Annotated in this window: 102 protein-coding genes, 2 tRNA genes and 4 pseudogenes (2 of these 108 cut by a window edge); 52 read left to right on the forward strand and 56 right to left on the reverse strand. The window is 50.8% G+C overall.

Annotated elements, in window-relative coordinates:
• The 12 genes from JS578_03020 to JS578_03075 form a co-directional block, all read left to right on the forward strand.
• On the forward strand, positions 1–209 hold the 3' portion of the coding sequence (locus tag JS578_03020) for a hypothetical protein (GenBank protein QRX64243.1). The gene continues 1,315 nt to the left of window position 1, outside the view; 209 of the gene's 1,524 nt are visible here — the last part of the coding sequence; the start codon falls outside the window, past its left edge; it ends in the stop codon at positions 207–209.
• A 2-nt stretch (positions 210–211) separates the two neighbouring features.
• The gene (locus JS578_03025) at positions 212–1,063 is read left to right on the forward strand and encodes a hypothetical protein (protein ID QRX64244.1); all 852 of its coding nucleotides are present in this window, start codon (positions 212–214) and stop codon (positions 1,061–1,063) included.
• 80 nt (positions 1,064–1,143) lie between these two features.
• A complete protein-coding gene (gene istA / locus JS578_03030; GenBank protein ID QRX64245.1) occupies positions 1,144–2,721 on the forward strand; it encodes an IS21 family transposase in 1,578 nt (525 codons plus the stop codon).
• Positions 2,687–3,442 carry an IS21-like element helper ATPase IstB gene (istB, locus tag JS578_03035; GenBank protein QRX64246.1) on the forward strand — a complete coding sequence of 252 codons (756 nt, stop codon included), beginning with the start codon at positions 2,687–2,689 and terminating at the stop codon, positions 3,440–3,442. The genes istA (JS578_03030) and istB (JS578_03035) overlap by 35 nt, the downstream gene beginning before the upstream one ends.
• Positions 3,432–3,578, forward strand: coding sequence for a hypothetical protein (locus tag JS578_03040; protein QRX64247.1), 147 nt, complete (start codon positions 3,432–3,434; stop codon positions 3,576–3,578). Before istB (JS578_03035) ends, JS578_03040 begins: the two co-directional genes overlap by 11 nt.
• Before the next feature lie 415 nt (positions 3,579–3,993).
• Positions 3,994–4,524: a hypothetical protein gene (locus tag JS578_03045; GenBank protein ID QRX64248.1), complete on the forward strand. Its 531-nt coding sequence runs from the start codon at positions 3,994–3,996 to the stop codon at positions 4,522–4,524.
• Positions 4,515–5,573: a DNA adenine methylase gene (locus JS578_03050; protein ID QRX64249.1), complete on the forward strand. Its 1,059-nt coding sequence runs from the start codon at positions 4,515–4,517 to the stop codon at positions 5,571–5,573. The genes JS578_03045 and JS578_03050 overlap by 10 nt, the downstream gene beginning before the upstream one ends.
• A gap of 124 nt (positions 5,574–5,697) precedes the next feature.
• Positions 5,698–6,165 carry a transposase gene (locus JS578_03055; protein ID QRX64250.1) on the forward strand — a complete coding sequence of 156 codons (468 nt, stop codon included), beginning with the start codon at positions 5,698–5,700 and terminating at the stop codon, positions 6,163–6,165.
• Between the two features lie 57 nt (positions 6,166–6,222).
• The gene (locus tag JS578_03060; GenBank protein QRX64251.1) at positions 6,223–6,600 is read left to right on the forward strand and encodes an IS66 family insertion sequence element accessory protein TnpB; all 378 of its coding nucleotides are present in this window, start codon (positions 6,223–6,225) and stop codon (positions 6,598–6,600) included.
• Positions 6,584–6,943 (forward strand): IS66 family insertion sequence element accessory protein TnpB, encoded by a 360-nt coding sequence (tnpB, locus tag JS578_03065; protein QRX64252.1) that lies wholly within the window; start codon positions 6,584–6,586, stop codon positions 6,941–6,943. Before JS578_03060 ends, tnpB (JS578_03065) begins: the two co-directional genes overlap by 17 nt.
• Before the next feature lie 95 nt (positions 6,944–7,038).
• The gene (locus JS578_03070) at positions 7,039–8,616 is read left to right on the forward strand and encodes an IS66 family transposase (protein ID QRX64253.1); all 1,578 of its coding nucleotides are present in this window, start codon (positions 7,039–7,041) and stop codon (positions 8,614–8,616) included.
• Between the two features lie 152 nt (positions 8,617–8,768).
• A complete protein-coding gene (locus JS578_03075) occupies positions 8,769–9,125 on the forward strand; it encodes a hypothetical protein (GenBank protein ID QRX64254.1) in 357 nt (118 codons plus the stop codon).
• 47 nt (positions 9,126–9,172) lie between these two features.
• Here JS578_03075 and istB (JS578_03080) read toward each other — a convergent pair whose 3' ends face one another.
• Both istB (JS578_03080) and istA (JS578_03085) read right to left on the reverse strand, forming a co-directional pair.
• Positions 9,173–9,913, reverse strand: coding sequence for an IS21-like element helper ATPase IstB (istB, locus tag JS578_03080; GenBank protein ID QRX64255.1), 741 nt, complete (start codon positions 9,911–9,913; stop codon positions 9,173–9,175).
• A gap of 29 nt (positions 9,914–9,942) precedes the next feature.
• Entirely contained in the window at positions 9,943–11,496 is a 1,554-nt protein-coding gene (istA, locus tag JS578_03085; GenBank protein ID QRX64256.1) for an IS21 family transposase, read from the reverse strand.
• 277 nt (positions 11,497–11,773) lie between these two features.
• Here istA (JS578_03085) and JS578_03090 point away from each other — a divergent pair.
• Positions 11,774–11,917: pseudogene (locus JS578_03090) on the forward strand (DDE transposase).
• A 162-nt stretch (positions 11,918–12,079) separates the two neighbouring features.
• Here the strand turns inward: JS578_03090 and JS578_03095 are convergent.
• From JS578_03095 to JS578_03105, 3 genes are all read right to left on the reverse strand, one after another.
• Positions 12,080–13,657 carry an IS66 family transposase gene (locus tag JS578_03095; protein QRX64257.1) on the reverse strand — a complete coding sequence of 526 codons (1,578 nt, stop codon included), beginning with the start codon at positions 13,655–13,657 and terminating at the stop codon, positions 12,080–12,082.
• Positions 13,658–13,752: 95 nt separating this feature from the next.
• The gene (gene tnpB / locus JS578_03100; GenBank protein ID QRX64258.1) at positions 13,753–14,112 is read right to left on the reverse strand and encodes an IS66 family insertion sequence element accessory protein TnpB; all 360 of its coding nucleotides are present in this window, start codon (positions 14,110–14,112) and stop codon (positions 13,753–13,755) included.
• Complete coding sequence (locus JS578_03105) at positions 14,096–14,473, reverse strand: IS66 family insertion sequence element accessory protein TnpB (protein ID QRX64259.1); 378 nt, start codon at positions 14,471–14,473, stop codon at positions 14,096–14,098. The genes tnpB (JS578_03100) and JS578_03105 overlap by 17 nt, the downstream gene beginning before the upstream one ends.
• 203 nt (positions 14,474–14,676) lie before the next feature.
• On the opposite strand from JS578_03105, the gene JS578_03110 reads away from it, so the two are divergent.
• Complete coding sequence (locus JS578_03110; GenBank protein QRX64260.1) at positions 14,677–15,063, forward strand: transposase; 387 nt, start codon at positions 14,677–14,679, stop codon at positions 15,061–15,063.
• A gap of 322 nt (positions 15,064–15,385) precedes the next feature.
• Here JS578_03110 and JS578_03115 read toward each other — a convergent pair.
• The 3 genes from JS578_03115 to JS578_03125 form a co-directional block, all read right to left on the reverse strand.
• Positions 15,386–15,459: transfer RNA gene (locus JS578_03115), tRNA-Asp, on the reverse strand.
• Between the two features lie 120 nt (positions 15,460–15,579).
• A complete protein-coding gene (locus JS578_03120; protein QRX64261.1) occupies positions 15,580–17,664 on the reverse strand; it encodes a S9 family peptidase in 2,085 nt (694 codons plus the stop codon).
• A gap of 329 nt (positions 17,665–17,993) precedes the next feature.
• Positions 17,994–18,647 (reverse strand): ABC transporter ATP-binding protein, encoded by a 654-nt coding sequence (locus JS578_03125; protein QRX64262.1) that lies wholly within the window; start codon positions 18,645–18,647, stop codon positions 17,994–17,996.
• Positions 18,648–18,965: 318 nt separating this feature from the next.
• On the opposite strand from JS578_03125, the gene pdxH reads away from it, so the two are divergent.
• A complete protein-coding gene (gene pdxH, locus JS578_03130) occupies positions 18,966–19,604 on the forward strand; it encodes a pyridoxamine 5'-phosphate oxidase (protein ID QRX64263.1) in 639 nt (212 codons plus the stop codon).
• Between the two features lie 24 nt (positions 19,605–19,628).
• On the opposite strand, the gene tsaB is transcribed toward pdxH, so the two are convergent.
• From tsaB to JS578_03145, 3 genes are all read right to left on the reverse strand, one after another.
• Positions 19,629–20,327: a tRNA (adenosine(37)-N6)-threonylcarbamoyltransferase complex dimerization subunit type 1 TsaB gene (tsaB, locus tag JS578_03135; GenBank protein QRX64264.1), complete on the reverse strand. Its 699-nt coding sequence runs from the start codon at positions 20,325–20,327 to the stop codon at positions 19,629–19,631.
• A gap of 182 nt (positions 20,328–20,509) precedes the next feature.
• Complete coding sequence (locus JS578_03140) at positions 20,510–20,824, reverse strand: RNA-binding protein (protein ID QRX64265.1); 315 nt, start codon at positions 20,822–20,824, stop codon at positions 20,510–20,512.
• 251 nt (positions 20,825–21,075) lie between these two features.
• On the reverse strand, positions 21,076–23,127 hold the full coding sequence (locus tag JS578_03145; GenBank protein ID QRX64898.1) for a M3 family metallopeptidase: 2,052 nt from the start codon (positions 23,125–23,127) through the stop codon (positions 21,076–21,078).
• Between the two features lie 231 nt (positions 23,128–23,358).
• Between JS578_03145 and JS578_03150 the strand changes: the two genes are divergently transcribed.
• The 3 genes from JS578_03150 to JS578_03160 all read left to right on the forward strand — a co-directional run bounded on the left by JS578_03150 (position 23,359) and on the right by JS578_03160 (position 27,445).
• Complete coding sequence (locus JS578_03150) at positions 23,359–24,534, forward strand: ATP-binding protein (GenBank protein QRX64266.1); 1,176 nt, start codon at positions 23,359–23,361, stop codon at positions 24,532–24,534.
• A 50-nt stretch (positions 24,535–24,584) separates the two neighbouring features.
• Positions 24,585–26,006 (forward strand): PhoH family protein, encoded by a 1,422-nt coding sequence (locus JS578_03155; GenBank protein ID QRX64267.1) that lies wholly within the window; start codon positions 24,585–24,587, stop codon positions 26,004–26,006.
• Between the two features lie 65 nt (positions 26,007–26,071).
• Positions 26,072–27,445, forward strand: a complete 1,374-nt coding sequence (locus tag JS578_03160; protein ID QRX64268.1) for a histidine--tRNA ligase — start codon at positions 26,072–26,074, stop codon at positions 27,443–27,445.
• Positions 27,446–27,452: 7 nt separating this feature from the next.
• Here the strand turns inward: JS578_03160 and JS578_03165 are convergent, their stop codons facing one another.
• From JS578_03165 to JS578_03175, 3 genes are all read right to left on the reverse strand, one after another.
• Positions 27,453–28,115, reverse strand: a complete 663-nt coding sequence (locus JS578_03165; protein ID QRX64269.1) for a hypothetical protein — start codon at positions 28,113–28,115, stop codon at positions 27,453–27,455.
• A gap of 343 nt (positions 28,116–28,458) precedes the next feature.
• Complete coding sequence (locus JS578_03170) at positions 28,459–28,905, reverse strand: cold shock domain-containing protein (protein ID QRX64270.1); 447 nt, start codon at positions 28,903–28,905, stop codon at positions 28,459–28,461.
• Positions 28,906–29,014: 109 nt separating this feature from the next.
• Positions 29,015–30,130, reverse strand: a complete 1,116-nt coding sequence (locus JS578_03175) for a DEAD/DEAH box helicase (GenBank protein QRX64271.1) — start codon at positions 30,128–30,130, stop codon at positions 29,015–29,017.
• Between the two features lie 429 nt (positions 30,131–30,559).
• Here JS578_03175 and JS578_03180 point away from each other — a divergent pair, with 429 nt between their 5' ends.
• Both JS578_03180 and JS578_03185 read left to right on the forward strand, forming a co-directional pair.
• Positions 30,560–32,494, forward strand: coding sequence for an ABC-F family ATP-binding cassette domain-containing protein (locus JS578_03180; GenBank protein QRX64272.1), 1,935 nt, complete (start codon positions 30,560–30,562; stop codon positions 32,492–32,494).
• Between the two features lie 168 nt (positions 32,495–32,662).
• Positions 32,663–33,205: a 1-acyl-sn-glycerol-3-phosphate acyltransferase gene (locus tag JS578_03185; GenBank protein QRX64273.1), complete on the forward strand. Its 543-nt coding sequence runs from the start codon at positions 32,663–32,665 to the stop codon at positions 33,203–33,205.
• Positions 33,206–33,231: 26 nt separating this feature from the next.
• Here the strand turns inward: JS578_03185 and dinB are convergent, their stop codons facing one another.
• The 11 genes from dinB to JS578_03240 form a co-directional block, all read right to left on the reverse strand.
• The gene (gene dinB, locus JS578_03190; protein QRX64274.1) at positions 33,232–34,320 is read right to left on the reverse strand and encodes a DNA polymerase IV; all 1,089 of its coding nucleotides are present in this window, start codon (positions 34,318–34,320) and stop codon (positions 33,232–33,234) included.
• Between the two features lie 126 nt (positions 34,321–34,446).
• Complete coding sequence (gene crtI / locus JS578_03195; GenBank protein QRX64275.1) at positions 34,447–35,913, reverse strand: phytoene desaturase; 1,467 nt, start codon at positions 35,911–35,913, stop codon at positions 34,447–34,449.
• Complete coding sequence (locus JS578_03200) at positions 35,913–36,635, reverse strand: hypothetical protein (GenBank protein ID QRX64276.1); 723 nt, start codon at positions 36,633–36,635, stop codon at positions 35,913–35,915. The genes crtI and JS578_03200 overlap by 1 nt, the downstream gene beginning before the upstream one ends.
• Before the next feature lie 75 nt (positions 36,636–36,710).
• Positions 36,711–38,033 (reverse strand): deoxyribodipyrimidine photo-lyase, encoded by a 1,323-nt coding sequence (locus JS578_03205; protein ID QRX64277.1) that lies wholly within the window; start codon positions 38,031–38,033, stop codon positions 36,711–36,713.
• A 1-nt stretch (position 38,034) separates the two neighbouring features.
• Complete coding sequence (locus JS578_03210; protein QRX64278.1) at positions 38,035–39,144, reverse strand: glycosyltransferase; 1,110 nt, start codon at positions 39,142–39,144, stop codon at positions 38,035–38,037.
• A complete protein-coding gene (locus JS578_03215) occupies positions 39,141–39,758 on the reverse strand; it encodes a lysophospholipid acyltransferase family protein (protein QRX64279.1) in 618 nt (205 codons plus the stop codon). The genes JS578_03210 and JS578_03215 overlap by 4 nt, the downstream gene beginning before the upstream one ends.
• Positions 39,759–39,786: 28 nt before the next feature.
• Positions 39,787–40,437 (reverse strand): carotenoid biosynthesis protein, encoded by a 651-nt coding sequence (locus JS578_03220; GenBank protein ID QRX64280.1) that lies wholly within the window; start codon positions 40,435–40,437, stop codon positions 39,787–39,789.
• Positions 40,438–40,540: 103 nt separating this feature from the next.
• Positions 40,541–41,062 carry an isopentenyl-diphosphate Delta-isomerase gene (gene idi, locus JS578_03225; protein ID QRX64281.1) on the reverse strand — a complete coding sequence of 174 codons (522 nt, stop codon included), beginning with the start codon at positions 41,060–41,062 and terminating at the stop codon, positions 40,541–40,543.
• On the reverse strand, positions 41,059–41,922 hold the full coding sequence (locus JS578_03230; protein ID QRX64282.1) for a phytoene/squalene synthase family protein: 864 nt from the start codon (positions 41,920–41,922) through the stop codon (positions 41,059–41,061). The genes idi and JS578_03230 overlap by 4 nt, the downstream gene beginning before the upstream one ends.
• A 326-nt stretch (positions 41,923–42,248) precedes the next feature.
• Positions 42,249–43,244: a HAMP domain-containing histidine kinase gene (locus JS578_03235; GenBank protein QRX64283.1), complete on the reverse strand. Its 996-nt coding sequence runs from the start codon at positions 43,242–43,244 to the stop codon at positions 42,249–42,251.
• A 1-nt stretch (position 43,245) separates the two neighbouring features.
• A complete protein-coding gene (locus tag JS578_03240) occupies positions 43,246–44,610 on the reverse strand; it encodes a sigma-54-dependent Fis family transcriptional regulator (protein ID QRX64284.1) in 1,365 nt (454 codons plus the stop codon).
• Between the two features lie 170 nt (positions 44,611–44,780).
• Here JS578_03240 and JS578_03245 point away from each other — a divergent pair, with 170 nt between their 5' ends.
• The 6 genes from JS578_03245 (at position 44,781) to JS578_03270 (ending at position 55,422) form a co-directional block, all read left to right on the forward strand.
• A complete protein-coding gene (locus tag JS578_03245; GenBank protein ID QRX64285.1) occupies positions 44,781–46,241 on the forward strand; it encodes a TolC family protein in 1,461 nt (486 codons plus the stop codon).
• A gap of 64 nt (positions 46,242–46,305) precedes the next feature.
• Positions 46,306–47,556 (forward strand): HlyD family efflux transporter periplasmic adaptor subunit, encoded by a 1,251-nt coding sequence (locus JS578_03250; protein QRX64899.1) that lies wholly within the window; start codon positions 46,306–46,308, stop codon positions 47,554–47,556.
• Between the two features lie 34 nt (positions 47,557–47,590).
• Positions 47,591–49,924: an FtsX-like permease family protein gene (locus JS578_03255; protein QRX64286.1), complete on the forward strand. Its 2,334-nt coding sequence runs from the start codon at positions 47,591–47,593 to the stop codon at positions 49,922–49,924.
• 34 nt (positions 49,925–49,958) lie between these two features.
• A complete protein-coding gene (locus JS578_03260) occupies positions 49,959–50,633 on the forward strand; it encodes an ABC transporter ATP-binding protein (GenBank protein QRX64287.1) in 675 nt (224 codons plus the stop codon).
• Positions 50,634–50,646: 13 nt separating this feature from the next.
• Entirely contained in the window at positions 50,647–52,989 is a 2,343-nt protein-coding gene (locus JS578_03265; GenBank protein ID QRX64288.1) for an ABC transporter permease, read from the forward strand.
• A 30-nt stretch (positions 52,990–53,019) separates the two neighbouring features.
• Positions 53,020–55,422 carry an ABC transporter permease gene (locus JS578_03270; protein ID QRX64289.1) on the forward strand — a complete coding sequence of 801 codons (2,403 nt, stop codon included), beginning with the start codon at positions 53,020–53,022 and terminating at the stop codon, positions 55,420–55,422.
• A gap of 60 nt (positions 55,423–55,482) precedes the next feature.
• Here the strand turns inward: JS578_03270 and JS578_03275 are convergent, their stop codons facing one another.
• A complete protein-coding gene (locus JS578_03275; GenBank protein QRX64290.1) occupies positions 55,483–56,292 on the reverse strand; it encodes a DUF1080 domain-containing protein in 810 nt (269 codons plus the stop codon).
• 286 nt (positions 56,293–56,578) lie between these two features.
• On the opposite strand from JS578_03275, the gene JS578_03280 reads away from it, so the two are divergent.
• A complete protein-coding gene (locus tag JS578_03280) occupies positions 56,579–57,352 on the forward strand; it encodes a class I SAM-dependent methyltransferase (GenBank protein ID QRX64291.1) in 774 nt (257 codons plus the stop codon).
• A gap of 261 nt (positions 57,353–57,613) precedes the next feature.
• Positions 57,614–57,877 (forward strand): hypothetical protein, encoded by a 264-nt coding sequence (locus JS578_03285; GenBank protein QRX64292.1) that lies wholly within the window; start codon positions 57,614–57,616, stop codon positions 57,875–57,877.
• 2 nt (positions 57,878–57,879) lie between these two features.
• Here JS578_03285 and JS578_03290 read toward each other — a convergent pair whose 3' ends face one another.
• Complete coding sequence (locus JS578_03290) at positions 57,880–58,524, reverse strand: AlkZ family DNA glycosylase (GenBank protein ID QRX64293.1); 645 nt, start codon at positions 58,522–58,524, stop codon at positions 57,880–57,882.
• A 9-nt stretch (positions 58,525–58,533) separates the two neighbouring features.
• Entirely contained in the window at positions 58,534–59,844 is a 1,311-nt protein-coding gene (locus JS578_03295) for an ATP-binding protein (protein QRX64294.1), read from the reverse strand.
• Positions 59,845–60,104: 260 nt separating this feature from the next.
• Between JS578_03295 and JS578_03300 the strand changes: the two genes are divergently transcribed.
• The 3 genes and pseudogenes from JS578_03300 (at position 60,105) to JS578_03310 (ending at position 61,888) form a co-directional block, all read left to right on the forward strand.
• Positions 60,105–60,977 carry an AAA family ATPase gene (locus tag JS578_03300; protein QRX64295.1) on the forward strand — a complete coding sequence of 291 codons (873 nt, stop codon included), beginning with the start codon at positions 60,105–60,107 and terminating at the stop codon, positions 60,975–60,977.
• Positions 60,926–61,204, forward strand: a pseudogene (locus tag JS578_03305) (ATP-binding domain-containing protein). The gene JS578_03300 and the pseudogene JS578_03305 overlap by 52 nt, the downstream one beginning before the upstream one ends.
• Positions 61,178–61,888, forward strand: a complete 711-nt coding sequence (locus tag JS578_03310) for an HRDC domain-containing protein (protein QRX64296.1) — start codon at positions 61,178–61,180, stop codon at positions 61,886–61,888. Before JS578_03305 ends, JS578_03310 begins: the two are co-directional and overlap by 27 nt.
• 309 nt (positions 61,889–62,197) lie before the next feature.
• Here JS578_03310 and JS578_03315 read toward each other — a convergent pair whose 3' ends face one another.
• The 3 genes and pseudogenes from JS578_03315 to JS578_03325 all read right to left on the reverse strand — a co-directional run bounded on the left by JS578_03315 (position 62,198) and on the right by JS578_03325 (position 65,215).
• Positions 62,198–62,947: a DUF4349 domain-containing protein gene (locus tag JS578_03315; GenBank protein QRX64297.1), complete on the reverse strand. Its 750-nt coding sequence runs from the start codon at positions 62,945–62,947 to the stop codon at positions 62,198–62,200.
• A gap of 140 nt (positions 62,948–63,087) precedes the next feature.
• Positions 63,088–64,536: a transposase gene (locus JS578_03320; GenBank protein QRX64298.1), complete on the reverse strand. Its 1,449-nt coding sequence runs from the start codon at positions 64,534–64,536 to the stop codon at positions 63,088–63,090.
• Between the two features lie 175 nt (positions 64,537–64,711).
• A pseudogene (locus JS578_03325) lies at positions 64,712–65,215 on the reverse strand (DUF4099 domain-containing protein).
• 245 nt (positions 65,216–65,460) lie between these two features.
• On the opposite strand from JS578_03325, the gene JS578_03330 reads away from it, so the two are divergent.
• The 10 genes and pseudogenes from JS578_03330 (at position 65,461) to JS578_03375 (ending at position 80,391) form a co-directional block, all read left to right on the forward strand.
• A complete protein-coding gene (locus tag JS578_03330) occupies positions 65,461–67,401 on the forward strand; it encodes an AAA family ATPase (protein QRX64299.1) in 1,941 nt (646 codons plus the stop codon).
• Entirely contained in the window at positions 67,388–67,993 is a 606-nt protein-coding gene (locus tag JS578_03335) for a hypothetical protein (GenBank protein ID QRX64300.1), read from the forward strand. Before JS578_03330 ends, JS578_03335 begins: the two co-directional genes overlap by 14 nt.
• Complete coding sequence (locus JS578_03340) at positions 67,986–69,050, forward strand: hypothetical protein (protein QRX64301.1); 1,065 nt, start codon at positions 67,986–67,988, stop codon at positions 69,048–69,050. Before JS578_03335 ends, JS578_03340 begins: the two co-directional genes overlap by 8 nt.
• The gene (locus JS578_03345; protein ID QRX64302.1) at positions 69,040–70,299 is read left to right on the forward strand and encodes a hypothetical protein; all 1,260 of its coding nucleotides are present in this window, start codon (positions 69,040–69,042) and stop codon (positions 70,297–70,299) included. Before JS578_03340 ends, JS578_03345 begins: the two co-directional genes overlap by 11 nt.
• A gap of 534 nt (positions 70,300–70,833) precedes the next feature.
• Positions 70,834–71,532: a hypothetical protein gene (locus tag JS578_03350; GenBank protein QRX64303.1), complete on the forward strand. Its 699-nt coding sequence runs from the start codon at positions 70,834–70,836 to the stop codon at positions 71,530–71,532.
• Between the two features lie 244 nt (positions 71,533–71,776).
• Positions 71,777–73,339, forward strand: a complete 1,563-nt coding sequence (locus JS578_03355) for a type I restriction-modification system subunit M (protein QRX64304.1) — start codon at positions 71,777–71,779, stop codon at positions 73,337–73,339.
• Positions 73,336–74,520: a restriction endonuclease subunit S gene (locus tag JS578_03360; protein ID QRX64305.1), complete on the forward strand. Its 1,185-nt coding sequence runs from the start codon at positions 73,336–73,338 to the stop codon at positions 74,518–74,520. The genes JS578_03355 and JS578_03360 overlap by 4 nt, the downstream gene beginning before the upstream one ends.
• A gap of 56 nt (positions 74,521–74,576) precedes the next feature.
• A pseudogene (locus JS578_03365) lies at positions 74,577–74,837 on the forward strand (KilA-N domain-containing protein).
• 76 nt (positions 74,838–74,913) lie between these two features.
• Positions 74,914–77,973, forward strand: a complete 3,060-nt coding sequence (locus JS578_03370; protein ID QRX64306.1) for a type I restriction endonuclease subunit R — start codon at positions 74,914–74,916, stop codon at positions 77,971–77,973.
• Between the two features lie 9 nt (positions 77,974–77,982).
• Positions 77,983–80,391, forward strand: a complete 2,409-nt coding sequence (locus JS578_03375) for a DUF4982 domain-containing protein (GenBank protein ID QRX64307.1) — start codon at positions 77,983–77,985, stop codon at positions 80,389–80,391.
• Positions 80,392–80,400: 9 nt separating this feature from the next.
• Here JS578_03375 and JS578_03380 read toward each other — a convergent pair whose 3' ends face one another.
• Positions 80,401–81,723, reverse strand: coding sequence for an ATP-binding protein (locus tag JS578_03380; protein ID QRX64308.1), 1,323 nt, complete (start codon positions 81,721–81,723; stop codon positions 80,401–80,403).
• Positions 81,724–81,954: 231 nt separating this feature from the next.
• A tRNA-Ser gene (locus JS578_03385) sits at positions 81,955–82,039 on the reverse strand.
• A gap of 129 nt (positions 82,040–82,168) precedes the next feature.
• Between JS578_03385 and JS578_03390 the strand changes: the two genes are divergently transcribed.
• Positions 82,169–84,166, forward strand: coding sequence for a DEAD/DEAH box helicase (locus JS578_03390; protein ID QRX64309.1), 1,998 nt, complete (start codon positions 82,169–82,171; stop codon positions 84,164–84,166).
• A gap of 63 nt (positions 84,167–84,229) precedes the next feature.
• On the opposite strand, the gene JS578_03395 is transcribed toward JS578_03390, so the two are convergent.
• The 16 genes from JS578_03395 to JS578_03470 form a co-directional block, all read right to left on the reverse strand.
• Positions 84,230–84,805 carry a 2-oxoacid:acceptor oxidoreductase family protein gene (locus tag JS578_03395; GenBank protein ID QRX64310.1) on the reverse strand — a complete coding sequence of 192 codons (576 nt, stop codon included), beginning with the start codon at positions 84,803–84,805 and terminating at the stop codon, positions 84,230–84,232.
• An 18-nt stretch (positions 84,806–84,823) separates the two neighbouring features.
• Complete coding sequence (locus JS578_03400; GenBank protein QRX64311.1) at positions 84,824–85,585, reverse strand: 2-oxoglutarate oxidoreductase; 762 nt, start codon at positions 85,583–85,585, stop codon at positions 84,824–84,826.
• A gap of 5 nt (positions 85,586–85,590) precedes the next feature.
• On the reverse strand, positions 85,591–85,752 hold the full coding sequence (locus JS578_03405) for a hypothetical protein (protein QRX64312.1): 162 nt from the start codon (positions 85,750–85,752) through the stop codon (positions 85,591–85,593).
• Positions 85,753–85,764: 12 nt separating this feature from the next.
• Positions 85,765–86,847: a 3-methyl-2-oxobutanoate dehydrogenase subunit VorB gene (locus tag JS578_03410; protein QRX64313.1), complete on the reverse strand. Its 1,083-nt coding sequence runs from the start codon at positions 86,845–86,847 to the stop codon at positions 85,765–85,767.
• 12 nt (positions 86,848–86,859) lie between these two features.
• Positions 86,860–87,117 carry a 4Fe-4S binding protein gene (locus JS578_03415; protein ID QRX64314.1) on the reverse strand — a complete coding sequence of 86 codons (258 nt, stop codon included), beginning with the start codon at positions 87,115–87,117 and terminating at the stop codon, positions 86,860–86,862.
• 90 nt (positions 87,118–87,207) lie between these two features.
• Positions 87,208–87,987 carry a DUF2520 domain-containing protein gene (locus tag JS578_03420; protein ID QRX64315.1) on the reverse strand — a complete coding sequence of 260 codons (780 nt, stop codon included), beginning with the start codon at positions 87,985–87,987 and terminating at the stop codon, positions 87,208–87,210.
• 21 nt (positions 87,988–88,008) lie between these two features.
• Entirely contained in the window at positions 88,009–88,521 is a 513-nt protein-coding gene (locus tag JS578_03425; protein QRX64316.1) for a gliding motility lipoprotein GldH, read from the reverse strand.
• On the reverse strand, positions 88,490–89,722 hold the full coding sequence (locus JS578_03430) for a hypothetical protein (GenBank protein ID QRX64317.1): 1,233 nt from the start codon (positions 89,720–89,722) through the stop codon (positions 88,490–88,492). Before JS578_03430 ends, JS578_03425 begins: the two co-directional genes overlap by 32 nt.
• 90 nt (positions 89,723–89,812) lie before the next feature.
• Positions 89,813–90,922, reverse strand: coding sequence for a DNA polymerase III subunit delta (locus tag JS578_03435; GenBank protein QRX64318.1), 1,110 nt, complete (start codon positions 90,920–90,922; stop codon positions 89,813–89,815).
• Positions 90,922–91,872 carry a methylenetetrahydrofolate reductase gene (locus tag JS578_03440; GenBank protein ID QRX64319.1) on the reverse strand — a complete coding sequence of 317 codons (951 nt, stop codon included), beginning with the start codon at positions 91,870–91,872 and terminating at the stop codon, positions 90,922–90,924. The genes JS578_03435 and JS578_03440 overlap by 1 nt, the downstream gene beginning before the upstream one ends.
• A gap of 38 nt (positions 91,873–91,910) precedes the next feature.
• On the reverse strand, positions 91,911–93,230 hold the full coding sequence (gene rseP / locus JS578_03445) for an RIP metalloprotease RseP (protein QRX64320.1): 1,320 nt from the start codon (positions 93,228–93,230) through the stop codon (positions 91,911–91,913).
• A gap of 51 nt (positions 93,231–93,281) precedes the next feature.
• A complete protein-coding gene (locus JS578_03450) occupies positions 93,282–94,442 on the reverse strand; it encodes a 1-deoxy-D-xylulose-5-phosphate reductoisomerase (GenBank protein QRX64321.1) in 1,161 nt (386 codons plus the stop codon).
• Positions 94,443–94,517: 75 nt separating this feature from the next.
• Positions 94,518–95,528, reverse strand: coding sequence for an ABC transporter ATP-binding protein (locus JS578_03455; GenBank protein QRX64322.1), 1,011 nt, complete (start codon positions 95,526–95,528; stop codon positions 94,518–94,520).
• 44 nt (positions 95,529–95,572) lie between these two features.
• A complete protein-coding gene (gene rimM / locus JS578_03460) occupies positions 95,573–96,091 on the reverse strand; it encodes a 16S rRNA processing protein RimM (GenBank protein QRX64323.1) in 519 nt (172 codons plus the stop codon).
• 4 nt (positions 96,092–96,095) lie between these two features.
• A complete protein-coding gene (locus JS578_03465) occupies positions 96,096–96,692 on the reverse strand; it encodes a DUF4290 domain-containing protein (GenBank protein QRX64324.1) in 597 nt (198 codons plus the stop codon).
• Positions 96,693–96,763: 71 nt separating this feature from the next.
• The gene (locus JS578_03470) at positions 96,764–97,711 is read right to left on the reverse strand and encodes a glucosaminidase domain-containing protein (GenBank protein QRX64900.1); all 948 of its coding nucleotides are present in this window, start codon (positions 97,709–97,711) and stop codon (positions 96,764–96,766) included.
• 4 nt (positions 97,712–97,715) lie between these two features.
• Here JS578_03470 and cdd point away from each other — a divergent pair, with 4 nt between their 5' ends.
• Complete coding sequence (gene cdd, locus JS578_03475; protein ID QRX64325.1) at positions 97,716–98,198, forward strand: cytidine deaminase; 483 nt, start codon at positions 97,716–97,718, stop codon at positions 98,196–98,198.
• 9 nt (positions 98,199–98,207) lie between these two features.
• On the opposite strand, the gene JS578_03480 is transcribed toward cdd, so the two are convergent.
• Positions 98,208–98,708 carry a DUF4348 domain-containing protein gene (locus JS578_03480; protein QRX64326.1) on the reverse strand — a complete coding sequence of 167 codons (501 nt, stop codon included), beginning with the start codon at positions 98,706–98,708 and terminating at the stop codon, positions 98,208–98,210.
• A gap of 172 nt (positions 98,709–98,880) precedes the next feature.
• On the opposite strand from JS578_03480, the gene JS578_03485 reads away from it, so the two are divergent.
• The 4 genes from JS578_03485 to JS578_03500 all read left to right on the forward strand — a co-directional run bounded on the left by JS578_03485 (position 98,881) and on the right by JS578_03500 (position 104,192).
• Positions 98,881–99,723, forward strand: coding sequence for a DUF4922 domain-containing protein (locus tag JS578_03485; GenBank protein QRX64327.1), 843 nt, complete (start codon positions 98,881–98,883; stop codon positions 99,721–99,723).
• 83 nt (positions 99,724–99,806) lie between these two features.
• Positions 99,807–101,039, forward strand: coding sequence for a phosphoserine phosphatase SerB (gene serB, locus JS578_03490; GenBank protein ID QRX64328.1), 1,233 nt, complete (start codon positions 99,807–99,809; stop codon positions 101,037–101,039).
• Positions 101,040–101,062: 23 nt separating this feature from the next.
• Positions 101,063–101,962 carry a hypothetical protein gene (locus JS578_03495; protein QRX64329.1) on the forward strand — a complete coding sequence of 300 codons (900 nt, stop codon included), beginning with the start codon at positions 101,063–101,065 and terminating at the stop codon, positions 101,960–101,962.
• 10 nt (positions 101,963–101,972) lie between these two features.
• The gene (locus JS578_03500) at positions 101,973–104,192 is read left to right on the forward strand and encodes a tetratricopeptide repeat protein (protein ID QRX64330.1); all 2,220 of its coding nucleotides are present in this window, start codon (positions 101,973–101,975) and stop codon (positions 104,190–104,192) included.
• Positions 104,193–104,210: 18 nt separating this feature from the next.
• On the opposite strand, the gene JS578_03505 is transcribed toward JS578_03500, so the two are convergent.
• The 4 genes from JS578_03505 to JS578_03520 form a co-directional block, all read right to left on the reverse strand.
• The gene (locus JS578_03505) at positions 104,211–104,795 is read right to left on the reverse strand and encodes a nicotinate-nucleotide adenylyltransferase (protein QRX64331.1); all 585 of its coding nucleotides are present in this window, start codon (positions 104,793–104,795) and stop codon (positions 104,211–104,213) included.
• 126 nt (positions 104,796–104,921) lie between these two features.
• Complete coding sequence (locus JS578_03510; GenBank protein ID QRX64332.1) at positions 104,922–105,170, reverse strand: GlsB/YeaQ/YmgE family stress response membrane protein; 249 nt, start codon at positions 105,168–105,170, stop codon at positions 104,922–104,924.
• A 107-nt stretch (positions 105,171–105,277) separates the two neighbouring features.
• Positions 105,278–106,420 carry a carboxynorspermidine decarboxylase gene (gene nspC / locus JS578_03515; GenBank protein ID QRX64333.1) on the reverse strand — a complete coding sequence of 381 codons (1,143 nt, stop codon included), beginning with the start codon at positions 106,418–106,420 and terminating at the stop codon, positions 105,278–105,280.
• A gap of 5 nt (positions 106,421–106,425) precedes the next feature.
• A complete protein-coding gene (locus JS578_03520) occupies positions 106,426–106,971 on the reverse strand; it encodes a nitroreductase family protein (protein QRX64334.1) in 546 nt (181 codons plus the stop codon).
• 154 nt (positions 106,972–107,125) lie between these two features.
• Between JS578_03520 and JS578_03525 the strand changes: the two genes are divergently transcribed.
• The 5 genes from JS578_03525 to sucD all read left to right on the forward strand — a co-directional run bounded on the left by JS578_03525 (position 107,126) and on the right by sucD (position 113,304).
• The gene (locus JS578_03525; protein QRX64335.1) at positions 107,126–107,839 is read left to right on the forward strand and encodes a hypothetical protein; all 714 of its coding nucleotides are present in this window, start codon (positions 107,126–107,128) and stop codon (positions 107,837–107,839) included.
• Positions 107,832–108,434, forward strand: a complete 603-nt coding sequence (locus JS578_03530) for a response regulator transcription factor (GenBank protein QRX64336.1) — start codon at positions 107,832–107,834, stop codon at positions 108,432–108,434. The genes JS578_03525 and JS578_03530 overlap by 8 nt, the downstream gene beginning before the upstream one ends.
• Positions 108,435–108,565: 131 nt before the next feature.
• Complete coding sequence (locus JS578_03535) at positions 108,566–110,977, forward strand: TonB-dependent receptor (protein ID QRX64901.1); 2,412 nt, start codon at positions 108,566–108,568, stop codon at positions 110,975–110,977.
• 300 nt (positions 110,978–111,277) lie between these two features.
• Entirely contained in the window at positions 111,278–112,411 is a 1,134-nt protein-coding gene (gene sucC, locus JS578_03540; protein QRX64337.1) for an ADP-forming succinate--CoA ligase subunit beta, read from the forward strand.
• Positions 112,412–112,437: 26 nt separating this feature from the next.
• Entirely contained in the window at positions 112,438–113,304 is an 867-nt protein-coding gene (gene sucD / locus JS578_03545; GenBank protein ID QRX64338.1) for a succinate--CoA ligase subunit alpha, read from the forward strand.
• 253 nt (positions 113,305–113,557) lie between these two features.
• Here sucD and JS578_03550 read toward each other — a convergent pair whose 3' ends face one another.
• The gene (locus tag JS578_03550; protein ID QRX64339.1) at positions 113,558–114,682 is read right to left on the reverse strand and encodes a DUF5009 domain-containing protein; all 1,125 of its coding nucleotides are present in this window, start codon (positions 114,680–114,682) and stop codon (positions 113,558–113,560) included.
• Positions 114,683–114,695: 13 nt separating this feature from the next.
• Positions 114,696–115,343, reverse strand: partial view of a family 20 glycosylhydrolase gene (locus JS578_03555; GenBank protein ID QRX64340.1) — the 3' portion only. Its footprint extends 1,743 nt past the window's final position; the window shows 648 of its 2,391 coding nt (coding positions 1,744–2,391); its start codon lies beyond the right edge, outside the window; it ends in the stop codon at positions 114,696–114,698.

A 115,343-nucleotide genomic window follows, 5' to 3' on the forward strand; every position in this document is an offset into this window, starting at 1 on the left:
ATGAGCAGAATAAGCTTATTATTTATGTTCCTGAAGGATTAGATATTAATTATTCATATCTACATGATAAGGGTATTGATAATATTGAAATTGTAGACTATAACCCCGAAGATTTAATGACCTTGCTTGTGATGTATCGCGATGAGAATTTTGAGTTTGGGGATCAGATTAAGTCGGTAATTTCAAAATATACTAATAAAAATCTCTAATTATGTTCCAGTCGCAAAGTAAATATAAGTTATTTTCTTATTCATTTCTTTTCGAAAAAATAATCAGCCCATTTGTTGATCTGATTAGTGACTTTATATCGATAGAAGATGGCGATAATTGGGAAATTATCACTGCAATAGACTTTACTAATATAAATGAGGAATTAGCAAAGGAAATAGGTAATCTAAAAAGTAGAAATAACAAATTTAAAGAAGAACAACAAAAATGTGATGGAGGAACAGATGAATGTAAGGAAGCCTTACAAAAGGAAAAGGACGAGATAGAAACGGAACGTGAGAGGCTGAAAAGAAGGGGTTATGAAACGATAAACAAAGTTTTCATAGATAAAATCTTTGCCTCAGAAAATTTTTTGCTCTATCATAGAGCAAAAATAGTTTTTATTGACAAAAGAAATAAGTATATCATCGCAAAGAATGATAACATATTAAGTGTTTTCCAGACAGTATTAATAAAATCCCAATTAATTACCCAGCTTCTTGCTCATGTCAATAAGAGAGGTACTGTTAACTTTGGTGTACTTTCAAGTTTCGACAATAAGAATTTATATGAATCGGCTATCAATATAGACGAAATTAAAGGATTGACATGTCCAGTAATAAATTTATCCTACATTAAAGAGGATTTCAACAAAACTCCCATTGAGGGTGATGATATATGGATGTCCGAGATATTCCTTGAGGAATTCCTATTACCAGAAGTATATTCTCATAACAAGAACTATTTTATTCTCCAAGAGAAAGAAAAAAAATCCGGTGTAATTGTCGGTAATATTTGCTTTTTCTATGATAGTAATTCAATATCCTTAATTAAAGAGGATGTATATATTAATTAAAAAGTACCCCACATTTCAATTTAAAAGTATACCACTTACAACTATGAATGGATTTTATCCGTTCTTAACAAATGATAAGTATGTATACAAAACAGGAAATCATTATTAGCAGCTATCGTGATGGTAAAAGCCAGCGTACTATAGCCCGCGAACTGCAGATCAGTCGTAAGACTGTCAATAAGTACATTCAGGAGTATGAAGCAACTTTAGAATCCTCTGATTGCAAAGAGACAGCCGGTGCATTATTTTTATCCGGCAATCCAGTCTATAAGATGACTGTACCCCGCGGTAAACTAAAGCTTACAAACGATGTGCAAGAGTTTATAGATAAACTGCTTTCTAAAAACAAAGAGAAGCTTGAGCAGGGATTGCAAAAGCAGCTGATGAAAAAGAAAGACATCCATGATGCACTGCTTGATCATGGTTTTGATGTAGGATACACCACGCTGTGCAACTACATAAGGCTTAAAGAGAAGCAGCAGTCATCTAAAGAGGCATATATCCGTCAGGCTTATGCACCTGGTGATATATGTGAATTTGACTGGGGTGAGATTAAACTTTTGATTGGTGGTAAACGCACAAGCTTACAACTTGCTGTTTTCACCAGTGCCTACAGTAACTGGCGGTATGCTTTTATCTATAATCGTCAGGATACACTCGCGTTTATGGAAGCTCATACACGCTTCTTTGAGAAGATTGGCGGTGTATACCGTGAGATGGTTTATGATAATATGCGGGTTGCAGTAGCAAGGTTTGCAGGTAATCATGAGAAAGAGCCCACTCGCGCTTTACTGGAGCTTAGAGGTCATTATCAGTTTACTCACCGCTTTACCAACTTCTATCGCGGGAATGAGAAAGGTCACGTAGAGCGCAGCGTGGAGTACGTGCGCCGTAAAGCCTTTGCTCCCAAAGATGATTTTAACTCTGCCCATGAAGCTCAACGGTGGCTTGATTCCACTTTAGAGAGGCTTAACGGGGTTAAACAGCAGGGTACGGGCAAGAGTGCCAATATGCTTCTGGAGGAAGAGAGAAGAGTTCTGGGCAAACATCCGGTATCAGTGATGATTTGCAGTGAACAGATCCAGCTAAGAGCAGATAAATATGCAACCGTCAGCCATCAGGGCAACCGTTACTCTGTACCCGATCATCTGGTAGGCCTGTTTGTTGATGTGAGCATCAGAAGCAGAGAGGTATATATCTTCTTTGAAAATAAACGGGTTGCCATTCATTCCCGTAGCTACAAGCCTCATGACTGGGTAATTGATATAGAACATTACCTTGGCACATTCAAGAAAAAGCCGGGAGCTCTTGCCGGAAGCAAGGCTCTGGCAGACAATAATTATCTGAGAGATCTTTATCTCAACTTCTTCCAGGATGAGCCTCGTGAGTTTATTGAACTGTTATCTTACTGCCGTGAACAGATGGTTAGTGAAGAGAAGCTGGAAGAATCAGTAAAGCGATTACTTGGCACCTGTGCTGACAATGTTACTGTCGAGAGGCTGCTAGCTCTTATTGGTAACAAGCATCCTGTAACACCAATAACAGAGACCACAGATAATATAGCCATTAAAGCTAAAGAACAACTAACCTGGATTACCCAATTAATGCATCAAACAAACAACAATGGACAATATAAATCAGCAAATAGCAGAATATAGCAAAGCTCTCAGACTGCCTGTTTTCAGACGAGATTACAAAGAGCTTGCAGCAGAGGCTGCTAAAGAGAGGATCGATTATGAAGAGTACCTTCTAAGACTCATGGAACGTGAGTGGGAAGTTAAGCAGGAGAACCGTAAAAAAGCTCAGATAAGGAATGCCAGGTTCCCTTCCAAAATGTATCTGACTAACCTTGAGCGAGATCAATTGCCACAGGGTGCAAAGGAAAAACTGCCTCTGCTTGAAAGACTGGATTTTATAGCATCATCACAAAATGTGATACTATCCGGTAACCCGGGTACAGGCAAAACACACATAGCGATAGGGATTGGACTTAAAGCCTGTATGCAGGGATACAAAGTATTGTTTACAACCGTACACAGACTACTGACTCAATTACGTGAATCGCAGTCCCAAAAGACTTTAAAACAGGTTGAAAATCAATTTGAAAAGTATGATCTGGTAATATGTGATGAGTTTGGATATGTATCTTTCGATAAGCAGGGAGCAGAGTTGCTGTTTAATCACCTCTCTTTAAGAGCAGGAAGAAAATCAACCATCATAACAACAAACCTTGGCTTTGACCGGTGGGAAGAGATCTTTGGAGACCCAGTACTTACAGCTGCTCTTGTAGACAGGCTAACCCACAAAGCACATCTTGTAAATATGAATGGTGAATCGTACAGATTAAAGGAAACTAAAAAAATGATGAATGAAAAATGAAAATAACAGTCAGAATAAGAACGCCTGTTTCCCTGTTGTTGGCGGTACCGCCAACAACAGGGAAACAGACTTGGAGATTAATTTAAAATGGTATACTTTTGGATTGAAATACCGGTATACTTTTGGGGTGAAATAAACAAGAGGAACGGATAGTTGACTATTATTGGCATCTATTAAAAAATAATCTATACAGGCTACCTTCGCAACCTAATGGAGACAAACTGCCATTAGTTAAAGAGTTCAATGAGGAAGTAAAAAAAGAAGATTTTGCATACTTACTCTCAAACTTAAAAAAAAATCTATACGTAGAGGATATTGACATCCCTGTTGCATATCAGAAGTATTTCGAAGCCATTTTTAAACTCGATAAATTAAAGCATTTATCTGGTTATGAACTGTACTTGCCTTATAAATCAAATCGGGAATCATCCATTGTCGGTATTTATCATACTGACAGGAAGCCGTCGGAGACACATTATAATTTAGTTCATTGGATTAGTAGTCACGAAGAAAAAAACAAGATATATGAATTTTCAAATGAAAAACCCGATGTGAAAAAGAAGAAATTAATCTATGTTTTGAAACCGGAAATTAGTTTCTATTTCAGATATAAATATTTTGAAGACTTTTTTGAAGAGATATTAAAAGAATCAGGACTTAACTATATCTCAAATTATAAGGTTAAATACAAATCTAATGATAACGAAGCAGAATTCGATTTTATAATAAAAACAGATCAGAAGATTTACGTAATAGAGTTAAAAACAACGTTACGAAACGAGGAAATAGCCAAATACGAGAAAAAGTGTATGAAATTGATGCAAGAATTACCAACCATTCAAGATAATCTGGAATTTCTTATCATCGGATCATTGAGTGACGAAAATTGTGAAACGTATAGATATTATATAGAAGAAGGAAAAAAGCAATATCAAGATTACAATTCTAAACGGGAAGAAGTGAGTATAGTACCTTATAGGTTTACAATTCCCATTAGGTCATCTTCAGATAAAAAACTTGTATGTATCGCAGAGCCATCATTTGAAAGATTAAAGAGTATTATAGACGAAATATGTGTATAGAACGACAACTCCCTGTAACCAGATATTATGGTTCAAAGCGTAAATTAATAAAAAAGATATGGGAGGTATTTGATGAGCTCCACCTTCAATTTGGCTCTGTGTTAGATGTCTTTGGAGGATCAGGAGTGTTTTCATACTCTTCAAAATGTTGTAATAAAGATGTTACTTATAACGATATATTTACATTTAACTACTATATCGGAAAGGCTCTGTTAAGCAACTTTGCCTCTCCAATCGATCCGAATAGGATTTTGAATTTATTGAATGAACATGAAGGTATTTTATATAGGAATACAATAGAGGAAAATTATAGGGATGTCTACTTTTTGGATGAAGAAAATCATTTAATAGATGTCATAGTCCAGAATATTGACATAGAGTTTGATAATGAGTTCGAAAAGGCATCAGCTTTTTATGTTCTATTTCAAACTTGTTTAATAAAAAGACCATTTAATTTATTCCATAGAAAGAATCTCTCTTTAAGGACGAATCATATAACGTCGAATTTCGGTAATAAGATAACATGGGAAAAAAGTTTCCATGAATTATTCGAGCAATTCATCAAAGAACTGCAAGAGGTTCAATTTAATAATAGAAGAATCAATAATATTACGAACACGTCCGCTTTGAATTGTAATGTTGAAGCTGATTTGGTTTATATTGACCCTCCATATTTCAATTCCAAAGGCTCACACATTTCTTATCACTCTCGGTATCATTTTCTGGAAGGGTTGACTAATTATAATGAGTTGGAGGATTTTATCTCTTTAGAGAAGAATAATAAAGAGATTCAGATTAATCATTCAAAAGAATTTGAATCCAGATCGAACTTTTGCGACGATATGAGGCAGTTGCTTTCTAAGCACATCAATTCTATAATTGTGATCTCATACCGGGATAGTGGCTATCCGTCAATTGAAGAAATAAAAAAGATTTTATCAGAATTCAAACCGGAAGAGAATATTCATAGTATAAATCTTGGAGAGTATTCTTATGCTTTAAATAGAAGTAGGATTAAAGCTAATGAGTATTTAATTATCGGTCGATAATATTGCATGTATTTAGGGTCTGCTGAATAATAGATATCTATGCTGAAAATCAGTAAATTAAACGATATAAAATTTGCATAACTGCAAGAAATTGAGTATTTTTACTTCATAAACCTTGCATTTTATGATACGATACAAGAGCTCCAGACAGCTTTCAATTTCAGAGTTCAAGATGCCTTTTGAGGCAAAACTGGATGAGAATAACCGGTGGGTTGTCCTTTCAAAAATAGTTCCCTGGGAAGAGTTCGCCCGGCTTTATTACAAGAACTTCAAAAGCAACCGTGGTGCACCCACGAAGGATGCCAGACTTGTGCTTGGAGTGATTATCATCAAGCACATCATGAAGAGTGACGACCGTGGAGTGATAGAGATGATACAGGAGAACCCCTATATGCAGTATTTTCTTGGGCTTGAGGCCTTCACTTATGAACAGGTGATGACACCGTCACTGCTGGTATCCATCAGAAAGCGAATCGATCTTGATGTCTTTGAATCATTGACGGACGATTTAATAAGAAAAGGGTTGAAGCTGAAAGCCGGGACAAAACAAGAAAAGGCTGACACGGTTACGAAGGATGTAAGCCCCCGATAAAATACCCATTTTAGCGAAAATGGTTTTTTCCGATCTTTGCCTGCAAACCTATTTTCTATGAAGCCTGTAAGCAAAGAAGAATTCCTGGCGATACTGGAACGCCAACAGAAGAGCGGGTTAAGCATCAAGGACTTTTGTGCGAACGAGTCCTATACGGTCTCAAGCTTCCACTACTGGAAAACCAAGTTCGGACTCACCCGGCCCTATAACAATCATGCGCCGGATGCACCCACGGACATGCTGGCACCAATCAACTTAAACCTACCCATAAAAGCCCCTGTATCCTCGCCGGCCTCATCACCACGCAGCAGTCAGGGAGAGATCAGGATCAAGCTCCCGGGAGGTATCCAGGTCAGTTTCATTGGCAGTGCCCAGACAGAGATCGCTATCAATTTACTGAATCAAATCTGCTCACGCCATGTTCTGCCTGAATGATAATATGCGCTACTTCCTGTGTCCTGGGAAGACAGACATGCGAAAAGGGATGAACTCGCTCTGTGGTGTGGTTCAAAACCTGATGGGATATGATGTGCGCATGGGTGATGTCTTCATCTTCATCAATCGAAACCGTACAACCATGAAGCTTTTGCATGCAGAAGATGGAGGGTTGGTTCTGTACATGAAAAGGCTCGAGGAAGGCACCTTCCGCATTCCCGCGTACGATGAGAAGAGTCGTTCCTATCCCATGCAGTGGCGTGATCTGGTGATGATGGTAGAAGGGATACAGGATGATCCGGGCAGCCGGTTGAAGAGGCTCAAAGCGATGAGAAACGGGTAGTAAAAATAATCAGAAAAAGAGTGAAAATAATCTCCTGAAAGCTTGTCCAGATCAGGGTTTTTTATTATTTTTATGACTGAATAAAAGCCCGGTAAATGGACCAGATGCAAGCCTTAGAACTCCTCATACAATCGCAGGCGGAACAAATCCGTCAGCTCACTGAGGCTAACGCGAAGCTATCTGAACAGCTCACCGGGATGCAGCAGCGGATGGATAAGCTGCTGGCACAGATCGCCTGGTTCACCCGGCAGTTCTACGGTCGTAAAAGCGAGAAACTCTCGCACCTGGATCCGGGCCAGCTCTCCCTGTTTGAAACGATTGCAGACGAAGAGGAAAGGCTTGCTGAGATCGAAGCGGCCCGTGCTACTGCCGAGAAGCAGATAGAAGAGCAGGCTCCCGCCAGGAAGAAAGAGAGATCCAACCGCAAGATGTTGGAGGGTCTGCCCGTGGTGGAGGTTGTGCTGGAACCGGAAGAACTTGATCTGAACAAGTACAAGCGTATCGGTGAGGAACGTACCCGTACACTTGAGTTTGAACCCGGGAAGCTGTACGTGAAAGAGCTTGTACGCCCCAAGTACGCTTTAAAAGACAACACTGCCCTGACGGTTGATGGCACAACCGGTGTGATCATCGCCCCGCTCCCGTTACTGCCCATATACAAGGGACTTCCCGGTGCCAGTCTTCTCGCTGAGATCCTGCTCCAGAAGTATGTGTATCATCTCCCCTTTTACCGCCAGGTGCAGCAGTTGGGGCATCTGGGGGTGAAGATACCGGAGAATACGATCTCCGGCTGGTTCAAACCGGCCTGTGAGCTCCTGAAGCCGCTCTACGAGGTACTGAAGAAAGAGTGTATTGATACTGATTACCTCCAGGTGGATGAAACCACACTTCCGGTGATCAACAAGGAAAGTCACAAGGCAAAGAAAGAATACTTGTGGATGGTGAGAGCGGTCATGAAGAAACTGGTTTTCTTTTATTACAACGATGGTTCCAGGTCACAACAAACCGTGGGTACCCTGCTGAAATCCTTTACCGGTTACCTGCAAAGTGACGGGTGGCAAGCCTACAATGTCTTTGACAAGGAGGATCAGGTGTGTCTCGTTGGCTGCATGGTCCACATAAGGCGCTATTACGAGAAGGCCCTGAATGAGAATAAAGCACTGGCAGAACATGCCCTGAAAGAGATCCAGCAGCTGTACCGGATAGAGAGGATGGCTGACGAGCGAAACCTCACGTTCGAGGCACGGGCCAAACTCAGGGAGGAACTTGCAGCTCCTATCATGAAGTCGCTTGAAGCCTGGATGGAGAAAACCTACCCGAAGGTCCTTCCCCAGAGCCTTATCGGTGAAGCCATCGGTTACTCCTACTCACTTTGGCCTCGAATGAAAAATTACCTGCTGGATGGCAGGCTGAAACTCGACAACAACATGGCTGAAAATGCCATCCGCCCCATTGCCCTGTCTCGAAAGAACTTCATGTTCTGTGGCAACCACGAGGCAGCCGGGAACACGGCCATCATCTGTTCCCTGTTGACCTCATGCAAGGAGCAGGGGGTGAATCCCCGAGAGTGGCTCATCGATGTGATAGGCAAGATGCCTTATTACCAGAAACCGGGGAATGATGAAAACCTGAAGAAGCTTTTGCCGAATTACTGGAAAAACAAAGGAAACTAGCGAATCTCTAGTCAAAATCTAATAATGCTCTAATAAATGCCTATAGGCACTCTAATAATACGCTAACAATTTACTAGAGAACCCGCAGTTGTCGGAATGAATAATCTGATCAAATCCGTGGGTGCATATGCTCCGGAATAATCAAGAGGCAGTTGCTCGGGTGCTTACCGAAGGATGAAGAAGATGATAATGATGACGACCCTGATCCTCATCCCGGGAACAAGGGGAAGCTTCAATTGGATGCAACGGTCTGTGATGCGGATATCAAGTATCCCACCGACCTGGACCTGTTGAACGAGAGCCGTCAAAAAGCAGAGGAACTGATTGATGAACTGTGTTTGAAGCTGGGAGTTCAGGATAAACCCCGCACGTACATGAGGGTTGCCCGCAAGGAGTTCCTGAATGTGTCGAAAATGAAGAGAAAACCGGCCAACGTGTTAAGAAAAGCGATACGCTGTGTATTTCGGTCTGATAGTGCCACTCTTTTCGGTCAAACCGTGTCACTATAATTCATAGTTTTTACCTATTTGAAAGATCATTGGCAAAGTTAATAATTTTATTCAGTTGTACTTATTTTTCCTTTCCTAAGGGACTCACCTTTAAGTATTATTCTGTGTGATGAGTTTACTATCCTGTCCAGGACAGCATCTGCTATTGTTTGCTCCCCAATCAGATCATACCAGGCTGATACCGGTATTTGTGAGGATAATATAGTTGATGCCTGATTATGCCTCTCGTCAATAATATCCAGTAATATCTCCCTGGATTGATTGTCAAAGGCATGCAGCCCAAAGTCGTCTAAGATAAGTATATCTGCTTTTATTAGTTTTGACAGCTCCTTCAGGTAAGTGCCGTCTATTTTACTGAGTTTGAGTCTGCCGATAAGTTTGGCGGTGTTTGCATATAACACTTTGTATTCCATTAAACAGGACTGATATCCCAAAGCTTGAGCAAGATAGCTTTTGCCCGTACCGGATGCTCCAGTTATTATGATGTTTTCTTTTCGTTTAATAAAGTCCAGAGTGGCCAGACGGGTAAACATGTTTTTATCCAGATTGCGTTGCTGATTGTATTCAACATCCGCTACACTGGCCTGTTCTCTGAAGCCGGCCTGTTTGATAAGACGCTCTATTTTATTATTCAATCGTTCTTCCCATTGATGATCTGTAAGCAATGCAAGGTATTCATCAGCTGTGACATTCTCTATCCTGTTGTCCTTGATATGCTGATAATGCAATGAAGCCATCGCTCCGAGCCTCATTTGTTTTAATCTTTCGACTGTTTGATTGTTGTTCATTATTATAGGTTTATAATTAACTAATTTGCTTAACTGTAGGATGATGCTCCCCTTATATTATGATGCAGCGGTATGTGCGACTGTGCACTATCGGATTCATTATATGAGATTAATGCTTTATCCATGTTATTCTTCAGGATGTTTTTGATTCGGGTATATGATGGTATCCCGGCATTTAAAGCCATTTTACAGGCCCTGTTTAATCTTTCTGAGCCATATGCTTTATGGAGTTGTAAAAGACCGGTTACACGCTTGTAACCAATCTCGGGATAATCTACAGATGCAAGTATATGTTCTACACAGCTGACAACATGCTCACCATGCGCTGCAGCTTTATTCTTAAAGTAATCCGGATTCCAACCCAGGTATGATTGATGCGTACTGCTCAGGTGATCTGAGTTAGTGTTATAGCTGCCTGTTGAGTGATTCCTTTGATGTATGGCTATGCGCTGATGATTGTAGTAAACCTCTATATGTTTCTGTGTATAATGTATTTGCGTTTGTTTGCCTATATAGCGGTATGGTACACTATAATAACTCTTATCGGGTGAAAAATATACATATCCCATTTTCTGAACCTTTGCCCTGCGGTACTCTTTTATCTCGTACTGCTCGCCGGGTAATGGCTTCAGATAGCCTCGCTCTATTGTCTGGAACAGTTCCAGTCTGCTGGCCTCTTTACGCTTAAAGAGCAGTTTGTTGTATTCTGTAAGCAATCGCCTGATCTCCCTGTTGAGCTCTTCTATCGAGAAGAATGTCATTTCTCGAAGAGGGTAATAGATTCTTTGATAAGTAAGGTGTACAGCATTTTCTACTAATGCTTTATCCTGTGGAGCATACACTCTTGTGGGGTTAATAACACAACCGTAATAACTGGCAAAGTCTTTGAAGCAGCGGTTAATAACTGCTTCATGTTTGCTGGCTCTTGTAACGGCAGACTTTAGATTGTCAGATACGATTGCCTTTGGAACACCGCCATAAAAGTGTAATGCGTTTTTACAGCAACTTATAAAATCATTACGGTTCTGTGTGGCACAGGCTTCAACATAAGTATATTGACTACAGGGTAAAATTGATACGAAGACTTCAATCTGTTTGATCTCACCCGTATCTTTATCTACTATCTCAAGCCTTTTACCGGCAAAGTCAACGAACATCTCATGGCCTGCAATATGCTCAAGCTTCATTGAACCTTTTACTTTACTGTTTTTACGGTGGAAGTGCTCCAAGAACTGAGTGTAGCTGTAGGGGTTGCTTACATTATTTACATACTCATTATAATGGTACTGAAAAGTAAAACCGGGATGACTCCGGGCTGCTTTGATGCGCTCAATATAGCACATTAAATCATCATGCCGGGAAGTGTCGATAGTAGTTTTACTGGTGAAGAGTTCGTTTAAACGAGTCTCTTCAAAGTTTAAAAGCTCGCTAATGCTGTAACCACTTGATTTAAACTGTTGTACATAGCTGTTAACGGTATTACGAGATATACCAAGTGTAGCACCAATCTTGCGGTTACTAAAACCGTCTTTGATTAAGACTAAAATTTGTTTTATATCCATAGGATCAAGTTTATTTGCCATACCGCATCCCTTTTTTAGGGACAAGATAACTTGATCTTTTCAAAGTGGCACAAATCGAACCGTAAAAAGTGGCACGGTTTGAACCGAAAAAGGTGGCACACATAGACCGAAATCACTGGCACAAATCAAACCGTTTTATCCAATACGCAAGCAGATCAACTACCTGAAACGGGATATACGGACCATCGATGAGATGCTGTACACCATAAAGGATGAGCCGATTCCTTTTGACAGGCGGCAACTGAAATATTATTTTGTTATCCAGCATCTGCTGGAACAACAGGAGAGCATGTACAAGAAGAAGAGCCATCAAGTAGAAGATCGCATCGTGAGCATTCATCAGCCGCATGTACGTCCCATCGTGCGTGGCAAGGCCAAGGCCAAGACGGAGTTTGGCGCCAAGATCAACATCAGCGTAAGCACCCGAGCAACTGCCTCTTGATTATTCCGGAGCATATGCACCCACGGATTTGATCAGATTATTCATTCCGACAACTGCGGGTTCTCTAGTAAATTGTTAGCGTATTATTAGAGTGCCTATAGGCATTTATTAGAGCATTATTAGATTTTGACTAGAGATTCGCTAGTTTCCTTTGTTTTTCCAGTAATTCGGCAAAAGCTTCTTCAGGTTTTCATCATTCCCCGGTTTCTGGTAATAAGGCATCTTGCCTATCACATCGATGAGCCACTCTCGGGGATTCACCCCCTGCTCCTTGCATGAGGTCAACAGGGAACAGATGATGGCCGTGTTCCCGGCTGCCTCGTGGTTGCCACAGAACATGAAGTTCTTTCGAGACAGGGCAATGGGGCGGATGGCATTTTCAGCCATGTTGTTGTCGAGTTTCAGCCTGCCATCCAGCAGGTAATTTTTCATTCGAGGCCAAAGTGAGTAGGAGTAACCGATGGCTTCACCGATAAGGCTCTGGGGAAGGACCTTCGGGTAGGTTTTCTCCATCCAGGCTTCAAGCGACTTCATGATAGGAGCTGCAAGTTCCTCCCTGAGTTTGGCCCGTGCCTCGAACGTGAGGTTTCGCTCGTCAGCCATCCTCTCTATCCGGTACAGCTGCTGGATCTCTTTCAGGGCATGTTCTGCCAGTGCTTTATTCTCATTCAGGGCCTTCTCGTAATAGCGCCTTATGTGGACCATGCAGCCAACGAGACACACCTGATCCTCCTTGTCAAAGACATTGTAGGCTTGCCACCCGTCACTTTGCAGGTAACCGGTAAAGGATTTCAGCAGGGTACCCACGGTTTGTTGTGACCTGGAACCATCGTTGTAATAAAAGAAAACCAGTTTCTTCATGACCGCTCTCACCATCCACAAGTATTCTTTCTTTGCCTTGTGACTTTCCTTGTTGATCACCGGAAGTGTGGTTTCATCCACCTGGAGGTAATCAGTATCAATACACTCTTTCTTCAGTACCTCGTAGAGCGGCTTCAGGAGCTCACAGGCCGGTTTGAACCAGCCGGAGATCGTATTCTCCGGTATCTTCACCCCCAGATGCCCCAACTGCTGCACCTGGCGGTAAAAGGGGAGATGATACACATACTTCTGGAGCAGGATCTCAGCGAGAAGACTGGCACCGGGAAGTCCCTTGTATATGGGCAGTAACGGGAGCGGGGCGATGATCACACCGGTTGTGCCATCAACCGTCAGGGCAGTGTTGTCTTTTAAAGCGTACTTGGGGCGTACAAGCTCTTTCACGTACAGCTTCCCGGGTTCAAACTCAAGTGTACGGGTACGTTCCTCACCGATACGCTTGTACTTGTTCAGATCAAGTTCTTCCGGTTCCAGCACAACCTCCACCACGGGCAGACCCTCCAACATCTTGCGGTTGGATCTCTCTTTCTTCCTGGCGGGAGCCTGCTCTTCTATCTGCTTCTCGGCAGTAGCACGGGCCGCTTCGATCTCAGCAAGCCTTTCCTCTTCGTCTGCAATCGTTTCAAACAGGGAGAGCTGGCCCGGATCCAGGTGCGAGAGTTTCTCGCTTTTACGACCGTAGAACTGCCGGGTGAACCAGGCGATCTGTGCCAGCAGCTTATCCATCCGCTGCTGCATCCCGGTGAGCTGTTCAGATAGCTTCGCGTTAGCCTCAGTGAGCTGACGGATTTGTTCCGCCTGCGATTGTATGAGGAGTTCTAAGGCTTGCATCTGGTCCATTTACCGGGCTTTTATTCAGTCATAAAAATAATAAAAAACCCTGATCTGGACAAGCTTTCAGGAGATTATTTTCACTCTTTTTCTGATTATTTTTACTACCCGTTTCTCATCGCTTTGAGCCTCTTCAACCGGCTGCCCGGATCATCCTGTATCCCTTCTACCATCATCACCAGATCACGCCACTGCATGGGATAGGAACGACTCTTCTCATCGTACGCGGGAATGCGGAAGGTGCCTTCCTCGAGCCTTTTCATGTACAGAACCAACCCTCCATCTTCTGCATGCAAAAGCTTCATGGTTGTACGGTTTCGATTGATGAAGATGAAGACATCACCCATGCGCACATCATATCCCATCAGGTTTTGAACCACACCACAGAGCGAGTTCATCCCTTTTCGCATGTCTGTCTTCCCAGGACACAGGAAGTAGCGCATATTATCATTCAGGCAGAACATGGCGTGAGCAGATTTGATTCAGTAAATTGATAGCGATCTCTGTCTGGGCACTGCCAATGAAACTGACCTGGATACCTCCCGGGAGCTTGATCCTGATCTCTCCCTGACTGCTGCGTGGTGATGAGGCCGGCGAGGATACAGGGGCTTTTATGGGTAGGTTTAAGTTGATTGGTGCCAGCATGTCCGTGGGTGCATCCGGCGCATGATTGTTATAGGGCCGGGTGAGTCCGAACTTGGTTTTCCAGTAGTGGAAGCTTGAGACCGTATAGGACTCGTTCGCACAAAAGTCCTTGATGCTTAACCCGCTCTTCTGTTGGCGTTCCAGTATCGCCAGGAATTCTTCTTTGCTTACAGGCTTCATAGAAAATAGGTTTGCAGGCAAAGATCGGAAAAAACCATTTTCGCTAAAATGGGTATTTTATCGGGGGCTTACACATCAGCCTGCTGGATGGATATGCCAGGGTTGATCATTTTGACTGGGATGCCTTTAACGAGGGGCAGGATCTTCAGGCACAGGTCGAACGCTTTAGGGAACTGACAGGGAAATACCCGGAGCTGGTTCAGGTGGACAAGATATATCTTACCCGGGAGAACAGGCGGTTTTTGAAAGAGAAAAGAATCCGCTACACCGGGGAACCACTGGGACGAAAACCGGTAAAAGAGATCAAGAGCAGATACCAAAAACGTAAAGAGCGACGAGAGGCGGCGGAACGCAATCAGGTTGAAGGAAAGTTTGGTCAGGGCAAACGTGGATATGGTTTAAATGATATCCGCGCCAGATTGGCCACGACGTCAAACAGTTGGATAGGGGCTATCATTTTTGTGATGAACCTGATCCGACACATGAGGGATATTCCCTTGCCTTATTTTGTCTCTTTACTATTGAAGCTGATGAGAATGAGAAATATAAACATTTATCCACTCGGGCCACAAATGAAACTGTGTGCCTGATTGGGAATTAGTAAGCAGACCCTACTTACAGTAACACCCCTTCTATAAATCCTTCGGTATAATATATCACCATCGGATCAGCTTGTCCGATACAAAAGTAATAAAAAAGATTAAATACAATTAATGTGCTCGGTTATTACGGGCTAATACATGCAAAACTAAATATCAACAAGTTGAAGTGATTTTGTTATAAGGTACACTTCAACAAAGATAGATGGTGAGATCAATAATCCTGTATGGTGAGGAGAAGCATAAGAATCAATGAATCTTAATAAAGAAAAAAGGTAAAAAGCTTTTTAAAAGCTTTTTACCTTTTATTTTGCGGTATGGACGGGACTCGAACCCGCGACCCCCTGCGTGACAGGCAGGTATTCTAACCAACTGAACTACCACACCGTTTGCAAATCGTTTCCGATAGCGAGTGCAAAGGTAAGCATATTTTTCAAATCGCAAAATATTTTGCGCCGTTTTTTGAAAATATTTTAGCTGCTTTTCCCCTGCACCCGCTGCTTCCCTTTACTTCAACCACTGGTCGAACCAGCGGAAGAACTCGCGCTGGAAGAGCACGCCGTTCTGCGGGCGGGCTATCCAGTGGTTCTCGTCGGGGAAGATGAGCATCCGCGAGGGGATGTCGCGCAGCTGCGCGGCGTTGAACGCCATCATGCCCTGCGATGCCAGGATGCGGTAGTCCAGCTCGCCGTGGGTGATCATGATGGGGGTGTCCCACTGCTCCACGAAGCGGTGGGGCGAATTTTCGTAGGTGCGCTGTGCCGTGGCATTGCCCTTGTCCCAATAGGGGCCGCCCATGTCCCAGTTGGCGAACCACATCTCCTCGGTTTCGAGGTACTGTGCCTCCAGGTTGAAGATGCCGGCATGTGAGAGGAACGCCTTGAAGCGCCCCTCGTGGTGCCCCGCGAGCCAGTAGACCGAGAAGCCGCCGTAGCTGGCGCCGGTGCAACCGAGGCGATTTTCATCCACAAAGGGTTCTTGCGACACCGCGTCGATGGCGGCGAGGTAATCCTTCATGTTCTGCCCGCCATAGTCGCCGCTGATCTGCTCCAGCCACTCCTGGCCAAAGCCGGGCAGGCCGCGCCGGTTGGGGGCGACGACGATATAGCCGTTGGCGGCCATCATCTGCAGGTTCCAGCGGTAGGACCAGAACTGGCTCACCATGCTCTGCGGTCCCCCCTGGCAGTAAAGCAGCGCGGGGTATTGCTTCGCCGGGTCGAAGTCGGGCGGGTAGACCACCCAGGTGAGCATCTGCTTGCCGTCGGTGGTTTCGATCCAGCGCTCTTCCACCGCACCCATGGTGAGGTTGGCCAGCAGCTCGCTGTTCTCCTGCGACAGGTTGGTGGCTTCGCCCGAGGTGAGATCCACGGAATAGATCTCGGTGGGCTGTGAGAGCGACTGGCGGGTGGCGATCAGCTGGCCGTCGCCGGTTGCCACGGAGGTGTAGTCGTGCATCCCGCCGGTGATGGGGGTGATGCTCCTGGTGGCGATGTCGGCGGCGTAGAGCTGCGTGGTGCCCTGCACGGGCGACACCAGGTAGATCGTCTTACTGTCGCTCTCCCAGGCGAAGGCATCGGTGTTGTAGTCGAACGACTCGGTCACGTAGCTCTTCTCACCCGTGGCGAGCTCCATCACGAAGAGACGGTTCTTGTCGGACTCGTAGCCGTCGCGCTCCATGCTCTGCCAGGCTAGGTAGCGGCCGTCGGGCGAGAACTGCGGGTTGACATCATAGCCCATCATCCCCTCGGTGACGTTGCGGGTCTCACCGCTTGCCAGGTCGTAGAAGTAGATGTCGGAGTTGGTGGACTCACTATACTCCCTGCCGGTTTTCTTGCGGGAGGTGTAGGCGATGGTGCTGCCGTCGGGGCTCCAGGCGAGCTGCTCGATGCCGCCGAAGGGTGCCAGCGGTGATTCGTAGGGCTCCCCCTCCATCAGATCCCTGATGTTGTTGAGACGGTTTCCCTCCAGGTCGGCCAGGAAAGGATGCGGCACACTCTCCACCCAGTGGTCCCAGTGCTTGTACATCAGGTCGTCCACCACGCGGCCGCTAGCTCCCGGCAGGTCTGCATACTGTTCTCCCGGCTTCTTGCCGCTCTGCACACTGCGGATGAAAAGCACCTTCTTGCCGTCGGGTGAGATGATGAAGCCCTCGATGGGCTCCTCCTGGTTGGAGATCTGCGTCATCCCTCCCCCGTCGGGGTTGATGGTCCAGATCTGCGACGAGCCGGTCTCGTTGCTCAGGAAGGCGATCTTGCGCCCCCCGTCAATCCACTGGGCATTGCTCTCCTGCGTGTTGGTGATGGTGAGCTGTTTCTTGCCCGTGCCGTCACGCTGCATGATGAAGAGTTCGTTGTTGCTTTTGTTCTCCGGGATGCTGATGTAGGTGACCTGGTAGAGGATCTGCGAACGGTCGGGCGATACCGACACGCTACCCACGCGGCCGAAGCTGTGCAGCACCTCTGCCGTCATCTTTCCCTGCGCGACGGACGGATCGGCCTTGCCGATGATCTCAGTCAGCTCCTGGGCGGACCTGCCTTCAGGTCCCTTTGCCTCGTTGCAGGAGAGCATGCTCCCGCCAATTGCGATTGCCATAAACACTGTTTTGAATTTCATATCTCTTACGTTTGTAAGTTAGTATGTTGGTAAGTTAGTATGTTGGTAAGTTCTTGGTTCAATGTTCAATGTTCGAGGTTCTAAATCACTTGCTGTATGTGTGCGGATATATTTCCAAGACCTCAGCTTATTGTCGGGGCACCCGTTCGCTGCAACAAGCGCAACCTGACAAGCTGTTTGAGCGTAGCGAGTTCTTGTCAGGTAGCTTGTAAAGCGTGAACGGGTCGACAAGAAGATGCAGTCGCTGTGAAATATATCCGCACAACTGACAGCTGATCACTGACAACTGACAACTGACAAGCTGCCAGCTATTTCTCAACAACCCCGTCCCGCATGTGAATGGTACGGTCGGTGATGGAGGCCAGCTGCTCATCGTGCGTCACGATCACGAACGTCTGGTTCAGTTTGTCGCGCAGCTCAAAGAAGAGCTGGTGCAGCTCCGCCTTGTTGTCACTGTCGAGGCTGCCGGAGGGCTCATCGGCGAACACCACCAGGGGGTCGTTGATCAGGGCACGGGCTACTGCCACGCGCTGCTTCTCACCACCGGACAGCTCTGCCGGCTTGTGCTCCTCCCGCTCCGAGAGGCCCATCATCGCCAGCAGCTCACGGGCCCGTGCCTCCGCCTTCGCATGCTTCACGTTGCCTATCAGCGCAGGGATCATCACATTCTCCAGCGCCGTGAACTCGGGCAGCAGCTGGTGAAACTGGAAGACGAAGCCGATGTTTTTGTTGCGGAAGTCGGCCAGCTGCTGTTCGCTGAGCTGACTCAGGTCCTCTCCGTCGATCAGGACACGACCACCGTCCGATTTCTCCAGGGTGCCCATGATCATGAGCAGGGTGGTCTTGCCGGCACCGCTGGGACCGACGATTGAGACAATCTCTCCACGCTTTACCTCCAGGTCTATTTCTTTCAACACCTGCAGCGACCCGAAGCTTTTGGTGATCTTTTCCGCTTTTATCATCTGATCTACAATATTCTTTTTCCTGATCATCGGGATGCACAGAGCATCTCCACATGATCAGTCTCCCTTTGTTCGCCTGCAGATTGCCGGATGGATTAACTCCACTTCCGGCTGCCAAAGAAACAGATTTCCCCGCAGGAACAATGTGCGAAGATAAGAAAAAAGCTTTACATTATACGCAACATGAACCAGATCAGGTTGGCAGTTAGACTCCCGGAGATCTAAATTTGTTTCGGAGGATCAACCCGCAGGGAACATCTTCCCCGCTAAAACTGTTCTATGAAACATGGGGAACCATCCTCTCAAAATGAACGAAACATGAAGAAATTACATACCATGCGCCGGGAGTACAACAGCGGCGCATTGCCGGAGCAGGCAATGGACAAGGATCCGATGACGATGTTCGCCCGCTGGCTGGAGGAGGCGATCGCAGTAGAGATCGAGGAACCCAACGCAATGACAATCGCCACCGCCACACCGGAGGGCAGACCCTCGGCACGGGTGGTGCTGCTCAAAGAGATGGGGAGCGACGGCTTCGTCTTCTTCACCAACTACCTGAGTCGCAAGGGGCGGGAGCTGGCGGCCAACCCGCTGGCGGCGTTGCTGTTCGACTGGCACCCGATGGCACGACAGATACGCATTGAGGGAAGGGTTGAACAGCTCTCACCCGAAGAGTCGGATGCCTACTACAACTCGCGACCGGAGAACGCACGCATCGGTGCCTGGTCGTCTCCCCAGAGCAGGGTGGTGCGGGACCGTGTGGAGCTGGATGCCCTGCAGCGGGAGGTGGAGCAGCGATTCGCACAGGAACCGCTCCCCCGCCCCGTTCACTGGGGCGGATACCTGGTGCGCCCCACCATGATTGAGTTCTGGCAGGGACGTCCCGACCGGATGCACGACCGGCTGGTATATTACAAAACGGAAGAGGGGTGGAGCCTGCACCGGCTCGCACCCTGAACAACGATTCTTATCCCTCGAAGCCTACCTTGCGGTGGGTATGATTTTGTTTTTAGCCACCGTGGCCACGAACTCTTTCAGGTAATGGGGTTCGAAATAGGCGCTGTCAACAAACTGCTTCTCATTGAATGCCTGCTCAGCCAGCGGCACCATGCCGGTTGCCAGGGGATGGATATCGTCCACGAACAGGGCGTTGGGATGGGTGATCACCGGCCGGCACTTGTCGGCTCCGTTGCCGAAAAAGTGCACCTTGTGTTTTGACAGTAAATCGAGATAGCTCTCCCCGTCAACGATGTCGGCAGCCGTGGGGCGGATCGTTTCCAGCGTGCGATTGTAGAAGGTGGCGTACACCTCCATGCGGCGGGCATCAATCATGGGACAGAGCAGATCCTCCTCCCCTGCCCTGGCGGCTACCATCGAGGCCATCACCAGCGGTGTGGGGATGGCGATGAGGGGGATGCCCAGTCCGTAGCTGAATCCCTTTGCCTCGGAGACACCGATGCGCAGACCGGTGTAGGAGCCCGGGCCGCTGCTCACGGCGATGGCATCGAGGGTGATCGCCTCTTTGCGGACATATTTCATGATCTCATCGACAAACACTCCCAGCAGGGTGGCGTGCGACTGTCCCCGGAAATCCTCGCGGGAGAGCAGCAGCTCCCCGTCGCGCGACAGGGCGCAGGAGCAGGCGGGTGTGGCCGTTTCAATGGAAAGGATGGTGCACATGCTTCAATATCTGTCTAAATACAATTCTCTTCACGGCCAGATGCAACGACCGGGGTTTCAGTTATATCGTCCTTGAAAGGTGTAAAGGTACAAAAAAGCGGTGAAGCCACTTTACGAGAGGGGCAAAAAAAAAGAACTGCATCACATCGGATGCAGTTCTTTTCTAAACCTATGGGTGCTACTTAGTACCTGTTGCTTCTTTCGCGATTTCCGTAACCACCGCGGTTGTTGTTGCGGGGACGGTCACCACCTTCAGTACGGGGACGGGCTACTGATACAGAAAGCGTACGTCCGTCGTATTCTGCATCGTTCAGTTCTTCAATGGCATGCTGTCCTTCTTCGTCGTTGGACATTTCTACGAAACCGTAACCTTTTGAGCGACGGGTTTCACGATCGGTAATGATCTTAGCTGAGGATACTTCACCATACTCCTCAAACAGTTCTTTTAAATCGGCGTCAGTAATCTGATAACTTAAGCCAGCTACAAAAATGTTCATGTAAAATAATTAAAATAAAAATAAAAATAAATTTTGCGCAGAAGTCTTTGAATGAGAGAAGTTAGAAATGACTTGACAGTGGTGTGAAGTAAATATTTAACGGCTCGCAAAAAAAACCTTTTGCCCGACAAAGATAGGTATAAATTATTTGTGACAAAATATTTTAGGGGAAAATCGCAAAAAAAAGAGAAAAAAAAGGGGAATTGTCTCCAATTCCCCTAATTTTCACCCTGTTTGAGCAAAAATATGAATCAATTCACGCCGCTTCGTTTGAGCAGTGCCTCTACCGTGGGCTCCTGACCGCGGAACCGTTTGTAGAGTTCCATCGGCTCTTCGGTGTTGCCCCGCTCCAGGATGTTGCGGCGGAACGAGTCGGCTGTCGCCTTGTCGAAGATGCCGTTCTGCTTGAAGAGCGAGAAGGCATCGGCATCCATCACCTCGGCCCACTTGTAGCTGTAGTAGCCGGCGGCGTATCCTCCGGAGAAGATGTGGCCAAAGGAGGTCGACATGCAGGCTTCCGGCACCACCGGCAGCAGCTGCACGCGTGCCATCGCCTCCTGCTCGAATGCGGGGACATCGCCCTCAAAAGGCTCTGTGAGCGAGTGCCAGGCCATGTCGAGGTATCCGAAGGAGAGCTGGCGCAGGGTGAGGTAGCCGGTGTTGTAGTTCGAGGCATCAATGATCTTCTGCAGCAGCGCGTCGGGCATCTTCTCACCGGTCTCGTAATGGAATGCGAAGCGGTCGAGGTACTCCTTCTCGATGAGCCAGTTCTCCATGATCTGTGAGGGCAGCTCCACGAAGTCGCGGTAGACACCGGTGCCTGAGAGGCTCTCGTAGGTGCTGCGGGCCAGCATGCCGTGGAGGGCGTGGCCAAACTCGTGGAGGAAGGTCTCCACCTCGTCGAAGGTGAGCAGCGCCGGCTTGCTGTCGGTGGGACGGGTGAAGTTCATCACGATGGTGACGTGGGGACGGCTGTCTACACCATCTTTCATGTACTGGCTCTTGAAGGAGGACATCCAGGCACCGGAACGCTTGCCGTCGCGCGGGTGGAAGTCGGTGTAGAGCACCGAGAGGAAGTCGCCATTCTCATCCAGCACGTCGAACGCCTCCACCTCGGGGTGGTAGACCTGGATGGCCGGGTTGGGCACAAACTGCAGCCCGTAGAGCTCGGTAGCCAGTCCGAAGACCCCTTTCTTCACGTTCTCCAGCTCGAAGTAGGGACGTGTCATCTCGTCGTTCACCCCGTAGCGGTTGTCTTTAAGCTTGTCGGCATAGAAGCTCCAGTCCCAGGGTTGCATCTCCATGGGCTTCCCCTCCACCTCCGAGGCGTAAGCAGCCACCGCAGCCACCTCATCGCGGGCCACATCGCCGAAGGCATCGGCCAGGTTGTCGAGCAGGCCGAAGACGCCGGCGGCATTCTTCGCCATGCGGTTCTTCAGCACGTAGTCGGAGTAGCTCTTGTAGCCGAGCAGGTTGGCGATCTGCAGGCGCAGCGTGGCAATCTTGCGCACATTCTCCCGGTTGTCATACTCACCGCCCTTCACCCCCTTGGTGGCGTTGGCCATGTAGAGCTTGTGCCGCAGGTCGCGCCGGGAGGAGTATTTCATGAAGCCGATGTAGCTCGGTGCGGAGAGGTCGATCAGCCATCCCTCCTTGTTCTTGGCCTTCGCCTTGGCAGCGGCGGCATCGATCAGGCTCGCGGGCAGTCCCGCCAGGTCGGCCTCATCGGTGAGCAGCATCTCGTAAGCGTTGGTCTCGCGCAGGTTGTTCTGCCCAAAGTCGAGTGTCGCCTTGCTCAGCTCCATGGAGAGGGCGCGGTACTGCTCCTTGCCCTCGGCCGTGAGCGTGGCACCACTGTTCTCGAATCCTTCGTAGTACTTCTCCGTGAGGCGGATCTGCTCAGGGGTGAGTCCTGCGGCATGTCGGTTGTCATGGACCGCTTTCACCCTCTTGAAGAGCGCCTCGTTGAGGTTGATGTTGTTGGAGTGTTCCGACAGCTTCGGACTGAGTCGCTGGGAGATCTCCATCATCTCATCGTTGCTCTCAGAGCCCAGCAGGTTGAAGAAGACGCTGCTGACGCGGTTCATCATCGCACCCGAGTGCTCGATGGCCTCGATGGTGTTGGCGAAGGTGCCTGCATCAGGGTTGGATGCAATCCTGTCGATCTCCGCCTGGTGTTCGGCAATCGCTTTCTCGAAGGCCGGTTCGTAATGTTCGATTTTGATCTCGTTGAAGGGTGCCGTGGCGTGCGGCGTTTCGAACGGCTTGAAGAAGGGGTTCTTCTCCGCCGAGGCTGTTGTCATCATCATCACAGAAAATAGGATTAATAGTGTTTTCTTCATAAAAAAAACTTTACATTTGTGGAAATCATAATGGGAACAAAGATACATTTTTTTCGGATTGATTTAACATTCCTGTTTCGGGTGAAGTCATCTGCGTAAGACAACAAGTTTGAGGTTCCCGGTTCGATGTTCACTTTTTGTAAGTTACAATTTTGTTAGTCCGAAAGAAAAAGCTATATTTGTTGCAAGACAATGAGATCGGTACCATTCACATACGGACGCGTGACCGCTTCGGATGACTTCACCAACCGTAGCGAGGAGATAGCACTGCTGAAACGCAACTTCCTGGCGGGGGTGAACACCATCCTGATCTCCCCGCGCCGCTGGGGCAAAACATCCCTGCTGCGCAGGGTGAGTGAGGAGCTGACGCGCGAACAGAAGGATCTCCGCATATGCCACATCGATATTTTCGATCTCCGCAACGAACATCAGTTTTACGTGGCCCTGGCCAACGGGGTGCTGCAAGCCACCTCCTCCCGGTGGGAGGAGTTCGTGAAGGATGCCAAGCAGTTCCTGGGAGCGCTGGTGCCCACCATCACCTTCTCACCCGACATGCAGACCGGCGTCTCGTTTGGCGTGGGATGGGAAGAGATTGAACGCAACCCGGAGGAGATCCTCGACCTGGCGGAGCGGGTGGCAGAACAAAAGAAGATTCAAATAATCGTATGCATCGACGAGTTTCAGTCGCTCGCCTCCTTTTCCAACCCGCTGGCATTCCAGAAGAAGCTGCGGGCACGCTGGCAGAACCACCGGCATGTATCCTACTGCCTCTACGGCAGCAAGCGCCACATGCTGCTGGAGGTGTTCACCGACAGCTCGATGCCCTTCTACAAGTTCGGCGAGCTGCTCTACCTGAAGAAGATCGGGACGGAGGAGTGGATACCCTTCATCCGCCGCCGCTTCAGCGATACGGGCAAGGAGATCTCGGCAGACGACGCACGCCTCATCGCCCAACTGGCGGAGAACCACCCCTACTACGTGCAGCAGCTGGCACAGCAAAGCTGGTTCCGTACCGGCAGGAAGTGCAACAGGGAGATCATCCTCTCTGCCTGCGAGGACATCGTGGGTCAGCTGGGACTGCTCTTCGCCAACATCACAGAACGATTCTCCGCCACCCAGATGGGCCTCCTCAGGGCGATCATCGCGGGGGAGAAGCAGCTCTCGGCACAGCAGACGCTGCTGCATTACCGACTGGGCACATCGGCCAACGTGGTGAGGATGAAAAGAGGCCTGATTGAGTCGGAGGTGCTGGACGACAGCGGTGGGGAGCTCACCTTCCTGGACCCGATGTTCCGCTACTGGCTGGAGTTCATCCTCTTTCATAAAGAGTCAACAAATAATTTCACAAATGATAAAACAGAAAGCTAACAGCTAACAGCTAACAGCTTTATATAAACAACCCTTAATCGAAATAACAGATGGCTACAACAAAGAAAAGTGAAGAGAAGACAACGAAGAGCACAGCTGCCAAGGCAGAGAGTAAAGGAACCACGCGCACGCGCAAGAGCGTGAAGGCAGGGACGAAGAAGAACTTCATCCTCGACACCAACGTGATCCTGCACGACTACAAATGCCTGGACAACTTCGAAGAAAATGATATCTACATCCCCTTCATCGTGTTGGAAGAATTGGACAAGTTCAAGAAAGGAAGCGACCAGATCAACTTCAACGCCCGTGCTTTCGTGCGGGAGCTGGACCTGATCACCGACGATGATTTCTTCGTAAAAGGTGCCGACCTGGGTGTGGGCAAGGGGAAGCTCTACATCGTGAACGCACCGCACACCAACAAGAAGATCAATGACGCCTTCCCGGAAAAGATACCCGACAACCGTATCCTCTCGGTGGTGGATGACATCGCAACGAAACACCCGCAGATGAAAACCGCTCTGGTATCGAAAGATATCAACCTGCGGATGAAGGCCCGCTCACTGGGCATGCTGGCGGAGGATTACATCACCGACAAGGTGACCAACATCGACATCTTCGACCAGGGTGAGGTGGTGATTGAAGGAGTCAACCCGGACCTGATCGACCTCATCTACGCGCAGAACGGGGGGGTGGAGCTGGAGGCTTTCAGCTTCGAGAAACAGCCGGATCCGAATCAGTGCTTCATCCTCAAGAGCGAACGCAACAGCGTGCTGGCACGTTACAACCCTTTCACACAGAAGGTCGTCAAGGTGGACAAGGAGAACAACTTCGGCATCCAGCCCCGCAACGCGGAACAAGCCTTCGCCTTCGAGGTGCTCAACGATCCGGATGTGAAGCTGGTGGGCCTCACCGGCAAGGCGGGTACCGGTAAGACGCTGCTGGCACTGGCATCGGCACTGAAGCAGCATAAGATATACGGGCAGATCCTGCTGGCACGACCCATCGTCTCCCTCTCGAACAAGGACCTGGGCTACCTGCCGGGCGACGAGAAGCAGAAGGTGGCTCCCTACATGCAGCCGCTGTTTGACAACCTCAACGTGATCAAGACACAGCTGGGACAGAACAGCCCCGACCTGAAGGTGATCGAGGAGCTGCAGAAATCGGGACAGCTGGAGATTGAAGCGCTCGCCTTCATCCGCGGACGAAGCCTCACCGAGACCTACTGCATCATCGACGAGGCACAGAACCTGACGCCCCACGAAGTGAAAACAATCATCACCCGCGCGGGAGAGAACACCAAGATGGTGTTCACGGGCGACCTGCAGCAGATCGACTCGCCTTACCTCGACACACAGTCGAACGGCCTGGCTTACATGATCGACAAGATTAAGGGGCAGACGCTCTTCGGTCACGTGAACCTGGTGAAGGGCGAACGCAGCGAGCTCTCAGAACTGGCGAGCAACCTTTTATAGCTAATCGCTAACAGCTGACAGCTATTTTTTCATTATCTTTGCATCCCGATAAAAGAAATCAGACGATGCAGAAACCAACCATACCCAAAGGGACCCGTGATTTTTCGCCCGAAGAGACGGCGAAGCGCAACTATATCTTCGACACCATCCGTGAGGTATACCGCCTCTACGGCTTTCGCCAGATTGAGACACCGGCAATGGAGAACCTCTCCACGCTGATGGGCAAGTATGGCGAGGAGGGGGACAAGCTGCTCTTCAAGATCCTCAACTCGGGCGATTTCCTCTCGTCGATGAGCGAGGCGGACCTGAAGGAGGGCAACGCTGCAAAAACAGCCACCCGCATCTCGGAGAAGGGATTGCGTTACGACCTTACCGTACCTTTCGCACGCTACGTGGTGATGCACCGCAACGAGATCACCTTCCCCTTCCGGCGCTACCAGATACAGCCGGTGTGGCGGGCCGACCGCCCGCAAAAGGGTCGCTACCGCGAGTTCTTCCAGTGCGACGCCGACATCGTGGGATCGGACTCGCTCCTCAACGAGGTGGAGCTGGTGCAGATCATCGACGAGGTGTTCAGTCGCCTGGGCATCCGCGTGGCAGTGAAGCTGAACAACCGCAAGATCCTCTCCGGCATCGCCGAGATCATAGGCGAAGCGGACAAGATCACCGACATCACCGTGGCGATCGACAAGCTGGACAAGATAGGACTGGAGAAGGTGAACGAGGAACTGGCATCCAAAGGAATCGCACAGGAGGCGATCGACAGGCTGCAGCCGATCATCCTGCTGAGCGGGAGCACCGCTGAGAAGCTGACGAAGCTGCGGGAGCTGCTGGCACCCTCCGAGACCGGCACCAATGGCGTGGAGGAGATGGCGTTCATCATCGCCAAGACGGAAGCGTTGCAGCTTCGCAACGAGGTGGAGCTGGACCTGACGCTGGCGCGCGGCCTCAATTACTACACCGGTGCGATCATCGAGGTGAAGGCGCTCGACGCGCAGATTGGCAGCATCACCGGCGGCGGCCGCTACGACAACCTGACCGGCATCTTCGGACTGCCGGGCGTCTCGGGTGTAGGCATCTCCTTTGGTGCGGATCGCATCTACGATGTGCTGACGCAGCTGGAGCTCTTCCCGGAGAGCTTCTCCCACTCCACCGAACTGCTCTTTGTGAACTTCGGCGAACGGGAGGCGGACTGGCTTCTCCCCCTGGTGGCGAAGATACGTCGCGAGGGCATCTGCTGCGAGCTCTATCCCGAAGCTGCAAAGATGAAGAAGCAGCTCTCCTACGCCGACAGCAACCGGATCCCTTACGTGGCTATGGTGGGTGAGAACGAGATGAAAGAGGGCAGGATCACGCTCAAGAACATGCAGTCGGGCGATCAGACAAGTGTTGCCCCGGACGAGGTGGCGGCAATTGTGAGAGGCAGATTAAAACAATGAAGGGAATTCACTGCTTGTAGGAGTAAAACATCCGATGCTTCAAGCTCAATCCTGTACTGGGATCAAGGTTGAAAGAGGCAAAATTGCAAGTGGGACAATTCCCTTTCACATAAGAGATGTCAGTCTGTTTGGGAACTATTGACATGGTGATATTAAAATCTTCAAATACTGAATTCCCGATGGCCTCCACAAATTCCAACCCAATGTAGAAAGGGGAATTATTCTCTATTTCTATTTCATACTCTGTAAGATCAAGATACATCTTTTGATCAATTTTCTTCGTAATAAAATAGCCGGGCCCTTCAAAAAGTATCGCCGAAGGCTGGTGATCTTCTGAATCCAAGATGATCGGCTTTACAATAAAACCATCCTTCTCAGAATCACCCCATCGATAGTTAAAGTAAAACTCAATCCCTCTGATGAGGATATCTTTGTGTGTGACAAGGTTTATTTGTGAAACAATTTTTGATTTCCCTTTAATGGCGACTCTGATATTCTTACGATCCGTTGATTTCAACAGCTCAATATCACCCTTTGGATATACAATCAATTCATCGAGCTGAATGATTTTTTCTTCCTTCTGAACTTCCCTCTCAGCACCTTTATTGTCCTGCGAATATGCAGAAAGGAGAACCAACACAGCGTATACGGTTACAACAATCTTTTTCATGCTATAATGAGGTTTGTTCTCCTGGCAGGGGACAACTTTGAAAAAGTAAAGTGAAAAATCACTCTTTGAATAATATGCAACTTCTGAGATTGCATGCGATTCATTAGTTTGAATACTATCATCAATCTGAAATCATATTTGACAGATTAATTATTGCAACTGATCTTATTTTACAAAAATAACAGTTTTTTTAAAGCAATGACACACTTTACTAAAAACTTAACGCTAAAAATGAATGTATCACTCTTATATTCTGCACTTTATGGTATGTGATTTTAACGGCAACAAAATAAAAATGAGGATGCATCAATTACTGCGTTTTGACACACCCTCATTCTAGATCTTATTGGATGATCTTCACATCCACGGCATTCATTCCCTTGGGACCGCGCTCCAGTCGGTAGGTGACCAGATCGCCCTCCGCAATACCATGCTCGGCATTGCTCTTGTGGAAGAAGTACTTGATGACGCTGTTGCCCTCACGGATGAATCCGAAGCCACGTGTTTCATCGTAGAAGTCGACACGTCCTTCCGGGTCGCCCGCCTCCTCGCTGACCTCCTTGCGGGGTACAGAGATCTCGATATCTTCCAGTTCAATCTTCTCCTCTTCCTGAATGGGTTCAGGCGGTGTATCGATGATCACACCGTTGGCGTCAACATAGGCAATCATATCCTCGAAGGAGTTGGTGCCCTGCTGTTTGCGTTCCTCTTTCTTCTTCAGTTTCTCTTTCTTCTTCTGCTGTTTCTGCTTCTCGATCTCTCTTTTGTTGAATGAATTTGATCTTGCCATTGATTCGTTTAAAAAGTTTTATGTTATTATGTTATTACGTTATTAGTTCGTTTTTTGTTCATTTTTTGATGTACAAAAAAGCTGATAACTGATCACTGACAACTGATTCCTAATTCGCAATCGGCAGCTTCCGCCCCGTAAGCTTCTGGATGTCGCGCAGCATCGGTTTCTCCTCCGACGTACAGAAGGTGAGGGCCCGTCCGCTGTTGCCGGCACGACCGGTACGTCCGATGCGGTGCACGTAGGTCTCCGCCACGTCGGGCAGGTCATAGTTGATCACCAGGTCGAGCTGATCAATGTCGATGCCGCGGGCGGCGATATCGGTGGCGATCAGCACCTTCGTGGTGCGTGCCTTGAACTCGCTCAGCGCGCGCTGGCGTGCGTTCTGCGACTTGTTGCCATGGATGGCCGCGCTCCCTATGCCCGCCTTGGTCAGGATGCGTGCAATTTTGTCGGCACCATGCTTGGTGCGCGAGAAGACCAGCACCGAATGATTGGGTTCCTGCTTCAACAGGTCGATCAGCAGATCCTTCTTATCGGGCTTCTCCACCAGGTAGATGCGCTGGTCGATGGTTTCCACCACCGAGGATACCGGCGTCACCTCCACGCGTACCGGCTTGTGCAGGATGGTGCGTGAGAGCGTGGCGATGGAATCGGGCATCGTAGCCGAGAAGAAAAGCGTCTGCTTGTGCTTGGGCAGCAACGGAAGCAACCGCTTGATGTCATGGATGAATCCCATGTCGAGCATCCGGTCTGCCTCGTCGAGGACGAAGTGGCGGATGTGCTGCAGGGTGATGATGCCCTGGCCGATCAGGTCGAGCAAGCGGCCCGGCGTGGCGACGAGGATGTCGATGCCCCCTTTCAGGGTGTTCACCTGTGCATTCTGCTTCACCCCGCCAAAGATGACGGTGTGGCGCAGGCGGGTGTACTTGTTGTACTCGCGGATGCTGTCGTCGATCTGGATGGCCAGCTCACGCGTGGGGGTCAGGATCAGCGCCCTGATCTCTCTCTTCCTTCCCTGCGGTTTGTCTGAGCAGAGTTGCTGAATGATGGGAATGGTGAAGGCGGCTGTCTTGCCGGTACCTGTCTGTGCCAGTCCCAGGATGTCTTTGTTGTGCAGCGCCGGCATGATGGCCTGCTCCTGTATCGGTGTGGGGGTGGTGTATCCTTTCTCACTAAGAGCCCTTAAGATCGGCTCCATGATCTCTAAATCGTTAAATGTCATTCGTTTTGTCTATGACTGCCATTTTTTATTGATGAGGCAGCACTGTTGTTATTGTGACCGCATGTAGGTGGGGATCCTGATTCCCATGCCCATTTCTACAGGGCGGCTGATGTTTCTCTCTCTGACCGTCCCTACCGTACAACGGCAGGACCCGGTTCACGCTCTCCTCTGTCCGCAGAGCCGGGAGTAGGACGTTTATTAACAAATGGTGGGGAAGCACTGAATGAGTAGGACCTGCACGCGATATGTTACGGGGAACAAAGATAGGTAAAAAAATTCACATTTGCATGTTTCACGCTTTTATTCATAAATGGTTTTAGGTTCATCAAACATAATAACGTAACAACGTAACAACTTAATAACCTAAAAACCTAAAAACGTTTTCAAACTCCCCCAAAAAACGTTTCCTTTGCACAAAATTACAGAGAAATGGTCTCAATAGACAACCTCACCGTGGCATTCGGCGGATTCACACTGCTCGACAACATATCTTTCGTACTGAACAGAAACGAGCGGGTGGCCCTCACCGGCAAGAACGGCGCCGGCAAGTCGACCCTCCTCAAGATCATGGCGGGACTGCAGCAGCCTTCCTCCGGCAACATCTCCCTCCCCAAGGAGGTCTCCATAGGTTACCTGCCCCAGCAGATGAAGCTGAGCGACGGGCGCACCGTGCGCGAGGAGGCATCGCTCGCCTTCGAGCACCTGCAGAAGATGGAGAAGGAGCTGGAGCGACTGCACCGGGAGATGGCAGAGCGGACCGACTATGAGTCGGACGCCTACAGTCAGGTGATTGAACGGGCGACTGACCTGCAGGAGCTTCTCCAGATGTCGGGCATCCACAACTTTGAGGCGGAAGTGGAAAAGACGCTCACCGGGCTGGGCTTCGCACGTGCCGACCTGGAACGTTCCACCCGTGAGTTCAGCGGTGGCTGGCGCATGCGCATCGAGCTGGCCAAGATACTCCTGCAGGCACCCGACGTGCTCCTGCTCGACGAGCCTACAAACCACCTCGACATTGAATCGATCCAGTGGCTGGAGAACTTCCTCTCCACACACGCCAACGCGGTGATGCTGGTGTCGCACGACAGGGCTTTCCTCGACGCGGTGACCACCCGCACCGTGGAGATCATGCTGGGTGACATCCACGACTACAAGGTGAGCTACAGCAAGTATGTGGAGCTGCGCAAGGAGCGCCGCGAGCAACAACAACGGGCCTACGAGAACCAGCAGAAGCAGATCAAAGATACGGAGGACTTCATTGAGCGCTTCCGCTACAAGGCCACCAAATCGAACCAGGTGCAGTCGCGCATCAAACAGCTGGAAAAGATTGACCGCATCGAGGTGGATGAGGTGGACAACTCACGCCTCAACCTGAGGTTCCCACCGGCACCCCGCTCGGGCAGCTACCCGGTGATCATGGAAGAGATGGAGAAACGCTACGGCGACCACCTGGTCTTCAGCAACGTCACGCTCACCATTGAACGGGGCGAGAAGATCGCCTTCGTGGGCAAGAACGGCGAGGGGAAGTCGACGCTGGTGAAGTGCATCATGCAGGAGATCGACCATGGGGGCAAGCTGGAGCTGGGACACAACGTGAAGATAGGTTACTTCGCACAGAACCAGGCGCAGCTGCTGGACGAAGAGATGACGGTGTTCGAAACCATCGATTACGTGGCAGTGGGCGACATACGGACGAAGATACGCGATATCCTGGGTGCCTTCATGTTCGGCGGTGAGGCATCCGACAAGAAGGTGAAGGTGCTCTCGGGCGGCGAGCGGAGCCGCCTGGCGATGATACGCCTCCTGCTGGAGCCTGTGAACCTGCTCATCCTCGATGAGCCTACCAACCACCTGGACCTGGCATCGAAAGATGTACTGAAAAAAGCGATCCGCGAGTTCGACGGCACCGCCATCATTGTGTCGCACGACCGTGACTTTCTCGACGGGCTGGTGGACAAGGTCTATGAGTTCGGTGGCGGCAAGGTGCGGGAGCACATCGGCGGCATCTACGACTTCCTCTCGAAGAAGAAGATGGAGACCCTGCAGCAGCTGGAGCTCTCCGCATCACCTACGGCAAAACGGGAGGAGAAACGGGAAGAGCCGTCGGAGAACAAGCTCTCCTACCAGGAGCAGAAGGAGCAGAACCGTCAGCAGCGCCGCCTGGAGAAACAGGTAGCAGAAGCGGAGCAGAAGGTAGCCTCGCTCGAGGAAAAGCTGAAGAAGATGGAGGAGCAGCTGGCCACACCCGAAGGTGCCTCCGACATGGAGCTGCTGCAGAAATACCTGGAGGTGAAGGCCCGCCTCGATCAGGCGATGAACAACTGGGAGCGGGCGACGACGGAGTTGGAAACGTTCATACAATGAGAAAGACAGATATCAAGGGTTCAAAGTATGGTAAATAATGAACAACAATTATTAAGTAACGTTTTATTATTGGACAATCACATAATATTGAACAACACTTACCTAATTACTAAATAACGAACTTCCTAACGTAATAACTTAACAACGTAATAACGTAATAACGAATATATGGCCAATCTAAGCAAATTCATACTCAACAAGATCATGGGATGGAAGGTGGTGAACACTTTCCCCGAGGTGCCGAAGTGCGTGCTGGCGGTGGCGCCCCACACCAGCAACTGGGACTTCGTGGTGGGCAAGCTGGCCTACAATTCACTGGGGCGGCAGGCCAACTTCCTGATCAAGGCAGAGTGGTTCTTTTTCCCCTTCAACATTTTCTTCAGCCGCATCGGCGGCATACCGGTGAAGCGGGGAAAGAGCGGATCGCTGACCGAAATCCTGGCGAACGAGTTCCGCACACGCGAATGGATGCACCTGGGAATCACCCCCGAGGGTACACGCAAGCCGGTGAAGGAGTGGAAAAAGGGGTTCTACTTCATCGCCCTGAAGGCAAGGGTGCCGATCCTGCTCATCGGTCTCGACTATGGTAAAAAAGAAGCCCGCGTGCTGGATCTCTTCTACCCCACCAACGACTACCGGAAGGACATCGTGACCATCAAGTCCTACTACAAGGATGTGCAGGCCAAGAAGCCGGAGAATTTTATCCTCTGATATTTTTTGTAACATCTATCGCAACCCTATTCCTCACCGAAATTGAGGGATAGCTGGATCCCCTCGGGTGGCATCAGCTCCTGACCGGCATCGGCATTCTTCAGGGTGAGCCCCATCAGACGTATCTTGCGGTCCAGCAGGTCGTCGGCCTGCAGCAGCAGCTCCTTGCCCAGGTCGAACAGCTCACTGTAGGTCCGGATGTAATGCCCCACGGTGCGGCTGCGGGTGATCACCGTGAAATCGGCGTACTTGATCTTGAGGGTCAGTGTGCGCGCCATGAACTTCTTCTTATCGGCACGGCGGTGCACCTCCAGTGCCAGCTGGTCGAGCGCCGCCAGGATATCAACCATCTCCTCCAGGTCGTCGGCATAGGTTTCCTCGGCACCGAGCGACTTGCGCACCCGTTCCGACTCCACCTCCCGCTCGTCTATGCCCCGTGCGAAGCGGTAGTAGGCGCTGCCCACCTTACCGAACTCACGCACCAGGTCAATCTCCTCCCACTGCTTCAGATCCTTACCCGTTTGGATGCCCAGCTCGCTCATCCGTGCGGCGGTCACTCTCCCCACCCCGAAGAACTTGCTCACCGGCAGCTGCTCCACGAAAGCCTCAGCCTGCTCCGGCTCTATCACGAAGAGGCCGTCCGGCTTCCTGTAGTCGGAGGCGATCTTGGCGAGGAACTTGTTGAAGGAGACGCCGGCGGAGGCGGTGAGACGGGTGCGGCTCTGGATCTTCTGCTTGATCTCGCGGGCGATGAGCGTGGCGGAACGATTGCCCTTGTGGTTGACGGTGACATCGAGGAACGCCTCGTCGAGCGAGAGCGGCTCCACCTTGTCGGTATACTCGAGGAAGATCTGCATGATCTGGCCGGAGATGGTGCGGTAATGCTCAAAGCGGGGCATCACGAAGATCAGGTGGGGACACTTGCGCAGCGCCGTAACGGAGGGCATGGCGGAGTGGATGCCATACTTCCGTGCCTCGTAGCTGGCGGCAGCCACCACGCCCCGTTTGCCTCCATAGCCCACGGCGACGGGCTTCCCGCGATAATCTGGGTTGTCGCGTTGCTCGATGGAGGCGTAAAACGCATCCATATCCACATGGATGATCTTCCGGTTCATAAGGGCAAATATAACGGCAATTTGTTACATGTCAAAAGAAAAGAGAAATTATATCCACAACTTGTTGAGATTGCTCACGGGGGTCCCTGTACCGTTCAATTGGTACAGGAACACCTCGCTGTTTCATCACTCGCCCAAGATCCGTCTACAAACCATCTCGGCGCTGATCACCGCCATGGGGAGGCCTGCCCCGGGAGTGGTGGAGGCACCCACGTAGAAGAGGTTGACATACTCCTCGTCATAGTTCTTCGGGCGGAGGGCACCAATCTGGCTCAACCGGTGTGAGAGTCCCAGGCCGCTCCCCATGTAGAGGTTGAACTGCTTCTCCCACTCCTGCGGGGTGTAGATGGTGCGGGTGACGATGTGGGGCATGATGTCAATGCCGATGCGTTTGGAGAAGTCGGTGAGGATGCTGTCAACGATCTCATCACGATCGCTCCAGTCGGGCTTGTACTGCAGACTGGGTACCGGGCATACGATGAAGAGGCTCTCGCAACCCTCCGGTGCACACTGGGGATTGTGCTTCGAGACGGCGTTCACGTAGTAGTAGGGCTTCTGCAGTGAGTCGGGGTTCTTCAGCACGTTGTGGGCATAGTCTTCAAAGTTGCTGCCCAGGAAGTAGTTGTGCAGGTCCAGGTCGGGCAGCTTACGGTCGATGCCCACGTAGATGGTGAGGTAGCCCATGGTCCACTCCATCTTGCGGAGCTTCGCCTCGGAGTACTTCTTCCGCTGCAGCACGCGCCCACGGAAGAGGGCCGCATCGGCGTTGATCAGGAAGGTGTCGGCCTCGTAGTGGTTGCCCTCGCTGTCGGTGAGGCGCGTGACACGGTTGCCCTCCCCTTCCACCGCTGTCACCTCGGTGTTGTAGCGGAAGGTGGCACCCCGCTGTTGCAGCGCGTTCACCATTCCCTCCACGATCTGGTACATGCCCCCCTCCACGTTGTGGTAGCCGTCGTGCCGGAACTCGGTGTAGGAGAGCAGGCTGTAGATGGCCATCGTGTCGAAGGGGGTGCGGCCCAGGAAGAAGGCCACCAGCGAGACGATCTGCCGAGCCTCGTGCGAGTCGAAGTAACCCCTCACATGCTGCCAGAACATCTTCATCAGCACGGGGATGTGCACCGGGTTGACCTTCATCAGGGCGGCGAAGTACTCGAGGTAGCTGTCAAAGTTGTTGCGGATCACGATGTCGAAGGTGTCGTGAAAGAGGGCGCCCGACTTCTGGAGGTAGCGCTCCATCTTCGCCTCGAAGTCGGGCTCTATGTCGCGAAACTGCTCCGCCAGCTGCCTGATATCCTTGTGCAGGCGGAAGCTGCGGCCCCCGGCGAAATGCACCGAGTAGAGCGGGTCCAGCTCCACGAAGCGGAAGGGTATCTCCACGCCGCACAGCTTCATGAAGTCGGTGAAGACATAAGACATGCTGAAGAAGCTGGGGCCGGTATCGAAGGTGAACCCCTCCTTCTCGAGGCGGTTGAGCCTTCCGCCGGGGCGGCTGTTCTTCTCGAGGAACTGCACCTCATATCCCCTGCTTTGCAATAGCAGTCCGCTGGAGAGGCCTCCCAGTCCGGTGCCGGTGATGATTACTTTCTTCTTCATTATGGTTGATGTTTTTTAGTGAATGCGGGGTAAAGCTCATCCTTCACCCAGCTGAAGCCGGGGGCGATGGAGAGTGATTTGCGGTAGAAACTGTCGGCCATGGCGATGTTGCCCGTCTCCTCGTAGGCGGCAGCAAGCTGCACCAGCAGGGCCAGGTAGTTCCAGTCGCCCTTGCCGGCGGGCGCCATCAGCCGCTCGGCGTGCCGGTAGTGCTCAATGGCCCGCTCCTTCGATCCGCCGAAGAGGGGCGGCATGAAGTAATCGATGTTGCCCAGCTGGATGTAGCCCAGCGCGTTCTTGTCGTCGTTGGCAACAGATGCCTTGGCGGCATCGAGGCTTTTGGGTCCCAGCCTGGGAGCCTTCAGTTTGGCCAGGCCGATCTGGAAGCCAAGGTAGGCGGACTCGTAGGCCTGCAGCAGTGGGAGCCGGTAGCTCCCCGTTTTCAGCCGGTCCATCCGTTCCAGGCTCCTCTCCAGGTAAATCTTTGCCTCGCTCTTACGGTTGTTGCCGATGCACCAGCCCACGTAGCCATACTCGTAGTTGAGCAGCTCCAGCTCTCGCTCGTGGCTCTTGTCCGCCTCGGCGTGCATCGCCTCGATGGTTTCCTTCCAGGCGGCCATGTCGTTGGTCAGGTAGGCACGATAGATGGTCTCCTTCTCACCTGCCGTCACGAGGGTGCAACAGATCGTGAAGAGCAACAGGATAATCGATTTTTGTTTCATTTTTCAGTTGTCTGTGGTCATTTTTTTGTTCCAGGTTCATCAAACAATATACTTTGAACTATAAACTTTTAACGTTTAAACATTGTATCTTTCCAGCGCCCGTTGGCGGGCGAAGGAGTGGTCTACCATCGGTGCAGGATATGCGCTACTGCCCAACTCGGGGATCCAGCGGCGGATATACTCCTGACGGGGGTCGAACCGCTTCAGTTGCTCCGCAGGGTTGAAGATCCGAAAGTAGGGCGCCGCATCGCAGCCGGTGCCGGCCACCCACTGCCAGTTGCCGTTGTTGGCCGCCAGATCGTAGTCGAGCAGCTTCGCGGCGAAGTAAGCCTCCCCCCAACGCCAGTCAATGAGCAGGTGCTTGGTGAGGAAGCTGGCAGCAACCATCCGCACGCGGTTGTGCATGAAGCCGGTGGCATTCAGCTCCCGCATGCCCGCGTCGACCATCGGGTAGCCGGTGGTGCCATTGCACCAGCGAACGAACTCCGCTTCGTTGTTCTCCCACAAGATCGCCGCATACTTCTTCCGGAAGGGGCCCTCCACCACGTAGGGGAAGTGCCAGAGCACCTGCATGAAGAACTCACGCCAGATCAGCTCCTTCAGGTAGGTCTCGCTGAGCAGCGAGGCACGCAGTGCCAGCTTGCGGATGCTGATGGTGCCAAAGCGAAGGTGTACTCCCATGCGGGTGACACCATGCTCCAGTGCCGACAGGTCGCGTGTATGTTCATAGTCGGCAATCACCCCGTCGTCGGGGTCTGCGGGTGGAAACCGGAAGCCGGGATCACGGAAGCCTATCGCTGCGAGTGTCAGCATCGGCGGTATCTCTTGCAGCATGTTGCCGAGCAGCTCCTCCGAAGGATAGAACCGCTGCTCCCCCTCGCGGTACTTCGAGAGCCAGGCGCGGGAGTAGGGTGTGTATACGCTGTAGGGCTTACCCGCGGCGGTGAGCAGCTCATCCTTGTGGAAGATCACCTGATCCTTATAGCGGCGCAGAGGGATCCCCTTGTCGGCCAACAGCTCCTCCACCCGCCGGTCGCGGGCCACGGCATAGGGCTCGTAGTCCTCGTTGCAGCAGACCTCCGCAATAGGATAATCGTTCAGCAGTTGCCCGAACAGCTCCTCGGGTCTCCCCTGCAGGCAGAGGATACCGGAACCATGCTCCTTTCGCAGGCGCCGGTCCATCGCCTCAATAGTGGAGTAGATGAAGGCGACCCTGCGATCCTCTTTCTCACTGAGGCCATCCAGGATCTCGCGGTCGAAGATGAAGAGGGGCAGCACGGGGCGCCCTGTGCGGAGGGCCTGCAAGAGCGCGTGGTTGTCCTCCAGACGCAGGTCGCGTCTGAACCAGCAGAGGGTGACAGGCGTCTCCTTTGAGAGCTGTGGTTTCGTTGCAATCATATTATACCTTCCGTCCTTTCCAGGTGAACGATTTATTTCTGCTGTTGATGAGCGAGCGCAGGATAAAAGCACCCAGCATCAACTGCTGTGGCAGGAACAGCTGCAGGTTGTCGCCCACCCTCATGCGGGCAGTCAGCGATGCCGCGATGCGGGTGAGCAGTGTGGCTGTGAGCCAGAGCAGGAGACCGTCCCATCTTCCTGCGATGAGGAAGGGGATGAAGCCGAACGTGGTGACCAGCCAGTAGAGGATGGCGGCAACCGGCGAGTTGCCGAAGAAGTGGGTGACGTTCTTCGAGAACCCCTCCACCGCTTCCGGCAGAGAGCGGTACATGCGGCAGCGCACCCCCCTGATGCCGGTGAGGCAGCTCACCCGGTGGCGCTGCCGCTTCAGGTGACGGGCAATCTCGATGTCCTCAACACGGCTCATGCGGAACTGCCGGTGGGGTTGCATCTCTTTGTAGGTATCATGCCGGAACAGCATAAACTGACCGTTGGCGGCGGAGAGCGAAGGGAACCCCGAAAGGCGCACCAGCGGCAGCGGCAGCAGCGTGAGCAGGATGAGCTGCATGTTGGGCACGTTGATCTTTTCTCCCAGCGTCCGCATCTCCTGCGTGGGGAAGATGCTCATCAGGTCGCAGCGATGCCGCTGCATATATTGCAGGGAGCGGTCGAGCACTCCCTCTCCCACCCGCACGTCGGCATCGAGGAAGAGGAGATAGTGGCCCGTGGCCTCCTGTGCCAGGCAGTGACAGGCGTGATTCTTGCCGGTCCAGCCTTCGGGCAACGCCGCTCCCCGGATCAGCCGGATGCGTGAATCGGCTGCTGCGTACCGTTCCACGATGGAAGCCGTATTGTCGGCGGACTGGTCGTCGCATACGATGATCTCCCTGATACGGTCGCTGATGGAGGTGAGGTCGCCCAGCAGCCTGCCGATGTTCGCCTCCTCGTCGCGTACCGGGATCAGCAGCGACAATGTCTGCCTCGTTTCAGCACCGCTCTCACCCTTTGCAGCGCGTGCCGGCAACCCCTCCCGGAAGAGGAGGTTGACCAGCGCTACCAGCAGTTGCAGCAGCGCAAAGGCGATGATGATGCAGGCAATGTATTCGATCATTCGGTGCGTGCAGTTTGGATGGTGAGACAATCGGCATAAAAGCGGTTGTAGGCCTCCTCCAGCGCTTCACGTCGGAACGACCCTTCGTAGTCGCGCAGGTAGATGTAGAGCGTGGGCTTCGGATGCGCCAGATAGTCGATCATGTTGACCGACATCAGCAGCTGCACCTCCCCCTCCCTGCCCTGCAGGATGCGCTCTATCCCTTTCTCAAAGATGAACTGAGGGCAATAGAGCGACTGTAACTTGCCCTGCGGGTAGATCAGCACCATGTTCTCCGGGTCCTGCAGCAGCGACGCGGCGTACTGCAGCGACTCCACCACCTCGCGGCTCTTCCTGTTGACCGAGAAGGCGCCGGTGTAGTTGAAAAAGCGGAAGCGGAGCAGCTGATCCTCCTGCATCATGAAGTGAAACCTGCGCTTCACCACCTCCAGCTTGAGGTACATCGCCCAGAAGCCGTCCCACCAGCCTGTGTGGTTGCCTATCAGCAGCACCGGCTTCCCCCTGTCGGCAAACGACCCTTCGATCGTCACCCCTCTGAAATGGCGTTTCAGCAACCAGCGGGTGTAGTGCTGGAAGAAGGGGTAGATGAAGAAGTGGTGTTTCGAGCGTAGCATCCTCAATATTTATGGCGTGTGTTATCATTCATTTGCTCAGCATGATCAGCAGGAAGAAGAGCGTCTGCACCACGAAGAGCGGCAGCGCCATCGTGTTGCGGTCGCGCACCCTCATCCGGTAGCGCACCGTGTGGAAGGTCACCGCCAGCACTCCCCACATCAGGTAGTTCTGCAGGGGGATGATCTCATTCTGCCAGGACCACATGTCCATCTTCGGGGCCACCTGCTCCATGATCAAGTCGTAGCCCACCATCAGCAGCGAAGGCCAGACGATGCCGTTGAGCATGTTGCGGCGCCGCGGCGTGAAGATGGCGGAAGTGAGGTAGATCATCAGCACCCAGTTGAGGCCGATGAGCGGCGGCGTGCCATTGATCTTGGGCCCCAGGCCGCTACCGTAGAGATAGCTGCCAAAGAGCGCACCGGTGTTGACGCCCCACATCTCCACCAGGAAGCCGGCGGTGAAGACGAAGAGGTAGAAGACAATCCTGTTGCGCTGCCCCCCTTTCCGGCGGTCGCGGTCGTACCAGATGAGCAGCGCCAGCGAGAGCAGCAGCACCAGCGGCGTCAGCAGCATGAAGTAGCGGTGTGTGAAGGGAATGATGAATCCGGCCACCCCCACGGCATAGATCACCGCGATGCGGCGGATCATCTCTCTTTCTTTGACGGTATATCGGGGCATGTTTTTCAGTGATCAGTTTTTTAGTTTCAGGTTCCGGGTTCAAGGTTCCGGATTTCGGGTTTCGGGTTCCAGATTCCGGATTCATCAAACTTTGAAACATGAACTATGAAGTTTGAACTTTTTGATATATCATTTTAAACCATTCGGTGAAGCATTCGGGGTGCTCTTTCATCTCCTCCTGCAGGGCATCGGGAGAGATGTAGCGCCACTCATCCACCTCATCGGGGTGCGGCTGCGGCAGTGCGTCGCTGGTGAGGGTGAAAACCCTGTCGTACTCATACTCGGTCAGCGTCTCATCCACCTTGGCCCGGTAGACAAAGTCGAAGAGGTGCAGCAGCTCCTCACCGGCATCCATTCCCATCTCCTCCTGCAGGCGGCGGCGGGCAGCAACGGCATGCGCCTCTCCCGGGTAGGGATGGGTGCAGCAGGCATTGGTCCAGAGACAGGCGGAGTGGTACTTGCCGGCAGCACGGCGGTGCAGCAGCCAGTCGCCGGCACTGTTGAAGACCAACACCGAGACGGCACGGTGCAGTGCAGGCAGGCGATGTGCCTCCAGCTTGTTCATGGTGCCCAGGGGGTTGTCCTGTTCGTCGACCAGCTGCACCAGCAGTTCGTTGTCGTTCATATAATTTCCATCTTCAGTTTGTGCTTGATCACGGCGCCGGAGAGCAGCCTGAACTTCTCAGCATTGGGCACACGGATGCGACGGGTGACCAGCTCAGCGGCGGGGGTTTCGCGTATCTTTTCGAGCAACCGCATGTAGTACTGGTAGGCTGTGTACACCGCCAAGCGTGAGCTGTCGGGCAGTCGGCGGATCCCCTTGAGCGCCTCGGCAAAGTCGCTCTCGATGTCGCGCACGAGCTCCCGCTTGGTCGCCTCGTCGAACTGCTCCATGGTGAAACCGGGGAAGTAGACACGTCCCAGCTCCAGCACATCCTGTCGCAGGTCGCGCAGGAAGTTGACCTTCTGAAAGGCGGAGCCCAGCCGCATGGCAGGAGCCACCAGCTCCCCGAAGAGGCGGTCGTCACCGTCGCAGAAGACGCGCAGGCACATCAGCCCCACCACATCAGCCGAACCGTAGATATACTGATCAGCTTCCAGCCGGGTGGTGTAGATCTTCTTATCCAGGTCGGCCCGCATGCTGGCCAGGAACGCCCGGATGTAGGCATCGTCGATGCGATAGCGGTTGACCGTTGTCAGGAAGGCGTGGATCACCGGGTTGGTGCTGACACCCTGCTCCCGGGCGAAGTCGTAATCCGCCTCAAACCGGTCGAGCAGCGCCCGCTGGTCGTGCCCATGGAAGGTGTCAACAATCTCATCGGCCAACCGCACGAAGCCGTAGATGCCGTGTATCGCCTCCCTGACGGTGGGCGGGAAGAGTTGCGTGGCAGAGTAGAAGGAGGTGCTGTAGTGCCGGGTCACCTCACGGCTCATCCCGAAGGAGAGCGTCCAGTACTTGAGGAACCCGGTGTTTTCCGTAATCATCTGTCAAGGTTATTAAATGGTCTGGGTGCCATCCCACTTCGGATGACACAGGCAAATATAACAGCATTTTTCAGATTTCCCCCTACAGGAGCAATGTTTCACTCCATATTTAACTATTCGGACAGCAGAAATGCCGCCCCTCACGGGGCAGCATCTCCTGTTGGTCTAAATAATTATCAAATGTTCGCTGTATTAAGTCAGCCAGCTATAACCTTGAACGCCTCGTAGACCAGGAAGGCAGGCCATACAAGCGCCTTGAGGAATCCCAGCACCCCCATCCAGAAAGTGGCGGCGGTGGAGATGTACCACACGATGAGACTGTTTGCTCACCCCGGGAATTGCAGCGTGATAGCGGTGCCCTCTCCATCGGACAAGAGCGACACCGATCCCTTGTGTAGCAACATCATCTGACGGCAGAGGCTTAATCCGATGCCTGATCCTCCCGACTTGGTACTGTAGAATGGGATGAACACTTTACCCATCGCTTCGGCCGAGATACCGCATCCGTTGTCGGAGACAGTGATCCTCACACTATCTCCCTCCTGTCGTGCATCAATCCTGATCTGCGGCGATGCGGTCTGCTCTGTCGCCTCATGCGCGTTCCGAAGCAGGTTGATCAGCATCTGGTCCACCATGTTGCGGTCGCCACGAAAGACCAGTTGCTCCGGATAACAGCTGTAGGTGAAGTGAATTTGATCAGCCTCCACCAGCAGTTGCAGCGACCGGAACAGGTCGGCAGCACGAATGGGCTGCATCACCGGCTGCGGTATCCGCGTCAGCTTACGGTAGTTCTCCACGAAGGTGAGCAACCCGGCACTCCGCCGGTGAATTGTTTGCATGGCCCTGCACATGTTATGGCACTCCTCCTCACTTTGATAGGTCGCCCCCTCCTCTTTCCCCAACGTCTCCGAGAGAGAGATGATGGGCGCGATGCTGTTCATGATCTCATGGGTGAGCACGCTCACAAGCTTCTGCCAGGCCTCCGTCTCTGCCTCCTCCATGTAGGCATGCTGTGCCTGTGCACGGAAAAGCTGCAATGCCTCGTCCATCTCTTTCGACAGGCGGTTGAGCTCCTGCTCCGAGTTGTTTTGCGGATAGTGAAACGAGTAATCGGCATGCCGGATGCCGGAGATCATCCGCTCCATCCGTGAGATCAATTTCTTCCTGTCGTAGTAGAGTGAGATCGATACCATCAACAGGCCAATCAACACCAGCAGTGAGGAGAAGTAGAGTGCATGCAGGAAGAGCCATACCGCTGTCAGCGACAACAACAGGATGGCCGCTATCTTGAACATGTAGAGATATCTGGAGGGTAGCTTCATCTTATTTGTCCGATTGTTTGCCCATTTTACGATAGAGCGCAAAGCGCGAGATCCCCAGCAGGTCGGCTGCCCGGTTCATATTTCCATCCGATTGCTTCAGGGCCTGATCAATAGCCTTTCGTTCCAGCTCCTCCAGGTTCAGGTTCTCACTCCTCCTCCCCGTGGCGACGGGTGTGAGCAAGATGTCATCGGCATAGAGCATGTAACCGGTAGACAAGATCACAGCCCTCTCCATGGCATGCTGCAGCTCCCGCACGTTTCCCGGCCAGGGGTACTCCTGCAGCTTGCGTTGTGCCGAGGTGGCGATGCTCCTGATCTCCTTCTTGTACTTGCGGCAATACTTCTCCCGGAAAAAATCGGCCAGCAGCAGGATGTCGCTGCCTCTCTCCCGCAACGGAGGAATGTGCAGTTCAATGGTGTTGATGCGGTACAACAGGTCACGCCGGAACTCACCCCGCTCTGTCATCTCATGGATGTCGGCATTGGTGGCACAGATCAGTCGCACGTTGATCGGCACCCGTCGGGTGGAACCCAGGCGAATCACCTCTCTCTTCTCCAGCACCGTCAGCAGCTTCGCCTGCATGAAAGGCGACAGGTTCCCAATCTCATCCAGGAACAGCGTGCCTTCGCTGGCAATCTCAAAACGCCCCTGCTTTTCTTTTTTTGCATCGGTGAAAGCCCCTTTCTCATGACCGAACAACTCACTCTCGAAGAGTGATTCGGGGATGCTCCCCAGGTCGATGTGCACGAAGGGCTTCCCGGCACGCGGAGAGGAGTGGTAAAGCAGGTTGGCAATCAGGTCCTTCCCCGTGCCATTCTCACCCAGCAGCAGGATGTTGGCATCGGTATCCTTCAACTTGTCGATGGTGCCGTAGAGCACCTGCATCACCTCACTCTCACCCACGATCTCAGGAAAAGGAGGCCTGTTGCTTTCGAGTGCCGACACCTGTTTCCGGAGCTGCGACACTTCGTTTCTACTCTTGCTCAGCTGCAGGGCTGATGAGATGGTGGCCAGCAGCTTCTCGCCCTCCCACGGCTTGGGGATGAAATCGGTGGCCCCCGCCTTGATGGCTCGCACCGCCTTCTCGGTATCGCCATAGGCGGTGATGAAGATCACCACTACATTGGGATCGATGCTGTGGATCTGCTGCAGCCAATGAAAACCCTCTTGTCCGCTGCTGGCATCATGGTGGAAGTTCATGTCGAGCAGGATCACATCGGGACGATACGATTCCATGAAATCAACGATCCGCTCCGGTCGTGTGGTCACCTTCACCTTCTCCACATGGGGCTGCAGCAGAAGATTGAGCGCGAAGAGGATGTCCTCGTTGTCATCTACAATCAGTATCTTGCCTTCCTTGTCCATCGCAATTCTTTTTTGCTCCACAAATATAGACCATTTATCCGGATCAGACTGTGTGAAATCGAACATATATTGTGCGATAATGCACACATCCAACCACCGAACTACAATCACATCATGCTCTATTTGTGACGTTTACACTTTTGGCACGCCATTTGATTATGAAGAATTGCATGAGATACATTATTCTTTTCATTCTTTATTCAATCTGCACTGGGCAACTCATAGCGCAGGACTCGCTTCGTCTCACACTCGACGAGGCAGTCGCGCTTGCCCGTGCCCAGTCACCCCAGTCAGTGGCAGCGCGGCACCAATACCGCGCTGCCTACTGGAACTGGCGTACCTTCAAAGCCGACTACCTGCCAAGCCTCTCCTTCAACAGCTACAGCTCCCTCAACCGCTCCATCAGTCCCGTCACCCTGCCCGACGGCAGCGACAGCTTCCTGCACAGGAACCAGCTGCTCAACGAGGGGAGCCTCACCATCAACCAGAATATCGCCCCCCTGGGTGGAAGCATCTTCCTGGAAACAGGTCTGCAACGTCTCGATCTCTTCACCGACAAGCGCCGCTCTTTTAAATCGACACCCGTGGTGCTCGGCTACTCGCAGAACCTGTTCGGCTACAACCGGCTGAAGTGGGACAAGAAGATTGAACCGGCACGTTACGCACAGGCAAAGAAGAGCTACCTGGAGACGCTGGAGCTGGTGGCAGCCATGACTGCCAACAAGTTCTTCGCCCTGGCCACGGCACAGAGCAGGCTGCAGTCGGCCGACTACAACTATGCGGCAGCCGACACCCTCTTCCGATATGCAAAGGGAAGGTACGACATCGGCACCATCACCGAAAACGAGATGTTGCAACTGGAAATCAACCACCTCACGGAACAGAGCAACCGCCTCAATGCCGCCATGGAGGTCGATAACGCCATCCAGGAGCTGCGCAGCTTCCTGGGCATACGCGATAACGTGGAGATGGTGGCCGTGATCCGCAATGAGCTGCCCCTCTTCATGGTTCCCCTGGCGGAGGCGCTTCACTATGCCTGGCAGAACAGTCCCGACATCGAATGGTATGCCCTGCAACAGCTGCAGAGCGAAAGCAGCGTGGCACAGGCAAAGGCATCGCGCGGACTGAAGGCGGACCTCTACATGCAGGTGGGACTGACACAGACGGCAACAGCACTGAACAACGCCTACCGCAATCCAATGGATCAGCAGCTGGTGAGCCTCGGCATCCGCATTCCCCTTGTCGACTGGGGTGTGGGCAAGGGACGCGTGGAGGTGGCACGCAGCAACCTGGAAAAGACAAAGACAGAGATCGCACAAGCCCGCACCGACTTCGAGGCCAACGTGATCAAGCTGGTGAAGCAGTTCAACCTGCAGACCAACAAGGTGGCCATCGCACAAAAGACATCGGTACGTGCCGCACGCAGAAACGAGGTGGCCTACCGCCTCTACCTGCTGGGCAAGTCCACGCTGCTCGACCTCAATGCCTCCATCGCCGAGAAAGACAGCTCACAGCGGGCCTACATCAGCGCGCTGCACAACTACTGGAACCTCTATTACGCCCTGCGGAGCATCACGGGATACGATTTTCAGCTGAACGCTCCCATCACGGTCGCGGAACAGGAATTTTAACAATGAAAATGACATGAACAACGCAAACAATACCGGCAGCTTCCATGAATCGCGCGACTCATCGATGGACATCAAACTGCAAAAGAGATCATTCCTGCGGCGACACAGACTCCCGCTGCTGGCCGCTGCAGCTTTTGCACTGTTCCTCGCCTACCTCATCTTCACGCTGTCGGGCGGACGAAAGCAGCGGATTCAGGAAGAGAAGATCACCATCGCCGAGGTGGCGGAGACACACTTCCTCGATTATGTGGATGCCGAGGGAATCGTGCAACCCATTCTCACCATCATGCTGAACACCCTGGAGGCAGGGATCGTGAAGGAGATCGTCGCCGAAGAGGGGGCCATGCTGGAGCGTGACGCACTCATCCTGACACTGCAGAACCCTGAACTGGAAAGAGAGATTGAAGAGAAACAGGAAGAATGGGAGCAACAGCGCATACTTTATCAGGAGAAAAAGGTGGAGATGGAGCAGAAATCGATACTTTTGCAGCAGCAGGCACTGCAGGCCCGCTATGAGCTGAGCCGTCTGGAGAAAGACCTGCGGCTCGGGGAGGAGGAATTCCGGATGGGGGTGAAGAGCAAGGCACAGCTCGATGTGCAGCGCGAGGAGTTCGATTACAGAACCAAAAGCACCCTGCTGCAGCTGGAGGGATTGAAGCAGGACAGCAGCGCCACCCTGCTGCGCCGCGAACTGATGGAGAGGGAGCTGGAGCGTGCCGCCAGGAGCATGGCACATGCCCGCTCACGGATGGACAACCTGATGGTAAGGGCCACCACCGCGGGGCAGCTCAGTTTTCTCAACGTCACCCCCGGTCAGCGCGTGGGGAGATCGGAACAGATCGGTCAGATCAAGGTGATGGACAACTTCAAGATACACACCCAGCTGAGTGAATATTACATCGATCGGCTTACCGTGGGACTGCCTGCAACGGTCACCTATCAGGGCACCCGATTCCCGTTGCGGGTGTCGAAGGTGGTGCCCGAAGTGAGAGAGCGCCAGTTCCGGGTGGACCTGATCTTCACGAACGACCAACCCGACAACCTGCGCATCGGCAAGAGCTACCGCCTGCAGATTGAATTGGGACAACCCGAGACAGCGATGGTGATGCCACGGGGCGACTTCTTCCAGTACACCGGCGGGCAGTGGATCTACAAGCTGAACAGCAAGGGCGACAAGGCAGTGAAGACACCCATCACCATCGGCCGGCAGAACCCGGTGCAGTACGAGATCCTGAGCGGGCTGGCGCCCGGTGACCGGGTGGTGGTGAATGGCTACGCATCCTTCGGGAATGTGGAGGAGTTAATCATTCAATAACAGACATGAAAAACGGAACGACAACCATTCACATATGATCAAACACTATCTCACCGTAGCCTGGAGGAACCTCCTGAAATACAAGACACAGAGCATCATCAGCATCGTGGGACTGGCCATCGGCTTCACTGCCTTCGTCTTCACCCTCTCCTGGATCAGGTATGAGAAGGGCTACGACAGCCACAATCCCGATGCGGAGAGGATATACCGTCTCTTTTTCAATGACTCAACCCAGGTTGAAGGGGTGACGAATATGACACCCAAGATCCTGGCCTCCTACTTGATGAAAAACTATCCGGAAGTTGAGGCTGCGACCAGCATCTATTCCTACAAGACAGATCTGAACCTGAACGAAAAAGCGTTCCTCACGGATGTGCATATCGTTGCGGCCGACACCTTTTTCTTTCCAGTTTTTTATCCGGAGATCAGGATATCATACCCGCCCACCATTCCCCCAAACAACTATCTACTTACCGCGAGCACTGCTAAAAAGCTGGGCTTAAAGGATGAGCAAAGTGGAACAAAGATCGACTCGCTGCAGATCCATCTGTTGGCTGTCGTGCCCGACAAACCGATGCAAAGCAATGTACCCTTCGATCTGATCACGGTGTCTCAACAGGAAGAAATCAAAGAGAATGCATGGGGCTATCAAGATTGTTTCACCTACATACGGGTAAAAGAGGGGATCAACATTGCGCACCTGCAGGAGAAACTGGAGGAGATAAGCATCGAAAATCAAGTTGCTGAAGACATCTCTTTTACCCAGCAGTTCTCCTGCCGACTGGTGCCCCTCTCCAACCTGCGCACCCTCCACCCCAACACGGAAGTGGCCATACGCTACCAGCAGCTCAGGCTCTTTGCGGGGGTTTCCCTGCTGGTGATCATCAGTGCCTTCTTTAACTTCCTGATGCTCTTCCTCAACAAGATAAAGATCCGTCGCCGTGAGTGGGAACTGCACCAAGTGAACGGAGCCACCAACCTGCAGCTGCTGCTCATGCTCTTTTGCGAGTTTGCGATGCTCCTGCTGATCGCACTGGCTATCGGGTTGTCGCTAACCGAACTGCTGTATCCGCATTTCATACGGTTCTCGATGCTTGAGGCACCCAAATCGTTCTTCTGGCGCGAGGCAATCCTCTTTGGCATGGCACTGCTGCTGCTCGCGGTGCTGGTCGCCTACCTCCCCGTAAGACACATCCTCCGGCGAATGATCCGTGAAAGCCTTGCGCCCCAAACAGACCCGGGCAGGAGCAAAGAGCGATTCAGCCGCATCACGATCACCCTGCAGCTCATCATCAGCAGCATCCTTATCTTCGCCACCGTGCTCTTCTTTCTCCAATACAGCTACCTCAACAGCAAGGATATCGGCTTCAACCGGCACAATGTCAACAGCATCTCCTATTATGAGAATGAGATGCCGATCGATGAAATCAGAAGGGTGCCGGGGGTGGAAGAGGTGATTCCATTCGGGGGTGATTTCCTGCCAAAACGCTACAGCATACAAAGTTCTATGGAGGTGGTCAGAGACAATCAGAAAACGGAGATGGTAAGACTGCAAATTTACAGCATCAGCGGACCGGAATACATGGATTTCTTCGACATGAAACTGCTGGAGGGACGCAACATCTTCGCCGGCGAACAACAGGCATGCCTGATCAATGAAACGGGCAATCGCCTGCTTCAATCCAAAGACTCTGCCAATTCGAAAGAGATATTTGGATTGGAGGTAGTGGGTGTGATTGCCGACATGTATGTCGATTCTCCCCGGATACCGGTGTTTCCAACCATCTACAGGATACAAGAGACCCAGGGCGGAGAAGGAGGATACGTCCCCCGGCAATTTTTTGCCTACCGTTACACGGACGGTCAGAGGGAGGCCACAGAGAAGGAGATCAAACGGATTGCCGTTGAGAAGTTTGACAATCCACACATGTGGATTGACAATATGGAGGATATCTACGCCGCCTATACCCGGTCGGAAAGATATCTCCTCATCCTGTTGAGCATCATGACCGGCCTGGCCATCCTGATCGCCCTGTTCGGGGCCTACTCCATCATCACGCTGGCCTGCCGCCGTCGGCGCAAAGAGATTGCCATCCGCAAGGTGAACGGAGCCACTGTGCGGGAGATCCTGCAGCTCTTCCTGCGGGAATATCTCCTCATCACCCTCGTGGCCTGTTTGGTCGCTTTCCCGGCAGGTGTGCTGGTGATGCAACGCTGGCTGGAACAGTACAGCCGGCGGGTCTCCATGGAGTGGTGGCTCTTTGTCGGAATCTTTGTCCTGGTAGTCCTGATCGTCCTGGCAAGTATCCTCTCCCGTGTGATCCGTGCAGCGAATCAGAATCCGGCAGAAGTAATCAAATCAGAATAACAATAAATTTCAACATTCATAATCCAAATAAACTATGATTCAAACAGAAAACTTACAGAAGATCTTCCGCACCGATGAGGTGGAGACATGGGCACTGAACGAAGTGAACATCAGAATCAACGAAGGTGAATTTGTCGCCGTAATGGGACCCTCCGGCTGCGGGAAGACCTCCCTGCTGAACATCCTGGGGCTGCTCGACAACCCCACCTCGGGGAGCTACCACCTCAACGGGACCGACGTCTCAAAATTCACCGAGAGCCAGCGCACCGGCCTCCGCAAGGGGGTGATCGGCTTCGTGTTCCAGAGCTTCAACCTCATTGAGGAGCTCAATGTCTATGAGAACATCGAGCTGCCGCTCCTCTACATGAAGATTGGGGCTGCCGAGCGGAAGCGCCGCGTGAAGGAGGCGATGGAGCGAATGGCTATCACCCACCGCGAGAAGCACTTCCCGCAACAGCTGTCGGGGGGACAGCAACAGCGCGTGGCCATCGCCCGTGCCGTGGTGGCCAACCCGAAGCTGATCCTTGCCGACGAACCCACGGGGAACCTCGACAGCCGCAACGGTGCCGAGGTGATGAACCTGCTCACCGAGCTCAACCGCGAAGGGACCACCATCGTCATGGTCACCCACAGTCAGCACGATGCCGGCTTCGCCAATCGTGTCATCAACCTGTTCGACGGTAAGGTGGTCCCGGAGGTGGTGCTATAATTTTAGAAGAATCATGATCAGTACTGCATTTAAACTCATCCTCAGAAACTGGTGGCGCAACAAAACGTTCACACTCATCTCGCTGATAAGTCTTACGGTGGGGATAGCCTGCTTCAGCATGCTCTTCTCATTCGTTGTCTATGAACAGGGCATAGAGCAGCAGAACCCCAACCGGGACAGAATGGTGTGGGTGATGCAGGATTTGCCCTCCTCCCCGGGTGAGAAGATGGCCTACATGCGGGGCGGTGTCCCTGAGCAGTTGATGGCTAAATATCCCGAGGTGGAGGATTACCTGCAACTGAACAGCTCTATCGTGAAACATATCGAGGCGAACAACCAACGCTTCGACCCGATAGAGATCATCAACGTCGGCAGCTCCTTCCCCACCTTTTTCCCGTTCGAGTTGCTCTATGGCAGCTGGGATGCCCTCAACAATCCGCAGGCGATGGTGATCAGTCAGAAGCAGGCGGCACGGCTTTTCGGAAGGGAGGATGCCATCGGGGAGCAGCTGACGGTGTGTGAGGAGGGTTTCGACACCGACATCAGGAAAACATACACCATTGGGGCAGTGGCGAAATCACGCGACCGGTCGGCCATCACCTTCGACGGCCTCATATGCAGCCCCGAGACAAACTGGGGTGGCCCCACCCTGCTGATGATGCCCGAAAAGAGCGATCTGAAACTGTTTGAGGAGAAGGTGAGCAACGATCAGATACCCACACTGGCCGGTGGTAGATACTATTTTATCCCGCTCGACAAGGCGCTCTCCTCTCGCTATCAGCAGCAGGAGCTGGCATTCTGGCACCATCGCAAGGATGGACTGCTGATGGTAGGATTGATATCGGCGTTGCTGTTGCTGCTGATCGCGGTGTTCAACTATGTGAACATGAGCTTCTCACGCCTGTTGCAACAGGTAAAGATGCTTCAGACACAAAAATTGATGGGCGCGGCACCGGCTGATCTACGGCTGCAGATCTTAATGGACACGCTGCTCACGGTACTGATATCCTTCCTGCTGGCATTGCCGCTGATGCATGACCTGTTGCCACTCTTCAACCAGGTGGTGGATGCCGACTTCACACCCTCCTTTTTCTACAGCAATGACTTTTTACCGGTACTCATCCTGTTGCTCATTCTGCTGACTCTCATACCGGGCTGGATGGTCAGCTGGCGCATTTCCCGCTCCACTGAAATTGAAATACGAACCTTCTTTATCTCCAGGAGACATCGGTGGGTGGGCGTGATGGTTACCCTGCAGTTTATAATCTCCATCGCACTGATCATCGCCACCATCACTGTCGGCAGGCAGACAGGCCTGGTGAAAAAGCATGCTGCCCGCTACCATGATCTCATAGAAATAGGGATGACGGGAGGTAACCTTGATTTGCGTGAATCAGCACAGCAGATAAGAAACATCCCGGGGGTGAGTGATCTATCCATGGGAAACATGATGCTGATGAACTCATGGGTGATGCATGCCACACTGAAAAGGGAAAGTGGTGAGGAGCTGCAAACCATGGTCCTCCAACTGAGGGGCGATGAGAACCTGGTACAGATGCTTGGATTGCGACAGCTTGCCGGTGAACCGTGGGAGAGCATCACCGACAACAATCCCCACTCGGTATTTATCAACCAATCCTTTGCCGACAGGCTGCAACAACCTGTTCATCAAATCATCGGTGAGCCACTCAACAAATACCTGGTCTCCGGCGATTCGGTGTCGGTGATCGCCGGCGTGGTGGAAGATTTTTATTTCGCATCGCTCGAGGAGCAGGTGATGGCGGTGTTAATAGAACGGATACCTGCCGGTACTGAAAAGATGTCATCGATGCAGATACGCCTTGATGGGAAGGAGAAGCGTGAAGCCATCGCGGCCATTAAGCGTGTGTGGCAACAGAGCTATCCCAATGAGCACTTCAGCTACAATGATGTGGAGCATCAATTCAAAAAACGCAACAGTAAGATCTTCGAAATGAGAGACCTGCTGCAAATGTACTCGCTCATCAGCATCCTGCTCACCTGTTTCGGTCTGTTCGGCATCACATTCTATGCGGTAAGGCAGCGTACAAAAGAAATTGGCATCCGGAAGATCAACGGCGCACAGAGAACACAAATACTGTGGTTGCTGTTGAAACCGATGTTTATCTGGATGACGGTGGCCTTCGCAATCGCTGTACCCTTGACATGGTGGTTTATGGAGAAATGGCTGCAACAGTTTGTTTACAGGGTGAACGTGTCTGTGGGCACAATGATGCTCGCACTCTTATTGGTTGCCTGCATCAACTTCATGACGGTTGGCTGGCACCTGTGGCGCACATCAAAGGCAAATCCGGTGAAAAGCCTGAAAACGGAATAATAAACAAACTTTGGTTAGTCAGATACAGCAATGAAATTATTCGTCACATCATTTCACGTACTGTCCAGGTACCGGTTGTTTTCGATAGTCAATATAATAGGACTGGCAATCAGCCTTGCTTGTCTGATCCTGATTGCGCAATATGTAATCGGAGAGAAAACAGTCAGTCACTTCGCCACGGATATTGACAGAACCTATATCATGACCATGGAAGAGGTGGATGGCAAATCATGGTTCTGGGGAATAATCGACAAAACAGATCCGCTTGACGGTAAGCTGTTGAGCAATCCGTTTGTGGAGTGCCATACCACATTCCGGAGCTTTGCAGAAGATCATATCGACAAAGAAAATAGCCAATTTATGATACGATCGCTTGCGACTGACAGCCTGTTTTTTAAGATTCTACCCTATCCTGTTGTTTCGGGCACCCACCGGATGAACAGACCCAATGAAGCACTTATCACGGAACGATTGGCAGAGAGATTATTTGGGGAGGGAAATCCCTTGGGTGAGAAAATCATCCATTCCACCGGGAGAGCGTTGACGATCGTCGGGGTAATGGGTGAATCATCATCCAAATCATTTCTCAACTTCGATTTATTGATTCACGAAGATATCGCGGGCATGAGAGGAATACCCTACGACCTGGTATTGTTGCGACGCGGTGCGGATCCGGCAGTGATCAACAATCACCACCGGAAATTCAGGGAATCAGGTCAGTTTGCATCTAAAACTGCACGGTTTCAACTTTTCCCACTGAAGGATTTTTATTTTGATGAGAGACATAATTTCCCTCCTGACATCAACCTGAGTGCAACAGTATCGACTTTCGAGCAGGGAAACAGGCTTGCCGTCGATCTTTTGTCGGTAACCGGATTCCTGATATTATTGATCGGTATTTTCAATTATATCCATCTGTTTGCTGCCATTCTTTCCAAAAGGGGCAGAGAGTTCGGTCTGAAGAAGTTCTTCGGGGCAAGTCAAGGGCAAATTTTCGGGCAGATCTATATGGAAAACCTTTCAATGACCCTGATTGCTCTATTTCTTGCTCTGTTTCTCACAGAAGTAGCAGCAAAAATGCTATCCGGATGGTTGGATCCCTCATTTAAAATTGATCCGGCATTTATTGTTCTTTTCTCCGTAATTGTGTTGGGTATTCTTCCATTGATATTATCCATTCATCCATTGTTCAGGGTCCGCTCATCCAAATCCTACGCATCGCCGCATTCAACAGACTCAGGTAAAGGGAGATCCCCATTGAGGTGGATGTTCCTGTTCATGCAATATGTGGTTACCTTTGCATTGCTGATCTCAGCGTTCTACTTTGTGAAACAGCTCAGATTTATGTTGCACACAGACCATGGGTATCAAACCGAGAACGTGATCATGTGCCGAATGATGCATCGGGATTTCAGTGGGATGGGCAATAATGGTTATGCAACGAAAATGCAGTTGATAGATGAGAATGTGGCCAGGATAGAACAAAAAATGAATCAATCAGTGCTCTTTTCTGATTGGCTGTTCGGGAAGCCGGTGTATGATTTGGAAGCCACTGTTCCTTTCCGGCGAAGTGATGGAGATGAATTTGAAAATATCAAACTGGTGGGAATGTCGCCAGCCTATATGCAAATGTTTGGGTTTGAGCTGATCGAAGGAAGATTATGGGACTCTACTGATATTCATAATCCTGAGAGATTAATCCTGAATGAAGCAGCTCGTGATCTGTTTCATATCACAGATATCCAAAAGGAGCGTATCATGCCTGAAAGATCACTTACGGGAGATGCAATCATTCAGTCTTACGGAATTGCAGGAATCATCCGAAACTTTCAAACCGGTCATTTATCAAAGGCCACAACTCCCATTGCGATATACTACATTGAACAGGGACATCATTACGATTACCTGATGGTAAGATTTATCCCTGGACGTAAAGATGAAGCTGTGACTTTTTTAAAGAACCTGTACCGGGAGATTAACGGGAACAGGAGTTTTACTTATAGTACACTGGATGACAAGATCGCTGAATTGTATGAGGAAGACCGACGCGCGAGCAATGTAAATAATCTGTTTGCACTGTTGGCGGTAGTTATTTCTTGTATGGGTCTTTTTGCAATTTCGCTGTTTGACATGCAACAACGAAAACGGGAAATTGCGCTGCGTAAGATCAATGGTGCTTCTGCGAAGGATGTCATGCTGCTGCTGTTGAAGAAATATATTAGTTTGATAGGCATATCGTTTGCTGTGGCTGCTCCCCTCTCCTATTGGTTCATCGGCAGGTATATGGAACACTTCGCTCATGCAACCCCCATCTCCTGTTGGTTGTTTGTCCTGGCTGCCATCATTGTTACTGTACTTTCATTATCAACATTAACGTGGCAGATACAACAAGCCATGCGAACAGATCCGTCAGCTGTGCTGAAAGAAGGATAGGCAGATGATCAAGCATGAAAGCAGTTTGATCAGGCTCTTCAAACAGAATTGTCTTCCTGTCTAATTAAGTTCTTTGATGCGTATATCCCGGTACTCCACCTTCATAGGAGGACCCACATGTACCTGCACTCCTATCAGGCGGGAAAGGCTGCGGTGAAGGGTGTCATTGTCGGTCACATCACTCATCAGGATATCGTTGATATAATGTTGCATCCGGTTACCCCTGACGATTAGATGGCATTCATTCCAGTCGTCACGCCGGATATGTGTAGCGAGTGAATCGGGGTTACCCAATGATCCGGTCACCTGCACGTTCTTCCATGCATTTTGTTCTATATTATTTTGCTGCAGATTTGCAGCTGCCGTGTCTGCAGGAGATTGAACGGTGACAATCTGTCCACGGTAAGCCAGCGTAGTACGTTTCCGTTCTTCGTAGTTCTGCCCGGTGTAATGGTTCTGTCCGTCGATATCGTACTGGTAGCCTCTCAGCGCAAATGGGAGTCCCTTCACCTCCTCACTTCGGTAGTTAATGCCGCTGTTGCCGTTCGCCGAGATCCGGAACGACAGTTTTAATTCAAAATCACCGGGTGTCCCTCCCTTCCATATGATAAAGGTGTTGCGGTCAAGAATCGTCGACGGCAAAATCTCTCCCACAAGCGATCCATCCTCCACCCACCAGTAGGTGGAATCACCTTCCCAGTCATTGAGTGTCTTCCCGTCAAATATCGGTATAAAACCCTCATTATCGGGTGGAAGAGACTCAGTCTCAGGGGTTGTTTTCACTATCTGAGAGAGAGCGATCAGGATAATCACCACTAGTACCGGAGAAATGACGATAAGAATGCGGATGAATGGTTTGCCTTTGTTCATAATAAAAAGGAATAAGTTACAGGGATAAAGTAACGCAAAAAGTATTACAGAAATAAAATTCATTACAAAAAACCTGTTATCTTTGTCACCACTAACACGTTTGGATGTTTAAGAACAACATGGATCGGGTGAAGTAAATAACCTTTGAGCTTACCACCAAAGGTTATCCCTCAGTTTTTCTCCGGCAGTTTCCTGCCAGAGCTGTTTTCATATATTTAATTCACGAATAAAAGATTGCCAACAGGATCGAAAAAGAGCTGTTGCATCAACATATTTTTTAAACATCATGAGTATTGATAACATTTCTATACACGATTTCGACTTCAACCTGATCTGCGAATATTTCTCACACATGGAACGGCAGGGACCCGGCAGTCCCGAGGCTACACTGCGAGCGCTCAGCTTCATTGAGCCGCTCACGGAGAGTGCCCGCATCGCAGATATCGGCTGCGGTACCGGGGGACAGACCATGACGCTGGCGCAGCACTGCCCGGGACAGATCACCGGCATCGATCTCTTTACCACTTTCATCGATCTCTTCAACAGGAACGCGGCAACGCTTAACCTGCAGCATCGGGTGAAGGGAGTTCAGGGCGACATGGCGGCACTCACATTTGCGGAGGAGGAGCTGGACCTGATCTGGTCGGAGGGAGCCATCTACCACATCGGTTTTGAAAAAGGGGTGAACGAGTGGCGGCGGTTCCTGAAAAAGGGGGGCTATCTTGCCGTGACGGAGGCATCCTGGTTCACTGTTGAACGTCCCGCCGAGATCCACGATTTCTGGATGGATGCCTATCCGGAGATTGACACCATTTCACGGAATGTAGCAAAGATGGAGCAGGCGGGCTATCTCCCCGTGGCAACCTTTATCCTTCGGGAGGAGTGCTGGACCGACCATTTCTATTCCCCGCAGCCGGCTGTGGAGGAGATTTTCCTCCGGCAGCACGCGGGCAACCCCACAGCAGAGATGCTGGTCCGCGAACAGCGACGCGAGCGGGTGTTGTACGACAAGTACAAAGACTACTACGGCTATGTCTTCTATATCGGGAAGAAGATCTGACGGTTGGGCCGAAGCAAGTGCTGACGGTTGATCGGGAAGAAAACCTGACATTTATCTGGACAAAGTTCTGATTTCATTTTGAAAGAGGGGATATCACAGTGTGAATCCCCTCTTTTTTATCCATTATTCAAACAACATCAATATATTTGTAAAGAAAATGGGCTGACTGCATATTGGATCTGTCTCAACACCCGTATATCTTTCAGCCTCTCTTCGGTTGGATGTATAATCGAGATCAATCACAATAAAAATTCGTTGGCTATGGGATCACAAATGCAATTGAGGAATCCGGAAATATTCCCATCGGAGATGGTGTTGAAGCGTGCGTTGGGCGACCCGTCCTACACTCTGCTGGCCTCTTTTTTCGAGGCGATCGCCGCCCTGAATATCTCAGAAGAAAAGAAAGATGAGTTCGCGGCGATGAAACCAGTTGGGAAGTTGATCCCCATGACATTCAATGTCAGTGAACAGGAACAACTCGATGAGCTGCTCATCGTTGTCCGTTTCAAGAAAAGCCTGAAGTGACGCTACTCCTGTGCATAGAATTTCTCCAGTCGCTCAATCTCCGGCTGGAAGAGCGAAACAATCCTTTTGGGCACCTTCTCAAAAAAAGTAAGGGTGATCTGGGGAACGTTTTTCCTCATGCTTTTTTTCCAGGAACCTATGATGCGGCCGTTCAGCATGATGGTGGGCGAGAAAATGCCGTTCTTGGTCATCACCCTGCTGTAATGCTCGGCGTCAATCATCTCGAAGCGATCCTTATAACTCACTACGAACTCATCGAAGGGGGCCAGCAGCAGTGCCGAAGGCAGATCTGAAGGGGGTGTCCGCAAATTATCGGGCATCCAGCACTCCCGCCCGTTGATCATCTCCCGCGTGAAATCGGAGCCGATCATCTCCAGCGCCTGCCGGCAATCGGTCATTGTCAGATTCGACCACCAGGCGAAGTCCTGAAGAGTAGCCGGACCGTGGCTGGTGAAATAACGCCGCGCCAGTCGTTCCAGTGCCTCCTCCCGTGAGATCTCCGTCGTGCGGGGTGCCCACTTAGCCATCTCCAGCGCCTGCGCCTGCATCGCCCCCATCCTGGAAACGATTTCATGCGGCGCTTTCATTTCATGCGTTGAAAGCAACTGGTTGTATAGACGTATGGTAAGTAATTCTGGACTGTTCATTGAGCCACTCTACATATTATCCATTGAAAGACCAATAATATCTGTCTTGTATTTTGCTAAATGTTTCTGAATACTCTTAACCTTCGTCTCCAATTTTACCATATCGATCTTCTTCGCATTGCGTTTTACTTCTGCAATAATGGATGTTTTATCCAGATCATTCAAGGCGACTATATCGATTTCGTTTTCACCTTTACTATCCCAATAACTTCCGATTTCCGTGACTCGAAGACTCTCAGAAATCTTCTCACGGAAATATTTCTCAAGGATCAGGCCGCTGTATTGCTCATAATTTTTGTCGATGTACTCCCGTAGCAAATCAAATCGGCCCATTTCAATTAAAGATTGGTTTGGGTAGATAAAGCGGAACCAGAAACGAAGATAGTTGTCATTCAGACTCCATCTTGCTCTACGACTGCCAGGTTTAGAAAACATAGGTTTATTTCTCACAATAAGAGAGTACTCCTTTTCGAGATTGACTAAATAAGCCCCGGTATTTTTATCAATAATGGAATCAATCTCACTTTGCCTGTTTTTGCCTGATGCTATCAGTTGAAGTATTGAAAAATAAGTGCCGTACTCTTTACCAAATTCAGAAATAAGCAAGTCTTTACCCTCTCCTAAAAAGGGAGAATCGGCTCGTGTTACCATATCAAGCATCTGTTTATGTGTCACAGCACCTGCATCCATCAATAACTCAATGTATTTAGCCACTCCTCCTGTCAATAAGTACAAGCATAATAGATCTTCCGGGGTATATTTTGCATTATATTCCCTGAGTATATCTTTTGTTACACTTACTGCAAAAGGCTGTAGAATTATTTTAGATGATAGTCGTCCAAAAAGTGGTTCTTTTCGATTCTCAAATATCTTCATCATTAATGAATAGATAGAACCGCACGCAATGAAATTAATTCTGGCTTTGTCTTTATATTGATCCCATAAGTTTTGTATATCGCTGAATATAGCAGGATTCACACTTTCAAATTCCTGAAACTCGTCAATAATTAATGTGAAATGCTCCCGGGTCGCAAAAATCAACAGCTGCTCAAAAAGATCCCGGAATTGAGTGATTGTTCCAAATATTTTTAATCCCAACATCTTTTCAGCATCACTCTGAAATTGGCTGCATAATAAATTTTCATTTTTACGGGCAACAAATAAATAGAGATATTTTTGACCCCTGACCGATTCTAAAAGAAGGGATGTTTTACCAATACGTCGTCTCCCTACCATTACAGTAAAACAGGCACTTTTCTCTGACTGGATTTTGTTCTGTAACAGTATTTCCTGTTCTTTTTTTCTATTGTAGAATTTCATATGATGAAATATTTTTTATCATTTGCTTTGGCTTTAATGACAATCATACTCTTTTCACAAGCCAGACAATTAAACGACCATTATCTTAATGACCATTACAAAAATACAATATATTTGATTATATCGGTATTATTTGCAAATATATTTATCTTTGTAAAAAACAATGCGAGGATGAGTCCTTTGTTAAATCATTCGCTCCGTAATTGGTTTTATTCCCGAGGTGGATTCTGCACAAGACAGATGACGATTATCTTCTTTATATGCATGACCCGGACCCATATGAATGTGCAAGAGAATTTGCAACCCTAACTTGCAAAAGCCTGTTTATAACCGGTAAAGCCGGAACAGGAAAGACCACCTTTCTGCATCAGTTTCGTGCCGAGACAACGAAGCAATTGGCGGTGGTGGCACCCACAGGCGTGGCTGCCGTCAACGCGGGCGGAACCACCATCCACTCCTTCTTTCAATTGCCATTCACTCCTTTCACGCCAACCCCGGCCGGACGGGAATCGCTGATCGCCCGCATAAAGATGAACAGTGCCCGCCGCAACGTCATCCGTGAGCTGGAGGTACTGGTGATCGATGAGATCAGCATGGTGCGGGCCGATGTGCTGGATGCAATCGACACGGTGCTGCGTCATGTGCGTCACCGTCGTGCCGACCCCTTTGGCGGAGTGCAGATGATTTTTATCGGCGACCTCTACCAGCTGTCACCTGTAGCCAAGTCGGATGAATGGCAGATACTTTCGGAATATTACCAGGGGATTTATTTCTTTCACAGTCGTGTCATGCAGGAAGCACCCCCTGTTTATCTGGAGTTCAACAAGATCTTCAGACAGTCCGACAACGTTTTTATCCGTATTTTGAACGAGGTGCGAAACGATGCCCTTTCACCGGAGGGGTACAGCTTGCTGCAAAGCCGCTACGACCCGCATTTTGACCCGTTGCCCGAAGAGAACTGGATTACCCTCACCACGCATAACGTCAGTGCCGATGCCATCAACAGCACCGAACTGGAGAAAATCACCACGAAGGCACATCTGTTCGGAGCAGTGGTGAAGGGTAATTTCCCGGAGAGCGCATCCGGGATGAGCTTGTTACCGTTCAATGTCCGGATGATGAAGATGAAATAACCGTCTCACCGGCAACCTGGGAGAATATCCGCTACACCACCAACCCGGAAAATCAAACGGCGAAAGAGGAGATCATCGGCACTTTCGAACAGCTCCCCCTGCGACTTGCCTGGGCCATCACCATCCATAAGAGCCAGGGGCTCACTTTCGACAAAGCGATCATTGACGCGGGAAAAGCTTTCTCCCCCGGACAGGTCTACGTGGCACTGAGCCGTTGCCGTTCACTCCACAGCCTGGTACTAAAAAGCCCGATCAACCGATACAGTATCGGGGTGGACGATCAGGTTGTCCGCTTTTCCTCCTCCAAGGCCGAAGTAACAAGGGTTGTAGATGAGCTTCATTCGGCAAAGGAACAATTCAGAACGACATTGCTGCTCCAGTTGTTCGACTTTTCACCCCTTCATCAAATGTCGCGCTCCTGGTATTACGCCACAAAAAAAAATGAATCCTCCTTCAGCGAAGGTACCGCTTCATTTGTGGATGGTATCTCTCAGAAGCTGAACACCGCCACAGCGGATAACTTTAGCGTGGAGGCATATTACAAGGCAAGGAGCCTGTTCAGGAAACCGACTTTCGCGATCACCTCCTACAGTCGCGACAGCACGGGAACACAACTCAAATCAATCCACCCGGATCTGCTGAGCGAACTGGTTCAACTGCGAAACAAGATCAGCAAAGAAGAAAATATGCCGGTTTACATTGTCGCATCGGTGAAAACGCTTGTGCAGATGGCCGATTATCTGCCCGAGACAGAAAAGCAGCTGCTTCAGATCGACGGTTTCGGAAAAATAAAGGTGAAACGTTACGGGGCACAGTTTCTTGAACTGATCACCGGTTACATCACAACCTACGACATTGAATCACGGATGATTCATTTCCCGGAGACCAAAAAGAGGAAAAAGAAAAAATAACCTTGCCGGGAGATTTTTACGACAGTTGTTCCCATATATTATTTTTTACCTTGAGTTTTGAATAAAGCCCGTGGACTTTTCGGCAATTACTGTTTGACAGCGATATGGCAATACATTCCGGTATGATACCCTTCAATATTGGGGATGGAAATTTGCAACCGGCAACAGTTACACAGGAATACCTTGGCATGGTTTGGGCATGACCAAATCCACTGCCTCTCCAAAGCCTCTCCAGGGCCTCTCCAAAGCCTCTCCAATAAAAATTGGAGGGGCAGACACCTTGGTCTTGCCCAATATACCCTTTATAGGTTATTTTCGCCTGCTTCTCATCTTATACTTTCTCCAGACATAATAAATCAGCACACCGATTATCCAGATTGGCCAGATATGGATGAGGAAGAGGAAAAAGTCGACAAGTCCGAACCACCCTTTGGAGAGCGATTGCTTCAATCGTTCTGTGAACTTGTCCCGATTTTCCGGGCTGTATTTGAAATTCTTTTGTGTTGATATGGTTAAATCGAGGGTACTGTAATCAACCTGGTCGCTCAGATATTTCAGTTGGCCTGTTGCGCTCTCAATTTCCTCTTCCAGGGCGCGAATCTTCTCTTCAATCTCGAGTATCTCCTTGATGCTGTTTGCTTTCAGCAACAGGTCGTTGTACCGTTTCAGGTAGTTCCGTTTGTTCTCCAACCTTGTTTCCAGGTCGATAAACTGATCGGTCACGTCGCGCGCATTGATCTCCTTGATAAGAATCTCGCCATCACCGGTCTCGATATCAGATATAAACCGCTCGAAGTGCTCACTTGGTATCCTGATATTAAGATGATAGGATGTTTCCCAATCGGAATTGATCAGCCGCTCGCTGGCATAATATCCTCCATGATGCTGAACGATGGTATCAACACGCACTTTGGTGTTTTCAAGATCTGACACCCGCAGCCCCAGGCGCCCATCTTTGATGATCTTCTTTTTGATCACCTCCTGCTTCGCGATTGCATCGATCGGGGGAGCCGATTCATTGTAGGATCGTCGTTCGACGATCATCGTCTCTTCTTCCATCGTCGCGTCAGCAACTTTGCCGGATTGATTCTGATGGCATGAAACCAGGAACAATGCTGCTAAAAGCAATGTGATCCTGCATGCCGGGGCGTAGATTTTTGTGAAATGGCGTATACTTTTTATTCAAGTTTCGCAAGTTGCTAACTTGCCGATTTTAGTTCATAAAAGTTGATAAAGTGAGCCAGATTATCCGATTTATTAATGATTGCATCGAAGATCTCTTCCTCTTCAATGGAGAAGATCCCGGTCATGATTTTCACCATTTCGAGGATAATACCCCATATCCTCTCCGTTACGGAGAGCTCCATGCCAGAGTGTTGCACATCCCTGAAGATTCCGCCAATGGTCTCATAACTGGTAAACCTTTTGGCCAGGGAAAGCAAATTGTATTGCAAGGCCGTGATCGTGGTTGCGGCAAGCTGTGCAGCAAAGTTCCGGGACTGGCACTTGCCCATACCCAGCAATCCCTTGGTTTCCTTGAAGAAGACCTCGAGGGACCAGCGCATGGCATAGATCCGATAGGCTTCCAGGAACTCCAGGGAGAGGTTGGTCGTCATTATTCCATTCCAGGACTCCTTTTTTCTCTTCACAAAATAGAGACGTACATCTGTGCCCGCAAAGCGAACGTCAGCGGTAATATACTGACAGCCAATCTTGCGGCTCCTTTTGGCTTCACCCCTGGCTTCAAGCAGATTGATCAGTGCCCGGGCGGTGAGTTCCTTCCCTTCAAAACCGTACCTGGTAACTCCCTTCTTCCCGATCTTGATCATACCCAGGTAATGGCACTTTATGTGCCTGGCACGTATGAAGCGAATCACCTCCGAGCAGGTGAACCAGCTGTCGGCAAGCAGGTAGTCAAAGCGGATGCCCTTGTTAATGGCTCGTTTTATCATGGTTGTCATCAACTGGATCTTGCTCTCCCCGTACTCTTTTGCCCGCGTTATAACGGGGGAGGCTTCATCTCTATCCTTGGTAAACCGCGATTCGAGCTCCTTGTCGCTCATGCTGAAGTTGTTCTTCTTGCCCTTCTCCCCGAGGATGGCGAAGTCGAGGATGAACTGGCTCTTGCCATCCGTGATGCCCAGAAAGAGAGATTTGAAACCAAGGATCGCCTTGTGTCCCAGGTGAGAATACACCCTGCCGATGTTTTCAATACGCTTTCCCGTCTTGGGAAAGTCGGTATCGTCCACCATCAGGCACACAGTTTGATGCTTGTGGTCACTTCTCACGCGAACCTTGTTCCATATTTGAATGGTGAAGTGGTAGAGTATCTTGCGCCAATCATAAATTTCGTTGTTCACAAAACGGTAGAAAACATCCTTTTCGCAGCCAAAGAAGCCGCTTAAGGATGATCGACAATAATTGTAAGGATTCTTGATCATGAAACAGGGGAACATAATCAGCAACTCGAGCACCTGCAGCAGGGAATACTTGCTGTTGCATTTGCTCCTGCTCCCGAAGAGGACCTTTTCCGACATGTTGAAACCTTTTAGCATATCCGTCAGGGTAAAAAGGGCACTGTTTGAATCATCTTTCTTGAAAAAAACGCTGATTTCTGATAAAATGGAGTTACTTTTGTATATCGGCATAGGGCTGTTAGTATTTTTGGTTTTGACGCTTAAATATACTAATAATCTGTGAATTACAGAAGCCTCTATGCCGTTTTTTTATGCGATTTTTTTTACTGAATTTTTACTTGCGAAACTTGAATTAATATTATTTTTTAATGATACTTGTTGTCTAAGATTCGGGGGTAATTATATATTTTTCAAGTTGTTCCTTGGTTATACCCAAATTTTTCAGGGAATCCCAGTCTATTTTGTTGGGGTCGATGAAATACTTGTTTGTATCGGCTGATTTCTGTTCCTGTGTCGTGGTTTCCTTCGGACTTTCAGGTTTCAAGTCTTTCGGTTCGATACGGATTTTATCAAGCATTTCATCCGCTGCGGGTGTGGGATTCTTAATGTTTCCCTGAATAACCTTCGCTGTTCTTTCGACTTCTTCGGGTGCTACTTTGAAGAAGCTGAAACGGGTTGGGTCTTTCAACTGGCGGAAAAAGTTCTTCAAAAAATTTTCAAGGGCATTGCCCTGCTTATCAACTTTCAGGAAATCATTGTTATGTTCCTGCTTTGCTGGAACTGTTTGCAGTCCCCCGTTTTCATCAATACCCTTCACGGCATTAATTGTTTTCTTTTCCTTGTCAAAGACAAGTAAAATGTCCATCATCTGTTCATCAGAACCGGACTGGCTGTTTGAATTTACATCCATGACTTTTAGTTTTAATGTTGAATAAATCGTTTATCGAGTTAAAAGTACAGATGAAATAGAGTATATATTAGGATATGGCGTTAGGTGTCGCAGGTTGGCTTTATTTGTCTTATATTTCTAATATACAGATGAGTTACCACACACAATATCCTTATAAAATGATGTCAATCTAAATGCTTTTTGTATCTTTGCTCCGCTATTTTTATCAATATTTTTATTATAGCAAAACGTAAAGGATTGATACTATGATACTACCTAAAATACAAGAGATAGTAATTAATGAATTTACATTATACAAACTCAAGTCTGAAATCGTTCTTGATATGAACGATGGAGTATTCTGTCTTGCGGGAGCAAATGGTCTAGGAAAGTCTACATTTATTTCCATACTATCTTATGCTTTAACTGGAATTGTGGTAGACCCTAAAAGGAACTTTTCTTCGGTGAATTCAATCCCTAAATTTTTCAAAAACAATGAAAAATTTGCATCTTCTTACTTTAATGGGCGGATTGATGAATCTAAAAGGGAACTTGCAGATGTTTCTATCAAGTTTAATATATCTAATTTTCTTTACCAAATAAAACGGAACTTCTTTGATGCTTCCGGGCTTATTGAGTTTTCCAGAGTAGATATAGATACTGGTGAAGAAACAATAGACCAATCTTTAACATCTTATGGTTTATTATCTCAATATAAGGATTTATTTGCTAGGGATATAGGCGTTACAACTTTTGAGCAATATGTCTTTTTGCAAAATTTTGTGCTTACTTTTGATGAGAGTAAGAAGCTTATTTTCTGGGATGATTCTATAATGAATCGTGTTCTTTATTTGTTTTTTGGTATTGATGCTCAAAAAGCTGACATTGCGGATGATTTGAGAAAAAAAATAGCAAAGCATGAATCTAATATGCGAAATCTGCAATGGAATATAACTCAAAACTCAAGATTGCTAAAAGAGTTGATGTCTACAGCAACATCTAATTCTGATAATGCGGAAACAATTGAAGCTACAATAACTCAATTAGAGGAAAAAGAAGAACTATTAACCCAACTACATGAAGCTTTACAAACCAACCAATCTCAAACAAAAAGTTGTGAGCTTAACCTTAGTAATGTGTCATTAAAAGTATCGAATTTGAAAAAACAATATGACGATGCTTTTAATAATATGTATAATGTAGATATTCCAATTGAGAAAGACCAGCAGATAGTAAGTGTATTGCGAAAAATATCAAAAAAGATATTAAATAATGAAGATGTTACACTGGATTTTGAAGAACTTAAATCTCGGATAAAATCTGTTAGTGAGAGTCTTCGGTCAAATGTAAAGAATAACAATCTTGAATTGTTAAAATCTATAGATAAAGAAATTCAACAAATGCAAAATGAGTTGAACGAACTTGTTTTAAAGAAGGAGCGTTTAGCAAAAGAATATATTGAGATAAGTGCACAAATAAATGAAGCGACTGAATTTGTTGAAAAATTCAAAATAGAGAATGAGCAAATAATCATTCAGGCATTAAAGCTTAAAGATGATGATATAAATAAGCGTATAGAAGCTTTAAAGAGCATAATAAATAAAGACGAATTAAAAAAAGAAGAAGATACCAAAATAAGAGACCTAAGTAAAATAGAGCTTGGGCTTATAGAAAAAGAAATCCGAAAGAATTATCATAGTGCAGAAGAGCGTTTTCTACCTATTTTTAAAGGATATGCCAACAGTTTCATTGGATTAGATATAGATGTAGAGCTTAAATCATCGAGTAAAGGTATTGGCTTAGTTTTGAAAGTAAACAATACCGAAAGGACTGAACGTTTTCAGTTGTCGGAGAGCCAGCAATACTTCATAGACATTGCATTAAGATTTGCTTTGATAGAATTTACATCATCCCCAAATGCGTTTATGTTGATTGACACACCGGAAGGGTCTTTGGATATTGCTTATGAAAGTAGAGCAGGAAAGATGTTCGCTGATTTTGTCTTAAAGGGATATGATGTTGTTATGACGGCTAATATAAATTCCTCCCAACTTCTATTGCAAATGGCAAAAAAGTGTAAACGAGAAAAGATGAAAATTGAGCGTATGACTAATTGGACTATATTATCGACAGTACAACAAGAGGAACAAGATGTCATAGAGGATGCATTTAACAAAATAGAGGCCGCATTAGATGGAAACAATTAACCCATTTGCTATATACGACACCTTATTTGTTGGGAATAAATTGCAACGATTTATCGGTGATTTTAATTCTTCGGAAGTGCAATTGTTTTGCTATTTTTCTTGCTTGCTATCTCTTTATGAGGGAAATCCGACTTCTTTCTGGGGTTATAAATTTATTAAGAATGATTTAGGGGTTCCTCTTTCTAACGATGTGTATACAGCTCTTGATTGCTTACTTCGGAATAATGAATTGGCTAAAGCTGATGATTATTACAAAATCACTAATGAAGGAGTCTTAAAATGCAACGCATTATCTGAATTTGGTCGATTTGAAAACAGGAATAAATACTTAGAAGCATCGTGTGAAAGCCTATTAGCTCTTCCTATTGGGTATATTAGAAATTCGATAAATAATGAGCCGATTGTTAGAGCGGCAAATAATTCTTCTATAAGAACCTTAGTTGATGAAGACAATGGAGCTGTAGCTTTACTATATGAGCAATTTGAACTATTAAAAGAAGCTATTGACAGTAAAGATTCGGATTTATTTGTTCCGGCTGTTACTTGGTTAAAATACCTTCAATTACCAAAAGGAGTAAATCAGAATGCTTAACAAAGAACGAGATATTAAGGCAATTAAAGAATTGCTGTCATTAGATTATACATCTTGTATACTTAATGAATACGGAAATGATGGAATTGATAATCTAAAAGTTGTATTAGAGATTATTCCGACTATTTTCAAATTTGTCCATCTCCGTAATTTTTCATCTGTTATCATCCTAAAATCTGATAACTACGACTTATCGGAGCGAATACCTAACTGTTCAAATATTCAAAATTTTTCGCATTTGGGTAGTTTCAATACAGACAAATTAGTTATACAAGTTAAAAGTATAGATGAAGTTTTGGTTTCTCCGTCCGATGTAACAATAGCAGATATAATATCAACTGATTTTGTCTATCAGTATACCCCACAAAAGGAAATGTTCCATACGAAAACTATGACTTGTGAACTGCCTAAAGTACCCGGAACTGATAGTTGTTTTGCTGTTTCTACATTTAAGTCTTTAGAGGAAGCTTTAACCCATTATAAAACAACAGTAGTAAAGAATGCTGATTGTTTACATATAAAAACAGCTCTACATTCGAGTGAGCGTATTTTCTTTAACCCCCATCCAGAATACTTGCTAAGAGATTCAATGGTCTATTTCTTAAAGGCTAGGCTAAGGGGAGAAGGGTTAGAAGTTAGACCAGAGCAAGTAGTGGACACATCTCATCCAGTAGATGTGAAAGTTACATGGGGTTTTACGAACCATATTGCGCTCATAGAAATTAAGTGGTTAGGAAAATCATTTAATAGGGTAACCCTCACGTTTACATCAACTTATACTGATAGTCGGGCTAGAGACGGTGCAAAGCAATTAGCAGAATATTTGGATGAAAATGCGGTGCAAGTACCTAATCATAATACAATGGGATATTTAGTCGTGTTTGATTTAAGGCGTAAAGCAACCAAAACAAATACTACTCAAATAACAGTTGCCGATGGTCATTGGTATGAGAATCAGGAAATAGAATACAATCCTAAATATCATGAGATTAGGACAGATTTTGCATCTCCGATAAGAATGTTTATAACCCCTCAATGTATTCCCAATGAAAATTAATGAGGAGTTTCTACTTAGAGATAAAAATGTATCAACTGCTGGAGATACAATCAATGCAGCCCGCCATAGGTGGTATTATTATAAAGAAGGATTTTCTCCATCTTTAGTCGAAAATGCGATTGAAACCTTAGGGCTAACTTCATCTGACTTAATAATTGACCCGTTCAATGGAAGTGGCACTGTGACACTTACCGCAGCAATGAAAGGAATAAAGTCATTTGGTTTTGAGGTAAACCCTTTTACCGCTTTTATCGCAAAAACAAAAGTTGAGAGTGGTAATATTACCACCTTTGATAATGCCTGTAAAGATGTTTTATCGGCTGCCAACAAACAAAAAAAATCTCCACTTCTTACTTTTTCTACCTTTTCTGAATATTCTAAAAAATCCAAATGGTTATTTAACGCTGATGTTTTAAATTCGTTTGAAGGCGGAATATCTACCTTAAACAAGGTAGACGACAATAATATTAAAGATATTTTGAAGCTGTCTTTAATAGGTTCAGTCATGGACAATTCAAATGCTAGAAGAGATGGCAAGTGTTTGAGATACAAAAACCATTGGCAAGAACTGAATTTTGATAAAACATCTTTTATTAAGTCATTAGAAAAACGATTAATTGCTATTCGGGAAGACTTAATTAACGATGCAGAATTAAGAGACCCAAAAATAATCTGTGGTGATTCAAGAACTGTAATTGAGCAAGAATTTTCAGAAAAGTTTTCCCTTTGTATTACCTCTCCTCCTTACTTAAATACTTTTGATTACACAGATATATATAGACCTGAGTTATTTTTAGGACAATTCATAAATTCAATGAGTGAATTGTATGATTTACGATTAACTACTGTTCGTTCTCACGTACAAGCAAAATGGACAAAACCCCATCAAAAAAATTTTGGAACCCTTTATGATGTTGCAGTAAACGAAATCCTCCAAAGACGTGAGAATCTGATGCATAAGGATATTCCCCTTATGATACAGGCTTATTTTGAGGATATGCAAAATATCCTATCTGTATTAAGAAGTAAAGCAAAAAATAATGCAGAACTATGGCTTGTTGTCTCCACATCTGCTTATGCAGGAATTGAGATACCTGTAGATATGATTATTGGAGAAATAGGAAATAAGGTGGGCTGGTATCTTAAAGATATAGGTGTTTTGCGATATTTGAAAAAGAGAAAAAGTAAATATAGTGATGAAATCAATCAGTTAAGAGAGAGTGTTGTAATATTTACAGCGTCAAAATAATTTCAAAACCATTTTAATAAATGGTTCTGAAAAATTAAACTGACTCTTCCCCCTTCACCAAATGCTGTAACTCCGGGTCGTTTTTGATACGTTCCACTTCGTCAATGACAATCTGCTTTACATCCTGTTTTATCTTGTCATAATTAGTCGGCCCTTAAAAAGCATTCAATAGTCTATAATACAGTAAAATAGTCGTTATTTTTCTTGGTTATATCTGCAAGTTTTCGTAAATTTGAGATATAAATCCTGCAGAAAATTATGCTGGCAAAACAACAGGACCGGTCACAACACTCATTGTTCTTTTCATTGGACAGCACATTGAATCATAAGCACCCGCTATTCATTCTGGCCAATAAAATTGATTGGGAGAAGTTTAGTGTAACAGTTTTGCTCAATCCCGAACAGACAGAAACGAACTTAAAAAATTAATCAATAAATCTCCCTATTTTCCGCCAGTAACCTGGCAAGATAAGGCCCTTGAATTGCTATGTGGTCCTGATGACGAAAATAGTTAAAGACAAAACATTTAACGCTATGAAAAATCCGTGGTCTGAGTTTTTACATAATCCAAAACAAGATTATCTGATACTGAATGATGATAGAATAGTAGTTGACCGGTTCAATGAAAATGCGAAAGAAGAATACCGTATACACACTGAAATAATGCCTGCTCCATTTATGGGGGATGTGTTAGATTCACCTGTTTTACTTTTGTTGTTGAACCCAGGGTTTGACGAGGAGGAGGAAAGAAAGGATTATTACAAACTTTTCAGGCATTACTGGGAAAAAGAGATTCAACATGAACATCCTGTTCCTGGTTTACCTCTTTTTTGTTTAGAGGATAAATACACCCAATTTTCAGATTATTGGAAGAAAAGGCTGAGATTTCTGATAGAAGCTACCAGCAAAGAAAAAGTTGCACAAAATATTGCTCTGGTACAGTTTTTCCCATATCATACCAAGAAATACAAACCCATACCCAAGAGAATCTCTACAGATTACCTGTCTTCACAGCAATATAATTTCCACTTGGTTGAGAAAGCAATCAAAAGAGAGGCCACAATCATAATGTTAAGAGGAAAAAAACAATGGTGTGAAGCTGTTCCCTTACTAAATGGACACAATAATGTAAGCTTTACGAACAGTTACCTAAATACATATTTATCAAAAGGCAACCTGAAGAATTTTGATGAGATTGTCGACAAGATAAATGCAAGCATAATAGCTAAATAATGGATCTCATCTTCAATAAACAGATGAAGGTGTAACCTTCACTATTTGTTTAAGCTCCCAGGTTTAATCCTCTCTTATTTTGTCTTTGTGCAAACATAATCTGAGACATCGTTAATTTTGTTGGTCCTGTTTTTTTAAGGGCAGGTAAAACAGGGGGCATCTTTCATTAACATATTCCCGAATTCACCAACGTCTTATTGTTTATTTTGTCTAAATTTGTGACAAAGAACAATTACATCAATCCATGAGCAAAGAAAAAGAAAGAGAAGAGCTGCACCGTGCCATTTGGCAAATAGCAAATGACCTGCGCGGATCTGTAGACGGTTGGGATTTCAAATCATATGTACTCGGTTTCTTATTTTACAGATTTATCTCGGAGAACCTGACAGCGTACCTCAACAAGGAAGAGCATAGGGCAGGTAACGAAGATTTCAACTATACCGATATTTCAGATGCTGACGCTGAATATGGAAGAATCGATACCGTGAAGGAAAAGGGGTTCTATATTCTCCCTTCCGATTTGTTTGTGAATGTCTGCAAGGATGCTCGTAACAATCCCAATCTGAACGAAAAGCTGAGCAACGTGTTCAAGAACATCGAAAACTCCGCCAAAGGCTTTGACAGTGAGGAGAGTCTAAAAGGATTGTTTGATGACATTGATGTGAACAGCAACAAACTGGGAGGCACGGTCATCAAGCGAAATGAACTGATTGTAAAGATACTGGAAGCGATAAGTTCTTTGACCCTGGGCGACTTCAAGAAGAACACCATCGACGCTTTTGGCGATGCCTACGAGTTCCTGATGAGCATGTACGCAAGCAACGCAGGTAAATCGGGTGGTGAGTACTTCACCCCACAGGAGGTTTCTGAGTTGCTGGCAGAGATCACCGTGGTGGGTAAGAAATCAGTCAACAAGGTATATGACCCCGCCTGCGGATCCGGGTCTCTCCTGCTGAAGTTCGCCAAGGTGCTCGGCAAGGACAAAGTCCGACAGGGTTTTTATGGTCAGGAGATCAACATCACCACCTACAATCTCTGCCGCATCAACATGTTCCTTCACGACATCAACTTCGAGAAATTCAACATCGCGCATGGCAACACGCTTACAGACCCCAAGCACTGGGATGATGAGCCTTTTGATGCCATCGTCTCCAATCCGCCATACTCTACCAAGTGGGACGGTGACAACAACCCGTTGCTCATCAACGATCCACGCTTCTCACCTGCCGGCGTGCTGGCTCCCAAGAACAATGCCGACCTGGCATTCACCATGCACATGCTCAGCTGGCTCTCCACTTCCGGGACAGCTGCCATTGTAGAGTTCCCCGGGGTCTTGTACAGAGGTGGTGCAGAGCAGAAGATCCGCAAGTACCTGATCGACAACAACTACATTGATACGGTGATACAATTACCCCCTAACCTCTTCTTCGGTGTGGGGATCGCAACCTGCATCATCGTGTTGAAGAAGAGCAAGCAGGACAACAAGACACTGTTCATCAACGCATCCAATGAGTTCGTGAAATCGGGGAACAAGAACAAGCTGACAGAAGCCAATCAGCAACGCATCCTGAATGCATTTAAAGAGCGCAAGGATGATCTCTATTTTGCCACGCTGGTCAACAATACCGATGTGGCTGCCAACGACTACAACCTATCGGTGACCAGTTATGTTGAACAGGAAGACACCCGCGAAATCATTGATATCACCGCATTGAATGCCGAGATCGCGGAGATCGTGGAGCACCAGAATCAGTTGCGTGCTGAGATTGATGCAATCGTTGCCGAACTTGAAGGAGATGCGGTATGAGCAGGATTGAACAACTGATCGCTGAACTTTGCCCGGATGGGGTGGAGTGGAAAGAGTTAGGGGAAGTCTGTAGTATATTTGATGGTACTCACCAGACTCCACATTATACTAATGAAGGGATTAAATTTGTTAGTGTAGAGAATATATCATCTTTGTATGAGACTAAAAAATATATCTCAAAGGTGGATTTTGATAAATTGTATAGAGTTAAACCACAATTGAATGACATATTCATGACTAGAATTGGCACAATTGGTGCCTGTGCAATAGTTGATAGAGATGATGATCTTGCCTTTTATGTTACACTTACATTGATTCGCCCCTTTCAAAATATTGTGAATTCTAGGTTTATTAAATACATAATTGAGAGTTCTATAGGGCAAAAAGAATTAATAAAGAGGACATTAGTGTATGCAGTTCCAATTAAAATCAACTTAGGGGAAATTGGCAAAATCAAAATCCCCATCCCCCCTCTCCCCATTCAGCAGGAAATTGTAAGAATCCTGGACACCTTTACAGATCTGGATGCTGAACTACAAGCCGAACTCGAAGCCCGTAAAAAACAATACGAACACTATCGTAACCAACTGCTGAATTTTGAAGGGAAAGAGGTGGAATGGAAGATGCTAGGAGATTTAACCGATTTCATGAATGGTAAAGGTCATGAAAAAGAGATTGTTGAGAACGGTAAATATATTGTTGTTAACTCAAAATTTATTTCAACGGATGGAACTATAAAAAAGTATTCTAACAATCAATTAAGTCCAATTTATATTGATGACATTCTAATAGTAATGAGTGATTTACCTAACGGTAAAGCATTAGCAAAATGCTTTTATGTTGAAAAAGATAATGTTTATACATTAAATCAACGTATTGGCAGATTGTCTGTGAATTATAAATATGAAGTGACTCCAAAATACATTTTTTTTATTTTGAATAGAAATAAACAGTTGTTGAAATATGATAATGGTTCAGACCAGACCAATCTTAGAAAGAATCATATTTTAGAAATCAAAATCCCTATCCCCCCACTTGCTGAACAAGAACGCATTGTATCTATCTTAGACAAGTTTGAAGCACTGGTGAATGATGAACTGCCTGCCGAGATTGCAGCCCGCAGGAAGCAATACGAGCATTACAGGGAGAAGTTATTGACGTTTGAACCATTGGTCAGTTAGTTTAATTAGGGCGAATGTGCCAAAAATAATCAGTTATCATAAATCACTGAAGAGGTATGGCAAAAATAAATGTTCAACAAACGGATGTCACCATTCTGAAAATTAACGAGGACGATTATATTTCGTTGACCGATATTGCCAAATTTAAAAGCGATGATCCGACTGCCGTCATAGCCAATTGGATGCGTAATCGCAATACCATTGAATATTTAGGCATTTGGGAAACCTTATACAATCCGGATTTTAAACCCCTCGAATTCGAGGGGTTTAGAACACAAGCCGGTTTAAATGCCTTTACATTCCCGCCTCAAAGATGGAGTAATGCCAACCTTTTGCCATTGCACAAATGAATGTTTTACAGGAAGTGGAAAAACGCAAACTATTGAAATAAAGATGAGCCAGTATAACCTTGTAGTCGAGAATCCTGAAAGCACCGTTGTATCGGAGTACCTGCCGAGGGTGCACAAAGAATCGGCCTATCAGTCGGAGGCTGCTCTCGAGAAGTCTCTCATCGAGCAGCTGCGGATGCAGGCGTATGAATACCTTCCCTTCAACACCGAGAAGGAACTGATCCAAAACCTGAGGAGTCAACTGGAACAGCTGAATGATTATGAGTTCACAGACCCGGAATGGGAGCAGTTTTTCAACAGCAGGATCGCGAACAGGAACTACGACATTGAGGATAAGACCACCATCATTCAGGAAGATCACATTCAACTGCTCACGCGTGACGATGGCACCATCAAGAACATCTACCTGATCGACAAGGAGAATATCCACAACAATCGCCTGCAGGTGATCAACCAGTATGTGGACAGTGATAAAGACCAAGCCAATGAATCGGATCCCGGTCGTGCGCATCGTTACGATGTCACCATCCTTGTAAACGGTTTGCCCCTGGTGCACATCGAGCTGAAACGGCGCGGCATTGACCTGAAAGAGGCTTTCAATCAGATCAACCGCTATAGCCGGGAGAGCTTCTGGGCTGGCAGCGGGTTGTTTGAGTACGTGCAACTCTTTGTCATCTCTAACGGCACCTACACCAAGTACTACAGCAACACCACGCGCTTCTCGCACATCAAGGAGCAGGAGAGCAGCAAACCAAAAAAGGGGAAGCAGAGCAGCCACAGCTACGAGTTTACCTCCTGGTGGGCAGATGCCAGCAACCGCCCCATCACCGACCTGCTGGACTTCACCAACACCTTTTTTGCCAAGCATGCCATTCTCAACATCCTCACGAGGTACTGCGTGTTCACTTCGGAGAAACTGTTGCTGGTGATGCGCCCCTACCAGATTGTCGCAACAGAGAGGATCCTGGGTAGGATTAACGTTTCGCACAATTACAAGAGCTTCGGAACAATCAAGGCGGGCGGGTATATCTGGCACACTACCGGCAGCGGGAAAACGCTCACATCTTTTAAAACGGCTCAGTTGGCGAGCAGACTTCCCTTCATCGACAAGGTGTTGTTTGTGGTGGATCGCAAGGATCTTGACCATCAGACCATGATAGAATACGACAAGTTTGAGAAGGGGGCGGCCAACAGCAACACCAGTACTGCCAAGCTGAAGAAACAGCTGGAGGACCCAACTGCACGCATCATCATCACCACCATCCAGAAGCTCTCCATTCTTGTGGGTAAGCACAAGAACCACCCGGTTTACGGAAAGCCTGTGGTGATCATCTTCGATGAGTGCCACCGCTCTCAGTTCGGGGAAATGCACCTTGCCATCAAGAAATCATTCAAGAAGTATTACCTCTTCGGATTTACCGGTACGCCCATCTTTGCCGTGAACGCGAGCAGAGGCGGCAGGATTGACCTGAGCACCACGGAGCAGGCTTTTGGCGACAAGCTCCACACCTATACCATCGTGGACGCCATCAACGATAAGAACGTGCTGCCCTTCCGGATTGAGTACATCCGTACCATGCGCGAAGAGGAGAACATCAAGGATGTGAAGGTGTGGGACATCGACCGCGAAAGGGCATTGGCATCGCCTGAGAGAATCAAAAATGTGGTTGCCTACATCCGTGAGCATTTCGATCAGAAGACCAAGAGAAATAGTTTCTACAAGCTGAAAGACCGACGCCTGGCTGGGTTTAATTCCATATTTGCCGTCACATCGATCGATGTGGCTAAGAAATATTACACCGAGTTCCGGAGACAACTGGAAGGCTTGCCGGGCGACCAGCAACTGAAAGTGGCCACGATCTTCAGCTATGCTGCCAACGAGGATGTGGATGGGATCCTGGGGGATGAGAATCCGGAGGATACCACCTTGCTTGACCAGAGCTCCCGTGACTTCCTGGAGGCTGCGATGCAGGATTACAATGCCATGTTCAAGATGAATTTTGACACTTCGAGTGACAAGTTCCAGGGTTATTACAAAGATGTATCGGAAAGGGTAAAAAACAGGGAGATTGATTTGCTGATCGTGGTAAACATGTTCCTGACGGGATTTGATGCCACCACGCTCAACACGCTGTGGGTGGACAAGAACCTGCGCCTGCACGGGTTGTTGCAGGCTTACTCACGCACCAACCGCATCCTGAACTCCGTGAAGACCTTCGGCAACATCGTCTGCTTCCGCAACCTGGAAGAGGCCACCAACGAGAGCATCGCTCTCTTCGGGGACAAGGATGCGGGCGGCATCGTGCTGCTGAGAGCCTTTGAGGAGTATTACAACGGCTACAACGACGGTGAGAAGGTTGTGAAGGGTTATGCTGAGCTGGTGGACGGGTTGCTGGATCACTTCCCCGTGGGGCAGATAATCATCGGGGAGAAGAATCAGAAAGAGTTCATCCGTCTCTACAGTTCGATCCTCAAGTTTCGGAACATTCTGACCACCTTCGATGAGTTTGAGGAGAGGCAGATCCTGACGGAGAGGGATGTGCAGGATTATCACAGCATGTACATCAACCTCTATCACGAGTTCCGCAACAAGGAGCGTGGCGACAGCGAAAACATCAACGACGACATCGTGTTTGAGATGGAGCTGATCAAGCAGGTTGAGATCAACATTGATTACATCCTTGAACTGATTAGGCAGTACCATGAAGGCAATTCAAAGGACACCGAGATCATCGTCAAGATCAACAAGGCGGTAGGCTCCAGCCTGGAGCTGAGGAGCAAGAAAGACCTGATAGATCAGTTCATATCATCACTTGCCCCGTCAAACGACGTGGATGAGAGCTGGCAGTCGTTCGTGGAAAAGAAGAAGCGGGAAGAGCTGGAACGCATCATCGCTGAAGAGAACCTCAACAAGGAGGAGACTTTCCGATACATTGAGAGCGCATTCCGCGATGGCTACGTGCAGGAAACGGGAACAGCCATCACCAGGGTACTTCCCCCGGTATCACGCTTCACTCCTTCAGGTGAAAGATCACTGAAACGGGAGACTGTGCTCTCCAAGATCAAGGAGTTTTTCCAGCGGTTCTTCGATATATCAAGTTAATGATTTCACATGAAAACACAATTACAAATCATCATCGTTGCCATAGCTGTTTTATTGGCAGGCTGTTCGGGCACGAATCAGCAAAGTGAAGAGTTTGAACGGAAACAGTTGTTCGACTTTGACTGGAGGTTTCATCTGGGTGATCTGCAGGAGGCTTCGTCGGCAAGCTTCAATGACGACGACTGGAGGCTCCTTGATTTGCCCCACGACTGGAGCATTGAGGGTGATTTCGATGCGCTTCATCCGGCAGGGAACGATGGGGGCTATTTGCCCACGGGGATTGGTTGGTATCGGAAGAGTTTTAAAGCGCCTTCCGGGTGGAGGGACAAAAAGATTTCTGTCTACTTTGAAGGGGTGTACGAGAACTCGGAGGTCTTCATCAACGGTGCCTCACTGGGTGTGCGCCCCTATGGGTATGCCTCTTTTCTCTATGACCTGACACCTCACCTGAAAGCGGGCGAAGAGAATGTGATTGCCGTCCGCGTGGACAATGCGAATCAGAAGAACTGTCGCTGGTACTCCGGGTCGGGCATCTACAGGCATGTCTGGCTCATCGCAACAGATAAAGTTCACATCAGTCACTGGGGCGTGGGGATTGCCACTCCGCAGGTGAATCGGGATGAGGCGCTTGTGGAGATCACGACGCTTGTGAAGAATGATGCGGACGCTCCTCAAAACATAATCCTCTCGACAAAGATTAAGGGCGAAGGGAGCGGGGCTGAAACGCAGATAGCAATTGAACCGGGGGATGAGCAACAGGTGGTGCAGCGCATCGAAGTAAAGAATCCTTCGCTCTGGTCGCCGGAGTCTCCCACCTTGTACCAGGCGGAGGTGGAGATCATACAAGACAACAAGGTCATCGACAGAACAACGCATTCTTTTGGAATCAGAACCATCGCATTCAACAGCAACGAGGGGTTTTTGCTGAATGGGGTACCGGTGATCCTGAACGGGGGCTGCGTGCACCATGACAATGGCAGCCTGGGCGCTGCTGCATACGACAGGGCTGAAGAACGGAAGGTGGAGTTGCTGAAGGCTGGCGGCTTCAACGCTGTGCGCACTGCGCACAATCCGCCCTCGGAGGCTTTTCTGGATGCGTGCGACAGGTTGGGGCTCCTGGTGATTGATGAGGCTTTTGATGGCTGGAAAGCGTCTAAGAACAGACACGATTATTCACAACATTTCGATGCGTGGGCGAAGCGCGACATGCAGGACCTGGTGCTACGCGACAGGAACCATCCTTCTGTGATCATGTGGAGCATCGGGAACGAGGTGATTGAACGTACCGAGCCGGCGGCTGTGGAGATTGCGGAGATGCTGGCATCGAGCGTGAAGGAGATTGATGCTACCCGCCCCGTGACATCCGGGATGACTACCTGGGGCCAGGGTTGGGAGGTTTTTGATTCGCTGATGGCCAAGCATGATATCTGTGGATACAATTACCAGCAGTGGCGTGCGCCGGAGGATCATGTAAGGGTGCCTGAGAGGGTTATCGTGGGTACTGAATCTTATCCACGGGATGCTTTTTCGATGTGGAAACTGGTGAGCGAGCACAATTATGTGATTGGTGATTTTGTGTGGACGGCCATCGATTACCTGGGTGAGTCGGGTATCGGGGCTTATTATTATCCTGATGAGGATTTTTCGGAGCATTGGGTGAGCAGTCGCTTCCCGTGGCACGGGGCTTACTGCGGCGACATCGACCTGCTGGGATGGAGAAAACCTGTCTCGCACTACAGGAGTATGTTGTATAACGACGATGAGAAGCTCTACATGGCCGTGAGGGAACCCAATCCTGACGAGGGGGATATCAGGCTGACGGAATGGGCTGTGTGGCCTACTTGGGAGAGCTGGACTTGGCCGGGGCATGAAGGAAAGGATATTGAGGTGGAGGTTTATTCGAAGTATCCGGCTGTGCGGCTTTATGTGAATGATGCTCTTGTTGGTGAGAAACAAACCGGGGTGGCGGAGGAGTTCAAGGCACTGTTTACGCTTCCCTATGCTCCCGGCGAGATCAGGGCTGTTGGCATTGAGAAGGGTGAGGAGAAAGAATCGACGGTGCTGCAGACGGCCGGTGTAGGTGAAACGATTGCTTTATCGGCAGACAGAAATGAAATCATTGCCGATGGGCAAGACCTTTCTTACATCACGGTTCATATCACGGATGAGAATGGGTTGATTGACCCCAATGCTTCCAACAAACTGGCGTTCGAAATTGAGGGGCCCGGGCGTATCGTGGCTGTGGACAATGCAAACCTGAAGGACAGCAGCTCATATGTCTCGAACAGCAGAGATGCCTGGAAAGGGAAAGCATTGGTCATTGTGAGAAGTACCGGGGATGCGGGGGTGATCTCCCTGAAGGTGACATCGCCCCACCTGAAAGGTTCCACCATCACGATTCAAACGATTGGGCGGTAAAGACACTCATCACATATCTTCCAATCCCAGACATCTTGTTTCAATGCTGTACCTTGGAAGTAGTTTGTGTTTCAAATGTGCTACTTTTGATGCCAGCAGTTCGGGTTTGAAATTTTTCTTTTGTCGTTTTACTTCAGCAACAACTGCTTGGTTTTTTTTCAGCTTCAACGCTACGATGTCTATTTCATTTTGATTTTCCTTTGGCTCCCAGTAAGAACCGATTATCCTGTATTCCATACTTTCAGCAAATTGTTGTTTGAAATATAGTTCCAAGACCTTACCTGAAAAGGTTGGATAATCAGCTTTTACAATGGCTTGCAATGCGGCATAATTTTTAATTTCTATCAATGAACGATGCCGGTCGAAATAATTGAACCAAAAGCGGATGAAATTATCCTGTATCTCATAGCGAACAGTTTGCGCGTTCTGTTTTGAAAGTATTGGACGCTGACGCTGAATGATATTGTAATCTTCAATAAGCCTCTTTAACTGTCCGCCAATACTTTTGTTCCCCAATGCTGATTCAATTTCCGGTTGGGTGTTGATTCCACCGGATATGGCACTTAAAATTGAAAAATAGGTTGCGTAATTTTTACCGAATTCTTCTATCAACAAATTTTTTCCTTCATCTGTAAACGAAGAATTTTCACGTACCATAAACGCTATCATTTCATCTACGCTCAAACTCCGGTTGTCGCAAAAAAGTTCCACATACTTTGGAACACCTCCTGTAAAAGCATAGAGTGCCAGTAAATCGTCATTGTGATAGTTCGGCCTGTAATCATGCATAATTTCTTTCAAGGTGGATATGTCGAATGCCGACAACTTGATAATGTTGTCGGCCCTGCCGAACAATGGCTCTTTTGCGTTTTGGAAAATTTTTTGCATCAGAGAAAAAATAGAGCCCGAAACAATTAAATTCATTCGTGATTTCTTTCGGTATTGATCCCAGATGTTCTGCATATCACTGTATAGAGATTCATTGATATTATAAAACTCTTGAAACTCATCGATGATAAGGTTGAAAGGTGTCTTGATCGATAACTCCATCAAATATTGAAACAATGAACGAAATGTGCGGATTTCTGCCGGAACAAATGTATTCAAAGATTGTGAAATGATTGGAATGTATTCAGCACATAAAGTTGCTTCATTTTTACGACCTACAAACAAATAAACCGATGGGCTCTTTTCAACCGACTTGATGATCAGACTGGTTTTGCCAATACGCCTTCTTCCTGTCACTACGGTCATTCGCGAATAATCATTAAACGACAATGTTTGTATGCGCTTTAATTCATTTAACTCATTGATTCTGTTGTAAAATTTCATACCTCTTATACTTTGTTACAGCCGTAACAGTTACGGTGGTTACAAAGATATAGATATATTTTTATAAACTCGATATGAAAAAATAAAAAGTTACCGGAGGTTTTTCATGCAGGAAGATTGTTATTCAGAAACGACATCAGTTCATCCCAAAAAGGGCATAAAAAAAATCCCGCAAAACATGGGTTTTACGGGATCTGCAATGGCTTGCCAACTTTTGTTCTTGGCTTTCTGCGGAGAGAGAGGGATTCGAACCCCCGGAACCTCTCAGTTCAACGGTTTTCAAGACCGCCGCGATCGACCACTCTGCCATCTCTCCTTGCATTTGCTCAAATGCGAGTGCAAAGGTAGAATAATTTCCCGATCAAAAAAATATTCACGTCATTTTATTTCACTTTTTACAAAACCAATTATTCATCGTATCTTTGTCAAAAATAAGCGACTATAGATGTTATTTACCGATCTACCCCTCTGCGATTCCCTGTTGGACGGATTGCAGTCAATGAACTTTAAGGAAACTACCCCGGTACAGGAACAGGCGATCCCTGTGATCCTGCAGAAAAAGGACGTAATAGCTTGTGCCCAGACGGGTACCGGCAAGACTGCAGCTTTCCTGCTGCCACTACTTAACAACTTACAGACGGAGAGTCACGATGATCACAAGGTGAAAGCCATCATCATGGCGCCCACACGCGAGCTGGCGCAACAGATTGACCAGCAGATGGAGGGCTTCTCCTACTTCACTCCCTTCTCGTCGGTGGCCGTCTACGGCGGCAACGACGGCGAGGCGTGGGACGTGCAGAAAAGGGGTCTGACAAGCGGCGCCGACGTGGTGGTGGCCACCCCCGGAAGGCTCCTCTCACACATCAACCTCTACAACATCGATTTCTCGGGCGTGAAGTACTTCATCCTCGACGAGGCGGACCGCATGCTCGACATGGGTTTCTTCGACGACATCATGAAGATTGAGAAACTGCTCCCCAAAGAGCGACAGACGATCATGTTCTCGGCTACCATGCCCCCCAAGATACAACAGCTGGCGAAGACCATCCTGCGCGATCCGGAAGAGATCAGCATCTCAATTACCCGCCCGCCGGATACCATCATGCAGTCGGTCTACCTCTGCTACGAACCGCAGAAGATGCAGATCCTGCGCCAACTCTTCAAGGAGAAGAAGCCCAGGAAGGTGATCCTCTTCTCCGGATCGAAGATGAAGGTGAAGGAGATTGCCAAGCTGCTGAGTGGCATGGGCCTCTCGGCCGGCGAGATGCACTCCGACCTGGATCAGGCGCAACGCGACAGCATCATGCACGAGTTCCGCAACGAACGGGTGGACATCCTCGTGGCGACCGACATCGTGGCGCGGGGGATCGACATTGATGACATCACGCTGGTGATCAACTTCGAGGTTCCTTACGACGTGGAGGATTATGTGCACCGCATCGGACGTACCGCACGTGCGGGCGACACCGGCATGGCGATCACCTTCGTATCTCCCGACGAGCAGTACCGCCTCCAGCAGATAGAGCGCTTCCTGGAGAAGGAGGTATACCGCATCCCCCTGCCGGAGGGCATGGGCGAGGCTCCCGAGTACAACCCTTCCCGCGAATCGAGAGGTCGCGGCAGAGGTGCCTCCGGCCGTTCCGGCAAGGGGGGCAAGCGCGAGGGCGGCAAACGTCGTGAGGATGGTTCCGGCAAAAAGGCAGAGAGAACGGAAAGAACAGAAAGAACGGAAAGGGCTGACGGCACCGAAAGGGCTGAGAGACCGGAAAGAAGCGGCCGCGGCAGGAAACCGAAGAAGGCGGAGGGTGCAACACCGGGCGACGCTGCTCAGGGCGATGCTGCCGCACTGCAGGCGGAGGCTGCAACACCGGGTGGTGTGACCGCTGCAGGGGATGCTGCCACCGGGGATGCCGCTGCAACGGAACAGAAACCACGCAGGAAGAACAACAACCGCCGTAAGAAGCGGAAGCCGCAGGGCGATGCCGCTGCGAATGCGGGCGAAGCTACTGAAAGAGGGGATGCTCCGCGTCAGGAAGGCGACAGGGAAAGAAAGCCTCGTCGCGAAGGGGATGCTCCCCGCAGAAGAAAGCCCCAACGCCCTCGGAGCGAGGGTGAGAACCCGCAGGAAGGCGGCGAACGCGCTCCCCGCAAGGAGGGTGAGGGCGGCAACCGCAGAAGAAGCAACCGTGCTCCGCGCGAAGGGGGCGAAGGTGCTCCACGCCGTGAACGGGGCGAGAAACGTGAAGGGGGTAGCCGTGAAGGCCGCAGGACCGAGGGTTCTGACCGCCCGCGCAGCAACCGCCCGCCGCGCAGGAGCGAGGGCTCCTCAACAGACAGGGGCACCGGCAGGCCTGAACGCCCTGTGAAGAAGAAGCCGGCGGAACAGGAACAGAAGACGAAGAAACCGGGTATCCTCTCCTGGCTCTTCGGCAGGAAAAAGTAAACAAGCAAGCGGGGCTGACCAATGGTCAGCCCCGCTTCATTTACGCTCTGCGATCGGCTTATTTCAATGTGCCTGTGTGGCGGCCACTGTGGCCACTTGCTCATGCTCCACGATCTCCATGCCGCGCAGGATGGCCTGCTCGTTCATAGGAAGGAGCTTATGATGCCGCTCGGGCAGGGACTTCTTCAATCCCTTCATCACGTTCTCCAGCTGCACCATGGGAGAGATGCGGAGCAGCCCGCCCAGGATGATCATGTTGAACACCTTGGTGTTGTTCATCTTCATCGACTCATCCATGGCGTTGATGCGGTAGACGTTGATATCCTTGCGCTGTACGCTTTTGTTGATGCCGTAGCCGTCGTAGATCAGCACGCCCCCGGGCTTCACCCGCTCTTCAAACTTGTCGAGCGAGGGTTGGTTGAGCACGATGGCGATGTCGTACTGGTTGACCACCGGCGAGCTGATGGGGCGGTCGGAGATGATGACGGTGACATTCGCGGTGCCGCCGCGCTGTTCGGGTCCGTAGGCGGGGAACCAGGAGACCTCCTTGTTCTCCATGATGCCCGAGTAGGCCAGTATTTTACCCATCGACAAGACGCCCTGTCCGCCAAATCCTGATATAACTATTTCCTGTAACATGATCTTCGTTTCCTGGGGTTAAATATTCTTCAAATCGCCGATGGGATAATAGGGGAACATGTGCTCCACCATCCAGTCGTTGGCCGCTGCGGGGGTCATCTTCCATCCTGCATTGCAGGTGGAGACCACCTCCACGATGGAGGTGCCCTTGCCGGCCAGGGAGTTCTCGAACGCAAGCTTGATCAGCTTCTTGGTCTTCCTCACCACGGCGGCGGTGTGCACGCTGGTGCGGGTGGCCAGGCAGACGCCGTTGAGCAGCGCCAGCATGTCGAGGATCTTGAGGGGGTTGCCCATGGTGGCTACGTTGCGACCCTCGGGACTGGTCGATGTCTTCATATCGCTCAGCGTAGTGGGAGCCATCTGTCCGCCGGTCATCCCATAGATGCCATTGTTGATGAAGATGATGGCGATGTTCTCACCCCTGTTGGCGGCGTGAATGGTCTCTGCGGTGCCGATGGCGGCAAGGTCACCGTCGCCCTGGTAGGTGAAGACCATCCGGTCGGGCAGCAGCCTCTTGGTGGCGGTGGCCAGCGCGGGAGCACGTCCGTGGGCGGCCTCCTGCCAGTCGATATCGATGTACTTGTAGGCGAAGACGGCACAGCCCACCGGAGCGATGCCGATTGTTTTTTCCTGCAGTCCCATTTCGGCGATCACCTCGGCGATCACCTTGTGCACCACGCCGTGCGAACAGCCGGGGCAGTAGTGCATATGATTGTCGTTGAGCAGTTCGGGCTTGGCATAGACTAGGTTCTCCGGTTTTTTTATTGTTTCAATGTCCATGATGATTATTTTTTCGAGAATCGATAGATGAGATAGAAGAGGATGGCAGCGCCCCCGAAGTACCAGGTGAGCTGCATGTTCCTGTCGGATGAGAAGTAGACCACGATGGTGGCGATGAATGCCAGCATGAACAGCAGCAAGAAGATATTTCTGTATTTGAGATCCATGACGTATGGGGTTTAGCTGATCAGTTTTTCTTTCAAGGCTTCCAGTACGCCGTCGGGGGTGGGAATGATGCCACCCATGCGGCCATAATGCTCGACGGGAACTACTCCGTTCACCGCCAGGCGCACATCTTCTACCATCTGACCGGCATTCAGCTCCACGGAGAGCATCCCCTTCACCTGGTCGGCATAGCGACGTAGCTCTTTCGTGGGGAAAGGCCAGAGGGTGATGGGACGCAGCAAGCCAACCTTGAGTCCTTCGGCACGCGCCAGCTCGATTGTCTTCATGCAGATGCGTGCAGCAGATCCAAAGGCTACCAGCAGGTAGTCGGCATCGTCGCACTGCACCTCCTCATAGCGCACCTCCTGCTCTTCGATGACACGGTACTTGGCCTGGAATCGTTCGTTGTTCTTTTCCATCATGGCTGAATCGAGCTCGAGGGAGGTGATCACGTTGGGTGCCCGGTCGGCTGTCTTGCCCAGTGTGGCCCAGGGACACTGCTCACGTACCTCCTGGTCGGTGCGGCGTCTGCGTTGTTCCGGCAGCCGCACCTTCTCCATCATCTGTCCAATGACACCGTCGGTGAGGATCATGGCGGGGTTGCGGTACTTGAAGGAGAGCTCGAAGCTGAGCGCCACGAAGTCGGCCATCTCCTGCACCGAGGCGGGGGCCAGCGTGATGAGGCGGTAGTCGCCATGTCCCCCACCCTTCACGGTCTGGAAGTAATCGGCCTGCGAGGGTTGGATGGTGCCCAGACCGGGACCGCCGCGCTGCACGTTGACGATGAGCCCGGGCAGTTCTGCACCGGCCATGTAGGAAATGCCCTCCTGCTTGAGGCTGACACCGGGACTGGAAGAGGAGGTCATCACATACTTTCCGCAGGCGGCTCCGCCGTAGACCATGTTGATCGCGGCTACCTCGCTCTCTGCCTGCAAGACCACCATGCCGGTAGTCTTCCAGGGGGCTTGCTCCATCAGTGTCTCGATGACTTCCGACTGGGGTGTGATGGGATAACCAAAGTAGCCATCCACACCATAGCGGATCGCCGCATGGGCAATGGCTTCATTGCCTTTCATCAATTGAATTTCTTCTGACATAATTGTTTAAATTTACAGGTTCACAACAGGCTGCGACGGTTCCTCCACTTTCATTCTGTAGATGGTAAGGCAGCCATCGGGGCATACATAACCGCAGTTGGCACAGCCGATGCAATCATCGGGATTTTTCATATAGACATAATGATATCCGCGGTTGTTCACCTCTCGCGGCTGCAGTTCCAGCACACCGGTGGGACAGGAAACCACACAGAGGTTGCATCCCTTGCACCGTTCAGTGTTTACCTCTACATAACCCTTTACTTTTGCCATTATCGGAGTGGTTTTTAATATAAATTAATGAATACAAATATAGTGTTTGTTTCGCAAGATTTCAATTTTATGGGTCACTTTTTTTTGACATTAGGAAAGCTGCCGGTTTCTTTTTGTCAACTCTGCAATGCTCCCGCTCAGGAGGCGGTAGATCTCCCGCAGGTGGGGGTCGGTGATCTGATCGAGATGTTGCTGCATCACCTTTTCGTCGCCGCGCACGGCGGGACCGGTCTGTGCGGCTGCAGGCGGCATCTCTTTCACTTTGGCCGCAGTCTCGGCGATCAGCGGCAGCAGCACATCGAACGGTATCTCCCCCTCATTGAGGATCTCCGCAGAGAGGGCGTAAAGGTGGTTGACGAAGTTGCAGGCGAAGACGGCAGCCAGGTGCAGCTTCCTCCGCTTTGCTCCCGGCAGGTGATAAACGTTGCGGGATAGGGTGTGGGCCAGCTGCTCCAGCATCGCAGCATTCGCAGGGGTGCTCCCCTCTATGAAGAGTGGTATCTCCTCAAAAGAGAGCGCCCGATTCCTGCTGAAGGTCTGCAACGGATAGATCACCCCGTAATGGCTCTTTCGCGCGGCGAACAGCTCCATTGGGAGGCTGCCGGCGGTGTGCGCCCAGAGGCCGCCGATATCGGGCATGCGTGCAATTACCTGGGGCAACGCGTCATCTTTCACACAGAAGAGATAGAGGTCGGCATGCGGGGAGATTTTCCCCATGTCGGTAAGGGGTACAGCACCCACTCTTTCCGCGAGTGCCTCTGCATGAGCAGCAGTGCGGCTCCACACCTGCAGGAGGGTGTGTCCCTTCCCGGTGAGAGCCGTGGCGAACTGTGTGGCGACGTTGCCGGCGCCGATCAGGATTATCTTCATGCTTGCTGCTTTTCTGTTGTGTTACTGATGTTCTGCTGCCGCAACCACCTTCACCCCTACCTTCTCGATGCCCGGCAGGGGGTCATCGGCCATCAGATGGCGTATCCTCACCTGATAGGGTCTGATGGGTTCTTCCACCCTCATACGGATGTAGGGGACTGTGAGCTGGTGCAGTCCCCCGGCACTGCTTCCCAGAAACTTACCCTTCTCGTCGGCCAGCAACAGTTGCAGGGTGTCTGCCCGGAAGAGGGTGTCGCTGATGTTCTGTTCTACCAGCATCCAGAGATCACGGTAGGGATAACGATTGTTCGAGGTGATCTCAAACGAGAGCTCCAGCAAGGGCCCTTCCGGTTGGAACAGGCTATCGGTGGTGAACAGCAGGAGGGAGTCGCGATGCCACTCTCCGCCTTCTATTTGTCGGTATTGGTATGATGTCTTATCGCCGTTGCAGGAGAGTGTCGGCAAAAGCAGAAGGAGCCATGCCAGCGGCACCGGCATCAACCTACGCTTCACTGTCACCCTGGGATCCCTCATTGCGCGGTCGGCGGTTTACACTCTTTTTTTGCGCTCCGTTGTTGTCGGTTCTTTTCTTACGGGGCTTCCTCTTTTTGCGTGGCTGACGCGATCTGTCGTTGTCGAAACGGGTGATGCTCTCATCCAGCAGGTCGTTTTGGTAGGAGGTCTCCTTTTCAGGTTCGACTCTCCTCTCATCGATCAGCTTCAACGGTTTCTTCCCTTTCCTGTTCATCGAGATGACCTCAAAAACACGATCCTTGTGTATCGTCTCCAGGTTGGAAGCGTTAAATTTATCGGAGGAGTAGGTCATCATGCCGGAGAAGACATCGGTCTTGAAGTGATAGTAGCTCGAGTCCTGGGTCTCCAACACGATCTCGCGCGAGGGAAGGGAGCGCTGTGCCTCCACGTATACATCCACCTCATAGTTGAGGCAGCACTTCAGCTTGCCGCACTGTCCCGCCAGCTTCTGCGGGTTGATGGAGAGATCCTGGATGCGTGCCGCCGAGGTGGATACCGAAACGAAGTTGTTCATCCAGCGACTGCAGCAGAGCTCATGACCACAGGGACCGATGCCGCCTATGCGGCCTGCTTCCTGACGGGCCCCGATCTGTTTCATCTCTATCTTGACACGAAACTCGGAGGCCAGCACCTTGATCAGCTGTCGGAAGTCGACCCGCTCGTCGGCGATGTAATAGAAGATGGCTTTGTTGCCGTCACCCTGATACTCCACATCGCCTATCTTCATCTGCAGTCCCAGCTCCTCAGCGATCTGGCGCGAGCGGATCATGGTGGACTGCTCAAGGGCCTTGGCCTGTTCATATTTCTCCAGGTCGGCAGGACGTGCCAGGCGATAGATGCGACGCAGGCCTCCGTTGTTCTCTTCGCGGAAGTTGTTCTTCTTCATCTGCAGCTCCACCAGCTTACCGGTGAGAGTGACCGTGCCGATGTCATGACCGGGAAGGGCCTCCACTGCCACCAGGTCGCCCAGGCGGAGCTCCAGGTCGTTGCTGTTGATGTAGTATCCTTTGCGGGTGTTCTTGAACTGCACCTCTACCATCTTGGTCGCTTTCTGGAACTCAGGGAAGTCGTGCAGCCAGTCGTAGACGTGTAGTTTGTTGTTGTGTCGGGTGCATCCCTTGCACCCCTTGGTATTTCGATCGGTTACCGCTTCCAGAGGAGCGATGTCCGAGAGCTTATCTGCCAATTGTTCTTTATCCATAATGGTTTTATATAATTGATCGCTTTTCCCGGAGGGAAAGGCTAGACTTTTTGATGATATTTGATCTTAAACAAAATGCAAGGTACAAAATTATTTTTTCAATAGCACCGTTACCTTCAAACAAAGATCGAGAAAGATGATTTTCGCATTGCCGTTCTGCTCTATCTGACGGTGTGCCAGCGAGAACTCCTCATCGAAGGCTTCGATGTTCTGTTCGTTGATGAAGGGGGCAAAACGATCGCCGAACTGTTGCTCCTCGCTGTTCAGGTAAACGATTTCGGGCAGTTGCATGTTGCTCACGAAATATTCACGGAAGAGCCGGAGCGCGTAGAGCAGGAAGCTCTTCTGACGGTCGCGGCCAATGCCGGCGAGCGTTCCCGCCACCTCCTTGATGCTCTTTATGTTTCGCGATACCGACGCACGCATCATCTCCTTGAACAGCTCAAATTGATATGCCCTCTCCTCGGAGGAGGTGAGCAGCTCGACGGCACGGGTAAAGCTGCCGTTGGCAATGCGTGCACAATCAATTGCCCGGGAGTGATCTATCGCATAGGTTCGTTCGAGGGCTGCGGTCATCTCCTCCATCTCGATGGACCTGATCTGCAGCGGTTGACAGCGCGACCAGATTGTTTGCAACACATTCTCACGATCTTCGGAGACCAACAGGAACACGGTGTTGGCTGGTGGTTCCTCCACCATCTTCAGCAGCTTGTTGGCGCAGCTCTCGTGCATCTTCTCCGGCAACCAGACGATCATCACCTTGTAGGGTGCCTCATAGACCTTCAGGTTGAGCTTTCGGATGATCTCATCGCTCTCCTTGGCATAGATGAGTCCCTGTGCGTTCTGTGCATCGATAAAGGAGAGCCAGCTGCCCAGGTTGAAGTAGCGGTTCTCCTTGAGAAACTGACGCCACTCCGGCAGGTACTCGTCGCTCACCTTCGACTTGACTACCGGGAAGACGAAGTGCAGGTCGGGGTGCGCCAGCTTGTCGAACTTGTGGCAGGAGGGGCACTCGCCGCAGGCATCATCGCTCCCGCGGTTGGAACAGTTGAGGTAACGCGCATAGGCGATGGCCAGCGGCAACTTCCCCACCCCCTCGGGACCGTAGAAGATGCGGGCATGCGGAATGTAGCCCCGCTGCACCGACTCAATGAGGTGGCGCTTCACATCCTGCAATCCTATGACATCGCGAAAATACATCAGTAGATCTCTTTCGCCACCCGCCGGACACTCTCGGTGGCCATCAGCGAGTAGAAATGAATGGAGGGCACCTTGTGTGCCACCAGCTCGCGGCACTGGGCAATGCACCACGCTACCCCAACCTCTTTGGCTTCCTCATCGTTTTTGCACTTGCGCAGCTCTTTCTCCAGCGGCTCCGGTATCTCGGAGCGGAAGATCTGGGGCAGCACGGTGAGCTGGCTCAAGAGGTGCACCGGCTTGATGCCCGGGATGATGGGGATGGTGATGCCCGCGGCGCGGCAGCGCTCCACGAAGGCAAAATACTTGCTGTTGTCGAAGAACATCTGGGTGACCAGGTAGTCGGCCCCGTTGTCGGCTTTCATCTTGGTGTAGAGAATCTCCGACTCCATGTTGGGCGACTCCTCATGCTTCTCCGGGTAGCAGGCCATGCCATAGGAGAAAGGTGTCTCGGGCGGCGTGAAGGAGGAGCCGTCGAAGGCGATGCCCCGGTTGAAGTTGTTCACCTGCTCCTGGAGTCCGGTGGCATGGTCGTGACTATCCATGCTGCGCTGTTGGGCGTCGAGCTTCTTGGTGTCGCCGCGCAGCAGCAACAGGTCGGTCACCCCCAGAAAGGCGAGGTCGATGAGTGCATACTCGGTCTCCTCTTTCGAGAAGCCTTTCGAGATGATATGGGGCACGGCGCGGATGCCATAGCGGTGTTGTATGGCGGCGGCGATAGCCACCGAACCGGGCCGCTTGCGCACGTTAGTCTTACGGTAGACACCACTCTCATCTTCCCGATAGATGTTCTCGCTGTGGTGGGTGGTGATGTTAATGAATTTGGGATCGAACTCCTTCAGCCGGTCGATTGTTTTGAACACCTGCCCAATGCTGTTCCCCTTGAGCGGGGGTAACAGCTCGAAAGAGAAGGCGGTCTGCTGTGTCTTGTCAATCAGTTCCGAAATCTTCATGATGATTCTCTGTTGTTTTTATATCCTATCGTGACACTTTAAAAGATTGCCCGAATCAGGTCCATGCCGTTGGCATAGAGTACCAGGCCAAAGAGCAGCACCATCCCTGCAATCTGGGCATACTCCATGAATTTCTCATTGGGCTTGCGGCGGGTCACCACCTCGTAGATGAGGAACATCACATGACCACCGTCGAGTGCCGGTATGGGAAGGATGTTCATGAAGGCGAGGATCACCGACAGGAAGGCGGTCATCAGCCAGAAGGCCTGCCAGTTCCACTGCGCCGGGAAGAGGTTGCCGATGGCGCCGAAGCCACCCAGCGAGGAGGCACCCTCCTTGGTGAAGACATACTTGAACTGGGCCACGTAATCTTTTAGCGTCTGGATGCTCATCCGGATGCCGGCCGGGAAGGACTCGAAGAAGCCGTAGCGGAGCGTCTCGGTGCGGTAGATCTGGGGGGCCGCCATGGCGTAGAAGCCGAGGGTGCCGGCGCTGTCTACCGCGATGCTGCTGTGCTGCAGGGTGCCGTTACGGTAGTAGTTGAGCGTCACCTCACTGTTGCGGTGGCTGTCGAGGGCGGCACGCAGGTCGCTGAATGCGGGGGTGGCAATGCCGTTGACTGCCGTGATGCTGTCGCCCTCCTGCAATCCGGCAGTGTGGGCAGCGCTCCCCTCCATGGTCTGGTAGACCACTGCCGGCACGCGGTAGGCGGCGAAGCCCTCCTTGTCGGTCAACAGCGTCTGCATCAGCCCCTCGGGGATGGTCAGCTTCACCTCTTCACCGTTGCGCAACACGGTCACATGTTCTGCGTCGGCGATGTCGAGGAGGGTGCGCACGCCGAAGCGTTCCAGCTCCTTCTCATCGGCACGCAGCAGGATGTCACCATCCCGGAAGCCTGCATTGTGTGCTGCCTGGCTGTATTCCATGCCCTGTGTCACGTTGCGTAGCGGCAGGTAGGTATCGTTCCAGGCGAAGAGCACCATCGAGTAGATGAAGAAAGCGAGCAACAGGTTGAAGAGCACACCGCCCACCATCACCAGCAGGCGTTGCCATGCCGGCTTGGCGCGGAACTCCCAGGGTTGCGCCGGGAGTGCCATCTGTTCCTTGTCCATCGACTCGTCAATCATGCCGGCAATCTTGACATAGCCCCCTAGGGGGAGCCATCCCACGCCATACTCGGTATCACTTCCCTTCGGCTTGAAGCGGAAGAGTGCGAACCAGGGATCGAAGAAGAGATAAAATTTCTCCACCCTGATCTTGAAGATCCGGGCAAAGAGGAAGTGGCCGAACTCATGGATGACGACCAGTATGGAGAGACTCAGAATGAGTTGCAATGCCTTGATAAGAAATATTTCCATTGGTTGATTCGTTATTTCGTTGTTTCGTTGTTTCGTTGTTTCGTTGATATGCTAACGGGCCAGCTCGCCGAAGAGGACGCGGGTCTCGGCATCCGATTGGAGGTAGTCTTCGAGCGAAGGTGATTGCACGAATGTTGCCTTCTGCATCGTCTCCGCAATCAGGTGGCTCATCTCAGTATAGCCAATCCGCTCCTGCAGAAACATCCCGACAGCCACCTCGTTGGCAGCATTCAGGATGCAGGGCATGTTGCCACCCTTCCCTATCGCCTCGTAGGCGTAGGTGAGGTTGGGAAACTTCTCCCTGTCGGGACGCTCAAAGGTGAGCTGCGACAGCGCGAAGAAGTCAACCGGCGGGATATCTGAACGCAGCCGCTCCGGGTAGGAGAAAGCATACTGAATCGGCATCCGCATGTCGGGCTGACCCAGCTGGGCAATCACCGAGCGGTCCTCGAACTGCACCATGGAGTGGATGATCGACTGGGGGTGCACCAGCACCTCAATCTGCGAGGGTTCCACGCCGAAGAGCCACTTGGCTTCGATCATCTCAAACCCCTTGTTCATCAGCGTGGAGGAGTCGATGGTCACCTTCTCACCCATGTTCCAGTTGGGATGGGCCAGCGCCTCTGCGCGGGTCACGCCCCTGAGCTGTTCGCTGCTGAAGTTGCGGAAGGGACCTCCCGAGGCGGTGAGCAGTATCTTCTCGATGCGATTGTTGCCTTCACCGTTGAGGCACTGGAAGATGGCAGAGTGCTCCGAGTCCACCGGCAGCACCGCAGCACGCTTCTCGAGTGCCAGGTTTGTGATCAGCTCACCGGCAACCACCAGCGTCTCCTTGTTGGCCAGGGCGATGCTCTTGCCGGCAGTGATGGCACTGATGGTCGGTTTCAGTCCTGAGAACCCTACCATGGCAGTGAGCACCATGTCAATCGCTTCATCCCGCACAATCTCCTCAATGGCACTGCTGCCGCACCACACCTTCATGGGCAGGTCGCTGAGCGCCTCCTTCAACACGGAGTACTTCAACTCATTGGCGATCACCACCACCTCGGGACGGAAACGTCGTGCCTGTTCGATGAGCAGCTCCACACTGTTGTTGGCCACCAGCGCATAGGCTTCAAACCGTTCCGGATAGGAGGCAATCACATCGAGCGCCTGCCGGCCGATGGAGCCGGTAGATCCAAGAATTGCAATATTTCTTTTTTTCACTTCCATTGAGGGAGATTTGCCTGTATCAGGATGCAAAGATAATAAAAAACGGGATGCTCACGTTGTTGCCGTCAGGGGGATTTACAGTGATGAATCCATTTCTGAAAGGCTCCGCAACATCTCATCGATGCTGTGGGTCACAACCTGCCTGTTGCCACCGGTAACAACCCACCGGTTCTGCTCCTCGTCGACCGTCAGGTGGAGGGGTGCACCGGCATCTATGCGCCACCCCTTGCGTGAGAGCGCCTTGGTGGTCCAGCGTGCCATCAGCCCCCGGGGGTGTGACACCTGCGTGGCCACCCGCTTGTCGAGTTGCTTCTGCACCACGAAGCTGCCATACTCCTTGTCAAACTCGTAGGAGGGGTGACGAAATACGATGTCGAAGCTGCCGTTGAGCACCAGGTCCTCGGGGGCCCCCACGGTGATCCCCTTGCCCTGCTCCATCAGCCAGAGCTTGTCGGCCACCTGCATGGCGGTCTCCAGCTCATGCGTAGAGATGAAGATGGTCTTGCCGGTCTCGCGTGCCAGCATTTGCAGCAGCAGCATGATGTTGATGCGGTTGGGCAGATCGAGGTGTGAGGTAGGCTCGTCGAGCAGGATCAGGGGGGTGTCCTGGGCCAGCGCACGCGCAATGAAGACACGTTGCCGCTCACCGTCGGAGAGCTCGTGGATGTTGCGTTCACCAAACCCTTCAAGGTAGGTCATCGCGATGGCACGGTCAATCACCTGCTGATCCTCCCCGGTGAGGCTGCCCAGCCAGCCGGTGTAGGGATCGCGGCCGATGGAGATCAGCTCCCTCACGGTGAACGAGGCTACCGACTCCTGCCCGGTGAGTACGATGGAGAGCAGCCGGGCTCTTTTTTTAGGGGTGAGGGTGTGGATATCCTTGCCGTTGAGCAGGATGTTGCCGGCCCAGATGGGTTGCAGCGAGGCGATGGAACGCAGCAGAGTAGATTTGCCGCAACCGTTCTTGCCAATGAGGGCAATCAGTTCGCCCTCACGGGCGTTCAGCGTGAGATCCGACTGTACGATATGTGGATGTCCGTGTGTGTGATAACCGATGCTTACCCGGTCGAGCTGGAGAATGGGCATATCTGATCTGTCAGTTGGGCGGGAGCATGAATCCTTGTTACTCCTCAATCAATCAATCCCTCGGGGATAAACATCTCGAGGCGCTTCTTCTTCTCATCTATGGCAACAATAAAATCTTCCGTGGCAGGGATCAGATGCTCTTTGTCGCCTTCTCTGACGATGAACAGCACATTCATTGTGCTGTCTTCCACCGCATCGATCACCCCCAAAGTTGTGCCATGTTGGTCGGTAATGGTATAACCGATGAACATTCGCCAGTCATTTTCCTCCTCCGCATCGGCTGTCTCCACCAACTCGCGCGGCAGCAGCACGTCGAGGCGACTGTAACGTGCGGCTGTCACTTCATCCTCTACATCTTCAAACTTAACCCTGGCAGAGGTGTCGGTCACGAAGGTGAACTCCTCCACGCGGAAGGGTACCGGGATGCCCTCTATTTCCAGGAAATAATCATCCGCATCCAGTTCAGCATATGCTCTTTGGTGGAAGAGCAGCACCAGCTCGCCCCTGATACCGTAAGGTTTCTGGGTGCGGGCTACCGGCAGTAGATCATTTGCTGAGATCATGACTTTATTTTCTGCGTTGGTACTTGATGTTCTTCAGTTTATCCCGGTTGTGGCCATTCATCTTGATTTCCGGAATGGTGTAATGGCTGCTGTTCATATCCAATTTCCCTTTTGAGAGATCCCTCAGGTCCTGAAAGATCTTCTCATCGTCAGCCTCCTTGTTCCATTGTGAGTAGGAACGTTTCATCTGAGCGAGCAGCATCCGTATCAACTGTTTACGCTGTTCTCCCTCCTCCATGTTGGCGGCGATCTTCACCATCCGCTCCAGGATCTTGCCGTAGTGGCGGTAGCGCATCGTGGGACGGCTGTAATCGAGGTGCCCCGGTGCAGAGTAGAGATCCTCTTTCTTGATCACCTCATAGGGATATTCAATGTCGAGCTGGAAGTCCGACATGATGGCCAGGTGATCCCAGAGGATGTGCTTGAAGTTGTTCACATCGCGCAGGTGCGGGAACAGGTTGCCCATGATGTCAATCACAGAATAGGCACACCGCCTTCTCTCCTCCGGATCGGCGATGCCCACGCAGTGGTCCACCATGTTCTGGATGTTGCGGCCATATTCCGGCAAAAGCAGTTTCTCTTTTTGTGTGTTGTATTGCATTGTTGTAAAATATTTTTAGCATTCAGTGATTAGTGGTTAGCTATGAACCATGAACTTACCAACGTTTTAACCTATCTCAATTTGAGCACATCCCCCTCCTCGGGAATGTATTCGTAGCGCTTCTTGTTGAGCCGGTAGAGGTTCCGCATCCGGATACCATACTGTTGCGAGATGCTGTACATCGACTCACCCACCTGTACGGTGTGGAATTCATACGGTTTGTCAGCCCGCGCTTTCTTCTTCTGGAAGTAAACGATGTCACCCTCGCTCAGTGGAAAGTCGGCAGGGACCTCGTTGAACTTCAACAGCTCCTCCACATCAAAACCAAACTCGCGGGCGATACCGGCATAGCTGTCGCCGCTGACGGCAATCACATATACCAACCCATGTGTGATGTAGGGCTGGTGCTCCCAGATGGCCCGCGATGCCTCAAGGCGGCGCCGCTCCTCCCGTTCGCGCCGGCTTACCCCCTTGCGGTACTTCGGGTCATCGTAGCGATAGAGCTCATAATCCTCTATCAGCTTGATCAGTTTGTTGGCATAAGCCCTGTCGGTGGCGTAGCCCAACTTCTGCAATCCCCTGGCCCACCCTTTGTAGTCGGTCAGCGAGAGATCAAAGAGGGCACGGTAACGTACGCCTGCCACAAGGAACTCAGCGTGATCACGATAAGACTCTTCCACGGTTTCATAGCTGCGGAAGCAGTCGTTGGGTGTATCGTCGGCCGCGTAGACCGACGGGCCGTTCCAGCCGCGATGACACTTGATGCCAAAGTGGTTGTTGGAGCGACGTGCCAGTTCACTCATCCCGGCACCCGATTCCAGGATGCCCTGTGCCAGGGTGATCGATGCAGGGATGCGATAACGTTCCATCTGTTCAACTGCCATGTCGCCGTAACGATCAATGTAAGCCTCGTAGGTGCTCACCCTCTGTTGTCCGTGAAGCCTGGCAGGAACAAATAAAACAGAGAGAATGACAAAGAACGGTAAAATTACCCTATATTTGTGATACAAAAATTGCATTACGATGGTCAAAGAAATCAATTTATCCACAAAGATAGCTGTTTATCCGTTAGAGGAATGCTCTGAAACAGAAAAAAAGTTGATCGAAGCTGCCAAAAAGGCAACGGAGAAAGCTTATGTTCCCTATTCCGGTTTTTCGGTGGGCGCTGCCCTGCTGCTGGAGAACGGTGAAATTGTAAGCGGCAACAACCAGGAGAACGCGGCCTACCCTTCGGGGTTGTGTGCTGAACGGACTACCGTTTTCTACGCCAATGCCAACTACCCCGAAGAGAAGGTGATGGCAATCGCCATTGCGGCAAACTACAAAGGCTCCTTCACCGAAGATGTGATCACCCCCTGTGGAGCCTGCCGACAGGTGCTGCTCGAAACGGAGAACCGCTTCCATGCACCCATGAAGGTGTTGATGTATAGCGAGAAGGGTGTTTACGTGATGGAGAGCATCAGAGACCTGCTGCCCCTCAGCTTCGGCGATGAGATGCTGAAGTGACCGGCCGGTTTAGAAGGAAGCTTCATAGAGGGTTACCAGATACCACTCATCATCGATTTTGGAAAAGTAATAGTCGGCATAGATGCCATTGTTGATGCCTCGAATCTCAACAACGGCCGTATCATTCCTGAAACGAACCACCTGATAATACTGATCGTAGGGACGGGTGAGATAGGTACTGTCGTATGAGAGGTCAAGCTGTTCCCAGTCGTACTTGCCAATCGACTCCTCCTTGGGGGCCATCCCCTCATCACCGGTATCGGGTACGATGACGCTGATGGGGAACTTGATGCGGCGCAATTGAAATTGCGAGTCGTTGCTGAAGCGTTCGATAAAACGTTTGAAATCCTCCTCCTGCGTAAGCTGCACCACCATTGTATCGGCTTGCTCAACAACATTTGAGAGAGTGTCTTCTGCGTCAATGCGGTTGCTCTGTTGACCCTTTCCGCTGCATGAGATGAAAAGGATGGTGATCGTGGGGAGTAAAAGGAAAAAGATTTTACGTTTCATTGCTTTCGAAGATGGAGAGTTTACACTTATAACCTAAACCACACACAAAGGTATAAAAAAAGTTGATACCCAAAGAGTAATGTCGTTTTTTTTTATTGAAAACCATTTCCCAATCGTTCTTTGATGCAAAATAGAAATAATCCTTATCTTTGCTTCACAAAATCGACACTGAATGAACCTTCAAAGAGCCATTGACGATCTCTTTGCTGCTCAGATTGAGGAGTGGCCCCAATTGAACGATGCGGTTGCCCGCCACCAACTGGTACGGGAGCGATCTATCAGCTGGGGTGATGACTTCGAGATACGGCTGCAGTACAACCCTGCCAGAAGCATCTCTTCCACGGCCAGCATCGGGCAGGAGGCCATCAGCCGGCGACCCTGTTTTCTCTGTGAAAGCAACCGCCCCCCCCATCAGCGGGGGATCCCTTTCCTGGAAAAATACATCATCCTTTGCAATCCCTATCCCATCCTGCGCAACCACCTCACCATCCCACTCCATTCACATGTGCCGCAACGCATCGGAAAGAAAGTGGGTGAGATGCTGCAAATGTCCGAACAGCTGCCCGATTACGTGGTCTTTTACAACGGTCCCGCCTGTGGGGCCTCCGCACCCGACCATTTTCACCTGCAGGCAGGGTTGAAGATGCCCGAGTTATTGCAGGGAGACAACGAACTGAGGAGCTGCCTGATGATGGAGGGTGACACTCTGCAGGAGACGGAAGAGCTCTTCAATGATGTATACAGCTACCTGCAGGGAAGAGATGCCGGCAAGGAGGAGCCGATGCTCAACCTGATCGCTTTCACTCACAACAACCGCTATCACCTGCACCTCTTTCCGCGCAAGGCTCACCGTCCCCGTCAATATTACGAGACGGGCGAGAGACAGCTGCTTGTAAGTCCCGGCGCCCTCGACATGGCAGGGCTGATGATCATGGTGAGGGAGAAAGATTTCAACAAAATGAGGCATCATGACATCGAGGATATCTACGCCCAGGTCTCCCTGCCGGTCATCTGAAGATTGCAACGTTGGGAAATTAACATGTTCATAGTTCAAAAACAAACTGACTACTAACAACTGACAACTGACAACTGAAATATATGCAAAACTCAGAAATCATTCTCCTGAACATCAACGGGGAAGACAAGCCGGGCCTGACTGCAGCCCTCACCGAGATCCTGGCCAAGCATGGCGCCTTCATCCTCGACATCGGACAGTCGGACATTCACCGTAACCTCTCACTGGGCATCCTCTTCAAGTCGATGCACGACAACTCGGGTGAGATCATGAAAGACCTGCTCTTCAAGGCTTATGAGATGGATGTCAACGTGCGGTTTACCCCCATCACGGCAGAGCGCTACTCCAACTGGGTAAGACAGCAGGGTAAGAACCGCTACATCATCACCCTCCTGGGCAGGATCCTCACGGCCAAGCAGATCGCTTCCGTCTCGCACATCATCGCCGAGCAGAACCTCAACATCGACAACATCGTCCGCCTCACGGGACGCATTCCCCTCGATGAGGAACAGCGCGCCCCCAAGTCGTGCGTCGAGCTCTCGGTACGCGGCACCCCCAACGACCGCCAGCGGATGCAACAGTCGTTCCTGGAGCTCTCCTCCGACCTCAACTTCGACATCTCCTTCCAGGAGGAGAGCATGTTTCGCCGCATGCGGCGCCTCATCTGCTTCGACATGGACTCCACGCTCATCCAGACCGAGGTGATCGATGAGCTGGCCATGCGTGCGGGCGTGGGTGATCAGGTGAAGGCCATCACCGAGTCGGCCATGCAGGGAGAGATCGACTTCGAAGAGAGCTTCCGCCAGCGGGTACAACTGCTCAAGGGTCTTGATGTCTCGGTGATGCGTGAGATTGCAGAGCAGCTGCCCATCACGGAAGGGCTGAGCCGGCTGATGCGGGTGTTGCAGAAGGTGGGATTCAAGACTGCCATCCTGTCGGGTGGATTCACCTATTTCGGCAACTACCTGAAAGAGAAGTATGGGTTTGACTACATGTATGCCAACGAGCTGGAGGTGGAGAACGGAAAGCTTACAGGCAACTACCTGGGTGATGTGGTGGATGGCAAGCGGAAGGCGGAGCTGTTGCGGCTCATCGCACAGGTGGAGAAGATCGACCTGCGCCAGACGGTGGCCGTGGGTGACGGTGCCAACGACCTGCCGATGCTGGGCATCGCCGGTCTGGGCATCGCTTTTCATGCCAAGCCCAAGGTGAAACAGAATGCAGATCAATCGCTCTCAACGGTCGGCATCGATGGCATCCTCTATTTCCTGGGCTACAAGGATTCAATGCTCGACAGCAGGTTGCTGAACGGTTAAAACAATACAAAAAACAGTTTGGTATGGAATTTGTGGATACACTGTTGAAACGTTTCGATGGCGATTCGGAACTCAAAAAAGCGACCCACGCGCTGGTATGTTTCAGCTCTCCCGAAACGGGGAAGAAGCTGGCGCAGCTCACCTATCAGCTGGTGATGACCCGATCGGAGGGTTCTTCAATGGCACTGCTTTACTTCATCAACCCCCAACAGGAGGAGTTCTCGGGGGAGGAGATGAGCAGGCTGCACAGCAAGATCAGTGCAGACTTCACACCGAAGACAGAGCGGGAGAAGATCACCCTCCGCACCTTCATCAGCGATGAGGTGAAGCACATGGAGCAGATTGAAAAGATGATCGAGGAGCAGGGCTCCAACCTCATGATCAGAGGTATCAGCAGCCTTGAACTCTCAATCAGCCAGGTGGAACAGTACAGCCTGCTCAGGCGCGACCCCGCCAATCCGGTACAGAACATCCTGACGCAGTTTCCCGTGAAGGAGGCAGAGATGCTGCAGGAGCTCACCGCAATGATGGGGGAGAACAGGATTCCCACGGCGCTCTTCGTGGACAACAACATGCAAGCCGCCAAAAAGATATTCATGCCCTTGCTCTGCGATTCTGACATCCACCTCTTCACCTATCTCTATCATCTGGCACAGCCCGAAGGAACAGAGATCATGTTATGGGATGCCATCGGCATCACTGACACCGAGCCCAGGATTCAGAAAATATACCAGTACATCGCGAAGAAAAGCGACGGCAAGGTACATCTGTGGGACAACGACCGTAAGATTGAGGAGTCGTTCATCCGCACACAAGACCTGCTCGTGACAGGTGTGGGGGGATGGAGCAGGCTCACAAACACACCGCTGCCCTGGAAGGAACAATTGCCCTCACTCCTGATCATCAAGGACAGCAACAGATAACAAGACAAAAATGGATTCATCCGACACTGTAAAAAAACTGACTTTCATCCGCACAAAGATAGCCAACAGGGAGCTCAAGGAGGCCATTGAGGGCATCCGCGAGCTTGCCGCCGAGCGACAAAGCTGGTCGCTGTCGCAACAGCTCAACGAGCTGGAGAACAACTACCGCTACATGCTCCACTATTTCATGGCAGGCAACAAGGATCCGGAACAAAAGAACATCTACCGCAACCTGATCCGCGATCTCTACACGCTGGCCGATGACACCGCATCTGAGATATTGCTCCGCGAGAGCGGATCCCTCTTCTTCGAGAAGATGCGGTTCATGCAGTTGCATGCACCGATCACCCTCGATGAGCAGAGAGAAGACATCGCCCGCGATGCCGACACCCACTCCTTCATCGGTTTGCTGGAGGAGGGTCCCGAGAAAGAACAACGCCTGCGTGACAACAGATCGTCGTACGAGAAGAGATTGCAGGAGCTCTTCTACACCATTTTTGCATCTCCCCGTGCCGATGCCGAAACAAGTGCGGCTCTCAAACAATTCACGCAGGACGAACGCATGCCGGTAACGGCCAAGCGCCTTTTCGTCTCTGCCCTCACCATGAACCTGCTGCAACTGTTCGACGCCCCCAAGGCGGAGCTGTTGCTCGACCTCTGCAGGGACCCTGAACCGGAGGTGGCCACCCACGCCATCGTAGGTATCATCCCCCTCTTACAGCTCAACAGCGAACGCTGGTCGCTCTATCCCGGCATTGAGAGCCGACTAAAGCTCTTTGCCGACGACAAGGTTTTCAGCCGACGCTTCATGACGGCTGTGACAGGTTACATACAGGCACATGAAACAGAGAAGATCACCCGTCGCCTCACCGAGGAGATCCTGCCCGAGATGATGAAGCTGAGCCCGATGATCGGGAAGAAGATTCGTTTCGATGAGTGGATGGGCGAGAGCGGCCTCGATGAGAAGAACCCCGAGTGGCAGAAGCTGCTCGAAGAGTCCGGCTTGAACGACAAGCTACAGGAGTTCTCCAACCTTCAGATGGAGGGTGCCGACGTCTTCCACTCCACCTTCTCCAACCTGAAGAGCTATCCCTTCTTTCATGAGATGAGCAACTGGTTCCTGCCCTTCGAATCACAACACAGCAGCCTCAACATGCTCTTCAGCGACCGTAAAGAGGACCTGTCGCTCATCAACACCCTCACAAGCAGCTCCATGATGTGCAGTTCCGACAAGTACTCTTTCTGCTTCAGCTTGATGATGATGCCGGAGCAGTTCCGCCACCTGTTGATGTCACAATTGACTGGCCAAGAGGAGGAGTTGCAGAAGTTGAACGAAGAGGAGCAGGTGATGAACCCACACCGGAAAGAGGAGACACTGATCGGGCACTACATCACCGATCTATACCGTTTCTTCAAGCTCTTCCGCCGTCACAACGAGTTCACCGACATCTTCAACCTGCCGCTCAACTATCACGAACTGGAACCGTTTATCCCCGTGGTACGGCAGACGGCAAACCTGGAAAAGATCGCCCTTTACTACTTCGAGAAAAACAACTTCACGGAGGCTCTCAGTGCCTACAGCCTGCTCGCAGAAGACGGAAGCAGCAAGAGTGAAGTGTGGCAGAAGATTGGCTATTGCCGTCAGATGCTAACCGATGTCAGGGGTGCCCTCCAGGCCTATCTCCATGCGGAGCTGCTGGAAGAGGGAAACAGCTGGGTGCTGCATCGCATCGCCTCCTGTTACAGGATGCTCAAAGAACCCGAGTCGGCGCTGACCTATTACCGGCGACTGGAACAGCTGAGACCCGACGACCTCAACCTGCAGCTTCAGATAGGCCACTGCCACCTGGAGCTCAAGCAGTATGAGAAGGCTCTCAACGACTACTTCAAGGTGGAGCTGCTGGACAGCAGCAACACCCGTGCCTGGCGATCCATAGCCTGGTGCGCCTTTCTCTCCCGCAAATTTGACGTGGCGCACAATTACTACGAGCGTATCCTGGCGCAGAAGCCCAATGCACACGACTATCTCAACGCCGGTCATGTGGAGCTCTGCCTGGGGAACAACGGCGATACGGTAACGCTCTACGGCAGGTCGCAGGAACTTGCCGGCAGCCATGATAAGTTTCGCGACATGCTGGCTGAAGATGAGGAGGAGTTGCAGGAGGCCGGGGTCGACACCACCATCCTGCCGGTCATCCTCGACGGGATGCGCTACGGCAAGGAGCTGTGACCCCACAGTGGGAGTAGCTCAGCGATACCAACCATTTTTCACGATCAGCTCATAGGCCTCTACCGGCAGGAAGGCGCGCATATACCTCCCCTGGCGGAGGCTCCTGCGGATGAAGGTGGAGGAGATTTCCAGCAGGGGGGCATCGACCATCTGCACGCTTTCGCGCAGCCCTTCAGGGATCAACACCGTTTCACCCAGTCGCGGGTAAATCAATATGGGGTAACTCGCCAACAGCCTTTCATACTCCTTCCAGAGCGGCAGCTGGTTCCAGTTGTCGCCACCGATGATCAGGGTGAACCGCGTGTCGGGGTGCTGTGCCGTGAGAAAATCGAGGGTGTCTATGGTGTAGGAGGGTCGCGGCAGGTGAAACTCCACATCAGAGACCTTCAGGTGGCGGTAAGGTGCAACGGCGGCGGCGGTCATCTCCAGGCGGCAGCGCTCCTCAAGGAGCTCGCCGGCCTCCTTGAGCGGATTCTGCGGGGTGACCACCAGCCACACCTCGTCGAGGTAGGTGAACTCACACAGGTAGCTCGCCAGCATCAGATGGCCAGCATGAATGGGGTTGAATGAGCCGGAGAAGATGGCGATTTCCTTCTTGTGCATGGTTTTCGTATCGTGTGTTGACAGGCAGGGGTAGCCCGCTGCCTCATTGGCAAAAATAGCAAAAAAAAACCGATGTACCTTTCGCGTACACCGATCTTTTTCTTTCTTTCAGTTTCGAATCAGTTGCTAACTTGATTTCTTGAAAAGGGAGATAATCCACAGCAGCAGCACGGCACCGATCAAAGCGGTCACAAAGCTGGGGATCACGCCGCTGCCGGTGCTGAGACCGAGAAGGCCGAAGACCCATCCGCCGATGACGGAACCGGCGATACCCACCAGTATGTTCACCAGGAGTCCGAAACCTCCGCCTCTCATCAGTTTACCTGCAAGCCATCCGGCAATTGCTCCAATAATAATCCATCCTAACCAACTCATAAGCACTTGTTTTAAAATGTGAATATTCATGTCGTCCCGTTAAAGGGCTCCCTCAATAAACAGCAAGTTGCAATAAATTGTTTAAAATTCAGGTGAGAAATTGAACATCAACTCATCCGGCTCTTGTAATCCTCGTAGCCGAAGCGGCGGTAGAGTTCAAAGCGACCGTCAACCGTCCAGAGACCGATTGAGGGGTGTGTAACCCCGTTGAAGAGGGTCGTTTTCACGATGGTGTAGTGGATCATATCCTCGAAGACAATCCGGTCGCCCACCGCCAGCGGGGCATCGAACGACCAGTCGCCCATGAAGTCGCCGCTCAGGCAACTGTTGCCCCCCATGCGGTAGGTGGGCTTGCCCGCCACCGGCTCCTGGTAGGCACCCCTGATGCGGGGCTTGTAGGGCATCTCAAGGCAGTCGGGCATGTGACAGGCAAAAGAGACGTTGAGCATGGCGGTCTGCACCCCCTCGTTCTCCACGATGTCTGCCACGGTGGCTACCAGCACGCCGGTCTCCCAGGCAAAGGCGCTCCCCGGCTCCAGAATGATCTCCAGGTGGGGATAGCGTGCTTTCAGCCCTGTGAGCAGGCCCACAAGGTGATCGGTGTCGTAATCCTTGTGGGTCATCAGGTGGCCTCCCCCCAGGTTGAGCCATTCGATTTGCCCGAACAGGTGGCCAAACTGCTGCTCCACCACCTCCAGCGTCCGTTCCAGGTCGTAGGAGTTGTTCTCGCAGAGGTTGTGCAGGTGAAGGCCGCTGATCCCCTCGGGAAGCTTCTCCCCTATCAGCGCGGCGGTGACACCCAGCCGCGATCCCGGAGCACTGGGGTTGTAGAGGTCGGTCTCCACCACCGAGAAGCCGGGGTTGATGCGTACGCCGCAGCGTACATCCCTGCCGGAGGCTTTCACCTGCGGATAGAAGCGCTCGTACTGGGAGAGGGAGTTGAAGGTGATGTGGCTGCTGTATCGGAGAAACGTGGGAAACTCCTCATCGGTATAGGAGGGGGCGTAGGTGTGCGCGGGGCTGCCCATCTCCTCGTAGGCGAGCTGTGCCTCCGCCACCGAGCTGGCGGTGGAGTGGCCGATATACTCCCGGATGATAGGGAAGGACTTCCAGAGCGCGAACGCCTTAAAGGCAAGTATGATGCTGACACCGGCACGCTCCTGCACCGTGCGGATGAGCTGCAGGTTGCGCCGCAGCAGCGACTCCTCCATCACATAGCAGGGGGAGGGTATTTGGGTGAGATCGATCATTGTGATTACTTATCATTCATTATATTGTATCGCCCTACATGCACCTTCTCCCAGGGCAACAGCTCCAGGGCGGCTGAGGGCCGTTCTTTCTCTTTCACCCCGAAGGCTACCACGCAGAGCACCTCCAGTGGCATGGGGATACCCAGCAGATCGTTGATGTACTCCCCCGCCGACATCCTGTCGGAATAGGAGCGGTTGCGCACCTGCACCCAGCAGCTGCCCAGTCCCAGCGACTCGGCCTGCAGCTGCATATTGATGGAGGCGATGGAGGCATCCTCTATCCAGGCATCGCTCTCCAGGGGGTTGCCCAGCACCACCACCGCCAGTGCCGCCCCGGCGAGGAGGCTGCCGCTGTTGGGCTTGCAGCGCGACAACGCCTCCAGCATCTCTTTCTCCTCCACGGCGATAAACTCCCAGGAGCGACTGTTCTTCGAGGTGGGTGAGAGCAGCGCCGCCTCCAGCAGGGTGCGCGTCTGATCGGGTGTGAGTAGCTCACCGGTGTACCGGCGGGTGCTGCGTCGGCGTAACAGCAGTTGTTGAAATGGATCCATCGTGACACTCTTTTAAAGATGCAATGATACGAAAAAAGAGCGATATCTCCATCATGGCCCTTGAAAAATAGGACGCCACAAAGCACTATCTATGTAGAACTGTTCTAAATTACAACTATTTTGATTATTTTTGCAGCCAAACAAACGACCCTTTATGTTACAACCTCCCAAGATTAAGATCAGGCCGGTGATGAAGATGGCAGACCTCATCGATGCCAACCCGCATCTGTTGCTCATGCTCCAGCATTTCAACATCGACTTCAGGGTGGGCGACATGACGGTGTGGCAGCTATGCTCCCGCCATGGCATCAGTGAGAACCTCTTCGTCAGCATTGCAAACCTCTACAACGGGTTCGACAGCAAGGGGCATCAACCCTTCACCCAGACCGATCTGCTGCAGGTAATCGACTTCCTCAAGAGCAGTCACGACTTCTACCGCAACGACAAGTACCCCCAGATCAACCACTACATCCGCGAACTGCAGGAGCGGCACCCCATGAGGGAGATGAAGCTGCTGGAGAGGTTCTTCAACGAGTATTTCGCCGAGGTGCTGGAACACCTCGATTATGAGGACAGCACCGCTTTCCCCTACTTCATCACGCTGCTGGAGGAGAGGCAGCAGGAGCGCCACGGCACGCTTTACTCCTCCAAGGAGTATGGCGACCACCACACCGACATCGAGCTGAAACTGCAGGACCTGAAAAACCTGCTGCTGAAATACGTGGAGATGGAGGGCGACCTGGAGCTGCGCCGCAGGCTCCTCTTTGCCCTCTACGAGCTGGAGTTCGATCTCTACATCCACTCGCTGATCGAAGAGAAGATCCTGATACCATCCGGTGTGCGGATAGAAAAGGGGGTCAATGTTTAGTCCGCCCCTCCATATCGCGATCATGGAGCCATCGAAGATCATCTTCGAGGGGCTGCAGACAATCATCTGCCACTCATCGCTCGACTGCCGCGTGAGCCGTCTGGAGCGCCTCGAGGAGCTGACGGAGATGATGGAGCAGACCCCCGTGGAGATCCTGATCGCCAACCCGATGCAGTTTGTCAACCTGGAGAAGGAGGTGAAGAAGCTGCGCAAGTGCTACCCCACCCTGGCCATCGCCGGCATCGACTTTGGCATCATCCACCGCCAGTCGATGCTGACCGACATTTCTTTCACCCTGTACGACACACCCGAACAAATCATCCAATCGCTCCACAAGCTGCAGGAGAAGAGCCGGCAGTCGGACCGGGAGAAGGAGGAGGAGGAGAACCTCTCACCGCGTGAGATCGAGGTGCTCACCTGCCTGGTGAACGGCATGCCCAACAAGGAGATTGCAGACCGGCTGCACATCAGCATCCACACGGTGGTGCGCCACCGCAAGAACATCACCCTCAAGACCGGCATCCGCAGCCAGTCGGGTCTCACCATCTATGCCATCTCAAAAAAGATCGTCTCCATAGAGGATATCGAACTCTGAATGCTCATAAATAACCATTCAACAGACTACAAATACCCACTTAGTGCCATTGTGGTGTTGGGTTGTTCGTTGTATCTTTGCACTGTTTTAACACAAAAAATCGATTCAGACTAAAAATGAAACGAACTACAATGATGCGGATGCTATTCTTACTGATAGCGATAATCCTGCGCATATCCCTCTTTGCGCAGAATCCCCCCACAGACGCCATGTTGTTTGGTGATGTGAAAGTGAAAGGTACAGATGATCATATCCCCTATGCCACCGTCCATGTGAAAGGAACCACCATGGGGACGGCTACCGACGAGACAGGCCATTTCAAGATGACCCACCTGCCCGAGGGTAAGCAGACCATCGTGGCGCAGTTCGTGGGCTTCAAACCACAGGAGCTGGAGGTGGTGATGAAGAAGGGCATCGGCAGGGAGCTATACTTCGAGCTGGAGGAGGATCACTTCAACCTGGAACAGGTGGTGGTGACCGGCACTCGCACACAACATTATGTGAAAAGTGTGCCGGTGCGTACCGAGGTGGTCACCTCGCAGGCCCTGAAGAACAAAAACGCCTGGAACGTCTTCGAAGCACTCGAAGGGGTTCCCGGCATAAGGGTTGAGAACCAGTGCCAATCGTGCAACTTCACCATGGTGCGGATGCAGGGGCTGGGCTCGGAACACACGCAGGTGCTGATCAACGGACAGCCGGTCTACTCGGGACTGGCCAGTGTCTACGGACTGGAGCAGATCGGCACCGGCGATGTAGACCGCATCGAGGTGGTGAAAGGTGCCGGCTCGGCGCTCTACGGCAGCAGTGCCATTGCCGGTGCCATCAACATCATCACCCGGGAACCTTCACCGGTGCCGACGGTGAGCGCCGACATCCAGTTCGGGAGCCACAACACCAACGTCTACAACCTGAATGCCTCCATGCGCAACGAAAAGGGGAACATCGGGCTGAGCCTTTACGCCCAGAAGATCGATCATGGCGTGATCGACGCCACGGGTGAGGGGATGAGCCGTGAAGAGGTGAAGGGTGCCGACGGCATCTCCGATCGCGTGGGATCGAAGCTGCACAACTTGGGGGCATCACTCTTCATTGAGGACCCCCTCTTCGGCAACGACAGGCTGGTACTGCGCGGCAAGGCAATCAACGAAAAGAGAGAGGGAGGGGTGATCACCGGCGACCTATACAAGAACCCCTTCTCCGAGGGGACGGAGAACATCTCCACCGACCGCTACGAGGCGGAGGCCAACTACAGACTCGTATTGGAAAGCGGCACGGAGATCCACTTCAACAACTCCTTCATCAACCACAACCGCAGTGCCACCAACGACTCCTATCTGGGTGATTACCTCGAGACGCACCAGGGCATGTCGCCTGACGTGCAGGAGCTGCGCCCCTACCTAGCGGAGGAGAACTCGCTCATCAGCACCCTCACCCTGGGAAGGCAGCTGGGCAACCACAGCCTGCTGTTCGGACTGCAGCACTACGTGACCAGGATGAACGAATCGGGCATGTATGTGGTGGTAGACGATGAGAGTGAGTGGTATGGCGATTCTTATCAGTCGACAGCCCGCAAGCATGCACACGAGATGGGTGCCTTCCTGCAGGATGAGTGGCGGGCAACAGAGAAGCTGACGGTGGTGCCGGGTTTGCGCATCGACCGTCACAGCTCGGGTGAGGAGTATGCCTCCGACAGGCAGGTGTTCGACAGCGATTTTCCCAAGACATCCTTCAGCAGAGTAAGCATCAACCCGCGGCTGGCGGTGAAGTACCTGGCCGGTGAGCGTCTCACGCTGCGCGCCAATGCCGGCACCGGCTTCCGTGCTCCCTACGGCTTCTCGGAAGACCTGCACCTCTGCAGTGGCTCCCCCCGCGTCTGGAAATCGTCGGAGCTGGAGGCAGAGACCTCCCGCAGCATCAACCTCTCGGGCGACTACTACGGAGATGGCTTCCAGGTGAGCCTCAACCTGTTCCACACCTACCTCAGGAACAAGATCGACTTCACCGACGCCGACGAGCAGGTGAAGAACCTGGGCTACACCTACCAGTGGCGCAACATCGACGACGCGGTGGTGCAAGGCATCGAGATGAGCCTGCAGGTGACACCGCTCAGGGATCTTAACCTGGGTGCCGACTTCGGCCTCAACAGCGGACGCTACCTCAATGTGCGGGAGGAGTGGAAGGAGACCCCCTATGAGAGCGTGAGCAACCGCATCCCCCGCTTCCCCTCCACCACCGGCAGCGTGAAGGCTGAATACACCCCACACAACTGGACCTTCACCCTCTATGGGCTCTACCAGGGCAGCATGCAGATCGACTACTTCAGCGAGGATGCTGCCGGCGCAAAGATCAAAACAACCAATCCCTACATGACCTTCAACGCCAGCATCTCCAAAAGAATAGGCATGATGCGGCTCTACGGCGGCGGCAAGAACATCTTCAGCTACCTGCAGGATGAGAAGCACCTCGATGATGCGGCCTTCCTCTATGCCCCGGTCTATGGTGCCCTCTGGTACGCCGGCATCTCGGTCAACATCTCTCATTGAGCGACACCTGAAAAAGCAACAACCCGCACATCCTCCCGATGCTGCGGGTTTTTTCTGCACAACCTGTTAAACATTTTAACCTTATCATGCGTTTCATCTCTTTAATCGATATCTGACTGTTGATAGTGGGGTGCAAATGTCCAAAAAACACCGGCATTGTTGTTTGGTATCAGAAAAAATCATAGCTTTAGTGCAGTTTCTAAATCAAAATATCAGCACACTGAAAATGCATACCGCCCACAAGAGGTATCTATCTAATAATATGCGAAATAGGTAAATCACATAACCAATAAACAAGATATGAAGGTACATGAATATCAGGCAAAGGAGATGTTTGCCGCCTACGGGCTCCCCGTGGACAGAAGTATCGTATGCCGCTCGGTGGAGGATGCCGTGAAGGCCTACGAGCAGCTCGATGCACAGAAGGTGATCGTGAAGGCACAGGTACACACCGGTGGCCGCGGCAAGGCGGGCGGCGTGAAGCTGGCAGATGGGGAGGCGGAACTGCGCAGACATGCGGCCGACATCCTGGGAATGGATATCAAGGGGTTCACCGTCGACCGTGTCCTGGTGGGCCAGGCGGTGCACATCGACAAGGAGTATTACGTCAGCTACGTCATAGACCGCAGCAGCAAGGCGGCCATCCTGATGCTGAGCCGCGAGGGCGGCATGGACATCGAGGAGGTGGCACGCACCACACCCGAGAAGATCCACAAGTTCGTGATCGACCCCTCCATCGGGGTGCCGGACTACCTGGCACGGGAGGCGGCCTTCACGCTGTTCGACGACATCGCGCTGGTGCGCAAGGCGGCACCGGTCTTCCAGAAGCTCTACAAGCTGTTCGTGGCCAACGATGCCTCTCTGGCGGAGATCAACCCGCTGGTGCTCACCAAGGAGGGGGAGATCATGGCCATCGATGCCAAGATGACCTTCGACGACAACGCCCTCTACCGCCACCCGAAAACGGCTGCACTCAACGAGCCTACCGACGAGGAGAAGAAGGAGCAGAGCGCCAAGAGCAAGGGGTTCAGCTACGTGCACCTGGGCGGCGACATCGGCTGCATGGTGAACGGCGCGGGACTGGCCATGGCCACCATGGACATGATCAAGCTCTACGGCGGCAACCCCGCCAACTTCCTCGACATCGGCGGCAGCTCCAACCCCACCAAGGTGATTGAGGCGATGAAGCTGCTGCTGGGCGACAAAAACGTGAAGGTGGTACTGATCAACATCTTTGGCGGCATCACCCGCTGCGACGATGTGGCTCATGGACTGCTGGAGGCATTCCGCCAGATCAAGACCGAAGTACCCATCGTGATCCGCCTCACAGGCACCAACGAGAAGGAGGGACGCGCCCTGCTGCAGGGCACCCACTTCCATGTGGCCGAGACCATGGGCGAAGCCACTCAGATGGCGGTGCAATTATCGAAATAACAACCAGACCGAACAAATCAGAGATTATGAGCATACTGATAAACAAGCAAAGCCGGCTGATCGTACAGGGGATTACCGGTCGCGACGGAGGGTTTCATGCCTCCAAGATGAAAGCATATGGCACCAACGTGGTGGGGGGCACCTCACCCGGCAAGGGAGGAGAGCTGGCCGACGGCATCCCGGTGTTCAACACGGTGCGGGAAGCGGTGAAGGAAACCGCTGCCGACACCTCGGTGATCTTCGTGCCGGCACCTTTCGCCAAGGATGCGATGATGGAGGCTGCCGACGCCGGCATCAAGCTGGTGGTCTGCATCACCGAGGGGGTACCCACGCTCGACGTCGTGGAGGCCTACAGATACATCCGCCGCAAAGGCGCCAACCTGATTGGTCCCAACTGCCCGGGACTCATCTCGCCGGGCAAGAGCCTGGTGGGAATCATGCCCACCATGATCTTCAAGGAGGGGCGCACCGGCGTGATCAGCCGCAGCGGCACCCTCACCTACGAGGTGGTTTACAACCTCACGACAAAAGGAATGGGACAATCGACCGCCGTGGGCGTGGGTGGTGACCCCGTGGTGGGACTCTACTACCGTGAGCTGCTCGAGATGTTCGAGAACGACCCCGAGACCGACTCCATCGCGCTGATCGGCGAGATCGGCGGCGACGCGGAAGAGCGTGCGGCCGAGTACATCCGCGACCATGTGACCAAGCCTGTGGCGGTATTCATTGCCGGGCAGCAGGCCCCCCCGGGCAAGCAGATGGGTCATGCCGGCGCCATCATCTCCAGCGGTTCGGGCACCGCCGCCGAGAAGATCGCCGCCTTCGAGGCTATCGGCGTGCCGGTGGCCAAGGAGCCGAGCCAGATCCCCGACCTCCTCAGAAGAAGCAGATAAACACATTCATCCGGACCACCATCAAACCAAAGATGTCCCCCCTTCGGAGGGACATTCGCAAGACATGGGCCTCTGCCCCTCCAATAAATTTGGGAGGGGCTTGGGAGAGGCATTGGAGGGGCCTGGGAGGGGCACAAGCCCTGGACTTGCCCAAACCTTGCGTCATCAGTCTGAAAAGCGTACGATCGGGGTGGCAACAGCAAAAAGGCCCTCTTATGGTTTCACATACGAGGGCCTTTCTTTTCGTGCTTCTTCACACTTTCAGGAAGATCCTGTTTTTGTAGAGGAAATAAAGAAAGCCCCACACACACAACAGATAAAAGAGTGCACTGACCAATGGCTGAATCACCTCGGGGGTTATGGCGATGATGGCACCAAACAGAAGCTCTCTCACTTTGTGAAAGTCAATGATTTTATGTTGTACCAGATAAATCGTGATGGAGTTTAAACCAATCACGACAAAATAGAAACTCCATTTCTTGTAACCCAATACGTCGATGATCAGGTAGAAAAGCCCCAGCAAAACCAAGCTGAGCCCACCGGCGAACAACACGAAGGAGCTCGTCCACAGAATCTTATTGATTGGGAAGAGGAGTCCCCAGAGAAGTCCCCCCCCAATTGAAACACCTCCGGCAGCCAATAACCAGAAGCTTTTCCTGATCGGTTTGATTTGCTGCTTTTCTGATTTCAGGAAACGACCGGCTAGAACACCCATCAAGGCAGTTCCCACAGCGGGGATGGTGCTCAGTATCCCCTCGGCCTCGAGGACATTGTCCATGTAGAGGCGTCCGGGCAACAGCAACCTGTCCAAAAAGCCGGAGAGGTTCCCCTCAGGGGTCAGCACCCCGGCTCCATGTCCCGGTACGGGGACGTACAACATCAACAAACAATACCCTGTCAGCAGGGAAAAGAGCCAGATGATCTGTCCCCGGAGGGAGCTGTTCAGGTAGATCATCGCAGCGATGAACCACGCCACACCAATGCGTCCCAGGACGCTGGCAAAACGCATCTGTTCGATCTCAGAAGTGAAGACGCCATTGTATAACATCCCCAGCACAACGAGCAGAAGCATGCGTTTCAGGGCATGCAGATAGATGGCATTTTTGGAGCTACCGTTTTGCAATCTCTTTGAGAATGAATAAGGCATGGATACACCCGCCAGGAAGAGGAACAGCGGAAAAATCATATCATAGAACGCAAAACCGTTCCACTCAACATGTTTCATTTGATTGTTCAACCACTCAAAGAAAGGCCATCCTGTCAATGTTGCCAAGGCATAGACAACTTTCTGCCCCCCGGTAATCCAAAGCATATCGAACCCCCTGAGGGCATCGAGTGAATGCAACCGTTCCGGTTTTCCCGCTACTTGATTGTTCATGATGATTCTCTTTTCAATTTGCCCCACGGGATAGAAGCTGGAGCATTGCTTCAGCATACCTTTTGCCCATCATCCTTTGAGAGGCGGCATCAAAATGAATGAAATCAGGGTTGGAGGTGAGATCACCTGCAGGGACCAGCGCCGCGTTGTGATCTTCCTTGACTACCCGCTCTATGATTGTATTGATTTCGTTCCAGCCCTTGTGCATGGATTCACTTTTCGGGAATGAAGCAAGTTCGCCCACAACGATGGGCAACCGGCTGTCGTCAGAAACAAAACGCATCAGATAAAAGAGCGTCTTCAGGGTGCAGGCATATTGCGGCAGTTTTTCGGGTGTAGCATCACTCTCGCCTTGATGCCAGAGAATGCCCTTTAGGGTTCCATGCTCCTTCGCCAGGTTGATCTTTTCAACCAGGTTGCTGCGCAGGTTGACCCCGTTGAAGGTTGAATCATTCAGCCAGTAACCAATTGAACTACCCCCCACAGCCACAGGCAGCAAGGCAATCACAACATCCTCGTTCACCTCCTCCAGCAGATTTTTCGCGAAGGAGAGCCCCCCATCCAGACCGGTGAGCTTGGGTTGATAGAAATGCAACGGCTCCTTGGCCAGGATCCATTCATTCTGGGCATTGATCGTAAGAACCCGCTCGTGAGCGATCGT

The organism is Dysgonomonadaceae bacterium zrk40, from assembly GCA_016916535.1.
Taxonomy (GTDB): Bacteria; Bacteroidota; Bacteroidia; order Bacteroidales; family Dysgonomonadaceae; genus Proteiniphilum.

Coding starts and splice junctions, on each gene's coding strand:
- istB (QRX64255.1), bottom strand. CDS start 9,913: ATGAACAACAATCAAACAGTCGAAAGATTAAAACAAATGAGGCTCGGA.
- JS578_03070 (QRX64253.1), top strand. CDS start 7,039: ATGGACCAGATGCAAGCCTTAGAACTCCTCATACAATCGCAGGCGGAA.
- JS578_03405 (QRX64312.1), bottom strand. CDS start 85,752: ATGGATCTCAAATACAGAAATATCTTCTTGCTGCTGTTCATGCTGGCA.
- serB (QRX64328.1), top strand. CDS start 99,807: ATGCAAAACTCAGAAATCATTCTCCTGAACATCAACGGGGAAGACAAG.
- JS578_03375 (QRX64307.1), top strand. CDS start 77,983: ATGAAAACACAATTACAAATCATCATCGTTGCCATAGCTGTTTTATTG.
- JS578_03235 (QRX64283.1), bottom strand. CDS start 43,244: ATGAAGCTACCCTCCAGATATCTCTACATGTTCAAGATAGCGGCCATC.
- JS578_03420 (QRX64315.1), bottom strand. CDS start 87,987: ATGAAGATAATCCTGATCGGCGCCGGCAACGTCGCCACACAGTTCGCC.
- JS578_03505 (QRX64331.1), bottom strand. CDS start 104,795: ATGCACAAGAAGGAAATCGCCATCTTCTCCGGCTCATTCAACCCCATT.
- JS578_03220 (QRX64280.1), bottom strand. CDS start 40,437: ATGCCCCGATATACCGTCAAAGAAAGAGAGATGATCCGCCGCATCGCG.
- JS578_03500 (QRX64330.1), top strand. CDS start 101,973: ATGGATTCATCCGACACTGTAAAAAAACTGACTTTCATCCGCACAAAG.
- JS578_03175 (QRX64271.1), bottom strand. CDS start 30,130: ATGACATTTAACGATTTAGAGATCATGGAGCCGATCTTAAGGGCTCTT.
- JS578_03255 (QRX64286.1), top strand. CDS start 47,591: ATGATCAAACACTATCTCACCGTAGCCTGGAGGAACCTCCTGAAATAC.
- JS578_03095 (QRX64257.1), bottom strand. CDS start 13,657: ATGGACCAGATGCAAGCCTTAGAACTCCTCATACAATCGCAGGCGGAA.
- JS578_03430 (QRX64317.1), bottom strand. CDS start 89,722: ATGGATAAAGAACAATTGGCAGATAAGCTCTCGGACATCGCTCCTCTG.
- JS578_03355 (QRX64304.1), top strand. CDS start 71,777: ATGAGCAAAGAAAAAGAAAGAGAAGAGCTGCACCGTGCCATTTGGCAA.
- tnpB (QRX64252.1), top strand. CDS start 6,584: ATGTTCTGCCTGAATGATAATATGCGCTACTTCCTGTGTCCTGGGAAG.
- rimM (QRX64323.1), bottom strand. CDS start 96,091: ATGATCTCAGCAAATGATCTACTGCCGGTAGCCCGCACCCAGAAACCT.
- JS578_03335 (QRX64300.1), top strand. CDS start 67,388: ATGGAAACAATTAACCCATTTGCTATATACGACACCTTATTTGTTGGG.
- crtI (QRX64275.1), bottom strand. CDS start 35,913: ATGAAGAAGAAAGTAATCATCACCGGCACCGGACTGGGAGGCCTCTCC.
- tnpB (QRX64258.1), bottom strand. CDS start 14,112: ATGTTCTGCCTGAATGATAATATGCGCTACTTCCTGTGTCCTGGGAAG.
- JS578_03465 (QRX64324.1), bottom strand. CDS start 96,692: ATGCAATACAACACACAAAAAGAGAAACTGCTTTTGCCGGAATATGGC.
- JS578_03330 (QRX64299.1), top strand. CDS start 65,461: ATGATACTACCTAAAATACAAGAGATAGTAATTAATGAATTTACATTA.
- JS578_03390 (QRX64309.1), top strand. CDS start 82,169: ATGTTATTTACCGATCTACCCCTCTGCGATTCCCTGTTGGACGGATTG.
- JS578_03520 (QRX64334.1), bottom strand. CDS start 106,971: ATGGATCCATTTCAACAACTGCTGTTACGCCGACGCAGCACCCGCCGG.
- istA (QRX64256.1), bottom strand. CDS start 11,496: ATGGCAAATAAACTTGATCCTATGGATATAAAACAAATTTTAGTCTTA.
- JS578_03315 (QRX64297.1), bottom strand. CDS start 62,947: ATGGAAGAAGAGACGATGATCGTCGAACGACGATCCTACAATGAATCG.
- JS578_03295 (QRX64294.1), bottom strand. CDS start 59,844: ATGAAATTCTACAATAGAAAAAAAGAACAGGAAATACTGTTACAGAAC.
- sucD (QRX64338.1), top strand. CDS start 112,438: ATGAGCATACTGATAAACAAGCAAAGCCGGCTGATCGTACAGGGGATT.
- JS578_03470 (QRX64900.1), bottom strand. CDS start 97,711: ATGCAATTTTTGTATCACAAATATAGGGTAATTTTACCGTTCTTTGTC.
- JS578_03180 (QRX64272.1), top strand. CDS start 30,560: ATGGTCTCAATAGACAACCTCACCGTGGCATTCGGCGGATTCACACTG.
- JS578_03350 (QRX64303.1), top strand. CDS start 70,834: ATGAAAAATCCGTGGTCTGAGTTTTTACATAATCCAAAACAAGATTAT.
- JS578_03440 (QRX64319.1), bottom strand. CDS start 91,872: ATGAAGATTTCGGAACTGATTGACAAGACACAGCAGACCGCCTTCTCT.
- idi (QRX64281.1), bottom strand. CDS start 41,062: ATGAACGACAACGAACTGCTGGTGCAGCTGGTCGACGAACAGGACAAC.
- JS578_03485 (QRX64327.1), top strand. CDS start 98,881: ATGAACCTTCAAAGAGCCATTGACGATCTCTTTGCTGCTCAGATTGAG.
- JS578_03535 (QRX64901.1), top strand. CDS start 108,566: ATGATGCGGATGCTATTCTTACTGATAGCGATAATCCTGCGCATATCC.
- pdxH (QRX64263.1), top strand. CDS start 18,966: ATGAAGAAATTACATACCATGCGCCGGGAGTACAACAGCGGCGCATTG.
- JS578_03060 (QRX64251.1), top strand. CDS start 6,223: ATGAAGCCTGTAAGCAAAGAAGAATTCCTGGCGATACTGGAACGCCAA.
- JS578_03425 (QRX64316.1), bottom strand. CDS start 88,521: ATGAGGGATCCCAGGGTGACAGTGAAGCGTAGGTTGATGCCGGTGCCG.
- JS578_03160 (QRX64268.1), top strand. CDS start 26,072: ATGCAGAAACCAACCATACCCAAAGGGACCCGTGATTTTTCGCCCGAA.
- JS578_03435 (QRX64318.1), bottom strand. CDS start 90,922: ATGTATTTTCGCGATGTCATAGGATTGCAGGATGTGAAGCGCCACCTC.
- JS578_03185 (QRX64273.1), top strand. CDS start 32,663: ATGGCCAATCTAAGCAAATTCATACTCAACAAGATCATGGGATGGAAG.
- JS578_03055 (QRX64250.1), top strand. CDS start 5,698: ATGATACGATACAAGAGCTCCAGACAGCTTTCAATTTCAGAGTTCAAG.
- JS578_03215 (QRX64279.1), bottom strand. CDS start 39,758: ATGCTACGCTCGAAACACCACTTCTTCATCTACCCCTTCTTCCAGCAC.
- JS578_03245 (QRX64285.1), top strand. CDS start 44,781: ATGAGATACATTATTCTTTTCATTCTTTATTCAATCTGCACTGGGCAA.
- JS578_03200 (QRX64276.1), bottom strand. CDS start 36,635: ATGAAACAAAAATCGATTATCCTGTTGCTCTTCACGATCTGTTGCACC.
- JS578_03290 (QRX64293.1), bottom strand. CDS start 58,524: ATGAACAGTCCAGAATTACTTACCATACGTCTATACAACCAGTTGCTT.
- JS578_03145 (QRX64898.1), bottom strand. CDS start 23,127: ATGACAACAGCCTCGGCGGAGAAGAACCCCTTCTTCAAGCCGTTCGAA.
- JS578_03550 (QRX64339.1), bottom strand. CDS start 114,682: ATGAACAATCAAGTAGCGGGAAAACCGGAACGGTTGCATTCACTCGAT.
- JS578_03155 (QRX64267.1), top strand. CDS start 24,585: ATGGCTACAACAAAGAAAAGTGAAGAGAAGACAACGAAGAGCACAGCT.
- JS578_03400 (QRX64311.1), bottom strand. CDS start 85,585: ATGGACATTGAAACAATAAAAAAACCGGAGAACCTAGTCTATGCCAAG.
- istB (QRX64246.1), top strand. CDS start 2,687: ATGGACAATATAAATCAGCAAATAGCAGAATATAGCAAAGCTCTCAGA.
- JS578_03530 (QRX64336.1), top strand. CDS start 107,832: ATGTTTAGTCCGCCCCTCCATATCGCGATCATGGAGCCATCGAAGATC.
- JS578_03345 (QRX64302.1), top strand. CDS start 69,040: ATGAAAATTAATGAGGAGTTTCTACTTAGAGATAAAAATGTATCAACT.
- JS578_03140 (QRX64265.1), bottom strand. CDS start 20,824: ATGAACATTTTTGTAGCTGGCTTAAGTTATCAGATTACTGACGCCGAT.
- JS578_03280 (QRX64291.1), top strand. CDS start 56,579: ATGAGTATTGATAACATTTCTATACACGATTTCGACTTCAACCTGATC.
- JS578_03495 (QRX64329.1), top strand. CDS start 101,063: ATGGAATTTGTGGATACACTGTTGAAACGTTTCGATGGCGATTCGGAA.
- JS578_03120 (QRX64261.1), bottom strand. CDS start 17,664: ATGGCAATCGCAATTGGCGGGAGCATGCTCTCCTGCAACGAGGCAAAG.
- JS578_03340 (QRX64301.1), top strand. CDS start 67,986: ATGCTTAACAAAGAACGAGATATTAAGGCAATTAAAGAATTGCTGTCA.
- JS578_03260 (QRX64287.1), top strand. CDS start 49,959: ATGATTCAAACAGAAAACTTACAGAAGATCTTCCGCACCGATGAGGTG.
- JS578_03250 (QRX64899.1), top strand. CDS start 46,306: ATGGACATCAAACTGCAAAAGAGATCATTCCTGCGGCGACACAGACTC.
- JS578_03510 (QRX64332.1), bottom strand. CDS start 105,170: ATGAGTTGGTTAGGATGGATTATTATTGGAGCAATTGCCGGATGGCTT.
- JS578_03240 (QRX64284.1), bottom strand. CDS start 44,610: ATGGACAAGGAAGGCAAGATACTGATTGTAGATGACAACGAGGACATC.
- JS578_03275 (QRX64290.1), bottom strand. CDS start 56,292: ATGAACAAAGGCAAACCATTCATCCGCATTCTTATCGTCATTTCTCCG.
- JS578_03450 (QRX64321.1), bottom strand. CDS start 94,442: ATGGAAGTGAAAAAAAGAAATATTGCAATTCTTGGATCTACCGGCTCC.
- JS578_03205 (QRX64277.1), bottom strand. CDS start 38,033: ATGATTGCAACGAAACCACAGCTCTCAAAGGAGACGCCTGTCACCCTC.
- rseP (QRX64320.1), bottom strand. CDS start 93,230: ATGGAAATATTTCTTATCAAGGCATTGCAACTCATTCTGAGTCTCTCC.
- istA (QRX64245.1), top strand. CDS start 1,144: ATGTATACAAAACAGGAAATCATTATTAGCAGCTATCGTGATGGTAAA.
- JS578_03370 (QRX64306.1), top strand. CDS start 74,914: ATGAGCCAGTATAACCTTGTAGTCGAGAATCCTGAAAGCACCGTTGTA.
- JS578_03320 (QRX64298.1), bottom strand. CDS start 64,536: ATGCCGATATACAAAAGTAACTCCATTTTATCAGAAATCAGCGTTTTT.
- JS578_03410 (QRX64313.1), bottom strand. CDS start 86,847: ATGTCAGAAGAAATTCAATTGATGAAAGGCAATGAAGCCATTGCCCAT.
- nspC (QRX64333.1), bottom strand. CDS start 106,420: ATGATCGATCTCACCCAAATACCCTCCCCCTGCTATGTGATGGAGGAG.
- JS578_03165 (QRX64269.1), bottom strand. CDS start 28,115: ATGAAAAAGATTGTTGTAACCGTATACGCTGTGTTGGTTCTCCTTTCT.
- JS578_03105 (QRX64259.1), bottom strand. CDS start 14,473: ATGAAGCCTGTAAGCAAAGAAGAATTCCTGGCGATACTGGAACGCCAA.
- JS578_03300 (QRX64295.1), top strand. CDS start 60,105: ATGCATGACCCGGACCCATATGAATGTGCAAGAGAATTTGCAACCCTA.
- JS578_03480 (QRX64326.1), bottom strand. CDS start 98,708: ATGAAACGTAAAATCTTTTTCCTTTTACTCCCCACGATCACCATCCTT.
- JS578_03265 (QRX64288.1), top strand. CDS start 50,647: ATGATCAGTACTGCATTTAAACTCATCCTCAGAAACTGGTGGCGCAAC.
- JS578_03025 (QRX64244.1), top strand. CDS start 212: ATGTTCCAGTCGCAAAGTAAATATAAGTTATTTTCTTATTCATTTCTT.
- JS578_03270 (QRX64289.1), top strand. CDS start 53,020: ATGAAATTATTCGTCACATCATTTCACGTACTGTCCAGGTACCGGTTG.
- JS578_03380 (QRX64308.1), bottom strand. CDS start 81,723: ATGAAATTTTACAACAGAATCAATGAGTTAAATGAATTAAAGCGCATA.
- JS578_03525 (QRX64335.1), top strand. CDS start 107,126: ATGTTACAACCTCCCAAGATTAAGATCAGGCCGGTGATGAAGATGGCA.
- tsaB (QRX64264.1), bottom strand. CDS start 20,327: ATGTGCACCATCCTTTCCATTGAAACGGCCACACCCGCCTGCTCCTGC.
- JS578_03285 (QRX64292.1), top strand. CDS start 57,614: ATGGGATCACAAATGCAATTGAGGAATCCGGAAATATTCCCATCGGAG.
- JS578_03050 (QRX64249.1), top strand. CDS start 4,515: ATGTGTATAGAACGACAACTCCCTGTAACCAGATATTATGGTTCAAAG.
- sucC (QRX64337.1), top strand. CDS start 111,278: ATGAAGGTACATGAATATCAGGCAAAGGAGATGTTTGCCGCCTACGGG.
- JS578_03125 (QRX64262.1), bottom strand. CDS start 18,647: ATGATAAAAGCGGAAAAGATCACCAAAAGCTTCGGGTCGCTGCAGGTG.
- JS578_03230 (QRX64282.1), bottom strand. CDS start 41,922: ATGATTACGGAAAACACCGGGTTCCTCAAGTACTGGACGCTCTCCTTC.
- JS578_03170 (QRX64270.1), bottom strand. CDS start 28,905: ATGGCAAGATCAAATTCATTCAACAAAAGAGAGATCGAGAAGCAGAAA.
- JS578_03455 (QRX64322.1), bottom strand. CDS start 95,528: ATGCCCATTCTCCAGCTCGACCGGGTAAGCATCGGTTATCACACACAC.
- JS578_03415 (QRX64314.1), bottom strand. CDS start 87,117: ATGGCAAAAGTAAAGGGTTATGTAGAGGTAAACACTGAACGGTGCAAG.
- cdd (QRX64325.1), top strand. CDS start 97,716: ATGGTCAAAGAAATCAATTTATCCACAAAGATAGCTGTTTATCCGTTA.
- dinB (QRX64274.1), bottom strand. CDS start 34,320: ATGAACCGGAAGATCATCCATGTGGATATGGATGCGTTTTACGCCTCC.
- JS578_03150 (QRX64266.1), top strand. CDS start 23,359: ATGAGATCGGTACCATTCACATACGGACGCGTGACCGCTTCGGATGAC.
- JS578_03210 (QRX64278.1), bottom strand. CDS start 39,144: ATGATCGAATACATTGCCTGCATCATCATCGCCTTTGCGCTGCTGCAA.
- JS578_03040 (QRX64247.1), top strand. CDS start 3,432: ATGAAAAATGAAAATAACAGTCAGAATAAGAACGCCTGTTTCCCTGTT.
- JS578_03360 (QRX64305.1), top strand. CDS start 73,336: ATGAGCAGGATTGAACAACTGATCGCTGAACTTTGCCCGGATGGGGTG.
- JS578_03395 (QRX64310.1), bottom strand. CDS start 84,805: ATGTTACAGGAAATAGTTATATCAGGATTTGGCGGACAGGGCGTCTTG.